General features: G+C 71.0%; 105 protein-coding genes (2 of these 105 running past the window's edge). 57 read left to right on the forward strand and 48 right to left on the reverse strand.

Going from position 1 to position 111,941, the window contains the following annotated elements:
* Together dnaK and dnaJ are read left to right on the forward strand one after the other, a co-directional pair.
* A protein-coding gene (gene dnaK, locus CRP50_RS04985; RefSeq protein ID WP_097277896.1) for a molecular chaperone DnaK crosses the window boundary here: on the forward strand, window positions 1-1,262 show its 3' portion. The gene continues 688 nt to the left of window position 1, outside the view; the window shows 1,262 of its 1,950 coding nt (coding positions 689-1,950); its start codon lies off the left edge, out of view; the stop codon is at window positions 1,260-1,262.
* 89 nt (window positions 1,263-1,351) lie between these two features.
* Window positions 1,352-2,503, forward strand: coding sequence for a molecular chaperone DnaJ (gene dnaJ, locus CRP50_RS04990; protein ID WP_097277897.1), 1,152 nt, complete (start codon window positions 1,352-1,354; stop codon window positions 2,501-2,503).
* Window positions 2,504-2,566: 63 nt separating this feature from the next.
* On the opposite strand, the gene egtD is transcribed toward dnaJ, so the two are convergent.
* The 3 genes from egtD to CRP50_RS05005 all read right to left on the reverse strand — a co-directional run bounded on the left by egtD (window position 2,567) and on the right by CRP50_RS05005 (window position 5,756).
* Window positions 2,567-3,580 carry an L-histidine N(alpha)-methyltransferase gene (gene egtD / locus CRP50_RS04995; RefSeq protein ID WP_097277898.1) on the reverse strand — a complete coding sequence of 338 codons (1,014 nt, stop codon included), beginning with the start codon at window positions 3,578-3,580 and terminating at the stop codon, window positions 2,567-2,569.
* Window position 3,581: 1 nt separating this feature from the next.
* Window positions 3,582-4,928, reverse strand: a complete 1,347-nt coding sequence (egtB, locus tag CRP50_RS05000; protein ID WP_097277899.1) for an ergothioneine biosynthesis protein EgtB — start codon at window positions 4,926-4,928, stop codon at window positions 3,582-3,584.
* A gap of 129 nt (window positions 4,929-5,057) precedes the next feature.
* Window positions 5,058-5,756, reverse strand: coding sequence for a LuxR C-terminal-related transcriptional regulator (locus CRP50_RS05005; RefSeq protein ID WP_097278341.1), 699 nt, complete (start codon window positions 5,754-5,756; stop codon window positions 5,058-5,060).
* Between the two features lie 282 nt (window positions 5,757-6,038).
* Here CRP50_RS05005 and CRP50_RS05010 point away from each other — a divergent pair, with 282 nt between their 5' ends.
* From CRP50_RS05010 to CRP50_RS05035, 7 genes are read left to right on the forward strand one after another with little or no spacing between them, the layout of a single operon-like run.
* Window positions 6,039-7,364 (forward strand): PP2C family protein-serine/threonine phosphatase, encoded by a 1,326-nt coding sequence (locus CRP50_RS05010; RefSeq protein ID WP_245913373.1) that lies wholly within the window; start codon window positions 6,039-6,041, stop codon window positions 7,362-7,364.
* On the forward strand, window positions 7,361-7,816 hold the full coding sequence (locus CRP50_RS25970; protein WP_245913374.1) for an ATP-binding protein: 456 nt from the start codon (window positions 7,361-7,363) through the stop codon (window positions 7,814-7,816). Before CRP50_RS05010 ends, CRP50_RS25970 begins: the two co-directional genes overlap by 4 nt.
* A gap of 43 nt (window positions 7,817-7,859) precedes the next feature.
* Window positions 7,860-8,189 carry an STAS domain-containing protein gene (locus tag CRP50_RS05015; RefSeq protein WP_097277900.1) on the forward strand — a complete coding sequence of 110 codons (330 nt, stop codon included), beginning with the start codon at window positions 7,860-7,862 and terminating at the stop codon, window positions 8,187-8,189.
* Window positions 8,189-8,992, forward strand: coding sequence for an MlaE family ABC transporter permease (locus tag CRP50_RS05020; RefSeq protein ID WP_097277901.1), 804 nt, complete (start codon window positions 8,189-8,191; stop codon window positions 8,990-8,992). The genes CRP50_RS05015 and CRP50_RS05020 overlap by 1 nt, the downstream gene beginning before the upstream one ends.
* A gap of 20 nt (window positions 8,993-9,012) precedes the next feature.
* A complete protein-coding gene (locus CRP50_RS05025; protein WP_097277902.1) occupies window positions 9,013-9,876 on the forward strand; it encodes an ABC transporter ATP-binding protein in 864 nt (287 codons plus the stop codon).
* Window positions 9,873-10,859 carry an MlaD family protein gene (locus CRP50_RS05030; protein WP_097277903.1) on the forward strand — a complete coding sequence of 329 codons (987 nt, stop codon included), beginning with the start codon at window positions 9,873-9,875 and terminating at the stop codon, window positions 10,857-10,859. The genes CRP50_RS05025 and CRP50_RS05030 overlap by 4 nt, the downstream gene beginning before the upstream one ends.
* Window positions 10,860-10,890: 31 nt before the next feature.
* The gene (locus CRP50_RS05035) at window positions 10,891-11,571 is read left to right on the forward strand and encodes an ABC-type transport auxiliary lipoprotein family protein (RefSeq protein WP_176525033.1); all 681 of its coding nucleotides are present in this window, start codon (window positions 10,891-10,893) and stop codon (window positions 11,569-11,571) included.
* Between the two features lie 349 nt (window positions 11,572-11,920).
* On the opposite strand, the gene CRP50_RS05040 is transcribed toward CRP50_RS05035, so the two are convergent.
* A complete protein-coding gene (locus tag CRP50_RS05040; RefSeq protein WP_097277905.1) occupies window positions 11,921-13,021 on the reverse strand; it encodes a porin in 1,101 nt (366 codons plus the stop codon).
* A 552-nt stretch (window positions 13,022-13,573) separates the two neighbouring features.
* On the opposite strand from CRP50_RS05040, the gene CRP50_RS05045 reads away from it, so the two are divergent.
* The 3 genes from CRP50_RS05045 to CRP50_RS05055 all read left to right on the forward strand — a co-directional run bounded on the left by CRP50_RS05045 (window position 13,574) and on the right by CRP50_RS05055 (window position 16,051).
* Window positions 13,574-13,921, forward strand: a complete 348-nt coding sequence (locus tag CRP50_RS05045; RefSeq protein ID WP_097277906.1) for an HPF/RaiA family ribosome-associated protein — start codon at window positions 13,574-13,576, stop codon at window positions 13,919-13,921.
* A 112-nt stretch (window positions 13,922-14,033) separates the two neighbouring features.
* Window positions 14,034-15,086, forward strand: coding sequence for a lysine-2,3-aminomutase-like protein (locus CRP50_RS05050; RefSeq protein ID WP_097277907.1), 1,053 nt, complete (start codon window positions 14,034-14,036; stop codon window positions 15,084-15,086).
* Window positions 15,083-16,051 (forward strand): pseudouridine synthase, encoded by a 969-nt coding sequence (locus CRP50_RS05055; protein ID WP_245913375.1) that lies wholly within the window; start codon window positions 15,083-15,085, stop codon window positions 16,049-16,051. The genes CRP50_RS05050 and CRP50_RS05055 overlap by 4 nt, the downstream gene beginning before the upstream one ends.
* Window positions 16,052-16,062: 11 nt before the next feature.
* Here CRP50_RS05055 and CRP50_RS05060 read toward each other — a convergent pair whose 3' ends face one another.
* From CRP50_RS05060 to CRP50_RS05085, 6 genes are all read right to left on the reverse strand, one after another.
* Window positions 16,063-18,237 (reverse strand): ATP-binding protein, encoded by a 2,175-nt coding sequence (locus CRP50_RS05060; protein WP_097277908.1) that lies wholly within the window; start codon window positions 18,235-18,237, stop codon window positions 16,063-16,065.
* Window positions 18,238-18,257: 20 nt separating this feature from the next.
* Entirely contained in the window at window positions 18,258-19,331 is a 1,074-nt protein-coding gene (locus CRP50_RS05065) for a TRAP transporter substrate-binding protein (protein WP_176525034.1), read from the reverse strand.
* A 103-nt stretch (window positions 19,332-19,434) separates the two neighbouring features.
* A complete protein-coding gene (locus CRP50_RS05070; RefSeq protein ID WP_097277910.1) occupies window positions 19,435-21,063 on the reverse strand; it encodes an alpha-amylase family glycosyl hydrolase in 1,629 nt (542 codons plus the stop codon).
* Window positions 21,060-21,773, reverse strand: coding sequence for a thiaminase II (gene tenA, locus CRP50_RS05075; protein WP_097277911.1), 714 nt, complete (start codon window positions 21,771-21,773; stop codon window positions 21,060-21,062). The genes CRP50_RS05070 and tenA overlap by 4 nt, the downstream gene beginning before the upstream one ends.
* A gap of 27 nt (window positions 21,774-21,800) precedes the next feature.
* Window positions 21,801-22,445: a uracil phosphoribosyltransferase gene (gene upp / locus CRP50_RS05080; protein ID WP_097277912.1), complete on the reverse strand. Its 645-nt coding sequence runs from the start codon at window positions 22,443-22,445 to the stop codon at window positions 21,801-21,803.
* A gap of 178 nt (window positions 22,446-22,623) precedes the next feature.
* Window positions 22,624-22,917, reverse strand: a complete 294-nt coding sequence (locus tag CRP50_RS05085; protein ID WP_097277913.1) for a hypothetical protein — start codon at window positions 22,915-22,917, stop codon at window positions 22,624-22,626.
* Window positions 22,918-23,196: 279 nt separating this feature from the next.
* Here CRP50_RS05085 and CRP50_RS05090 point away from each other — a divergent pair, with 279 nt between their 5' ends.
* Window positions 23,197-23,397: a hypothetical protein gene (locus tag CRP50_RS05090; protein ID WP_097277914.1), complete on the forward strand. Its 201-nt coding sequence runs from the start codon at window positions 23,197-23,199 to the stop codon at window positions 23,395-23,397.
* Window positions 23,398-23,415: 18 nt separating this feature from the next.
* Here CRP50_RS05090 and mutY read toward each other — a convergent pair whose 3' ends face one another.
* Window positions 23,416-24,504: an A/G-specific adenine glycosylase gene (mutY, locus tag CRP50_RS05095; protein ID WP_097277915.1), complete on the reverse strand. Its 1,089-nt coding sequence runs from the start codon at window positions 24,502-24,504 to the stop codon at window positions 23,416-23,418.
* A gap of 43 nt (window positions 24,505-24,547) precedes the next feature.
* Between mutY and CRP50_RS05100 the strand changes: the two genes are divergently transcribed.
* Window positions 24,548-25,120 (forward strand): DUF721 domain-containing protein, encoded by a 573-nt coding sequence (locus CRP50_RS05100; RefSeq protein ID WP_176525035.1) that lies wholly within the window; start codon window positions 24,548-24,550, stop codon window positions 25,118-25,120.
* Window positions 25,121-25,137: 17 nt separating this feature from the next.
* On the opposite strand, the gene CRP50_RS05105 is transcribed toward CRP50_RS05100, so the two are convergent.
* Window positions 25,138-25,605, reverse strand: a complete 468-nt coding sequence (locus tag CRP50_RS05105; protein ID WP_097277917.1) for a DUF411 domain-containing protein — start codon at window positions 25,603-25,605, stop codon at window positions 25,138-25,140.
* 140 nt (window positions 25,606-25,745) lie between these two features.
* Between CRP50_RS05105 and CRP50_RS05110 the strand changes: the two genes are divergently transcribed.
* Complete coding sequence (locus tag CRP50_RS05110; RefSeq protein WP_097277918.1) at window positions 25,746-27,014, forward strand: alpha-hydroxy-acid oxidizing protein; 1,269 nt, start codon at window positions 25,746-25,748, stop codon at window positions 27,012-27,014.
* Between the two features lie 113 nt (window positions 27,015-27,127).
* Here the strand turns inward: CRP50_RS05110 and CRP50_RS05115 are convergent, their stop codons facing one another.
* The 13 genes from CRP50_RS05115 to CRP50_RS05170 form a co-directional block, all read right to left on the reverse strand.
* Entirely contained in the window at window positions 27,128-27,970 is an 843-nt protein-coding gene (locus CRP50_RS05115; RefSeq protein ID WP_245913376.1) for a transglycosylase SLT domain-containing protein, read from the reverse strand.
* A gap of 385 nt (window positions 27,971-28,355) precedes the next feature.
* Window positions 28,356-29,156, reverse strand: coding sequence for an IclR family transcriptional regulator (locus tag CRP50_RS05120; RefSeq protein ID WP_097277919.1), 801 nt, complete (start codon window positions 29,154-29,156; stop codon window positions 28,356-28,358).
* Between the two features lie 107 nt (window positions 29,157-29,263).
* The gene (locus tag CRP50_RS05125; protein WP_245913377.1) at window positions 29,264-31,537 is read right to left on the reverse strand and encodes a TRAP transporter permease; all 2,274 of its coding nucleotides are present in this window, start codon (window positions 31,535-31,537) and stop codon (window positions 29,264-29,266) included.
* Window positions 31,538-31,550: 13 nt separating this feature from the next.
* Window positions 31,551-32,066 (reverse strand): DUF1850 domain-containing protein, encoded by a 516-nt coding sequence (locus CRP50_RS05130; protein ID WP_097277920.1) that lies wholly within the window; start codon window positions 32,064-32,066, stop codon window positions 31,551-31,553.
* A gap of 16 nt (window positions 32,067-32,082) precedes the next feature.
* A complete protein-coding gene (locus tag CRP50_RS05135; RefSeq protein WP_097277921.1) occupies window positions 32,083-33,054 on the reverse strand; it encodes a TAXI family TRAP transporter solute-binding subunit in 972 nt (323 codons plus the stop codon).
* Between the two features lie 112 nt (window positions 33,055-33,166).
* Entirely contained in the window at window positions 33,167-34,153 is a 987-nt protein-coding gene (hutG, locus tag CRP50_RS05140; RefSeq protein WP_097278344.1) for a formimidoylglutamase, read from the reverse strand.
* A 135-nt stretch (window positions 34,154-34,288) separates the two neighbouring features.
* Complete coding sequence (locus tag CRP50_RS26415) at window positions 34,289-34,879, reverse strand: formyltetrahydrofolate deformylase (protein WP_322090845.1); 591 nt, start codon at window positions 34,877-34,879, stop codon at window positions 34,289-34,291.
* Window positions 34,880-35,227 carry an ACT domain-containing protein gene (locus tag CRP50_RS26420; RefSeq protein ID WP_322090842.1) on the reverse strand — a complete coding sequence of 116 codons (348 nt, stop codon included), beginning with the start codon at window positions 35,225-35,227 and terminating at the stop codon, window positions 34,880-34,882. It lies immediately after the preceding gene.
* Window positions 35,224-36,135 (reverse strand): bifunctional methylenetetrahydrofolate dehydrogenase/methenyltetrahydrofolate cyclohydrolase FolD, encoded by a 912-nt coding sequence (gene folD / locus CRP50_RS05150; protein WP_097277922.1) that lies wholly within the window; start codon window positions 36,133-36,135, stop codon window positions 35,224-35,226. Before folD ends, CRP50_RS26420 begins: the two co-directional genes overlap by 4 nt.
* Window positions 36,132-36,725 carry a sarcosine oxidase subunit gamma gene (locus tag CRP50_RS05155; RefSeq protein WP_097277923.1) on the reverse strand — a complete coding sequence of 198 codons (594 nt, stop codon included), beginning with the start codon at window positions 36,723-36,725 and terminating at the stop codon, window positions 36,132-36,134. Before CRP50_RS05155 ends, folD begins: the two co-directional genes overlap by 4 nt.
* Entirely contained in the window at window positions 36,718-39,678 is a 2,961-nt protein-coding gene (locus tag CRP50_RS05160) for a sarcosine oxidase subunit alpha family protein (protein WP_097277924.1), read from the reverse strand. Before CRP50_RS05160 ends, CRP50_RS05155 begins: the two co-directional genes overlap by 8 nt.
* Complete coding sequence (locus CRP50_RS05165; RefSeq protein ID WP_097277925.1) at window positions 39,675-39,962, reverse strand: sarcosine oxidase subunit delta; 288 nt, start codon at window positions 39,960-39,962, stop codon at window positions 39,675-39,677. The genes CRP50_RS05160 and CRP50_RS05165 overlap by 4 nt, the downstream gene beginning before the upstream one ends.
* Window positions 39,963-39,975: 13 nt before the next feature.
* The gene (locus CRP50_RS05170) at window positions 39,976-41,226 is read right to left on the reverse strand and encodes a sarcosine oxidase subunit beta family protein (RefSeq protein WP_097277926.1); all 1,251 of its coding nucleotides are present in this window, start codon (window positions 41,224-41,226) and stop codon (window positions 39,976-39,978) included.
* Window positions 41,227-41,353: 127 nt separating this feature from the next.
* On the opposite strand from CRP50_RS05170, the gene CRP50_RS05175 reads away from it, so the two are divergent.
* Window positions 41,354-42,316: a GlxA family transcriptional regulator gene (locus CRP50_RS05175; RefSeq protein ID WP_176525036.1), complete on the forward strand. Its 963-nt coding sequence runs from the start codon at window positions 41,354-41,356 to the stop codon at window positions 42,314-42,316.
* A 306-nt stretch (window positions 42,317-42,622) separates the two neighbouring features.
* Here CRP50_RS05175 and fabG read toward each other — a convergent pair whose 3' ends face one another.
* From fabG to CRP50_RS05200, 5 genes are all read right to left on the reverse strand, one after another.
* The gene (fabG, locus tag CRP50_RS05180) at window positions 42,623-43,402 is read right to left on the reverse strand and encodes a 3-oxoacyl-ACP reductase FabG (RefSeq protein WP_097277927.1); all 780 of its coding nucleotides are present in this window, start codon (window positions 43,400-43,402) and stop codon (window positions 42,623-42,625) included.
* Window positions 43,396-44,280, reverse strand: coding sequence for an ABC transporter permease (locus CRP50_RS05185; RefSeq protein ID WP_097277928.1), 885 nt, complete (start codon window positions 44,278-44,280; stop codon window positions 43,396-43,398). The genes fabG and CRP50_RS05185 overlap by 7 nt, the downstream gene beginning before the upstream one ends.
* Window positions 44,280-45,134, reverse strand: a complete 855-nt coding sequence (locus CRP50_RS05190) for an ABC transporter permease (protein WP_097277929.1) — start codon at window positions 45,132-45,134, stop codon at window positions 44,280-44,282. Before CRP50_RS05190 ends, CRP50_RS05185 begins: the two co-directional genes overlap by 1 nt.
* A gap of 3 nt (window positions 45,135-45,137) precedes the next feature.
* Complete coding sequence (locus tag CRP50_RS05195) at window positions 45,138-46,226, reverse strand: ABC transporter ATP-binding protein (protein ID WP_097277930.1); 1,089 nt, start codon at window positions 46,224-46,226, stop codon at window positions 45,138-45,140.
* Window positions 46,227-46,323: 97 nt separating this feature from the next.
* The gene (locus tag CRP50_RS05200; protein WP_097277931.1) at window positions 46,324-47,460 is read right to left on the reverse strand and encodes an ABC transporter substrate-binding protein; all 1,137 of its coding nucleotides are present in this window, start codon (window positions 47,458-47,460) and stop codon (window positions 46,324-46,326) included.
* Window positions 47,461-47,676: 216 nt separating this feature from the next.
* Here CRP50_RS05200 and CRP50_RS05205 point away from each other — a divergent pair, with 216 nt between their 5' ends.
* Entirely contained in the window at window positions 47,677-48,669 is a 993-nt protein-coding gene (locus tag CRP50_RS05205; RefSeq protein ID WP_097277932.1) for a phosphotransferase enzyme family protein, read from the forward strand.
* A 50-nt stretch (window positions 48,670-48,719) separates the two neighbouring features.
* Window positions 48,720-50,057 carry an aspartate aminotransferase family protein gene (locus CRP50_RS05210; RefSeq protein ID WP_097277933.1) on the forward strand — a complete coding sequence of 446 codons (1,338 nt, stop codon included), beginning with the start codon at window positions 48,720-48,722 and terminating at the stop codon, window positions 50,055-50,057.
* A 14-nt stretch (window positions 50,058-50,071) separates the two neighbouring features.
* Here the strand turns inward: CRP50_RS05210 and CRP50_RS05215 are convergent, their stop codons facing one another.
* Window positions 50,072-50,860 carry a DeoR/GlpR family DNA-binding transcription regulator gene (locus CRP50_RS05215; protein ID WP_097277934.1) on the reverse strand — a complete coding sequence of 263 codons (789 nt, stop codon included), beginning with the start codon at window positions 50,858-50,860 and terminating at the stop codon, window positions 50,072-50,074.
* 77 nt (window positions 50,861-50,937) lie between these two features.
* Between CRP50_RS05215 and CRP50_RS05220 the strand changes: the two genes are divergently transcribed.
* The 5 genes from CRP50_RS05220 to ubiV all read left to right on the forward strand — a co-directional run bounded on the left by CRP50_RS05220 (window position 50,938) and on the right by ubiV (window position 55,095).
* Window positions 50,938-51,618 (forward strand): cysteine hydrolase family protein, encoded by a 681-nt coding sequence (locus CRP50_RS05220; protein ID WP_097277935.1) that lies wholly within the window; start codon window positions 50,938-50,940, stop codon window positions 51,616-51,618.
* Between the two features lie 109 nt (window positions 51,619-51,727).
* Complete coding sequence (locus CRP50_RS05225; RefSeq protein ID WP_097277936.1) at window positions 51,728-52,135, forward strand: c-type cytochrome; 408 nt, start codon at window positions 51,728-51,730, stop codon at window positions 52,133-52,135.
* 386 nt (window positions 52,136-52,521) lie between these two features.
* Window positions 52,522-53,145 carry an SCP2 sterol-binding domain-containing protein gene (locus CRP50_RS05230; RefSeq protein WP_176525037.1) on the forward strand — a complete coding sequence of 208 codons (624 nt, stop codon included), beginning with the start codon at window positions 52,522-52,524 and terminating at the stop codon, window positions 53,143-53,145.
* Between the two features lie 52 nt (window positions 53,146-53,197).
* Entirely contained in the window at window positions 53,198-54,172 is a 975-nt protein-coding gene (gene ubiU, locus CRP50_RS05235) for a ubiquinone anaerobic biosynthesis protein UbiU (protein WP_097277938.1), read from the forward strand.
* An 11-nt stretch (window positions 54,173-54,183) separates the two neighbouring features.
* Window positions 54,184-55,095 carry a ubiquinone anaerobic biosynthesis protein UbiV gene (gene ubiV, locus CRP50_RS05240; protein ID WP_097277939.1) on the forward strand — a complete coding sequence of 304 codons (912 nt, stop codon included), beginning with the start codon at window positions 54,184-54,186 and terminating at the stop codon, window positions 55,093-55,095.
* 13 nt (window positions 55,096-55,108) lie between these two features.
* Here the strand turns inward: ubiV and CRP50_RS05245 are convergent, their stop codons facing one another.
* Entirely contained in the window at window positions 55,109-55,513 is a 405-nt protein-coding gene (locus tag CRP50_RS05245; RefSeq protein WP_097277940.1) for a response regulator, read from the reverse strand.
* A gap of 234 nt (window positions 55,514-55,747) precedes the next feature.
* Between CRP50_RS05245 and CRP50_RS05250 the strand changes: the two genes are divergently transcribed.
* From CRP50_RS05250 to CRP50_RS05295, 10 genes are all read left to right on the forward strand, one after another.
* Window positions 55,748-57,493, forward strand: coding sequence for a nitrite reductase (locus tag CRP50_RS05250; RefSeq protein WP_097277941.1), 1,746 nt, complete (start codon window positions 55,748-55,750; stop codon window positions 57,491-57,493).
* 218 nt (window positions 57,494-57,711) lie between these two features.
* A complete protein-coding gene (gene cobA, locus CRP50_RS05255; protein WP_097277942.1) occupies window positions 57,712-58,500 on the forward strand; it encodes a uroporphyrinogen-III C-methyltransferase in 789 nt (262 codons plus the stop codon).
* Window positions 58,493-58,816, forward strand: coding sequence for a c-type cytochrome (locus CRP50_RS05260; protein ID WP_176525038.1), 324 nt, complete (start codon window positions 58,493-58,495; stop codon window positions 58,814-58,816). The genes cobA and CRP50_RS05260 overlap by 8 nt, the downstream gene beginning before the upstream one ends.
* Entirely contained in the window at window positions 58,813-59,994 is a 1,182-nt protein-coding gene (locus CRP50_RS05265; protein WP_097277943.1) for a cytochrome D1 domain-containing protein, read from the forward strand. The genes CRP50_RS05260 and CRP50_RS05265 overlap by 4 nt, the downstream gene beginning before the upstream one ends.
* 3 nt (window positions 59,995-59,997) lie before the next feature.
* On the forward strand, window positions 59,998-60,450 hold the full coding sequence (locus CRP50_RS05270) for an Lrp/AsnC family transcriptional regulator (protein ID WP_097277944.1): 453 nt from the start codon (window positions 59,998-60,000) through the stop codon (window positions 60,448-60,450).
* Complete coding sequence (locus tag CRP50_RS05275; RefSeq protein WP_097277945.1) at window positions 60,447-60,980, forward strand: Lrp/AsnC family transcriptional regulator; 534 nt, start codon at window positions 60,447-60,449, stop codon at window positions 60,978-60,980. The genes CRP50_RS05270 and CRP50_RS05275 overlap by 4 nt, the downstream gene beginning before the upstream one ends.
* On the forward strand, window positions 60,977-61,441 hold the full coding sequence (locus CRP50_RS05280; RefSeq protein ID WP_097277946.1) for an Lrp/AsnC family transcriptional regulator: 465 nt from the start codon (window positions 60,977-60,979) through the stop codon (window positions 61,439-61,441). Before CRP50_RS05275 ends, CRP50_RS05280 begins: the two co-directional genes overlap by 4 nt.
* Window positions 61,438-61,950 (forward strand): Lrp/AsnC family transcriptional regulator, encoded by a 513-nt coding sequence (locus CRP50_RS05285; RefSeq protein ID WP_322090843.1) that lies wholly within the window; start codon window positions 61,438-61,440, stop codon window positions 61,948-61,950. The genes CRP50_RS05280 and CRP50_RS05285 overlap by 4 nt, the downstream gene beginning before the upstream one ends.
* A gap of 2 nt (window positions 61,951-61,952) precedes the next feature.
* The gene (gene nirJ / locus CRP50_RS05290; protein ID WP_097277947.1) at window positions 61,953-63,203 is read left to right on the forward strand and encodes a heme d1 biosynthesis radical SAM protein NirJ; all 1,251 of its coding nucleotides are present in this window, start codon (window positions 61,953-61,955) and stop codon (window positions 63,201-63,203) included.
* A gap of 2 nt (window positions 63,204-63,205) precedes the next feature.
* Window positions 63,206-64,768 (forward strand): nitrite reductase, encoded by a 1,563-nt coding sequence (locus tag CRP50_RS05295; protein ID WP_217991995.1) that lies wholly within the window; start codon window positions 63,206-63,208, stop codon window positions 64,766-64,768.
* A gap of 39 nt (window positions 64,769-64,807) precedes the next feature.
* Here CRP50_RS05295 and CRP50_RS05300 read toward each other — a convergent pair whose 3' ends face one another.
* The gene (locus CRP50_RS05300; RefSeq protein WP_097277949.1) at window positions 64,808-66,334 is read right to left on the reverse strand and encodes a sensor histidine kinase; all 1,527 of its coding nucleotides are present in this window, start codon (window positions 66,332-66,334) and stop codon (window positions 64,808-64,810) included.
* A 253-nt stretch (window positions 66,335-66,587) separates the two neighbouring features.
* On the opposite strand from CRP50_RS05300, the gene CRP50_RS05305 reads away from it, so the two are divergent.
* Window positions 66,588-69,488: an EAL domain-containing protein gene (locus CRP50_RS05305; protein ID WP_097277950.1), complete on the forward strand. Its 2,901-nt coding sequence runs from the start codon at window positions 66,588-66,590 to the stop codon at window positions 69,486-69,488.
* Window positions 69,489-69,501: 13 nt separating this feature from the next.
* Here CRP50_RS05305 and CRP50_RS05310 read toward each other — a convergent pair whose 3' ends face one another.
* The 4 genes from CRP50_RS05310 to CRP50_RS05325 all read right to left on the reverse strand — a co-directional run bounded on the left by CRP50_RS05310 (window position 69,502) and on the right by CRP50_RS05325 (window position 72,899).
* Window positions 69,502-69,918, reverse strand: a complete 417-nt coding sequence (locus tag CRP50_RS05310) for a hypothetical protein (protein WP_097277951.1) — start codon at window positions 69,916-69,918, stop codon at window positions 69,502-69,504.
* A 166-nt stretch (window positions 69,919-70,084) separates the two neighbouring features.
* The gene (gene trpA, locus CRP50_RS05315) at window positions 70,085-70,960 is read right to left on the reverse strand and encodes a tryptophan synthase subunit alpha (RefSeq protein ID WP_097277952.1); all 876 of its coding nucleotides are present in this window, start codon (window positions 70,958-70,960) and stop codon (window positions 70,085-70,087) included.
* Window positions 70,957-72,183 carry a tryptophan synthase subunit beta gene (gene trpB / locus CRP50_RS05320; RefSeq protein ID WP_097277953.1) on the reverse strand — a complete coding sequence of 409 codons (1,227 nt, stop codon included), beginning with the start codon at window positions 72,181-72,183 and terminating at the stop codon, window positions 70,957-70,959. The genes trpA and trpB overlap by 4 nt, the downstream gene beginning before the upstream one ends.
* Window positions 72,184-72,221: 38 nt before the next feature.
* Entirely contained in the window at window positions 72,222-72,899 is a 678-nt protein-coding gene (locus CRP50_RS05325; protein ID WP_097277954.1) for a TetR/AcrR family transcriptional regulator, read from the reverse strand.
* A gap of 149 nt (window positions 72,900-73,048) precedes the next feature.
* Between CRP50_RS05325 and CRP50_RS05330 the strand changes: the two genes are divergently transcribed.
* From CRP50_RS05330 to nadC, 6 genes are all read left to right on the forward strand, one after another.
* On the forward strand, window positions 73,049-74,149 hold the full coding sequence (locus tag CRP50_RS05330; protein WP_245913378.1) for an NUDIX hydrolase: 1,101 nt from the start codon (window positions 73,049-73,051) through the stop codon (window positions 74,147-74,149).
* Between the two features lie 161 nt (window positions 74,150-74,310).
* Window positions 74,311-75,375, forward strand: coding sequence for a cytochrome-c peroxidase (locus tag CRP50_RS05335; protein WP_097278349.1), 1,065 nt, complete (start codon window positions 74,311-74,313; stop codon window positions 75,373-75,375).
* Window positions 75,376-75,538: 163 nt separating this feature from the next.
* Window positions 75,539-76,069, forward strand: coding sequence for an outer membrane beta-barrel protein (locus tag CRP50_RS05340; RefSeq protein WP_176525039.1), 531 nt, complete (start codon window positions 75,539-75,541; stop codon window positions 76,067-76,069).
* A gap of 225 nt (window positions 76,070-76,294) precedes the next feature.
* Window positions 76,295-77,278, forward strand: a complete 984-nt coding sequence (gene nadA, locus CRP50_RS05345; RefSeq protein ID WP_097277955.1) for a quinolinate synthase NadA — start codon at window positions 76,295-76,297, stop codon at window positions 77,276-77,278.
* Window positions 77,275-78,813: an L-aspartate oxidase gene (locus tag CRP50_RS05350; RefSeq protein WP_097277956.1), complete on the forward strand. Its 1,539-nt coding sequence runs from the start codon at window positions 77,275-77,277 to the stop codon at window positions 78,811-78,813. Before nadA ends, CRP50_RS05350 begins: the two co-directional genes overlap by 4 nt.
* A gap of 41 nt (window positions 78,814-78,854) precedes the next feature.
* Window positions 78,855-79,709, forward strand: a complete 855-nt coding sequence (nadC, locus tag CRP50_RS05355; protein WP_097277957.1) for a carboxylating nicotinate-nucleotide diphosphorylase — start codon at window positions 78,855-78,857, stop codon at window positions 79,707-79,709.
* Between the two features lie 7 nt (window positions 79,710-79,716).
* Here the strand turns inward: nadC and CRP50_RS05360 are convergent, their stop codons facing one another.
* Window positions 79,717-80,649, reverse strand: a complete 933-nt coding sequence (locus CRP50_RS05360; RefSeq protein ID WP_097277958.1) for an L-lactate dehydrogenase — start codon at window positions 80,647-80,649, stop codon at window positions 79,717-79,719.
* Window positions 80,650-80,737: 88 nt separating this feature from the next.
* Between CRP50_RS05360 and CRP50_RS05365 the strand changes: the two genes are divergently transcribed.
* Complete coding sequence (locus CRP50_RS05365; RefSeq protein ID WP_097277959.1) at window positions 80,738-81,199, forward strand: MmcB family DNA repair protein; 462 nt, start codon at window positions 80,738-80,740, stop codon at window positions 81,197-81,199.
* A 22-nt stretch (window positions 81,200-81,221) separates the two neighbouring features.
* Here CRP50_RS05365 and CRP50_RS05370 read toward each other — a convergent pair whose 3' ends face one another.
* Together CRP50_RS05370 and CRP50_RS05375 are read right to left on the reverse strand one after the other, a co-directional pair.
* Window positions 81,222-81,761 carry a hypothetical protein gene (locus tag CRP50_RS05370; protein WP_097277960.1) on the reverse strand — a complete coding sequence of 180 codons (540 nt, stop codon included), beginning with the start codon at window positions 81,759-81,761 and terminating at the stop codon, window positions 81,222-81,224.
* Between the two features lie 110 nt (window positions 81,762-81,871).
* On the reverse strand, window positions 81,872-82,165 hold the full coding sequence (locus CRP50_RS05375; RefSeq protein ID WP_097277961.1) for a 4a-hydroxytetrahydrobiopterin dehydratase: 294 nt from the start codon (window positions 82,163-82,165) through the stop codon (window positions 81,872-81,874).
* Between the two features lie 143 nt (window positions 82,166-82,308).
* Here CRP50_RS05375 and CRP50_RS05380 point away from each other — a divergent pair, with 143 nt between their 5' ends.
* The 6 genes from CRP50_RS05380 (at window position 82,309) to CRP50_RS05405 (ending at window position 88,296) form a co-directional block, all read left to right on the forward strand.
* Entirely contained in the window at window positions 82,309-82,731 is a 423-nt protein-coding gene (locus CRP50_RS05380; RefSeq protein WP_097277962.1) for a metallopeptidase family protein, read from the forward strand.
* 61 nt (window positions 82,732-82,792) lie between these two features.
* Window positions 82,793-85,228 carry a Lon protease family protein gene (locus tag CRP50_RS05385; protein WP_097277963.1) on the forward strand — a complete coding sequence of 812 codons (2,436 nt, stop codon included), beginning with the start codon at window positions 82,793-82,795 and terminating at the stop codon, window positions 85,226-85,228.
* Window positions 85,225-86,151 (forward strand): universal stress protein, encoded by a 927-nt coding sequence (locus tag CRP50_RS05390; RefSeq protein WP_097277964.1) that lies wholly within the window; start codon window positions 85,225-85,227, stop codon window positions 86,149-86,151. Before CRP50_RS05385 ends, CRP50_RS05390 begins: the two co-directional genes overlap by 4 nt.
* Before the next feature lie 61 nt (window positions 86,152-86,212).
* Entirely contained in the window at window positions 86,213-86,611 is a 399-nt protein-coding gene (locus CRP50_RS05395; protein WP_097277965.1) for a bacteriohemerythrin, read from the forward strand.
* A 63-nt stretch (window positions 86,612-86,674) separates the two neighbouring features.
* Window positions 86,675-87,127 (forward strand): MarR family winged helix-turn-helix transcriptional regulator, encoded by a 453-nt coding sequence (locus CRP50_RS05400; RefSeq protein ID WP_176525040.1) that lies wholly within the window; start codon window positions 86,675-86,677, stop codon window positions 87,125-87,127.
* Window positions 87,124-88,296, forward strand: coding sequence for a multidrug effflux MFS transporter (locus CRP50_RS05405; protein ID WP_097277967.1), 1,173 nt, complete (start codon window positions 87,124-87,126; stop codon window positions 88,294-88,296). The genes CRP50_RS05400 and CRP50_RS05405 overlap by 4 nt, the downstream gene beginning before the upstream one ends.
* Window positions 88,297-88,303: 7 nt before the next feature.
* Here the strand turns inward: CRP50_RS05405 and CRP50_RS24795 are convergent, their stop codons facing one another.
* Entirely contained in the window at window positions 88,304-89,437 is a 1,134-nt protein-coding gene (locus tag CRP50_RS24795) for a sensor histidine kinase (protein WP_101613952.1), read from the reverse strand.
* 189 nt (window positions 89,438-89,626) lie between these two features.
* Between CRP50_RS24795 and lepA the strand changes: the two genes are divergently transcribed.
* The 3 genes from lepA to CRP50_RS05425 all read left to right on the forward strand — a co-directional run bounded on the left by lepA (window position 89,627) and on the right by CRP50_RS05425 (window position 92,880).
* Window positions 89,627-91,429, forward strand: a complete 1,803-nt coding sequence (gene lepA / locus CRP50_RS05415) for a translation elongation factor 4 (RefSeq protein WP_097277968.1) — start codon at window positions 89,627-89,629, stop codon at window positions 91,427-91,429.
* Between the two features lie 96 nt (window positions 91,430-91,525).
* Window positions 91,526-92,155: a MarC family protein gene (locus tag CRP50_RS05420; protein ID WP_097277969.1), complete on the forward strand. Its 630-nt coding sequence runs from the start codon at window positions 91,526-91,528 to the stop codon at window positions 92,153-92,155.
* A 50-nt stretch (window positions 92,156-92,205) separates the two neighbouring features.
* Complete coding sequence (locus CRP50_RS05425; protein WP_097277970.1) at window positions 92,206-92,880, forward strand: Crp/Fnr family transcriptional regulator; 675 nt, start codon at window positions 92,206-92,208, stop codon at window positions 92,878-92,880.
* 9 nt (window positions 92,881-92,889) lie between these two features.
* Here CRP50_RS05425 and CRP50_RS05430 read toward each other — a convergent pair whose 3' ends face one another.
* From CRP50_RS05430 to CRP50_RS05445, 4 genes are all read right to left on the reverse strand, one after another.
* Window positions 92,890-94,413 (reverse strand): sensor histidine kinase, encoded by a 1,524-nt coding sequence (locus CRP50_RS05430; protein ID WP_097277971.1) that lies wholly within the window; start codon window positions 94,411-94,413, stop codon window positions 92,890-92,892.
* 92 nt (window positions 94,414-94,505) lie between these two features.
* Window positions 94,506-94,967: a response regulator gene (locus tag CRP50_RS05435; protein WP_097277972.1), complete on the reverse strand. Its 462-nt coding sequence runs from the start codon at window positions 94,965-94,967 to the stop codon at window positions 94,506-94,508.
* Complete coding sequence (locus tag CRP50_RS05440) at window positions 94,964-96,958, reverse strand: sensor histidine kinase (RefSeq protein ID WP_097277973.1); 1,995 nt, start codon at window positions 96,956-96,958, stop codon at window positions 94,964-94,966. The genes CRP50_RS05435 and CRP50_RS05440 overlap by 4 nt, the downstream gene beginning before the upstream one ends.
* The gene (locus CRP50_RS05445) at window positions 96,942-98,198 is read right to left on the reverse strand and encodes a transporter substrate-binding protein (RefSeq protein ID WP_176525041.1); all 1,257 of its coding nucleotides are present in this window, start codon (window positions 98,196-98,198) and stop codon (window positions 96,942-96,944) included. The genes CRP50_RS05440 and CRP50_RS05445 overlap by 17 nt, the downstream gene beginning before the upstream one ends.
* A gap of 240 nt (window positions 98,199-98,438) precedes the next feature.
* On the opposite strand from CRP50_RS05445, the gene CRP50_RS05450 reads away from it, so the two are divergent.
* From CRP50_RS05450 to CRP50_RS05465, 4 genes are all read left to right on the forward strand, one after another.
* Entirely contained in the window at window positions 98,439-101,300 is a 2,862-nt protein-coding gene (locus CRP50_RS05450; protein ID WP_176525042.1) for a response regulator, read from the forward strand.
* A 23-nt stretch (window positions 101,301-101,323) separates the two neighbouring features.
* Window positions 101,324-102,586, forward strand: a complete 1,263-nt coding sequence (locus CRP50_RS05455; RefSeq protein ID WP_097277976.1) for an EAL domain-containing protein — start codon at window positions 101,324-101,326, stop codon at window positions 102,584-102,586.
* A gap of 21 nt (window positions 102,587-102,607) precedes the next feature.
* Entirely contained in the window at window positions 102,608-103,051 is a 444-nt protein-coding gene (locus tag CRP50_RS05460) for a response regulator (RefSeq protein ID WP_097277977.1), read from the forward strand.
* An 80-nt stretch (window positions 103,052-103,131) separates the two neighbouring features.
* The gene (locus tag CRP50_RS05465) at window positions 103,132-105,993 is read left to right on the forward strand and encodes a response regulator (RefSeq protein ID WP_097277978.1); all 2,862 of its coding nucleotides are present in this window, start codon (window positions 103,132-103,134) and stop codon (window positions 105,991-105,993) included.
* A 9-nt stretch (window positions 105,994-106,002) separates the two neighbouring features.
* On the opposite strand, the gene CRP50_RS05470 is transcribed toward CRP50_RS05465, so the two are convergent.
* Window positions 106,003-106,470 carry a RidA family protein gene (locus CRP50_RS05470; RefSeq protein ID WP_097277979.1) on the reverse strand — a complete coding sequence of 156 codons (468 nt, stop codon included), beginning with the start codon at window positions 106,468-106,470 and terminating at the stop codon, window positions 106,003-106,005.
* A 112-nt stretch (window positions 106,471-106,582) separates the two neighbouring features.
* Between CRP50_RS05470 and serA the strand changes: the two genes are divergently transcribed.
* The 3 genes from serA to bfr (CRP50_RS05485) all read left to right on the forward strand — a co-directional run bounded on the left by serA (window position 106,583) and on the right by bfr (CRP50_RS05485) (window position 109,233).
* Entirely contained in the window at window positions 106,583-107,830 is a 1,248-nt protein-coding gene (gene serA / locus CRP50_RS05475) for a phosphoglycerate dehydrogenase (RefSeq protein ID WP_097277980.1), read from the forward strand.
* A gap of 441 nt (window positions 107,831-108,271) precedes the next feature.
* A complete protein-coding gene (bfr, locus tag CRP50_RS05480) occupies window positions 108,272-108,757 on the forward strand; it encodes a bacterioferritin (protein ID WP_097277981.1) in 486 nt (161 codons plus the stop codon).
* Entirely contained in the window at window positions 108,754-109,233 is a 480-nt protein-coding gene (gene bfr / locus CRP50_RS05485) for a bacterioferritin (RefSeq protein WP_097277982.1), read from the forward strand. The genes bfr (CRP50_RS05480) and bfr (CRP50_RS05485) overlap by 4 nt, the downstream gene beginning before the upstream one ends.
* A gap of 193 nt (window positions 109,234-109,426) precedes the next feature.
* Here bfr (CRP50_RS05485) and CRP50_RS05490 read toward each other — a convergent pair whose 3' ends face one another.
* Window positions 109,427-111,253, reverse strand: coding sequence for an ABC transporter ATP-binding protein/permease (locus CRP50_RS05490; RefSeq protein WP_097277983.1), 1,827 nt, complete (start codon window positions 111,251-111,253; stop codon window positions 109,427-109,429).
* Window positions 111,254-111,370: 117 nt separating this feature from the next.
* Window positions 111,371-111,941: the 3' end of a monovalent cation:proton antiporter-2 (CPA2) family protein gene (locus CRP50_RS05495; RefSeq protein WP_176525043.1), read on the reverse strand. The gene runs 1,160 nt beyond the window's last position; the window shows 571 of its 1,731 coding nt (coding positions 1,161-1,731); its start codon lies off the right edge, out of view — the gene reads right to left on this strand; it ends in the stop codon at window positions 111,371-111,373.

The raw sequence follows: 111,941 nt of genomic DNA on the forward strand, positions 1-111,941 counted from the left end.
TCGACCAGAAGATCATCGACTACCTCGCCGACGAGTTCAAAAAGGAGCAGGGCATCGACCTGCGCTCGGATCGCCTCGCCCTACAGCGCCTGAAGGAAGCTGCGGAAAAGGCGAAGATCGAGCTGTCGTCGTCCATGCAGACCGAGGTGAACCTGCCGTTCATCACGGCCGACCAGTCGGGCCCGAAGCACCTCAACATCAAGGTGACCCGCGCCAAGCTGGAAGCCCTGGTGGAAGACCTCATCCGCCGCACCGTCGAGCCGTGCAAGAAGGCCCTCTCCGACGCCGGCCTGAAGGCCAGCGAGATCGACGAGGTCATCCTGGTCGGCGGCATGACCCGCATGCCCAAGGTGCAGGAGACGGTGAAGGAGTTCTTCGGCCGCGAGCCCCACAAGGGCGTCAACCCCGATGAAGTCGTCGCCATGGGCGCGGCCATCCAGGGCGGCGTGCTGAAGGGCGACGTCAAGGACGTGCTGCTGCTCGACGTCACCCCGCTGTCGCTGGGCATCGAGACGCTGGGCGGCGTGTTCACCCGCCTGATCGACCGCAACACCACCATCCCGACCCGCAAGTCGCAGACCTTCTCCACCGCCGAGGACGGCCAGACCGCGGTGACCATCCGCGTCTTCCAGGGCGAGCGCGAGATGGCGGCCGACAACAAGCTGCTGGGTCAGTTCGACCTGGTCGGCATTCCGCCGGCGCCGCGCGGCGTGCCGCAGATCGAGGTCACCTTCGACATCGACGCCAACGGCATCGTCAACGTCTCGGCCAAGGACAAGGCGACGGGCAAGGAGCAGGTGATCCGCATCCAGGCCTCGGGCGGCCTCGCCGACGCCGACATCGAGCGCATGGTGAAGGAAGCCGAAGCCAACGCCGAAGCCGACAAGAAGCGTCGTGCGGCGGTCGAGGCCCGCAACCAGGCCGACTCGCTCATCCACTCCACCGAGAAGAACCTGCAGGAGTACGGCGACAAGATCGGCGCCTCCGACAAGGAAGCGGTGGAGCGTGACATCAAGGCGCTGAAGGACGTGCTGGACTCGGGCGATGCCGAGAAGATCCAGGAGAAGACCAACGCCCTGATGCAGTCGTCCATGAAGCTGGGCGAAGCCGTCTACAAGGCGCAGCAGGAAGCTCCGGCCGGTGGTGCCGGCGGGGCCGAGGGCGGCGCCGGTGCCCAGCAGGGCGGCGGCACCGGCCAGGCCGACGAGACGGTGGTCGACGCCGACTTCGAAGAGGTCGACGACAAGAAGGACAACAAGTGATCCTTCGCTGATCGGCGGGCCGCACCGGAGACTCCGGGCGGCCCGCTCGACCTTTCGGCCTTGATATTTCTGGAAAACAGACAGCGGCGATGAGCAAGCGGGATTACTACGAGGTTCTCGGCGTGGCCAAGGGTGCCGGCGCCGACGACCTGAAGAAGGCCTACCGCAAGCTGGCCATGCAGTATCACCCGGACCGCAATCCGGGCGATGCGGGGGCCGAGGCCAAGTTCAAGGAATTGAACGAGGCCTACGACGTCCTGAAGGACGAGCAGAAGCGGGCGGCCTACGATCGCTTCGGCCATGCCGCCTTCGAGGGCGGCGGGCCGGGGGCGGGCGCCGGTGCCGGCGGGTTCGACTTCTCGTCGGCCTTCGGCGGCGGCTTCGCCGACATCTTCGACGAGGTGTTCGGCGCCGCCATGGGCGGTCGCGGCCGCGCCGGCGGCGGCACCCAGCGCGGGCACGACCTGCGCTACAACATGGAAATCACCCTCGAAGACGCCTTCAAGGGCAAGAAGACCACCATCAAGGTGCCGACCTCGGTCGGCTGCGAGACCTGTTCGGGCAGCGGCGCCAAGCCGGGCTCGGGGGCCTCGGCCTGCGGCATGTGCGGCGGCGCCGGGCGCATCCGGGCGCAGCAGGGCTTCTTCACCATCGAGCGCACCTGCCCGACCTGCGGCGGCGAAGGCCGCGTCATCAAGGACCCCTGCGGCGACTGCGGCGGCTCCGGCCGCCAGCACCGGGAAAAGACGCTGGAGGTCACCATCCCCGCCGGCGTCGAGGACGGCACGCGCATCCGCCTGGCCGGCGAGGGCGAGGCGGGGATGCGCGGCGCGCCGCCCGGCGACCTCTACATCTTCCTGGCGATCAAGCCGCACCGGCTGTTCCAGCGCGACGGCGCCAACATCCTGTGCAAGGTGCCCATCGCCATGACGACGGCGGCGCTCGGCGGCGCCATCGAGGTGCCGAGCATCGACGGCACGCGCGCCAAGGTGACGGTTCCGGCCGGCACCCAGACGGGCCAGCAGTTCCGCCTGAAGGGCAAGGGCATGAGCGTCCTGCGCAGCCCGCTGCGCGGCGACATGTTCATCCAGGTGACGGTGGAGACGCCGGTGAACCTGACGAAGCGCCAGCAGGAGCTTCTGAAGGAATTCGGCGAAGCCGGCGGCGACAAGGACACGAGCCCTGAAAGCAGCGGCTTCTTCAAGCGCGTGAAGGAGCTGTGGGACGACCTGACGGAATAGTCGGGACAGACCACGACAGACTGAAAACGGGGCGGCCGCCGGGCCGCCCCGTTTTTCTTTGGCTCAGGCCACTTCCAGGTAGTGGACGCTGAACAGCTGCCTGGCGTCGGTCCAGGTGCGCACCGGGCGGAAGCCGGCGTCCTCGGCCAGCGCGTGGAAGCCGTCGACCGTGTACTTGTAGCTGTTCTCGGTGTGGATGGTTTCGCCCTCGTCGAACAGGAAGACGCGGCCGGCGACGTGGACGCGCTGGCGGCGGCGGCTGACCAGGTGCATCTCGATGCGCGACTCGTCGGCGTTCCAGCAGGCGTGATGGCGGAAATAGCGCGGCTCGAAGCTGCCGCAAAGCTCGCGGTTGATGCGCGTCAGCAGGTTCAGATTGAAGGCCGCCGTGATCCCGTCGGCGTCGTTGTAGGCGCGTTCCAGCACCTCCGTGTCCTTCACCAGATCGACGCCGATGAGCAGTCCGCCGCCGCGTCCCAGGTCGCCGGCGACGGTGCGCAGGAAATCCGCCGCCGCCTCGGGCTCGAAGTTGCCGATGGTGGAGCCGGGGAAGAACCCGACGCGCCGCCGCCGCCGCGCCACCGCCGGCAAGGCCACGGGGCGCGTGAAGTCGGCGCAGACGCCGGCCACCTGCAGGCGCGGGTAATCCTCGGCCAGCGTGGTCGCGGCATCGAGCAGGTGATCGCGCGAGATGTCGATGGCGACGAAGGACTTCAGCCGCGGCATGGCGTCGAGCAGCACCCGCACCTTGGCGAGCGACCCGCCGCCGAATTCCACCAGCGCCGCGTCGTCGCCGATCAGCTTGGCCATCTCGCCGCGGTGGGTCTCCAGCAGCTTCATTTCGGTGCGGGTGGGGTAGTATTCGCGCAAGGCGCAGATGCGGTCGAACAGCCGCGAGCCGATGGCGTCGTAGAAGTACTTGGCGGGGATCGCCTTGCGGGGTTCCGCGAGGCCGGCGACCACGTCGGCGGCGAAGGTGTCCGTGGCGTGCCCCAGGTCCTGGAAATCGGCGAGACCGACCGACGCCGGCACCGGCACCGTGGCTGCGGGAGTGGAGGTGCTCAGGCCGTGGTGCATGTCAGTCGTCCTCCGCCAGCCTGAGGCCGCTGAAAGCCCAGCGGTCGTGGGGGTAGAAGAAATTCCGGTAGGTGGCGCGCAGATGGCCGGCCGGCGTGATGCAGCATCCGCCGCGCAGGACCATCTGGTTGCTCATGAACTTGCCGTTGTATTCGCCGAGCGTGCCGGCGGGCGGCCGGTAGCCGGGGTAGGGGCGGTAGGGGCTCGCCGTCCATTCCCACACGTCGCCGAACATCTGCACCGGCGCATCGCCGGCCTCGGCGGGCGGGGCGGGGCGTGGTGTCAGCAGGTCGGTCGCCGGGTCGTTCAGGAAGCGGCCGGCGACGGGCAGGTCGGCCGCCACGACTTCCCACTCCTCCTCCGTCGGCAGGCGGGCGCCGGCCCAGCGGGCGTAGGCGTCGGCCTCGTAGAAGCTGACGTGGCAGACCGGCGCCGCCGGATCGAGGGGCTGCAGACCATGCAGGCCGAAGGCGCGCCAGTCGTCGCCGTCGCCCTGCCGCCGCCAGGTGCGCGGCGCCTCCCAGCCCTCGCGCTGCGCGGCGGCCCAGCCGTCCATGAGCCAGAGGTCGGGGCGGGAATAGCCGCCGTCGACCATGAACTCCCGCCACTCGCCGTTGGTGACGCAGCGCCGCGCGAGGCGGAAGGGGCGCAGCAGCACCTCGTGGCGCGGCCCCTCGTTGTCGAAGGCGACGCCGCCGCCGCCGGCGTCGTGCCCGACGGCGACGATGCCGCCGGGGTGGCGGTGCCACGTCAGGGGCGCGGCCTCGCCGGCGGGCGGCGGCTCGGCGGCGCGGTAGACCGGCGCCGACGGGTGCAGGGCGAAGAGGTCCAGGAGGTCCATGAGGACCAGTTCCTGGTGCTGCTGCTCGTGGGAGAGGCCGAGTTCCAGCAGCGGCCGGACCGTGCCGGTCCAGGTGGCGTCGTCGGCATGGGCGATGAGGCCGTCCATGGCCGCGTCGACGGCGGCGCGCCACGCCATCACCTCCGACACGGCCGGGCGGGTGATCATGCCGCGCTGCGGCCGCGGCTGGCGCGGGCCGGCACCCTCGTAATAGCTGTTGAACAGGTAGGGGAAGTCGGTGCGGAACGGCGGCCGGGTGGGGAAGACCTCGCGCAGGATGAAGGTCTCGAAGAACCACGTCACGTGCGCCAGGTGCCACTTGGTCGGGCTGCACTCGGTGCGCGACTGCACCTGCATGTCCTCCGGCGACAAGGGGGCCGCCAGGGCCTCGGAAAAGCCGCGCACGGCCCGCCAGCGGGCGCGCCAGACGTCGCGGTCCTCGGTAGCGCGATCCTCGGCGGCCGGCCCGGCGTGGGTGGGGCCGGCGTCGCGGATGGCTTCGGGCATGCGTGGGTTCCCTGGTCGATGAAGCCTGTTGCTTCTTCAACGCGAGGATGCCGCCCCCGTTGCGGCCGAATGTGACAGGGCGCGGCCCCCGGCGGGGAGCCGCGCCCTGCTCAATTCATGCGTGGAGGGTCAGCCGTTGACGACGCGGTCGCCCATGGGCTCGGCCTCGCCGCGGTTCAGGCTGGTCAGCCCGAGGCGCGAGGCGGCCACCACGGCGCCGGTGCGGTTGCTGACGTTCAGCGCCTTCAGGATGGCGGTTACGTGCAGCTTCACCGTGCCTTCCGACAGGTTGAGGATGCGCGCGATTTCCTTGTTGCTCTTGCCCTGGCCGAGCAGGGCCAGCACTTCGCGCTGGCGCGGCGTCAGGGGCGTGGAGTCGAGCGACAGGTCGGCGTGCGGCCCGTCGCCGCGGCCGCCGCCCACCACCGAGCTTTCGTCGATGAGCGCCGGCGGCAGGTAGACGCCGCCCGACATGACGAGGCGCAGCGCCGACAGCATCACCTTGCTCGAGCTGGTCTTCGGGATGAAGCCGGCGGCGCCGAGGCGCACCGCCTCCAGCACCAGGCGGCGGTCTTCCGAGGCCGACAGGATCACCACCGGCACGGCGGGCAGGCGGCGCTTCACCGCACCCAGGCCCTCGTTCCACGGCATGCCGGGCATGACGAGGTCGAGCAGCACGAGGTCCAGCCCCTCTTCGCGGTTGGCGATCTCCAGGGTCTGGTCGTAACTCGACGCCTCGATGACCTGCAGGTCGGGCCCGAGATCCCCGAGCACCAGACGCAGGCCGTCCCGGAACAGTTCGTGGTCGTCCGCGATCAGAATCTTCAAGCTGTTCACCCCTCACCTTCGTTGCCGCACCCCGGCACGATCGGGTGCCCCGTGATCCGTCCTGCGTCGCGACCCCTTCCGCGACACCGGACTCATGGTGCTCCGTCTCCGCCCAACGGCTCTATGACCCGCTACGCCTTTAGACGGTACTATCCTACGCCATTCTGCACAAGATTACGACACACAATCTCAGGTTTTGCGGCGGTCCGCGGCGGACGGCGAAGAGGGTGTCCTTCCGTCCGGGTAGTGACAGGCGGCGGCCCAGCCCCCATCATGAGGGCCATGAGCGACGACGACCGCCGCCCGCCGGAAGCCGCGGGCGACCTCATGACCAGCGACCGCGAGGTCTTCGCCAATCACATGGCGCTGATCGCGGAGATGACGCGCGAGTTTTCCGCCTCGCGCGACAGCCAGACCGTCAGCCGCCACGGCCTCGCCCGCATCACCACCTTCCTCGGCGCCGAGGCGTCGTCGCTGTTCCTGATCGACGAGGAGGGGCACGACCTGGTGTGCGCCGCCTGTTTCGGGCCGGTGGACGTCACCGGCCTGCGCATCCCGCTGCGCAAGGGCATCGTCGGGCGCGCCGTGGTGCTGAACAAGACGCAGATGGTGCGCGACGCCCGCCGCGACCCCGACTTCGGCGGCCAGGACATCGCCGCCGAGACCGGCTTCGTCACCAAGTCGGTGCTGGTGGCGCCGCTGTCCCTCGGCGACGAGCGGCTGGGCGCCATCGAGATCATCAACAAGGCCTCCGGCGACGGCCTGTTCGACGAGCACGACCGCACCCTGCTCGAGGTGCTGGCCGGCTCGGCGGCGCTCGCCATCGACAACTTCCGCCTCACCCAGCGCCTGGTGGAGCAGGAGCGCAGCCGCCACGAACTGACGCTGGCGGCCGAGATCCAGCGCAGCCTGCTGCCCGGCGAGGCAGCCCCCGACTACCCGGTGCACGGCGTCAACGTGCCGGCGCGGCTGGTGTCGGGCGATTTCTTCGACGTGGTGGAGGAAGCGCCGGGCGACCGCATCTGGTTCGCCCTCGGCGACGTCGCCGGCAAGGGCATGAACGCCGCCATCCTCATGACCAAGGCCGCCAGCCTGTTCCGCTGCCTGTCCAAGACCATCGCCAGCCCCGGCCGCCTGCTCGCCGCCGTCAACGCCGAGCTGTGCGAGACCGGCAGCCACGGCATGTTCGTCACCATGGTCGCCGGCTTCTATGACATCTGGTCGGGCCGCGTGCGCATCGCCAACGCCGGGCACGAGCCGCCGCTGTTCCTGCCCGCCGGGGCCGACGAGTTCCTGGCCGTGCCGGCGCTCGCGCCGCCGCTCGGCATCGCCGACGACATCGTCGGCTGGGACGGCTACCCGGAACACGACATCGACCTCGGCGACGGCGCGCTCTACGTCTTCACCGACGGCCTGACGGAAGCCTATACCGAGGCCGAGGGCCGGGCCACGCTGGGCGAGGACGGCACGCGGCGGCTGATCCGCGACGTTCGCGGCCTGCCGCCGCCGCAGCGCCTCGCCGCCATGCTGGATCGCGTGCGGCGGCCCGACCGGCCGCTGCGCGACGACGTGACCATCCTGGTGGTGGAACACGGCGGTCCGCGATGATCCGGCAAGCTCCCCACGATCCCGCCCTGCTCGCCCGCCTGCGGGTGCCGGCGGTGCCGAGTTCCCTGCGCCTGGTGCGCCGGGTGGTGCGCGAGTCGGCGCTGATCGCCGGCGCGCCGGAGGCCTGGGCCGACGATCTGGTGCTGGCGGTGGACGAAGCCTGCCAGAACGTGGTGCGGCACGGCTATGCCGGTGGCTCCGGCGACCTGGTGGTGACGCTGTCCCGCAGCCCGGCCGGCGACGGTGTGGTGACGGAAATCCTCGACTTCGCGCCGCCGGTGGACCCGGCGCGGGTGCGCGGCCGCGATCTGAACGACGTGCGTCCGGGCGGCTTGGGCGTTCATTTCATCGAGGCCTTGTGCGAGGAGGCCGGGTTCGCCGAGCCGCCGGAGGGTGCCGGCAACCTCTTCCGCATGGTCAAGCGCTTTGCCAAGGCCGACGACGAAGGGTAGAAACAGCGATGGGGTTTTCGTGCGCAGCAGGGGGAACGATCCGATGACCGTCGACATCACCAGCCGTGGCGGCGCCCGCGTGGCGCAGCTGTCGGGCGAGGTCGACCTGGAGCGGTCGCCGGCCGTGCGGCGGGCTCTGCTCGATGCGCTGGGCGCCAAGGCGCCGCTGGTGGTCGACCTGTCGGGCGTCTCCTACATCGACAGTTCGGGCATCGCGAGCCTGGTCGAGGCCTACCAGACGGCGCGCAAGCAGGGCACCGCCTTCGTGCTGTGCGCCGTGTCGCCGGCGGCGCTGCGGGTGATGCAGCTGGCGCGGCTGGACAAGGTGTTCGACATCCGCGCCACCCTGGACGACGCGCTGGCGGCGGTCTGATGGCGCAGGCGAAGGCCATCGGGGTCCTGGAACGGATCGGCCGCGCCGTCGCGGCGGGCATGTCGGAGCTGGGCTTCGGCGCGGTCCTGCTCGGCCAGGCGCTGATGTGGACCCTGATGGGCCGCGCCCGGCGCCAGCCGGTGCGCCTGTCGGCGGTGGTGAAGGAGGCGACGGACATCGGCATCCGCGCCATCCCCATCGTCACCATCATGTCGGGCACCATCGGCATCATGCTGGCCATCCAGGGCATCTATTCCCTGCGCATCTTCGGCGCCGAGAGCAAGGTGACGCTGGGTGTCGCGCTGTCCATCGTGCGCGAGTTCGGGCCGCTCATCACCGGCATCCTGGTCGCCGGGCGCTCCGGCTCGGCGCTGGCGGCGCGCCTCGGCACCATGAAGATCAGCCAGGAGATCGACGCGCTGACCGTCATGGGCATCAACCCGGTGCGTTTCCTGGTGGCGCCGCCGCTGCTGGCGGCGCTGGTGATGATCCCGGCGCTGACGCTCTACGCCGACTTCATCGGGCTGCTGGCGGCGGGGCTCTACATTTCGGTGGAGCTGGGCCAGACGCTGGCCGCCTACGGCTTCGACGTCGTCGACGCGGTGCAGGTGCCCGATCTGCTGCACGGGCTGGGCAAGAGCGTGCTGTTCGCCCTGCTCATCGTGCTGGTCGGCGTCATCAACGGCATCTCGGTGACCGGCGGGGCGGAAGGCGTCGGGCGCATGACGACGCGGTCGGTGGTGCATGCCATCTCGGCCATCATCATCACCGACATGGTGTTCGTCTTCGTGACGACGCGGTGAGGCGGAGGGAGGACAGCATCATGGCCGAACCCGCCGCCACCCGCCGCCCGCCCACCGCCGCCGAGCTGGAGGGCATCCCGCTCGACGAGCGCGAGGCGGTGATCGAGGTGGAGAACCTGGTCACCCACTACGGCGACCGCAAGATCCTGAAGGACGTGTCGCTCGCCGTGCGCCAGGGCGAGATCCTGGTCATCATGGGCGGCTCGGGCTCGGGCAAGTCGACGCTGCTCAACCACCTGCTCGGGCTCTTGAAGCCGACCTCGGGCACCATCCGCATGCTGGGCAAGGACATCACCCGCATCAGCGAGCGCGAATACACCGAGATCCGCAAGAAGCTGGGCGTCGCCTTCCAGGGCGGGGCGCTGTTCAGCTCCATGAACCTGCTCGACAACATCATGCTGCCGCTCTACGAGCACACCGACCTCGACCGCACGACCATGGAGATCATGGCGCGCATGAAGATGGAGGTGGTGAGCCTGTCGGGCTTCGACCGCCTCATGCCGGCGGAACTGTCGGGCGGCATGATCAAGCGGGCGGCGCTCGCCCGCGCCATCGTCATGGACCCGCGCATCCTGTTCTGCGACGAGCCCTCGGCCGGCCTCGACCCGGTGGTGGCGGCGGCCATCGACGACCTGATCCTGTCCCTGCGGGCCGCCACCGGCATGTCGGTGGTGGTGGTCACCCACGAGCTGGAAAGCGCCTTCAAGATCGCCGACCGCATCTGCGTGCTCGACAAGGGCGCGGTGCTGACCATCGCCTCGGTGCCCGAGGTGAAGGCCAACCCCGATCCCCGCATCCAGAACCTGCTCAACCGCCGCACCGAAGAGGAGGTGCTCGACCCCGAGGAGTACCTGCGGCGCCTGACCGGAGAAAGCCAGTCATGAGGACCAGCGGACTGAACTACGCCATCGTCGGCGCCTTCGTGCTGGCGGCCGTCGTCGGTCTGGTGGCGGCGCTGGCGCTCCTGGCCGGCCGCACCGGATCGACCGACTCCTACTACACCGTCTACGGCAACGTCAGCGGCGTGAAGTACGGCACCCAGGTGATGTACGAGGGCTATCCCGTCGGCCAGGTGGAAGACATCGAGCCGTTGAGCGACAACGGCAACATGCGCTTCCGGGTCGAGATGTCCATCGCCGAGGGCTGGCCCATCCCGCAGGATTCCAGCGCCGACGTCATGGCGAGCGGCTTCCTCGGCGGGGTGGTCGTCAACATCTCGGGCGGCGACAGCCCGGTGGCGCTGGAGCCGGGCAGCCGCATCCCGGGGCGGGCGCCGACCAACCTGTTCGCCACCCTGTCGGAGGTGGCGGCCGGATTCCAGGACCTGTCGGAAAGCTCCATCGAGCCGCTGCTCAACAGCCTCAACGAGACCATCGGCGCGGTGAACGGCCCGCTCGCCGAACAGGCGCCCGAGATCCTGCGGCAGGTGCAGAGCATCACCGAGGACTTCGCCCGCCGCTCGCCGGACCTGCTGAGCAACCTGACGGAGGCGGCGCGCGGCCTCAACGAGGAGGTGCTGAGCCCGGAGAACATCCGCGGCATCTCGGCCACCATCCGCAATGCCGAGGGCGCCAGCCAGGAAATGAAGACGCTGGCGAGCGAACTGGTGGAGATGCGGCGCAACATCGGCGGCGTCATCGCCCAGATCGACACCCTGGTCTCCGACAACAGCGACGAAGTGAACGAGGCGATGCAGGACCTGCGTTACACCATGGGCACCATCGCGCGCGACATCGACACCATCACCTACAATCTGGATGCCACCAGCCGCAACATGCTGGAATTCAGCCAGTCCATCCGCCAGGACCCCAGCCTCATTCTGCGGTCCCGCGACGTGCCGGAGCGCGGCCCCGGCACCGGCCGCTGATCGCGAAGACGAAGAGGAAGGCGCTGCCACCATGCTCCCTACCGCCCCGCTCCCGCGCCGCCACCTGCTGCGTCTCGGCCTCGCCGCCGGCGCCACCCTCGCGCTCGCCGGTTGTTCCCTGGCCGAACCGGCCCCGGCCGACCACTTCTACCGCCTGACCGTCGAGCCGCCGGTCGGGCCGGGCGGCGGGGCCGTGGCGGAAGGGACGGTGCTGGTGGAGAACGTCCAGGTCAGCGGCGTGCTGAACCAGCGGGCGCTGCTGTGGACCACCTCGGGCACCGAGCTGCAGCAATACGCCTATCACTTCTGGAGCGAGGCCCCGGCCCGTGCCCTGCAGGACGCCATGGTGCGTGCGCTCCGCACCTCCGGCGCCTTCGGCGAGGTCGTCACGCCCGGCTACCGCCAGCGGCCGGAGTGGATCGTGCGCGGCCAGGTCGATCGCCTGGAGCTCATCGGCCCGAGCGGCAGCGACGCCGGGGTGCAGAGCGCGCGCGTCGGCATGACGCTCACCGTCACCGACGGCTACGGCGAGACCATCGTGCTGAACCGGGCCTATCAGGAAACGGTGCCGGTGGACGACGGCACGGTGGCGGCCGGGGCGCGCGCGCTGAACCGCGGCGTGGAAACCATCTACGGCCGCTTCCTGGCCGATCTGCGGGCGGCCAGCTTCCCGCCGCCGGGCGACCGTCCGCTCGGCCGGCCGCGGCGGTAGGGCCCCGGCCGGCCGGCGCGCCGACGCCCGAAAACCCGAACGGCCCCGGTGCCTGAGCACCGGAGCCGCCCGAAGCCGGCTTTCGGCAACCGGATCTTCCTTGCGAGAGAAGATGTCACACGAGAGAAGGAATGCTCGTGTATGACCCTTCTTGTCTACCGTCCGCACCTGGAAATGTCAACCTCTGCGGTCGGATATTTCGGAGAAATACTTCTCCGAACCTGGAAATGTACGAGGGCAGTCCTGCCGACGTCGTGGCGGTGACTGCCTTTATACTACATCTTTATTGTTCAGGCACGGGAAAGAGGGCGGCCAAGGCCGCCCTCTCCCGCTCTGCGCGGCGGTTCTCTTAGAACGCGAGCTGCAGACCGACGACGCCGCCGGTGCCCTCGACGCTCTCCGGATCGGCGCCGACGGCGCGGTCGAACTCGCCCTCGGCCCAGAACAGCGCGGCACCCAGGGTCACGCCCGGGCCCATGGCGTAGGAGCCGTGCAGCGAGACCTGGCGGTACTCGGACTCGTCGTCGTTCGGGGCTTCGCCGTCGGAGGCGAGGTAGACCAGCGACACGCCGTAGGGGCCGGTCTTGTAGCCGACGCCGGCGTTCCAGGTGGTCTGCTGCGCGTCGTCGACGCCGCCGACGTCGTCCTGGCGCAGGTAGCCGCCGCCGACCTGGAAGCCGGCGAAGCCGAGCACGAGGCCGGCGCGCCACGCGGTGGCGTCTTCGATGCTGCCGCCGCCGACGATGTCGTCACCCGAAGAGTGCAGATAGGCGGCGTCGACGCCGACGTTCACAGCGCCCAGATCGCCGTTGTAGGCGGCCGCGACTTCCCACTGGTCGTGCTGGTTGGCGGTTGCGACGGAGCTGGCGACGGTGTTCGCCTGCATGCCGCCCGAGGGGTTCGGCATGTAGGTGGCGCCGATGCTGAAGCCCGCGAGGCTCGGCGAGATGTAGGTGATGCTGGAGTTGTCCTGGCCGGCCAGCGTGGTGTCGACACCCTGGAAGTAGGAGATGCCGCTGCCGAACTGGTTGCCCGGCGCGAAGAAGGCGGCGACGTCGTCGTCGGCCAGGCCGTACTGCGGCGCTTCGTGGGCGAACTGGCTCAGCACGCCGTCCTTCTGGCCGGCCATGATGCGGCCGAAGGCGCCTTCGATGTAGGCGTACTGCTCGTCGGCGTTGGTGGCGGCGTCGGTTTCGGCTTCCAGCTGGATCACGGCACCGACGGTCAGGCCGTTGTCGAGCGTGGTGGCGCCGGTGAAGTACACCTCGGTGTCGGTGTTGATGCCGGTCATGGTCGGGTCGTAGCCGGCGGTGTCGTCCTGCGACACCACGCCGAAGTACGACTCGAGCTTGCCGCCGATGCCGAGCTTGATCTTTTCGGCGGCCGACGCCGGGGCGGCCAGGAGGCCCGCCGCGATCAGGGCGGAGGTGCCGAGCAGAACCTTCTTCATGTCCGTGTTCCTCAACAAATTCATGACAAAATTGTCAACCGAAAGCAGAAGCCGAATGGCCGTTGAGCCGACCGAAAGGCTCGTGACGACCGAGACGGTACGGGCCAATCCAGCGAAGGGTCAACCTGAGTCAGTCTTTCGATCGTGGCTTTTCTGTACTATGTGGCGACTCTGCAACAAAAAACCTCTTCGAAAATACCAGTACTTTAAGCTGTACTCGTGACGCGGTTTCACCTAGAAAAGTCTTTGGGTTACGCCTTTAGAACAGGAAGAACCGCCGATGACGCGACGTCCAAACAAAAGCCCCGCTCCATCGGGGGGGACGGAGCGGGGCGGTGTGCACCTGCGAAGCGGGGGACGGTCGCCTCGCCGGTGCAGGAAGGGCACGCCGACAGGTGGGGGCGCCGCCGCGCTCTTCAATGGTCGCCCGGCGGCCGGCGTGGCGAGACCCGCGAAGTTCGCAGGGCAACCCCTGTCTTTCGTACCGTTGATCCGAAGGCCCCGACGGTCACATGATGGGGGTGTAGAGGTTCCACGAAAAAGGGGTGGACCATGTTTCCCATCGACATCCGCTTCATAGATCTGCAGCCGTCGGAGGCGACGGAGGACTACGTGCGCGAACGCGCGGCCAAGCTCGGCCACGCCTGCGGCGCGATCACCAGTTGTCGCGTGACGCTGAGCCGCGACCACACCGCCCGCACGCCGACCGTCAAGGTGGCCCTCGTCGCCGGCCTGCGCGGACGCGGCACCAAGAGCATTTCCGCCGAAGAGGTGGTCGGCCGGCACGATCCCGGGCAGGCCGTGGTGCGCGCCGTGCGCGAAGCCTTCGACACCGCCATGCGGCAGTTCGTGAGCGACCGCAAGAGCCGCCCCAACCGCGTGCAGGAGGTTCCGGCCTGACCGCCGCCGCGCCTGCGCCTTGACATCGGGGCCGCGCGCCCCACAATCCTCTCTCACCGAGGCGGCCGGCGACGGCCGCCTCGCCCGTTCCGGACCCCCGATCGGACCGCCGTTGACCGCAGAGCCCCGCCGTTCCCCCGCTTTCGACGCCCCCGCGCCCGGGGACGATGCGCTGGCGCGCGTCGCCGCCCGCTATGCCGTGCGGCTGACGCCCCATCTGCTCGACGCCATGGCGGCCGAGGCGGACGGGTCGGGGCCGGTGACGCGGCAGTTCCAGCCCACCGCCGCCGAGCTGGACGAAACGGCCGAGGAACGCGCCGACCCCATCGGCGACGCCGCCCACAGTCCGGTGCCGGGCATCGTCCACCGCTATCCCGACCGCGTGCTGCTCATGCCCGTCGGGGTGTGCGCCGCCTATTGCCGCTTCTGCTTCCGCCGTGCCGTGGTCGGCCAGGGCGACGGCCTGCTGCCGGCCGAGCAACTGAACGCCGCCGTCGCCTACGTGGCGGCGCACCCGGAGGTGTGGGAGGTCATCCTCACCGGCGGCGATCCGCTGGTCCTGAGCCCGCGCCGCCTCGCCGACCTGCTGGCGCGGCTCGATGCCATCCCGCACGTCGGCGTCCTGCGCCTGCACACCCGCCTGCCGGTGCACGACCCCGAGCGGGTGACCGACGAGGTGGTGGCGGCCCTGCGCACGCCGCGCGACAGCGCCGTGTGGGTGGCCGTGCACGCCAACCACGCCGACGAATTCTCGGCACCGGTGCGGGCGGCGGTGGCGCGGCTGGCCGAGGCCGGCGTCCCGCTGGTCGGCCAGACGGTGCTGCTGCGGGGCGTCAACGACGATCCGCAGACGTTGACCGACCTGTTCCGCGCCATGGTGCGCAACCGCATCAAGCCCTACTACCTGCACCACCCCGACCTCGCCGCCGGCACCGGCCACTTCCGTGTCGACCTCGCCGCCGGCCGGGCGCTGGTGAAAGGGTTGCGTGGGACGATCTCGGGCCTATGTCAGCCCACCTACGTGCTGGACATTCCCGGCGGTCACGGCAAGGTGCCCATGACGCCGGACCACCTGCACCACGACGACGGGGCGGCCGGTTGCCTCGTCGAGGACCCGTCGGGCCGCCTGCACCGTTATCCGCCCGCACCAGGAGAGACGCCATGAACCGCCAGGGCCGCCCCCGCGCCGCCTCCGGGCAGGGCCGCAGCTTCCGCGATCCGGTGAAGCGCGCCATGCGCGCCGCCGGCGCCGAGGCGGACCGCGACGATCCCAAGGGCAAGAGCCGCGACAAGGCGGCGGGCTCGGCCAAGGCCGCGCCCTCGCCGCGCAAGGCCGAACCCGCCCGCGCCGCCGAGCCGGCGGGCAAGACGCGGGCCGGCGGCGGCGGGGTCATCCGTCAGCAGGGCCTCGCCAAGGAAGGACCGCGCCGCCGCGTGGTGCGCAGCCCCGCCGCGCCCGAGCGCGAGGAAGGCGCCGCCGTCACCCGCCACCGCGGCGCCGGCGCCAAGGCCCGTCCGCCCAAGGGCGCCGCCGCGGCCCCCGCCCGGCCGCCGCGCGACGTCGGCCCGCCGCGCTACATCGCCTTCCACAAGCCCTACGGCGTGCTCAGCCAGTTCACCGCGGAAAGCGGCCAGCGGGCGCTGGCGGAATTCGGCCTGCCGGCGGAGGTCTACGCCGCCGGCCGGCTCGACATGGACAGCGAGGGCCTGCTGCTGCTCAGCAACGACGGCACCTTCATCAACCGCCTGCTGAGCCCGCACCACGCCCACGCCCGCAGCTATCTGGTGCAGGTGGAAGGTGTGCCCGACGAAGCGGCGCTGGACCGCCTGCGCCAGGGCGTGGAGCTGCGCGGCTACACCACCCGCCCGGCCGGCGTCGAGCGCCTGGACGCGGAGCCCGACCTGCCGCCGCGCGACCCGCCGATTCGCCAGCGCCGCCACATCCCGACCACGTGGCTGCGCATCACCCTGACCGAAGGCCGCAACCGCCAGGTCCGCCGCATGACGGCGGCGGTGGGGCATCCGACCCTGCGGCTGGTGCGCGTCGCCATCGGCGGCCTGACCCTCGGCGATCTGCCGCCCGGCCAGTGGCGCGAGGTCGCCCGGCGCGACGTGCTGCCGCCGGGCTGAGCCCCGCCCCGTTACGCCGACTCGCGCTCCAGCGGGGGCGTCTCGGCGGCTTCGGCGGCGGCGGTGGCGGCAGCGGCGAGGGCGGTTTCCAGCTTGGGCAGGGAGACGCGGAACACCGATCCGGCGCCCGGCTCGCTCTCCACCCAGATGCGGCCGCCGTGGCGTTCGGCGATCTTCTTGCAGATGGACAGGCCGACGCCCGTGCCGGCGTATTCGTCGCGGCCGTGCAGGCGCTGGAAGATCTTGAACACCTTCTCGTAGTACTGCGTCGCGATGCCGATGCCGTTGTCGTGCACGGCGATGGTCCAGGCGTCGCCGTCGTCCTCCACCGTCACCCGCACGTCGGGCGCGCGGTCGGGGCGGCGGTACTTGATGGCGTTGCCGAGCAGGTTCTGGAACAGGCGCGTGATCTCGGCCTCGTCGGCCAGCACCGTCGGCAGGTCGGGCGGCACGGTCAGCGTGGCGCCGCTCTCGGCCACCGCCTGCGACAGCGCCTCCCGCGCCTGACGCACCGCCGCCGTCAGGTCGACGGGGCGCATCGGGCGCCCCATGCGGCCGACGCGGGAATACTGCAGCAGGTCCTGGATCAGCAGCGACATGCGGTGGGCGCCGGCGACGGCGAATCCGATGTAGTCGCGCGCGTCGTCGTCGAGCTTGGCGCCGTAGCGCCGCTGCAGCAGCTGCAGGTAGCTCGCCACCGTGCGCAGCGGCTCCTGCAGGTCGTGCGAGGCGACGTAGGCGAATTCCTCCAGTTCGATGTTGGAGCGCTCCAGCGCCCGGGTCTTTTCCTGGATCACCTCGCGCGCCGCCCGCCGCTGCGTGATGTCGCGCGCCACCACGACGCTGCCGCGCGGCCCGTCCGGCGACAGGTCGCGGTTGGCGACGTCGATCTGCGGGCTGAGCGTCACCTCCACCCACACCGCCGATCCGTCGGGCAGGCAGTAGCGCTTTTCGTACTGGGCAGTGGGCAGGGCGCCGGTGCGCACGCCCTCGGAATTGACGCGGCTGACCTCGACGTCTTCCGGCACGGTCAGGTCGAGCAGGCGGCGCCCCACCACCTCGCGGCGCTCGCGCTGGAGCATGCGGGCGAACTGCTCGTTGATCTCGGCCACCACGCCGTCGGGGCCGACCAGGGCGATGCCGGCGCCGGCGTTGTTGAAGATGGAGCGGAAGCGGCGCTCGTTCTCTTCCACCTTGCGCTGGTTGGCGGAAATCTCGCGTAAGGCCCCGCGCAGGGCGAGCGCGGTGATGACCAGCACCAGCGTCAGCACCACCAGCAGGATCGAGAAGCGGATGGTGTCGTCGCGCCAGCGTTCCAGCGCCTCCGCCTCGGGCACCTCCAGGCCGACGGCCAGCGGCAGGCTGCCGACGGGCGCGAAGGCGGCGAGGGCGTCCGGCCCGCCGGCGTTGTCGGCGGCGCTGCGCGGAATGCCGACGACTCCGTAGGCCTGTCCGCCGCCGGTCAGGCCGATCAGCCGCGCCGACATCACGTCGGGCAGCGGCGGCAGCTCCGCGGCCGGCGCCGTGCCCACCAGCACGCGGCCGGCGTCGTCGTAGAGGCCGACCAGGGCGCCGCGCCACAGCCGCCCGGCATGCAGCTCGGCCTCCAGGTAGCCGCGGTCGAGGACCATGAGGACGACGCCGAGGAACCGTCCGTCCGGCGCGCTCAGGCGGCGGCTCGCCACCAGTTCCGGCGTGCGGGTGGCCGGCCCGCCGCCTTCGTGCAGGGACAGGCGCAGCGACAGGCTGCGGTTCTCGCGGTGCCACTGGAAGGTCGGCCAGTCGGCGAAGGCGCGGCTGTCGGGCTCGGGGCTGACGTTGCGGTGGAGCACCCGGCCCATGGCGTCGACCACCACCGACTCGTGCACCGCCGGCGCGCCCGCCATGCCGGCCCGCAGGATGCCGGTGGCGCGGAACCGCTCGAACTCGTAGCGCGCCCAGTTGGCGCCGAACTCGGCCGTCAGGCTGGTCAGGGCACCGTCGATGTTCTGCAGGGTGGCGGCGGCGTTGAAGGCCAACGTCTCGGCGACGCCCCGGCTCATGGCGCGCGCCCGCTCCAGCTCGGTCCCGCGCGAATGCCAGGCGAAGCCGCCGCCGATCACCCAGATGAGCAGCGTCAGCGCCAGCCCGCCCACCAGGAAGGCGGCCGGGGTGCTGTGCAGGGTGCGGGCAAGGCGGCGCGGCATGGGCGGCGGCGGTCTCCGGCTCAGGGCGGCAGCTGCTGCAGCGATTCCCAGCGCTGCAGGGTGGTCATGAACCCGGTCATGGACCGCACCGCCTCGGCCACCAGCGGGTCCTTGGCGGCGGCATCGGCCAGGACCTCGCGCGACACCGCCTGCAGCCGCTTGAGCACCGGATAGCTGAAGCGCCGCACCTCGATGCCCTGGGCGCGGAAGGTGTCCAGCGCGGCGGCCTGGGGCTGCAGCCCGTTGGCGAGGCTCCATATGATGTTGGCACGGCACACGGAGGTCAGGATCTCACGCTCCTGCGCCGCCAGCGAGTCCCATGTGTCCAGGCGCATCATCAGCACGTTCACGCTGGACGGCTGGTGCCAGCCCGGAAAGTAGTAGTACCGCGCGAAGCGGTCGAAGCCGAGCGACAGGTCGGCCATGGGCACGCTGAATTCGATGGCGTCCAGGCGTCCGGCGGCGAGGGAGTCGTAGAGGGCGTCCACCGGCTCGTTGCTCGGCACGCCACCCAGCCGCTCCAGCACCTGGGCGCCGAGGCCGGCGATGCGCATGCGCAGGCCCTTGAAGTCCTCGACCGTTTCGATCTCGCGCAGGAACCAGCCGCCGGCTTCCGACACCACCATGTGGCAGGGCAGGGCGAAGAGGCCTTCGCGGGCATAGGCGCGACGCAGGATCTCCTCGCCGCCGCCGCCGTAGAGCCACGCCGCCAGCTGCACCGGCGACGGGCCATAGGGGTAGGAGGCGATGACGCCGGCCACGGGGATCTGTGCGGCGCGGTAGCCGATCCAGTCCCAGGCGGCCTCCACCCGGCCGTCCTGCACCGCGGCGAACAGCTCCGGCGCCCGCACGATGGCGCCCGAGCCGACGAAGTTCAGCGTCAGGGCGCCGCCGCTGACGGCGGCGGTGCGCTCGGCGACGTGGCGCTCGCTGTCGGACAGGAAGACCATGCCGGCGGGAAAGACGCTCTGCACCACCAGTTCGCGCGCGCCCACCGCGGCCGGCAGCAGGGCGAGCCCAACCGCCAGCGCGGCCGCGATTCGCCGCGCCGCCCGCCGCCCCCTGCGGCCGGCCCTGTTCAACCGGAATGCCAAGACACGCCTACTCCCCCTGACCGTGCCCGCACAACACCCAGACGCCGGGTCGGGGTGTGCCCGCCGCAGTTTACCGCGAAGCCGCAGGCAACGCCACGCGCGTTCAGCGCCGGCCGAACCAAGCCCCCCAGGCCGGCAAGGCGACGCGGCCGGCGGCATCGGGCGCGGGTGTCGGCCAGCCGTGGCCTTCGGCGGCGACGGCGGCGGACGGCACGGCGGCCTCGGCCGGGGAGGCGCTCAGGTTGAACAGGCACACGAGGAGGGCGCCGTCCTGCCCGCCGCGTTCGAAGGCGAGCACCGGCTCGGCGGCGGGCAGCAGGGCGAGGCTGCCGCGCGTCAGGGCCGGCTGGGTGCGGCGCCAGCCGACGAAGCGCCGCCACGCCGCCAGCACCGAGTCGGGGTCGGCTTCCTGCACGTCGACGGCGGCGGCGCGGTGCTCCGGTGGCACCGGCAGCCAGGGCTCGCCGCTGCGGGCTTCGGTGAAGCCGGCATGGGCGGCGTTGCGCCGCCACGGCATGGGCGTGCGGCTGCCGTCGCGGCCCTTGAAGTGGGGGTAGTAGGTGATGCCGTAGGGGTCGCGCAGGCGCTCGACCGGCACCTCGGCCTCGGTCAGGCCCAGTTCCTCGCCCTGGTAGACGCAAACGGCGCCGCGCAAGCTCAGCAACAGGGCGTTGAACAGCTTGGCGGCGGCCGGCGAGCCGTCGCCCCAGCGCGACGCCACCCGCTCCACGTCGTGGTTGGAGAAGGCCCAGCACAGCCAGCCGTCGTCGATGTGCGTCTCGACGTGGGCGACGGAGGTGCGCAAGGCCTCGGCCGAGCCGGTCCCCTTCATGAGGCCGAGGGTATAGGCCATGTGCAAGCGCCGGTCGTCGCCGCATTGGGCGGTGTAGAACTCGGCGCGCTCCACCGGCGAGACGCGCGTCGGTTCGCTGCCGACCTCGGCGATGGCGAAGCTGCCCGGCCGGCTGTCCATGACGGCGCGCAGGCGGGCGAGCACGTCGCCAGTCTCCGGGTGCGCCAGGTCGTGGGCGTGCAGCTGCATGTTGTAGGGGCGCAGCGCGATGCGCTTTTCCGGGTAGGGCGGGTTGTCGGCGAGCGTCGGGTCGTGGAGCATGAAGTCGACGGCGTCCAGCCGGAAGCCGTCCACACCGCGCGCCATCCACCAGTCGGCGATTTCGCACACCGCGTCCAGCACCGCCGGGTGGCGCAGGTTCAGCTTGGGCTGCTGGGCGAGGAAGTGGTGCAGGTAGTACTGCCGCCGCCGCGGCTCCCACGCCCAGGCGCCGCCGCCGAACACCGACAGCCAGTTGTTGGGCGGGCTGCCGTCTGGCTCGGGGTCGGCCCAGACGTACCAGTCGGCATGCTCGCCCTCGCGCGACACCCGGCTCGCCTTGAACCACGGGTGCTCGGCGCTGGTGTGGGAGAACACCAGGTCGACCAGCACCTTGAGCCCCAGGCGATGAGCCTCGGCGATGAGGCGGTCGGCGTCGGCCAGCGTGCCGAACATGGGGTCGACCGCCTTGTAGTCGCTGACGTCGTAGCCGAAGTCGGCCATGGGCGAGGCGAAGAAGGGCGACACCCACACCGCATCGACGCCGAGCGACGCCACGTAGGGCAGTTTCTCGACGATTCCGGCCAGGTCACCGATGCCGTCGCCGTCGGCGTCGCGGAAGCTGCGCGGATAGATCTGGTAGACGACGGCGCCGCGCCAGGGATCGTCCCGCTCCGTCATGCGCCCGCCCGCGGCAGGGGCTGCGGCGCGAGCGCCATCTCCCAGAACCCGACCTCGAGCCGAGTCGCCGCCGCGAAGCCGTCGCGCAGTGAGCCCCAGCGGCCCGAGGCCATGGGGTCCTGGCCAATGCGGCGCTCGGCGACGCGGGTGATGAGGCCGCGCACGTCCGCCGCCACCTCCTGGTATTCGGCGCCGGCATACATCTCCATCCAGGCGCGGTAGGGGTTGCCGTCCCAGGTGGCGAGGCCGCTCGCCCGGCCCTCGTCCATCCAGGCGCCGATCTCGGCATAGCCGATGACGCAGGGCGCCAGCGCCACCAGCAGGTCGAGCAGATCGCCGGAATGGCCGCGGTCGAGCACGTAGCGGGTATAGGCGATGTTGGCCGGCGCCTCCGGCAGGGCGGCCATGGCCTCTTCCGTCAGGCCCCAGCCGGCGCTGTACTCCACGTGCAGGCTCATTTCGTGGTTGATGAGCGCGTTCACGGTGGCGACGGCGTGGCGCATCTCGTCCAGTCGGTCCGCCTTCACCGCCGCCAGCGCCCAGGCGCGGCTGAAGTGGACGAGGAACAGGTAGTCCTGCGCCAGATACCAGCGGAAGGCGTCCTCCGGCAGGGTGCCGGCCGCCAGCTCGCGCACGAAGCGGTGGTGGACGTAGGCATTCCAGTCGTCGGCGCAGGCGGCTTTCAGGTGCGGGAAGATGTCGGCCGTCATGGGGGGGCGGGGGCTCCCTGGCTTGGCTTACTTGGTTCCGAACAGGCGGTCGCCGGCATCGCCGAGGCCCGGCAGGATGTAGGCGTGGTCGTCCAGCCGCTCGTCCAGCGAGGCGACGTAGACCTGCACGTTCGGGTGCTTCGCGTTGAAGGTGCGCATGCCCTCCGGCACGGTCACCAGCGCCAGGAACAGGATGTTCTCGTCGGGCACGCCGTGGCGGTTCAGCACGTCGACGGCATGCACCGCCGAGTGGCCGGTGGCGAGCATGGGGTCGACCAGGATGAAGGTGCGGCTGGCCGCTTCCGGCAGCTTCACCAGGTATTCGCTCGGCTTGTGCGTCTCGGGGTCGCGCACCAGGCCGATGTGGCCGACGCGGGCGCCGGGCATCAGCTCCATCAGGCCGTCGGCCATGCCGTTGCCGGCCCGCAGGATCGGCACGATGGCGACCTTCTTGCCCTGCAGGACCGGCGCGTCCATGGCCTGCATGGGGGTCTCGATGCGGCGGTTTTCCAGCGGCAGGTTGCGCGTCACCTCGTAACCCATGAGCAGCGCGATCTCGCGCAGCAGGGTGCGGAAGGTGCGCGTCGAGGTGCCCTTGTCGCGCATGTGCGACAGCTTGTGCTGGATCAGCGGGTGGTCGAGCACGTGCAGGTTCGGGAACTCAGTCGTCATGGGCGTCGGACCGTCATTGCGCGGAAGGGGAGGGTGAGCTGGCTCTGCCGGCCTTATAGCATCGGCGGGCGCCCCGATGCACCCCGGGAGTCGCCGGCGGACGTCGTCGCCGACGGACGAAACCCGCCGGCAGGGGTGCGCGGCGGGTCGCCTCGGACATGGATGGGGTGTGGCCGGGTCAGGCGTGCGGCCGGCGGCCGGCGCGACGGTCGAAACCGCCGGGATGCTTCTCGCAGCACTCGCGGAGGAGTTCCATGAGCTTGAGCGCCGCCTCGCGCTCGCCGTGCTGCATGGCTTCGGTCAGTTCGTCCATCACCATCTGCCGCAGGGCCGGGTTGCCCCATTCCTTCTGCAGGAAGGCATAGCCTTTCTCCACCGCCACGATGTCGGGCAGGTGTTCGTGACGGGCGATGACCATCAGTTCTTCGGGGGTCAGCTCGCTCAGCGCGACGCAATCCTGGAGGGTCAACATGTCAGCCTCCCTTGGGACGTTCGTTCTTCGAGTCCACGGAGAAAGTGTAACACTCTCCGACACCCCGCTCACGGCCATTTCTTCGCTGCGGCGCACCAAAAGAGCCAAGTGTTTCAAGATGTTGAGGAAGTCGGATCGGCGTGCGACACCTCATCCCCAGGTGCCGGGCGATCGTTCTTCCTATATCGAAAGTCCTATTCTCGACGCCTAAGCTCAGGTTATATCAGCGCTTCGGGAGAGTGGGGGAATATAGTCGTAGCAAAGCCAGGGATTTAAGCCGTGCGTTTCGGACTGAAATTCTCGACAAGCCGACCCACCGACTCGGTGGAGCGTTGGCTGGAGCGTCTCTGCCACGCCCGCTTCGAGATCCGCCTCGACGGGGTCGACGTGGAAAAGGGGCGCAAGGATCTGCTGCTGGTCTTCGAAGACGCCACCGACCGCGACCGCGTCAAGCAGGCGCTGAAGTCGCGCGCCGCCTGACGGCAGCGCCGGCGGGGCTCACAGCCCCGCCACGGCGGCCCGCACCACCTTGCGCATGACCGTCGGCAGCGCCTCGCCGCCGAGCGCCGGCAGCGCCACCCAGCGCGCCGCCGCCGGCGGTTGCGCGGCCTCGGCGGTGGCGGCGACCAGGGTCAGTTCCAGGTGGAAGTGGGTGAAGGTGTGGCGCACCAGGCCCGGCAGCGGCGTCCACCGCAGGCCCCGCAGCGGGGCGTGCTCCAGCGCCTCCTCCGGCGCCCACGGACTGCCCTCGCGCCAGGGGGTCGACGGCACCTCGATCATGCCGCCGAGCAGCCCGTCCTCCGGCCGGCGGCGCAGCAGCACGCGGCCGTCGTCGTCGGTCAGCCAGAAGGCGACGCCGCGCCGCACGGGCTTGGCGGCCTTGCGGTCCTTGCGCGGCAATTCCTCGGCGATGCCGGATCGGCGGGCGGCGCAGGGGGCCTGCCACGGACAGGCGAGGCACGACGGCGAGCGCGGCGTGCAGACGGTGGCGCCCAGGTCCATCACCGCCTGGGCGTAATCGCCGCAGCGGCTGTCGGGGGTGAGCGTATCGGCGAGGCGCTTCAGCTCGCCCTTGCTGCCCGGCAGCGGGTCTTCCACCGCGAACAGCCGCGCCATGACGCGCTCAACGTTGCCGTCGACCACGGTCGCCCGCCGGCCGAAGGCGATGGCCGCCACAGCCGCCGCCGTATAGGCCCCGATGCCCGGCAGGTCGCGCAGGGCTTCTTCCGTGTCGGGGAAGACGCCGCCGTGGCGCTCCGTCACCGCCATGGCGCACTTGTGCAGATTGCGGGCGCGGGCGTAGTACCCGAGCCCCGCCCATTCCGTCAGCACGTCGTCGAGCGGCGCCGCCGCCAGGTCGCGCACCGTCGGCCAGCGCGCCAGGAAGCGCTGGTAGTAGGGGATGACGGCGGCGACCGTCGTCTGCTGCAGCATCACCTCCGACAGCCACACGCCGTAGGGGTCAGGCGCCGGCCCGCCGGGCGGCGTGCGCCACGGCAGGCGGCGGGCGTGGCGGTCGTACCACGCCAGCAGCAGGGCCGGCAGGCTCGGGTCGGCGGCGGAGGCGGAGGCCATGGACGACGGCATGGGAAGGGGCTATGTCTCAGGCTGCAAAGCGAGGCACAGTGCCATGGACGAGGACGCGAAGAAAGAGCCCGCCCGCTCGCGCAAGCCGAGCGGCATCCTGCCCTCCGCGCAGCGGCGCGGCGGACCGGTGCAGATCGACCTGCTGGGCGCCAAGCTCATGCGGCCGTTGCTCGGCAAGCGGGGCCTGGGCGAGGGCGACATCTGCTTCCACTGGGCGGCCATCGTCGGCGGCTCGTTCCTCGCCACCAACTCGGCGCCGGAGCGCATCCAGTTCCCCAAGGGCGAACGGTCGGGCGGCATCCTGCACCTGCGGGTGCCGTCGGGGGCGCTGGCGACGCAGTTGCAGCACCTGACCCCGCAGATCATCCAGCGGGTGAACGGCTTCTACGGCTATCCGGCCATCGCCGACGTGCGCATCCACCAGCGCCCGCTGCCGCCGCGCCCGCGCAAGGCCAGCGACCCGCCGCCGCTGCCCGAACCGGCGCGCGAGCGGCTGGCGCTGCAACTGCAGAACGTCGATCACCCGGCGCTCAAGGACGCCCTCGCCAAGCTGGGCGAGGCCATGGCGCGGCGCGACATGACGCCGCCGGACAAGAAGGGCCGCCAGCGCGGCTGACGGCCCTGCGTCGGCCGTCAGTGGCGGGCGTAGACCTGGGTGCGGTCGCCGTCGAACAGCAGCACCTCGTAGGGCTCGCCGGGGATGTCCATGCCGGGCGCGCTCTGCGGCATGCCGGGGATGGCGAGGCCGGTGGCCTTCGGGCGCTCGGTGAGCAGGCGGCGCACATCCGACGCCGGGACGTGGCCTTCCACCACGTAGCCGTCGATGACGGCGGTGTGGCACGACGCCATTTCGGCGGGCACGTCGTGCTGCATCTTCACCGGCGTCACGTCCTCGACGTCGTGGACCTTCAGGGTGAAGCCTTCGGCGCGCATGTGGTCGATCCAGCCGCCGCAGCAGCCGCAGGACGGCGACTTCCACACCTCCATTTCGGCCGCCTCGGCGGTCGCGGTCCCGCCGCCGCCGAAGCCGAAGGTGAGCAGGCCGGCGCCCAGCGCCAGGACGGCGGCGGCTCCGCCGAGGGTCTTGCGTCGCGAGATCATGTGACAGCTCCCAAGCCGAGGATACGGGGTCATATGGGGCAGAATGGCCTGCCGGGGCAACCGCCGCCTTGATCCCGGTCATGTCGGACCCCACACCAGACGGGACGCCCGCCGCCCGTTCCTCCCGTGCCGGAGCCGCCATGAGCCTCTCCCCCGGACGCCGCCGCCAGGCCGTCCTCTACCTCGCCGGCATGGCCGGGCGCCGCCCGCCGGTGCCGGTGGATGCCGACGAGCTGGAGCGCCGGGCGCTGGCCGTGATGACCCGCCGCGCCGCCGCCTACGTGGCCGGCGGGGCGGGGTTGGAGCGTACCGTGGCGGCCAACCGCGCCGCCTTCGACCGCTGGCGGATCATGCCGCGCATGCTGCGCGACGTGGCGCAGCGCGACCTTTCAGTCAGCCTGTTCGGCCGCACCCTGCCGGCGCCGCTGCTGCTCGCCCCCATCGGCGTGCTGGAGATGGCGCATGCCGCCGCCGACCCCGCGGCGGCCCGGGCGGCGGCGGCGGCCGGCGTGCCCTTCGTCGCCTCCAGCCAGGCGTCGCGTCCGCTGGAGGAGATCGCCGCCGCCATGGGCGACGCGCCGCGCTGGTTCCAGCTCTACTGGTCGACCTCCGACGAGCTGGTGGCGAGCTTCGTCGGCCGGGCGGAGGCGGCCGGCTACGAGGCCATCGTGGTGACGCTCGACACGACGCTGCTCGGCTGGCGGCCGCGCGACCTCGACCTCGGCTACCTGCCGTTCCTGCGGGCGCGCGGCATGGCCAACTACTTCACCGACCCGGTGTTCCGCAGCCTGCCGTCCGAGGCGGGCGAGCGGCCGGCGCTGGGCCTCGGTGCCATCGGCTCCATCGTGGAGCTGGTGCGGTCGTGGCGCGGCCGCGGCGGCCGGGTGGAGGATTTGCGCTCGGGCGAGGCGCTGGCGGCGGTGCGGCGCTTCATCGGCGTCTATTCCCGCCCCGACCTGACGTGGGACGACCTGCCCCGCCTGCGCCAGTGGACGCGGCTGCCCATCCTGGTGAAGGGCATCCTGCACCCCGCCGACGCCCGCCGCGCCGTGGAGCTGGGCATGGACGGCGTCGTCGTCTCCAACCACGGCGGCCGGCAGGTGGACGGCGCGGTGGCGGCGCTGGATGCCCTGCCGGCGGTGGTGGCGGCGGTGGACGGGCGGGTGCCGGTGCTGTTCGACAGCGGCATCCGCACCGGCGCCGACATCCTGAAGGCGCTGTGCCTGGGCGCGCGGGCCGTGCTGCTCGGCCGCCCCTACGTCTACGGCCTGGCGCTGGCCGGCGAGGCGGGGGTGCGGGCGGTGATCGACAACCTGATCGCCGACCTCGACCTCACCCTCGGACTGGCGGGGCGGCGGTCCCTGGCGGACCTGGGGCGCGAGGTGCTGGTGGAAGGCGGGTTCGACTAGAGCGCAAACAGACTCTTCGGGGGCGCGACTGCGCCCCCGCGCCGGTCAGGCGCGGGAGCCTGCGTGGCGCATGAACGCAGCTCTGGCGCGCTCGCGACAGAGCGCAAACTACTCTACCGCGCTGCACCCTTCTGCGGCGCCGGGCCGAGGCGGTTGAGGATCTCGTCCACCTCCTGCTCCAGGCGCTTTTCCTTGTACTGCTGCATGCGGCGCTCGCGCCACGTCTCGGCGAAGTGGCGGGCGGTGGCGAGCTGCGCCTCGCGGATCTGCTTCTGCAGCTCGTTCTTTTCCTTCAGGGCCTGGGCGCGCTCGTCGATCTGGCGGCGGATGGCGGCCATGCGCACCAGCGTCTCGTCGATTTCCGGCGCCCGCGGCTGGCCTTCCAGCTCGGCCAGGGCGACCTTCACCTTGCCGCTGTAGTATTCCGCGCGCTCGGGCGTGCGCGAGTGGTAGTAGGCGGCGGCGGTGTCCCAGTCGCGCGTCTCGGCATAGAGGTTGGTGAGGAATTCCGCCGCATAGGCGGCGTTGGCGCGGGGGTCGAAGGCTTCTTCCAGGCTGTCGAAGGCCTCGCCGTGCCAGTGCAGGTTCACCTGCATGCAGCCGACGTCGATGTTGCGCACGCCCTTGGCCTTCAGGCGCTGCACCTCGGCAATGGCTTCCTCCTTGCTCGGCAGATATCGCCCACGTCCCTCGGCCATGACCGTCCACGGCCAGGCGACGCGGCCGCCGCGCGCCTTGTCCCAGCGGCCGGACTCGACCAGCGAGATGGCGCTGAGCAGGTTGGCCGGCATGGAGCGGTAGCCTTCCTCGCGCTGGGTGGCGGCGCGGCACAGGTCCGGCGGCGGGGTTGGCGCCTCGGCCGGCGCGGCGGCCCGCACCGGCGCCGGCGCGACGACGACAGCCGCAGCGAGGAGGGCGGCGGCGAAGGCGGCGAGGCGGAAGGTGCGGTGCATCATCGGCGGCCGGCGAACAGGGGTGGAAGGCGCCATACCTAACGCGGATGGCCTAGGCCGTCGAGGGCAAGCACCCGCCGTGCCAACATGGCATGCGCTGGGCGAATGGCTCCCAGCCCTCAACGCGGGGGTTGCCAAAGCCTTGCGCGAAAACGATTTCTTCGCCGTGTTCGAGGGATGCATGACCAAAATGTGGTCGTGCCTATTTTTTAGGCTTGCGTCCCGCGGCCGCGAGCGCTAATTTTTGCATCGCAGCAACCGGACGGTCCTCGGACAGTCCAACCGTCTGCCTTTCTTGGACGTTTCCTCCCTAGACTTGGGCCGCGCTTCGTGCGCGGCCTTTTTTTGTCCGCGGCCAGCCCGAAGGGCGCGCGGCGGCCGGCGCGGGTCAGGAGGTCGCGGGCGCCGCCCGGCCCGACCACCCGAGGTCGCGGGAGATGGCGTCGGCCGTCTTCAGCAGGGCCGCTCGCAGGCTGTCCTGGACGCCGTCGTTGTGCATCACCATGTCGGGGCCGCTGACGTTGATCGCCGCCACCACCTGTCCGACGTAGTCGCGGATGGGGGCGGCGATGGCCGTCGAGTAGTCGGAGTAGTCGAGCGCCCAGCCGGCCCGGCGGTCGGCGGCGATGCGTTCCTTCAGTTCGAGCAGCGTCTGCGGCGCCGGCGGCGGATAGCCGTCGATGCGCACGCCCTTGTAGAGGGTGGTCAGGTCGTCGTCGTCCAGCGCGGTCAGCAGGACGCGGCCCATGGCGATGGTGTGGCAGGGGAAGCGCGATCCCACCGGCACGTTCACCGAAATGCGCTGCGGCGCCAGGGCGCGGTAGATGTAGATGGCTTCCGTGCCTTCGCGAACCGCCATGTGGCTCGACATGCTGGTGTCGTCGCGCAGGCGGTTGATGTAGGGCACGGCCACCTGGAGGATTTCGCGCCCGGCGAGGAAGCTGAAGCCGCGCGACACCACCTGCGGCCCCAGTTCATAGGTGTTGCGGCCCGTCTTGGTCAGATACCCCATCTCCGTCAGCGTGAAGACGATGCGGTAGATGGACGACGCGCTGACGCCCAGGTGGGCGGCGAAGTCGGCCGTGGTCAGCGACCGGCGCTCGGCGGAGAACAGCTCCAGCACCCGCAGGGCCTTCTGCAGTGCCGGAACGATGTAGGGGCCTGCCGGCTCTCTGGTGTTCTCTTCCAAGGACGTCGTCTCGCGGTGGTGGGCGGAAGGGGTTGCAGGGGAGCCGGCGCATCGGTCCGCCGACACGAAGCGGGAGGCCCGAGGGCCTCCCTGCCGTGTGCGTTGATCTATGCGAGGGCCGCCCGTCTGGCAAGCAGCGTGTTGCGTCCCAACACCACCACGACCACCGTCCCGGCCGCCGCCACGGCCCACGGGTTGCTGCCCACCAGGACCAGCCCGGCCAGGGTCAGCAGAACCTTGTCGAGCGTGCCGAGCGTCGTCTTGAAGTAGCCGATGTAGGCCGCCGACAGGGCGACGATGCAGGTGATGCCGGACCCCAGCGCGAGCAGGAACTCGCTCCAGGTGAAGTCCACGAACAGCAGGCTCGGGGCATAGATGAACATGAACGGCACCAGGGCCTTGCCCATGGACAGGCGGAAGGCGGTCAGGCCGGTGCGCATGGGGTCCGACCCCGATATGCCGGCACCCGCATAGGCGGCGAGCGCGACCGGCGGCGTCACGTCGGCCAGGACGCCGTAGTAGAAGACGAAGAAGTGGGTGGCGACCAGCGGCACGCCCAGCTCGTTCAGCGCCGGGGCGGCGATGGAGGCGAGGATGATGTAGGTGGGTGTCGTCGGGATGCCGGCGCCCATGACGATGCAGGCGAGGCCCACCAGCAGCAGGCCGACGAACAGGGTCGCCGCCGTCGTGGTGATGGTGCCGGTGGGGTCGACCGCCGACAGCCACAGGCCCGTCGCCTCGGCCAGCTGGATGACGGCGCCGGAGAACTTGAAGCCGAGGCCGGTCAGCGTGGTGACGCCCAGGATGAAGCCGACGCAGGCGCAGGCGGCGGTGATGGCGATGGAATGCTGCGCGCCGCTCACCAGGCCTTCCTTCAGGCGGTGCGGCGTCAGCACCGACGAGGTGTCCAGGCTGCCGATCTTCAGGGCCTTGGTGAGGAGCGGGATGTAGGAGCAGACGACGGTGAGGATGATGCCCCAGAACGCCGACAGGAACGGCGTGTACTGCATCAGCAGCAGGGTGACCATGGCCACCAGCGGGATCAGCAGGTGCCACGACCGCTTCAGCACGTCCAGGATCTGCGGGATCTGGTCCTTGCTCATGCCTTCGAGGCCGAGGCGGCGGGCCTCCAGGTGGACCATGCACAGCGTCGCGAGGTAGTGGAACGCCGCCGGCACGATGGCGATGAGGATCAGCTCGTTGTAGGGAATGCCGAGCATCTCGGTCATCACGAAGGCCGAGGCGCCCATGATCGGCGGTGTCACCTGGCCGCCGCACGACGACGAGGCCTCGACGGCGGCGGCGAACTTGGGCGAGAAGCCCTTGCGGATCATCATGGGGATGGTGAAGGCGCCGGTCGTCACCGTATTGGCGATGGGCGAGCCGGAGATCATGCCGAAGAAGCCCGACGACACCACCGAGACCTTGGCCGGGCCGCCGGAATAGCGGCCGGCGAGAATGGTCGCCAGCTCGATGAACAGCTGGCCGAGGCCGGACGCCTGCGCCAGCACGCCGAACAGGACGAAGTGGAAGACGTAGGTGGCGACGACGCCGATGGCGACGCCGTAGATGCCTTCCGTGCCCAGGTACAGGTGGTTGACCATGCGGATGATGTCGTAGCCGCGGTGCGCCAGCATGCCCGGCAGGTAGGGGCCGAGCACGGCGTAGAGCAGCGCCGCCGTCCCGATCACCGGCAGCGTCTCGCCCATGGTGCGGCGGGCGGCTTCCAGTACCATGACGATGGCCAAGAGGCCCATGATGTAGTCGAGCGGGCTGGGGAAACCGGCGTTGGCGATGAAGATGTCCTCGAAGAACACCACGAGGTACAGCGACGACGCCATGCCCGCGACCGCCAGCGGCCAATCGACCACGGACAGCCGGTCGCCGAGCCCGCCGAGCGCCCGGATCGGCAGTGCCGTCAGGGCGATGATGCCGACCACGCCCATCAGGCCCCACAGCGCCAGATCCGGCACCTGTCCGCTCAGGGTGTCGACCAGCTGCCATGCCAGGAACATGTAGAAGGCGGCGAAGGCCAGCCCGAAGCCCCAGGCGCGCGGCGTGCCCGTGCCCTTCTGGCGGGGGAAGAACAGGAAGACGAGCGGCAGGATGAACGACATGTGCACCGACCGGTGCATCACCTCGTTCAGCAGCCCGAAGCCGGCCGTGTAGACGTGGAACAGGCTGATGGCGATGCAGGCGACCGTGGCGATGGCGCCGGTCGAGCCGGTCAGGCGGCGGAAGTTGACCTCGTTGTCGTACTTCCGGACCAGCTCGTCCGCCTGTTCGGCGGAAATGTGATGGAAGCCCTGATCGTCCACCATTTCCGGGCGGCCGGCATCGCGGGACGGGGCGTGGGGCGGGCGGGGCGCCTCAAGGCTCATGGTGGGTCTCCTCTCAGCGGCCCACGCCGGGCCGAAGGGGTGTCGGACAGGGGGCGGGGCGCAGGTACAGGGCCTGATCGCTCCACTGGTTCAGATCGACCGTCCCACCAGCCGCGTGCAGACGGTTGCGGTACTCGGCGTCGGTGCGGACGACCAGCCGCGGGATGGCGCGGTCCATGGTCAGGCGGAAGCGCCCGTCCTCGTGCTCCCAGGCCAGGCCCCCCGGTTCGTCGGCGCCGGAGGGAAGCCCCTGCCCGTGGGCGACGAAGATCTCGGCGGTCTGGCGAATGGCGCCGTCGGCGTCGAGGACGTATTCGTCGCGCACCGGGGTGAGCGACACGGAATGGATGAAGGACAGCGCGAAGGCGCCGTCCGGCCCGAGAGGAACCCGCGCGAGCGGCTCCTCGTGCGGGTGGGTCAGGACGTCGAGGTGCGGCACGCAGGCGGCCGCCGCGGGATCGGTGGCAGGGGTCGGCATCGGTCCGGCGCAGCCGGCCAGCACCGCGAGCAGCAGTGCCGGCCGGAACACACGGGCGACGGCCTCCTTACTTGACGAGGCCTTTTTCACGGTAGTACCGCTCGGCGCCGGGGTGGAGGGGGACCGAGATGGACTCGAGGGCGCTTTCCAGGGTGATCTCCTTACCCTTCACGTGCACCTTGGCGAGCGTCTCGGTGTTCTCGTACAGCGCCTTGGTCAGGGCGTAGGCGAGGTCTTCCGGCAGGTCCGCATGGGTCGCCCAGATGGCGCGCACGGCGATGGTCTGCACGTCCTTGTCGAGGCCCTTGTAGGTGCCGGCCGGCAGGGTGGCGCGGGCGTAGTAGGGCTGAACCTTCAGCAGCTCGTCGACGGCCGGGCCGGCGATGGGCAGGACGGTGATGTCGTGGGCGTTGGCCAGCTCGGTGATCGAGGCGGTCGGCGCACCGGCGGTGATGAGCGAGGCGTCGAGGTTGCCGTCGGCGATCTTCTCGGCCGACTGCGAGAACGACGAATAATCCTCGCTGACGTCTTCGCGCTTCAGGCCGGCGACGTTCAGCAGGTCGCCGAGCAGCTGCCACTGGCCGGACCCGGGGGAGCCGGAGGACACGGAGTGGCCCTTCAGGTCCTCGAAGGAGGACATGCCGGCGCCGGTGCGGGCGACCAGCTGCACGGTTTCCGGGTAGAGGGCGCCGAGGGCGCGGATCTTGTCCTGCGCCTTGCCGTCGAACTGGTTCTTGCCGTGGTAGGCGGCGTCCAGGATGTCGGCGGCCACGAAGGCGGTCTCGATCTCGCCGCGCCCCAGAAGGCCGGCGTTGGCGACCGAGGCGTTGCCGGTCTCGGCGGTGGCCGACAGCTTCTTGTCGCCCAGGTCGACGGTGTTGGAGATGAGCTGCGCCAGCATGCCGCCCAGCGGATAGTAGGTGCCGCCGGTGCCGCCGGTGGCGATGCCGACGAAAACGCGCTCGGCGGCGGTCGCCGGGGCCGCGACCGCGAGGGTCAGGGCGGCGACGGCGCAGGCCCGGATGATGCTCTTCTTCATCAGTCCTTCACTCCTCTTGTCCCGGTTGAGCCTCCGACCAGGCCCCCCACCCGTGGCGACCATGGCGAGCACCGGCGCGGGGACGACGCGCCGACGCGGAAGGGCGACGGCGTTACGGCACCGGCGACGACCCCACGAGTCGGTCGCACAGCAGCGCCGCCACCCGCGCCCCGAGCCCCTGCGGATCGACCGCGGGATTCAGTTCGGCGAGGTCGGCCAGCGCAAGCTTCGGACCCTGGGGACCGCGGGCGGCGAGAACGCGATCGATGACGGCCTCGATCACCTCCAGCGGCACGCCGCGCGGCGCCGGGGCACTGACCGCCGGCATGACGGCGCCGGGCAGGACGTCGAGGTCGAGCGTCAGGTGAACGAGGTCGCACTCGGCGACGAAATCGGAGACGAAGGCCAGCGTCGCGTCGAGGTGCCGCACGGTGCAGTCCTCGTCCAGCCGCCAGCGCGTCCCGGTCGCCGCCGCGCGCTCGAACAGGGCGGCGGTGTTGGCGGTGCGGCTGATGCCGACGCAGGCATAGCGGAAGGGCGCGCCGCGTTCGGTCAGATCGTCGTGGATCTGGCCGAAGGGCGTGCCGGAGGACGGGCCGGCGGCGCCGACGCGGCGCAGGTCGAAATGGGCGTCGAGGTTGAGAATGCCGATGCGGGCGTCGGGCCGGGCGCCGCGGGCCCAGCGGTCGAGCCCGCCGAACGAACCGTAGGCCGTCTCGTGGCCGCCGCCCAGCACCACCGGGCGGTGCCCTTCTTCAAGCATGACGGCGACGGTGGATGCCAGCGCCTCCTGCGCGGTCTCCAGGGCGTCGCCGTGGCAGCGCACGTCGCCGAAGTCCCACACGCCGGGCGTCTCGTGCCGCCACGCCAGATTGGCGAGCGCGCGGCGCAGCACGACGGGGCCGGCAGCGGCGCCGCGCCGACCCTGGTTGCGGGCGACGCCGGCGTCGCAGGCGAAACCGACGAGGGCAGGGAGGGGCTGGCGCGCCTGGCCGGGTTCGATCCGGCGCACCCGATGATGCCAGCGCACGGCGAGCGCACCGTCCTCGGGGTCGGTGCGTCCCGTCCAATTGTGATGTTCATTTTCATATATGAACATCGACGGCGGATGTTGCGCCAGTGCCTCGCCCATTCTGCCCTTGGTTTTCGTTGGTTACATTCAGATTTAAAATATATCCGTCATTGCACGGAGGGCGCAACGATTCTGTCCGTTGCGGTCGAAACGTTTGCTCGGTCAGCCCATGCGTTCGGAGGCGTAGCTGCCGGGGCTGGCGGGGAAGACCACCGTCTTGCCGCCGTTCAGGAAGACGCGCTTGTGGATGTGGGCGTGGATGGCGCGCGACAGCACCTGGCTCTCCACGTCGCGGCCGAGGGAGATGTAGTCCTCCGGCGACTGGGCGTGGGTGACGCGCACCGTGTCCTGCTCGATGATCGGGCCTTCGTCGAGGTCGGCGGTGACGTAGTGCGACGTCGCGCCGATCAGCTTCACGCCGCGTTCGAAGGCCTGCTTGTAGGGGTTGGCGCCCTTGAAGCTGGGCAGGAAGGAATGGTGGATGTTGATGATCCGCCCCGACATCTGCTGGCACATCTCGTCGGACAGGATCTGCATGTAGCGCGCAAGCACCACGAGGTCGGCGCCGGTGTCGCGGATGATCGCCATCTGCCGCGCTTCCGCCTCGGCCTTGGTCTGCCTGGTGACGGGGATGTAGTGGAACGGGATGTCGTGGTTCACCACGACCTTCTGATAGTCCAGGTGGTTGGAGACGACGCCGACGATGTCGATGGGCAGGGCGCCGATGCGCCAGCGGTACAGGATGTCGTTCAGTCAGTGGCCGAAGCGCGACACCATGACGATCACCTTCGTCTTCACGGCGTCGTCGTGGAAGGCGTGGTCCATGCCGAAGCGGTCGGAAATGGCGGTGAAGCCGTCCCGCAGATCCTCGATCGTGCTGCCCGTCTGGCTGGTGACGCTCACCCGCATGAAGAAGGTGCCGGTCAACTGGTCGTCGAACTGGGCGCTGTCGGTGATGTTGCAGCCGCTGTCCGCCAGATAGGTGGAGATGGCGGCGACGATACCGCGGGTGGTCGGGCAGCGCACGGTCAGGGTGAAGCGGTCCCCGGCCGCGACGGCCGCCGCCGCGGCCGGCGCGGGAGTGGACAGGACGGTGGTCATGGCGTGAGTCCTTCGGGTTCGGGCAGGTCGTGCAGACGGCAGGCGGCGGTCAGGGTATTGGCCAGCAGGCAGGCAATGGTCATGGGGCCGACGCCGCCCGGTACCGGCGTGATGGCGCCGGCGACTGCGGCGGCCGAGGCGAAGTCCACGTCGCCGCGCAGGACGGAGCGGCCGTCCGCCAGCTGCACCCGGTTGATGCCGACGTCGATGACGGTGGCGCCGGGCTTGATCCAGGCGCCGGGGATCATCTCGGGCCGGCCGACGGCGGCGACGAGGATGTCGGCGCCGCGGCACACCGCCGCCAGATCGGCGGTGCGCGAGTGCGCGACGGTGACGGTGGCGTTGCGCCGCAGCAGCAGCTGCGCCATGGGCTTGCCGACGATGTTGGAGCGCCCGACCACCACGGCCGTCTTGCCCGACAGGTCGGGGCCATGTAGGTCGTCGAGCATCATCAGGCAGCCGAGCGGCGTGCACGGCACCAGCGCCGCCTGCCCGGTGGCGAGTCGGCCGACGTTGAGGACGTGGAAGCCGTCGACGTCCTTCTCGGGCGCGATGGCTCCGATGACGGCGTCGGCGTCCAGGTGGGCCGGCAGCGGCAACTGCACCAGGATGCCGTGGACCGCCGGGTCGGCGTTGAGCCGCGCCACCAGGTCGAGAAGCTCCGCCTGCGTCGTGTCGGCGGCGAGACGGTGGCTGAACGATGCCATGCCGGCCTCGGTGGTCTGGCGGCCCTTGTTGCGGACGTAGACCTCGCTCGCCGGGTCTTCGCCCACCAGCACCACGGCCAGACCCGGCGTGACGCCGTGATCGTCCTTCAGGCGGGCGACGTGGCCGGCGACGCGCGCCCGCAGGGCGGCGGCGAAGGCCTTGCCGTCCAGGCGGCGGGCCTGGGGCTCGGGAACGGTCATGGGAAAACCTTTCGGTCGCGGGAGACGGAGCGCGCCGCCGTCAGCAGCGCGTGATGCAGGGATGCCGCCGCCGACCGCGGGCCGTAGGCGCCGTAGCGGCGGCCGGCCTCGCGGCACTGCACAAAGCAGCCGAGGTGGTCGATGGCGGTGCGCTGGACCGTGGCGGCGGGCATGCGGCCGAGGTCGAGGGCGCACAGCCGCTCGAACAGGGCGAGGGCGTGCTCGCCCTCGACGTCGAAGCGGACCCAGGCGTCGCTCTGCTCGGTCACCGAGCCGGCGTCGTCCACCACCGCCTTAAGGCGGTCGGGGAGGTCTTCGTGGGTGGCGTAAGGCGCCTCGACCATCCATTGGCCGGGGCCGGTCCAGAACACGCCGTAGGGACCGGTGCCGGCCCAGCCGGCCACCGGCGGCAGGGCGACGCCGAGCAGGGCCTCGGCGGTGGCGGCGAGCGCGGCGTCGCATCCGCGGCGGCAGGCGAGGGAGGCCAGCGCCACGTCCGGCACCTCGGTGATGGTCAGGCCGCCGACGCTGTCGACGCGGGGCGTGCGGGCGCCGAGGGCGGTCAGGGGCAGGAGGGCGTGGTCAGGCACGGAGCTTCTCCCCGTCGGGGTCGACGAAGTGGGGAACGACGACTTCCACGGCGACGTCGGTGCCGCCCAGCGGGTCGACGGCGCGGACGATCTCGCCGATGCGGCCCTCGCCGCCGGCCAGGAAGCCGAGCCCGATGGCGCTGCCGACGTGCGGTGAGAAGGCGGCCGAGGTGACCCACCCCTCGTCGCTCGCGGCGGTGGTCGGTGCCCCGCGCGCCAGCAGGTGGGCGCCGGCCACCACGGGATCGGCGGGGTTCACCGGGCGCAGGCCGACCAGCCGCAGCGGCACCGGCCCGTCCAGCGCCTCGCGGCGGGACAGCACGGCGCCGATGCTGTCCTTCTTGCTCGACACCATGCGCCCCAAGCCAAGCATGCGGGCGGTGGTCTGGCCGTTGATCTCGTTGCCGGCGGCGTGGCCCTTCTCGATGCGCAGCACGCCGAGGGCTTCGGTGCCGTAGGGGGTGACGCCGAGGTCCGCGCCCGCCGCCATCAGCGCCCGCACCAGGGCGTCGCCGTAACGGGCGGGAACGGCCAGCTCGTAGGCCAGCTCGCCGGAGAAGGAGATACGGAACAGCCGCGCCCGCAGGCCGCCGCAGACGGTGACGGCGGCACAGGCCATGAAGGGGAAGGCGTCGTTGGACAGGTCGGTGGTCGGATCGACGACGCGGCGCAGCAGGTCGCGGGCGCGCGGGCCGGCGACGGCGATCTGCGCCCAGGCGTCGGTGGTGGAGATCACCTGCACGTCGAGGTCCGGCCACAGGCACTGACGGCAGAACTCCATGTGGCGGAAGACGGCGACGGCGTTGGCCGTGGTGGTGGTGACGACGAAGTGGTCCTCGGCCAGGCGGGCGGCGGTGCCGTCGTCCTTGGCCATGCCGTCCTCGCGCAGCATGAGGCCATAGCGCACGCGGCCCACCGCCAGCTTGGCCATGCCGTTGCAGTAGATGCGGTCGAGGAAGCTGGCGGCGTCAGTGCCCTGCACGTCGATCTTGCCGAGGGTGGTGACGTCGCACACGCCGACGGCGCTGCGCACGGCCAGAACCTCGCGGTCGACGGTCTGGCGCCAGTGGGTCTCGCCGGGGCGCGGGAAATACTGGGCGCGCATCCAGGTGCCGACCTCGACGAACACCGCGCCCTGCTCCGCGGCCCAGGCGTGGGTGGGCGTCAGGCGGCGGGGCCGGAAGTCGTCGCCGCGCGACCGTCCCGCCAGGGTGCCGAGCGCCACCGGCGTGTAGGGCGGGCGGAACATGGTGGTTCCGACCTCGGGGATGGGCTTGCCGGTCAGCTCGGCCATGATGGCGAGGGCGCCCATGTTGGACGTCTTGCCCTGGTCGGTGGCCATGCCGAGGGTGGTGTAGCGCTTCAGGTGCTCGACGGCGCGGAAGCCTTCCTGGTGGGCCAGTTTCACGTCCTTGACGGTGACGTCGTTCTGCTGGTCGAGCCACGCCCGCCCGGCGTCGGACGCGACGTGCCAGAAGGCGGTGATGCCGGCCGGCGCGTCCTCGGCGCGCGGCAGGGCAGGGGCGGTGGCGGCGACACCCAGGTCGGCGAGCGCGGCGAGGGCGCCGGCCGCTCCCTCCCGCAGGGCGCCGGCGGTGGAGAAGGTGCCGGCGGCGGCGCCCGCCACGGCGAGGCCGGGCGGCAGGTCGGGGCCGGGCACGAAGGCGGCGATGGCGGCGTCCCAGCGCGGCCGGGCGCCCTGGTGGCAGGTCAGATGGACGGCCGGGTTCCAGCCGCCCGACACGCCGAGGGCGCCGCAGGAGACCTTGCGGGTGCCGCCGTCGGCGGTGCGGACGGTGATGCCGGTCAGGCCGAGGCGGCCGGCGGTGCCGACCACCTGCGCACCGGCCAGGACCTCGTAGTCGGGCGAGCGCGGCGCGTCGGATCGCACGTCGATCACGGCGGCGATCTCCAGGCCGTGGGCGTGCAGGTCGCGGGCGGTGCGGTGGCCGTCGTCGCTGTTGGTGAACACCGCCACCCGACGCGCCACGGCGGCGCCCCAGCGGTTGGCGTAGGCGCGCAGGGCGCCGGCCTGGAGGATGCCCGGACGGTCGTTGTCGGCGAAGGCGATTGGGCGCTCGGTGGCGCCGGCGCACAGCAGGGCGCGGCGGCTGTAGATGCGCCACAGGATCTGGCGCGGCATGCCGGGCTCGGGCACCGGCAGATGGTCGGCCACCCGCTCGACGGCGCCGTAGACGCCGTGGTCGAAGGCGCCGACGACAGTGGTGCGCGGCATCACCCGCACCGTCGGCAGCGAGGCCAGTTCGGCCAGGATGGCGGCCACCCAGTCGGCGGCGGGGGCGTCGTCGAGCGTCAGCGTCTCGGCATTGAGGCGGCCGCCGAGGCGGAAATCCTCGTCGGCCAGGATGACCCGCGCCCCGGCGCGGCCGGCGGTGAGGGCGGCGGCGAGGCCGGCCGGGCCGGCGCCGATGACCAGCAGGTCGCAATGCAGGAAGCCCTTGTCGTAGACGTCGGGGTCGTCCTGCATGGACAGGCGGCCGAGACCGGCGGCCTTGCGGATGGCCGGCTCGTAGACCTTCTCCCAGAACGACCGCGGCCACATGAAGGTCTTGTAGTAGAAGCCGGCGGTCAGGAACGTCGACAGGCGGTCGTTGACGGCGAGCGCGTCGAAGCGCAGCGACGGCCAGCGGTTCTGGCTTCGCGCCGTGAGCCCGTCGAACAGTTCCGCCGTGGTGGCGCGGGTGTTGGGCTCGCGCCGGGCGCCGTCGCGCAGTTCGACCAGGGCGTTGGGTTCCTCCGACCCGGCCGACAGAGGGCCGCGCGGCCGGTGGTACTTGAACGAGCGGCCCATGAGGCGCACGCCGTTGGCCAGCAGCGCCGAGGCCAGCGTGTCGCCGGGATGCCCCTGATAGGTGCGGCCGTCGAAGGTGAAGGTCAGGACGCGGGAGCGGTCGATCAGGCCGCCGCCGGCCAAGCGGTTGGTCTGGCTCATCGGCTGCGCCCCTGGGCGCGGGCGACGTCGCTCGCCAGTTCGGCGCGCAGGATGCGGTGGGTCACGGTGTCGCGGGTGACCACCAGCCACGAGCGGTCGCCCTGCTCGTGGTACCACAGCTCCTGATGCTCGCCGGCCGGGTTGTCGCGCAAGTAGGCGTAGTCGTGGAAGGCGTCGGCGGCGTCTTCGGCCAGGCCGTCGGGGCGGTCGATGAGGCGGGCGTCGCCCAGATAGACGAATTCCTGGGCGTCGCGCGGCCCGAGCAGCGGATGGGGAATGATCATCGCGGCGGCGTCCTCAGTGCAGGTTGGGCTGCGCGCCGACACCCTTCTCGTCGATCAGCGCGCCGGTGCGGAAACGATCGAAGCGATAGGCGGTGGCGGTGGGATGGGGTGTGTCGGTGGCCAGCAGGTGGGCGAAGGCGAAGCCCGAGGCGGGCGTGGCCTTGAAGCCGCCGTAGTTCCAGCCGCCGTTGAAATAGAGGCCCTCGATGGGCGTGCGGTCGATGATGGGCGAGCCGTCCATGGACATGTCGACCAGCCCGCCCCAGGCGCGCAGCAGCCGCGCCCGGCCGATCATCGGCATCAGCGCCATGCCGCCTTCCACCACGTCCTCGATCATCGGCAGATTGCCGCGCTGGGCGTAGGAGTTGTAGCCGTCGATGTCGCCGCCGAAGACCAACCCGCCCTTGTCGGACTGGCTGACGTAGAAGTGGCCGGCGCCGAAGGTGATGACGTTCGGCACCACCGGCTTCAGCCCCTCGGTGACGAAGGCCTGCAGGACGTGGCTTTCGATGGGCAGCCGCATCCCCGCCATGGCCATGACCCGGCTGGAACTGCCGGCGACGGCGGTGCCGACCTTGGCGGCGCGGATGGGGCCGCGCGTCGTCTCGACGCCGCGGATGCGGCCGTTCTCGACGATCATGCCGGTGACGGCGCAGTTCTGCAGGATGTCGACGCCGAGCGCGTCGGCGGCGCGGGCGAAGCCCCAGGCGACGGCGTCGTGGCGGACGGTGCCGCCGCGCCGGTGCAGCAGGCCGCCGCGGATGGGGAAGCGGGCGTCGTCGAAGTTCAGGAACGGCACCATGGCGCGCACCTGCGCGCGGTCGAGCAGTTCGGCGTCGGAGCCGTGCAGGATCATGGCGTTGCCGCGCCGGCGGTAGGCGTCGCGCTGGGCGTCCGAATGGTAGAGGTTCAGGATGCCGCGCTGACTGACCATGGCGTTGTAGTTCAGTTCCTGCTCCAGGCCCTCCCAGAGTTTGAGCGAGAACTCGTAGAACGGCTGGTTGCCGTCGAGCAGGTAGTTGGCGCGCACGATGGTGGTGTTGCGGCCGACGTTGCCGCCGCCGATCCAGCCCTTCTCCAGCACGGCGATGCGCTTGGCGCCGAACACCTTGGCGAGGTAGTAGGCCGTCGCCAGGCCGTGCCCGCCGCCGCCGATGACGATTGTGTCGTATTCGGCCTGCGGGGCCGGGTCGCGCCAGGCCGGCCGCCAGCCGCGATGGCCGGTCAGACCTTCCTTCAGGACCTGGAAAATGGAATAGCGCACGCTCGGACCCTCCGTGGGTGACGGGGAAGAGTGTGGCATGCGCCGCCCGACGGTGTTGTTCCGTTATTGACTTCTGCTATCCCGAAAATGACATTCGGCCCGTGTTCGGCGTCGCGGAGGCTCGGCCGTGCGGATCGGCTTCATCCTGATTGACGGCTACGCCCTGATGTCCACCTCGGCGGCGGTGGAGCCCCTGCGCGCCGCCAACCTGCTGGCCGGGCGGACGCTCTACGACATGCGGTTTCTCTCGGTGGGCGAGACGACAGCGCGCGCCTCGGCCGGAGCGTTGTTCGAGACGGTGCCGCTGGCCGAGGCCGGAACCGACTTCGACGTCGTCTTCGTCGTCGCCGGCGGCAATCCCTTCGCCGTGCGCGAGCCGGCGCTCGACGCCTACCTGAAGCGCCTGGACGCCCGGCGGGTGCGGCTCGGCGGGATCTCAGGCGGCGCGGCGATCCTGGCGGTGTGCGGGCTGATGCAGGGGCGGCGCTTCACCGTCCACTGGGAGCACATCGAGCCCCTGCGGGAGATGTCCGACCGCTTCCTGCTGGAGCGCACGCTGTTCGTCATCGACCGCGATCGTCTGACCTGCGCCGGCGGCGTGGCGCCGCTCGACATGATGCACGCCCTCATCACCGCCGACCACGGCATGGACCTGGCGCGCGCGGTCAGCGACTGGTTCATCCACACGCGGGTCCGTCCGTCGCAGGACCCCCAGCGGGCAGGGCTGGAGGAGAAATACAACGTCCACCACCCGTCGCTGCTGGCCGCCATCGAGCTGATGAACAGCCACATCGCCGATCCCCTCGGGCTGGACCATCTGGCGGAGTTGTCGGGCCTGGGCCTGCGGCAGTTCCAGCGGCTGTTCAAGGATCGCCTGGGCGTGACGGTCATGGCCTTCTACCGCGACCTGCGCTTGGCGAAGGCGGAGGACCTGCTGCGCCAGTCGCCGCTGTCGATCCTGGAGGTCGGGCTCGCCAGCGGCTTCCCCAACCCGGCCCACTTCGCCCGCTGCTATCGCGCCCGCTACGGCATCAGCCCGAGCGACGTGCGCCGACCGCGCGACGCGGAAGCGCCGCGGCGGACCCGCTGAGCCGCTGATTCCCACCACGTGAGATTCTTTCGCCACCGATCCCACATAATGGGATTTCCGAGTGTTGCACTTTGACGCTCTCGCTGGTGCCGAACATCCTCGGCCTCCGGGACAGCAGCAGGAGGACGCCGAGTCACACCGCGTGGTCATGCTTTCCGGAGGGACCAGAGGCATCGGCGCCGCCATCGCCGAGCGGCTGTTGGGCGAGGGCCTGCGTCCCACCGTGATCGACGAGGGCGGCCGCTGCGGCGGGCGGATCTACCGCCAGCCGCCGGAGGCGCGCCGCCGCCCGGGCCGTGGCTCTCGTCAGATGCTCGCGATGGCTTCGAGCGATTCCGGCAGGATCTGCCCGCCGTCGACGACGATGGTCTGGCCGGTGATGTACGCGGCTTCCTCCGACGCGAGGAAGAGCGCCGCATGGGCGATGTCCTCCACCCGTCCCAGGCGCTTGAGCGGGATGGATGCGGCCATGGTCGCCAGGTAGTCCTCGCCCAGGCCTTCCAGGCCTTCCGTCACGATGTTGCCGGGCATGACGGCGTTGATGGTCGTGCCGTAGCGCGCCAGTTCCATGGCCGCCGTCTTCAGGAAGCCCAGCTGCCCGGCCTTGGACGCGCCGTAGTGGGCCCAGCCCGGAAACCCGGTCACCGGGCCGGTGATCGACGAGGTCACGACGACGCGGCCGGTGCCGGCGGTCTCGAAGTACGGGATGCAGGCCTTGACGCTGAGGAAGGTGCTCTTGAGGTTGCACGCCATCACCGAGTCCCACTCGGCGGGGTCCATGTCGACCATCTTCGTCTGCGGGAACATGCCGGCGTTGGCGCACAGGATGTCGACACCGCCGTAGGCCGCCGCGGCGGCGTCGACCATGGCTTTCACCTGATCCCAGTCCGACACGTCGCACAGGTGCATGCGCGCCGTGCCGCCGGCGGCCTCGATCTCGCCGACGGTGGCGGCGGCGTCCGCCTCGCCGCGCGCGACGACGGTCACCTTGGCGCCGCGGGCGGCGAAGACCCGCGCGATGCCTTTGCCGATGCCCTTGGACGCGCCGGTGACGATGCAGCTCTTGCCTGCGATGGACGTCAGCATGTGGGGGATTCCTCCAGCTTGGGACTGCGGTTCTGGTCTGCGGTCGGGGTGGTGGTGGCCGGGGCGGCGGCCTCCCGCGGCCCGGCGGAGCGCAGCAGGCGCACGGCGGCGGGGGCGATCAGCGCCACTGCCAGCACGCCCGCCGATGCGGCGACGCTGAGGATGCCGAGCGTGGGGACCAGCGGCGAGTATCCGGAGACCATCTTGGCGTAGAGCCACTCGGGGAGGGTGCTGTCGGCGCCGGTGGTGAAGAGGGAGAGCGGGAAGTTGCCCCAGCTCAGCAGGAACGAGAAGAGGCCGGCGGACACGACGCCCGGCAGCAGCAACGGAAAGGTGATGTCGCGCAGGATCTGCCAGGTGGTGGCGCCCATGTCGCGGGCCGCTTCCTCGAGCGTCGGGTCGAAGCTGTAGGCGCGGATGGAAATGACCAGGGTGGCGATGGGCGAGATCCACACCAGGTGCCCGACCACCGCGGTCTGCCACGACGGCGTGACGCCGAGGGCGTTGAACCACATGAGGAGCGCGAGGCCGAGCACCGTCTGCGGGAAGAAGATCGGCAGCAGGATCAGCTTCTGGAACAGCCGGCGGAAGCGCCAATGGTAGCGCGCGAAGGCGAGCGCGCCGAAGAAGCCCACCACCATGCTCACCACGGTGACGATGCCGGCCACCTTGAGCGACACCAGCAGCAGGCTCTGGACGGTGTCGCTGGCAATCGCCTCGCCGTACCACTTGGTGTCGTAGGCGCGGATGGGAAACGTCAGGTAGCGGGCCTTGGACACGGAGGCGAAAGCGACGGCCACCAGCGGGAGATAGAGGAACGCGAGGGCGGCGACGCCATACAGCAGCAGCGCCCCGCGGGTCAGTCGTCCGGTCTGCATCAGCGTCGCCTCCCCATGATGGCGTCCAGGTCGACGCGGCTGACCCCGTACAGGGCGACGCTGCCGATGATGGCGATGAGGACCATGGCCAGCGCGGATCCGAGCGGCCAGTTCTGGCCGTAGGTGAAGGCCGTCTCGACATCGTCGGCGATGACGATGACCGCCTGACCGCCCAGCAGCTTGCTCTCGGCGATGGCGCCGGCGGCCAGCACGAAGGTCAGCAGGCTGCCCACCATGATGCCGGGCGCGGCGAGCGGCAGGTCGATTTCCCACAGGATGCGGGCCCGGCTGGCGCCCAGGTCGGCGGCGGCGTTGCGCGCATCGTCGGGCACCATGGCGATGCCCTGCGCCAGCGGGAACAGCATGAACGGGAAGTAGACGTAGACGAGGCCGAAGACGATGACCGGCACGTTGTAGAGCAGGCCGTCGAAGCCGGTTCCCGTCATGTGGCGCAGGGTGCCCTCCACCATGCCGCCCTTCATGAAGGTCAGCACCCAGCCGAACAGGCGGATGTTCTCCGACACGAACAGCGTCATGACGACGCCGACGGTCATCACCAGCGTGAAGCGGCGATAGACCTTGGCCATGGCGAAGGCGAGCGGCCAGCACACCACGAACAGGATGAGCGTCGCGGCGACGGCCATGCCCAGCGACCACGCCAGTGAACTCCAGTAGCCCTGGCGGAAGAACTCGGCATAGGCCGAGAAGTCCGGCACGTTCCACAGCGAGAACACCTTGGCCGGCATGATCGAGAAGGCGGCCACCACCACCAGCGGCGCCAGGAAGGTCGCCGCCAGCAGGGTGGCGAGCGGGGTCGCCGCGAGGAGGCCGAGACGGCGGTCGAGACGCTCCATGCCTCAGTCCTCCGCGATCAGGTGGCACTTGTCGAGGTTCCAGCCGAGCGTCACCTCGGTCCCCATGGCGCCGCCGAAGCGGTTCTCGCGCAGGGTCTCGACGACGATCCGGCCGCCGTGCGACGGCTCGACCTCGTACTGGATGCGGGAGCCGAGGTCGAACGCCGCCCGCATTCGGCCGGTCAGGGTGATGTCGGGGGCGGCATCGTCGGCGCCGAGGCCGCCGGCCGGCAGGAACTTCACGTTCTCCGGCCGCACCATGAGCGTCCCGCGCGGCACGCCGTCGAACGGCGCGCGGCCCATGGCCGACGGCGCGACGGCGAGGCCCGCGGCCTCCGACAGCGAACCGCCGCGGACCGGGAACAAGTTCACCTCACCCATGAACTCGGCGACGAAGCGGCTGACCGGGCGGGAATAGATGACGTCGGCCGGGGCGATCTGCTCGAAGCGGCCCTGGCGCATGATGGCGATGCGGTCGGACATCGCCATGGCCTCTTCCAGGCTGTGGGTGATGTAGATGAAGGTCTTGCCGGTCCGCTCGTGCAGGTCCTTCAGTTCCTTCTCCAGCGTCTTGCGCAGGCGGTAGTCGAGCGCCGAGAGGGGCTCGTCGAAGAACAGGATCTCGGGATCGAAGGCGAGCGCGCGAGCGAGCGCCACGCGCTGCCGCTCGCCGCCCGAACACTGGGTGACGCGCTTGCCGTAGTAATTGCGGGGCAGGCGCAGGAGGTCCAGAAGCTCCAGCGCGCGGGCGCGCCGTTCGTCCGGCGAGACGCCGCGGATCTTCAGCGGAAACTCGATGTTCTGGCCGACGGTCATGTGGGGGAACAGGGCCAGCGACTGGAACACCATGCAGGTCGGGCGCTGGTTGGCCGGCACCGTGTCGATGCGGCGGTTGCGCAGCCAGATCGTCCCTTCGGTCGGCTCGTCCATGCCGACGAGCAGGCGGATGAGGGTGGTCTTGCCGCTGCCCGACGGGCCGACGATGGCCAGGAACTCGCCCTCCATGACCTTGAGGTCGATGCTGTGGAGGGCCACGAAGTCGCCGAACTGCTTGTAGAGGCCGGCGATGTGAAGGATCGGTTGTTCGGTCATCCGGGGGCGTTCCGAACTGGAGGGAAAGATCGGGCCGGGAGGGGGCGGCGGTCCGGACGGCGACGGCGCGGCCGCCCGTCCGTCCGGACCCGGTGCCTCAGCGCTTGGCCGCGTTGTAGACCTTGATGAGCTCGTCGTAGGAGGCGACGGCGCGGTACTCGACGGAGCGTTCCATCTCCTCCGGCAGGCTGTCCCACTGGATGGAGTCGAGTTCCTCGGCGTTCCACAGGGCGAAGGTGTCCGGGTCGCCCATCTGGCAGACCGGGTTGTAGGTGCCTTCGGCGAAGCCCACCGCCTTGCAGATCTCCGGCTTCTGGACGAACTCCAGGAAGTCGGCGGCCAGGTCGCTCGGGTCGGGGTTGTTGACCAGCGACGTCAGCTCGACCCAGACGACGCCGCCCTTGCCGCCGATGGGGCCGGACTTGGGCGTGATGCCGCGGATGTTGCTCATGCCGTCCAGGCGGGCCGGGCTGGCGGTGTAGGTGCCGCCGGTGAAGTAGGCGTCGATCTCGCCGTTGACCAGCGCCGTGTTCATGGCGACCAGATCGTCCGACCGCATGCGGGCGCCGCCGAAGATGGTTTCCGCCGTCTTCTGGAAGGTCGCGATCCCCGCTTCGTCCATGGGCTCGAAGGGGTTCTGGTCGCCCGTCAGCGCCATGTGGATGACGTTCCAGTTGTCGTAGGTCAGGACGCCGAAGCGGTCCTTCATGGCGGGGTCGAGGAACAGCTTCCAGCCCTGGTCCTCGGCCATCTCGCGGCTGATCTTGTCGGTGTTGACGACGAACGAGAACGGGCCGTAACGCTGCGGCATGCCGATCAACTCGCCGTCCTCGGCGAAGGCCAGCGGGTAGGCGGGATTCTTGAACTCGGGCGAGAACTTCTCGAAGTAGGGCAGGAACCGCTCCTTGCTCAGCGGCTTGATGAGGCCGGCCGGATACAGCTGCCCCTGCGCCCACGGCTGGTTCAGGTTGATGAGGTCCCAGACGTTCACCTCGCCGGCCCGCAGCTTGTTGATCATGTCCGGGTCGGACGTGCCGCTTTCGGCGCGCAGGGTGGCGCCGGGGTTCAGGTCGCGGAACGGGCCGAGCACGTCGTCCGTGTTGTAGCCCTCCCAGCACAGGATGTTCAGGCGATCCGTGCGGGCGGCGCGGGCAGGACGGCCCAGCGGGCCGAGGGCGGCGAGGCCGGCGAGGGCGGCGGCGCCGCGGCCGAAATCCCGGCGAGAGAGCTTCATGACACATCCTCTCCTGTTTTGACCGACGACGGGGCGGCGGCCAGCGCAGGCCCGCCCGGATGTGCGGCGAACGCCCGCTTCGGCATCTCGCACTGCAGCATCTGGGTCCATGATTTCCCGAAAGCGCGGCGGGTGCAACGCAAAAATGTTGGAAGTTCCGCATTTTTGAGTGTAGCTTCCAACAATCGTTGTTGCGACGCAGAAGGACGCCCGCCGATGACCGTGCTCTACGACGACGCCATGGTGGATCTGCTGACGGATGGTGCGCGCGCGGTCGCGGGGCATTGGGGTCTGCCCGCCGACGCGCCGGTGCGCCTTCTGACGGTGTCGGAGAACGCCACCTTCCGGGCCGATCCGGCGGACGGGGCGCCGGTCATTCTGCGCGTCCACCGGCCGGGCTATCACACGCGGGCGGAGATCGAGTCGGAACTGGCGTGGATCGGGGCCTTGCGGGCCGCCGGCGTGGTCGACACGCCGGAGCCGCTGCGCGGGGCCGACGGCGGCCACCTCGCATCCTTCGTCCTGGCCGGTGAGGAACGCCTGGTCGCCGCCTTCACCTTCATGCCGGGCGCCGAGCCGGCCCCCACCGACGACCTGCGCGACGGCTTTCACAAACTGGGCGGCATCAGCGCCAGGCTGCACCACCACACGCGGTCGTGGCCGGCGCCCAAGGGCTTCGTGCGCAAGACCTGGGACTTCGACACGACGGTCGGGCCGCGACCTCACTGGGGCGACTGGCGGGCCGCCCTCGGATTGACGGCGTCGGGCGCGGCCCTGCTGGAGCGCACGTGCGACGTGCTGCACCGGCGCCTCGCCGCCTACGGCACCGCCGGTGACCGCTTCGGCCTCATCCACGCCGACCTGCGCCTCGCCAACCTGCTGATCGACGGTGACCGTCTGGGCGTCATCGACTTCGACGACTGCGGCTTCGGCTGGTTCGGCTACGACTTCGCCGCCGCCGTCAGCTTCTTCGAACACGACCCGGTGGTGCCCCGATTGCAGGAGGCATGGGTCGCCGGCTACCGCGAGGTGGCGCCGCTCACCGCCGAGGACGAGGCCATGCTGCCGACCTTCGTGATGCTGCGCCGGTTGCTCCTCACCGCCTGGATCGCCAGCCACTCCGAGACCCCGACGGCCGCCGCCGCCGGGGGTGCCGCCTACACCGATGGAACCCTGGTCCTCGCCGACCGGTTCCTGTCCGCTGCCTGACGGCCCATCGTCGCCCGGCCGCATGGCCCTGTTCCAAGGGAGCCGACCGTATGTCCACCGCAAAAGCCCGCCAGATCCTCGACATGAACGCTTTCGACCCGCGCGCGGGCGATGCGGCGGCGAGCCCGCTCCTGCGCCGGCGCCAGGAGAACTACGGCGCCGCCTCGGTGCTGTTCTATCGCGAGCCCATCGAAATGGCGCGCGCCAGCGGGTGCTGGATGGAGGCGGCCGACGGAACGCGCTATCTCGACTTCTACAACAACGTCCCGTCCGTCGGGCATTGTCACCCGCGTGTGGTGGCGGCCGTTTCGCGCCAGATGGCGACGCTCAACATCCACACCCGCTACCTCAACCCGCTGATCGAGGATTACCTGGAGCGGCTGAAGGGCCACCTGCCGGCGCATCTCGGCAACGTGGTCATGACCTGCAGCGGCAGCGAGGCCAACGACCTCGCCATGCGGATCGCCACCCGCACCACCGGGGCGTCGGGGTTCATCGTCACCGAGACCGCCTACCACGGCAACACGCGCGCGGTGACGGAGATTTCACCCTCCGCCCTGAAGCAGGGGGCACCGCCGCCGCATGTGCGCACCGTGCCGGCCCCCAGCCGGGCCGCCTACGGCGACGACGTCGCCGGCGGCTTCGCGGCGGCGGTCGCGGCGGCGGCGGCGGCCTTGGCGGAAGACGGCCACGGCGTGGCGGCGCTGATCTGCGACTCCATCTTCTCCAGCGACGGCGTCTTCGCCGACCCGCCGGGCTTCCTGGCCGCGGCGGTGGCGGCGGTCCATGGCGTCGGCGGGCTGTACGTGGCCGACGAGGTGCAGCCCGGCTTCGCCCGCAGCGGCGATGCCTTCTGGGGCTTCCAGCGCCACGGCGTCGCGCCCGACATCGTGACCATGGGCAAGCCCATGGGCAACGGCTACCCCCTGGCCGGGCTCGCCGTGCGGCCCGAGCTGCTGACGGCCTTCTGCGAGGACGTCGGCTACTTCAACACCTTCGGCGGCAATCCCGTGGCCTGCGCCGCCGGCCTGGCGGTGCTCGAGGTGATCGAGGAGAGCGGCCTGCAGGCCAACGCCCGCGACGTCGGCGGTTACCTCGGCGACCGCCTGCGGGCGCTGTCGGCACACGATCCGCGGATCACCGACGTGCGCGGGGCGGGGCTGTTCATCGGGGTGGACCTCGGCCGCGCCGACGATCCGGCGGTGCCGGACGCGGCGCTTGCGTCCGCCGTCATCAACGGCTTGCGGGACCGGCGCGTGCTCATCGGCGCCGCCGGCCGTTACGGCCATACGCTGAAGGTCCGGCCGCCGCTCTGTCTCAGCCGCGACGAGGCCGACTTCTTCGTCGAGGCCCTCGCCGACGCCCTCGCCGCGCTGCCGCCGGGGTGACGCCGCCGCGGTCGTCAGCCGCCCGGGAAGGGCGACGGCGCCGGGGTGCGCACGATGGCGCCGCCGGCGTCCATGGCCTTGAGCAGCCGCCCCGTCGGCGCGCGCTCGCTCACCACCGTGTCGACGCGGTCCCAGGTGGTGTAGCGGGCGGCGAAGTGCTGCCCGAACTTGGACGAATCGGCGACGATCATGGTGCGGGCGGACCGCCGCATCATCATGGAATACACCTCCGAGGCCTCGATGAGGGCGTCGCTGGCGCCCTCGTCGTCCAGGCCGCTCGCGCCGACGACGGCCCAATCGGCCCGGAAGTCCTCGAGGAAGCGCAGCGTCTGTGCGCCGTGGATGGCGCCCTCGCCCGGGTGGTAGAGGCCGGGCGTGACGATCACCTGGATGGTCGGGTTGAGCGACAGCACCGTCGCCACGCCGAAGGAGTGGGTGATGACCGTGATGCGGTTCATCTCGAAGGCGATGCGGCGCGCGACGTGAACCGTCGTCGCGCCCGAGCCGATCATGAGCAGCGAACTCCCCGCCAGCAGCGGCGCGGCCACCCGGGCGATGGCCTGGCGCTCGGTCACCAGCAGGTTGTGCCGTTCGTTGAGGCCCGGCTCCGCCGTGTTGCGCCGCACGGCGCCGCCGTAGGTGCGGGCGATCAGGCCGTCGCGCGTCAGCTCGTCGAGGTCGCGCCGCACCGTTTCGGTGGAGACGCCGAGGCGGTCCGCCAGCTCCGCGATGCGCAGGCTCGGCTGAATGTTCAACTCGTCGATGATGCGCCGCTGCCGCGCGGCCTTCTTGCTGCTCGCCATGGCGCAGACGCTACCCCAACCGTCGCAGCAGCACCAGATGCCGCGACACCTCGACACCCCCCGACCGGAGGCCCGCGATGACCTGGGACTGGAAGACCGCCTACCGCTCGTTCTACTACGAGACCGCCGAGCCGCCGGCCGACATCGTGCTCGACCCGGCGACGACGGCGCTGCTCGTCATCGACGTCCAGAACACCTACCTGCAGATACCCGACGACCCGGCGGAGGCCGCCCGGTGGCAGCCGTTTCACCGGCGTATGGCGGAGACGGTCATTCCCAACGCCGCGGCACTCATCACCGACGCCCGTCGCCGGGGCGTCGAGGTGATCCACGCCCGCATCGCCTGCCTGAAGCCGGACGGCCGCGACCGCTCGCTCAGCCAGAAGAAGCCGGGCTTCAACTACCTGTTGCTGCCGAAGGACGAGCAGCCGAGCCAGATCGTCGATGCCCTGCAGCCGGCGCCGGACGACATCGTGGTCCTCAAGACCACCGACTCCGCGCTCACCGGCACGAACCTGCGCCTGATCCTGCACAACATGGGCATCCGCACCGTCATCGTCGCCGGCATCTTCACCGACCAGTGCGTATCCTCCACCGTGCGCAGCCTGGCGGACGAGAGCTTCGACGTCCTCGTGGTCGACGATGCCTGCGCCGCCGCGACGGACGCCCTGCACCGCAACGAGCTGACGACCATCAACATGATCTACTGCCACGTCGTGCGGCGGTCGGACGTGAGCACGTTCTTCCCCGCCGCCTGAGCACGGGCTGCGGCGGAATTCCGCCCGTCTTGACCCGCGTCAAGGACGCGGCTCCTTCCGACCGTCAGGCTTGCGCCGGCAGTCACCGAACAGAAGGAGAGTGAGACGCATGCGGAAGACCCTGACCATCGCGACCCTCGCAGCGGTCGGCCTGGCGTTCGCCGGTCCGGCCGCCGCCGCCGGCGATGCCGCCGCGGGCGAGAAGGTCGCCAAGAAGTGCCTCGCCTGCCACGACCTGAGCGACGCCAAGGCCAATAAGGTCGGCCCGGCGCTGTTCGGCGTCGCCGGCGGGTCCATGGGCACGGTGGACGGCTTCAAGTACTCCGACGACTTCCTCGCCGCCGCCAAGGCCGCGGGCACGTGGGACGAAGCCGCCCTCATGGCCTACCTGGAGGATCCGACCGCCTACGTCCGCGACAAGGCGGGCGACCCCAAGGCGCGCAGCAAGATGACCTTCAAGCTGAAGGACGAAAAGGACCGCCAGGACGTCATCGCCTACCTCATGACCCTGAAGTAGGCGCGGCGGCGGCGCGGGCCGGTTCATTTGCACGGCATCGTCCGGAGGGGGCACGCTCCGGTACCGCTCCACCGCCGGTTCGGAAACGGCCGCGACCGCAAGGCGCGGCCGTTTTCCGTTTTCCCCAGCGCCGTGGTCGAAAAGAAGGCCCGGAGCAGGGGATGCTCCGGGCCTGGAACGGTCGATTTATTGGGGGAACTCCGCCCGGCCGGTGGAGAGGTCGGGAGATCGACCGGGCGTGGAAGAACCCTACGGCTGCCGTCTGGCTTGCACCTTGACGCAGGACAACTTCGCCGTTCGGCGGGGATGCATGAACCGGCGTCATTGCCTCCGCCATAGCCATGGGATTAGTGTGGCTATTCCGCGCGTCCCCCTGCGAGGCATGCATGTCGCATCATTCTTCCGCCGCCACCTTGTCCCCGTCGCTGATCGGCGGCCTTCTGCTGCGCCCGGTGCCGCTGCCGGTGCTGCGGGCGGTGGCGCGGCCGCTGCTGACGCGCGTCGTCGGCCACCTGGCGCCGCTGCTCGCCGACCGCCTGAGCGGCCTTGCCGGTACCGTCGCCATCGTGCCGGCCGGCTGGCCGGTGGCGCTGCTGCTGACCATCGGCGCCGGCGGCCTCGACGCCGACGTGACCCGCGCCGAGGGCGTGGAGGCAACCGCCGTGGTGCGGGCGCCGGTGGAGGTGCTGCTCGGCATGCTCGACGGTGCCGGCGGGCTGGACGGTGACGCCGGCCTGTTCGCCCGCCTGCTGACCATCGAGGGCGACACCGGCCTCGTCATGGCCCTGCGTTACGCCCTGGAGGACGGCGGCATCGACGCCTCCGCCCTGCTGTCCCGCCTGCCGGGGGCGGAGCGCGCCGTCGGCCTGGTGCGCCGGGTGCACGCCGCGGCGACGCACGACCTCGCGGTGCTGCAGCAGGCGGTGGTCGCGCCCCTGCGCACCGAGCTGGCGCGCCAGGAGGCCCGCCTCAGCCGCCTGGAGCAGGACGCCGCCCGCCGCCGTCGCTGATCCCCGAATCCCCGATCTTCCCGAGCCTCTCTTGTCCCCCACAGGAGCCCCCATGAGCCGACCCATCGAACTGGTCTGCCCGGCCGGAACGCCGGCGGCGCTGGCCGCCGCCGTCGAGGCGGGGGCGGACGCCGTCTATTTCGGCTTCCGCGACCGCACCAACGCCCGCAACTTCCCCGGCCTCAACTTCTCGCCCAAGGAAGCGGCGGAGGGCGTCGCCCTGTGCCGCCGCCACGGCGTGCGGCCGATGATCGCCATCAACACCTATCCGGACGCCGGCGACGAGGCCCTGTGGCAGCGCGCCGTCGACATCGCGGCGGAGGCGGGAGCGCATGCCGTCATCCTGTGCGACATGGGCCTCGCCGCCTATGCCGCGAAGCGCCATCCGGACCTGCGGCTGCACCTGTCGGTGCAGGCGGCGGCGGCCAACGAGCACGCCATCCGCTTCTACCGCGACGCCTTCGGCATCCGCCGCGTCGTGCTGCCGCGCGTGCTGACGGTGCCGCAGATCGCCGCGCTGACCCAGGCGGTGCCCGAGGTGGAGACGGAAGTCTTCGTGTTCGGCGGCCTGTGCGTCATGGCGGAAGGCCGCTGTTCCCTGTCGAGCTACGCCACCGGCCAGTCGCCCAACAAGGACGGCGTCTGCTCGCCGGCCTCGGCGGTGCGCTACGAGCAGGAGGGCGAGGTCATGGTGTCGCGGCTGGCCGGCTATACCATCAACCGCTTCGGCCCCGGCGAGCCGGCCGGCTACCCGACGCTGTGCAAGGGTCGGTTCCGGGCCATGAACCGCGACGGCCACCTGTTCGAGGACCCGACCAGCCTCGACGCCTCCACCCTGGTGCCGGACTTCGCCCGCGCCGGCGTCGCCGCCCTGAAGATCGAGGGCCGCCAGCGCGGCAAGGCCTATGTCGCGCAGGTGGTGAAGAGCCTGAAGGCCGCCATCGCCGGCACCCAGGCCGCCGCCCCGGCGGCCTTCCTGGAAGGCGGCGTCGCCACCACCGGCGCCTATACCCGCGCGTGGCAGTGAGGAGCCCGACCATGACCCAGCCGACCCTCGCCCTCGGCCCGCTGCTGTACAACTGGTCCGCCGACCGCCGCCGCGCCTTCTACTGCGGCATCGCCGAGGACAGCCCCTTCGACGTCGTCTACCTGGGCGAGACCGTGTGCGGCAAGCGCGAGCCGCTGGTCGCCGACGCCATGGCCGAGGCCGCCGAGGTGCTGTCGACGGCCGGCAAGACCGTGGTGCTGTCGACCCTCGCGCTCGCCGTCACCGAGTCGGAAGTGGATGCCCTGCGCGGCGTCGCCGCCTCGGCCGGCGAGGGCTTCCGGGTGGAGGCCAACGACGCCGGTGCCCTCGCCCTGCTGGCCGGCCGGCCGCACCGTGTCGGGCCTTACGTCAACGTCTACAACGAGGGCACCCTGACGGTGCTGGCCGAGCGCGGCGCCGAGTCGGTGTGCCTGCCGTGGGAACTGTCGGCCGACAGCCTGGCGCGGCTGGCGGAGGCGGCCGGGCGGCTCGGCATGGCGACGGAGGTGCAGGTGTTCGGCCGGGCGCCGCTCGCCATCTCGGCGCGCTGCTACCACGCCCGCGCCCACGGCCTGTCCAAGGACGGCTGCCGCTACGTCTGCGGCCAGGATGTCGAGGGGATGCCGGTGGACACGCTCGACGGCGCCGCCTTCCTGCGCGTCAACGGCACCCAGACCCAGGCCGACGCCCTGACCCTGCTGGTGCGCGAGGTGCCGGATCTGGTGGCGGCCGGGGTGACCGCCTTCCGCCTGTCGCCGCACGATCTGGACATGGGGGCGGCCGGGCGGGTCTATGCCGACCTGCTGGCCGGGCGGCTCGATCCCGTGGCGGCGGAGGATGCGCTGTTCGACCTGCTCGACGGCCGCGCCGCCGCCAACGGCTTCTACCACGGGCGGGACGGCGCGGCCTGGATCGCGGCCTGAGCGGCGCCGTCGTTCAGGCCCGGCGCGCGGCGGCGGCCACCGTCGCCGCGAACCGCCGCAGGCCGAGCGGCTTGGTCAACACCGCGTCGGCGCCGGCGTCGCGCATGTCCGCCATGTGGTCGGGGCCGGCGTAGCCGCTCATCATGATGACGGGCAGGCGGCGGGCGCGTTCCTGCTCGCGGATGGCGCGCACCAGCTCGATGCCGTTCACCGGCTCCATGCGCCAGTCGACGATGGCGACGTCCACCGGCTTGGTGGCCAGGATGTCGAGCGCGCAATCGCCGCAGCAGGCTTCCTCCACCGACCCCGGCCGGCCGAGCGCCGTCAGCAGCGTGGTGACCAGCTTGCGGATGTGCGGGTTGTCGTCGGCGACCAGCACGTTGAGGCCGTCGAGGCAGTCGTAGGGGCGGTCGGACATGGTGATCTCCCTGCGGATTTGTCGGTTATGTTCACAGGCTCCGCGAGGGGTCGAGGCCGCACCATGACGTTGGGCAAATAGATCCCGAAGCGTATACGTCGGCGCCTTTTCTCGCGTCCGGATCGACAACCTACAAATCGACTAGGGCTATTTGACCAAGGTCAAGGCCCCGTTCCCCGAGGGGCGGCATTGTCGGCAGCGTCAATGACCGCATCCCTCAGGAGGGGGCTGATAATGTCGCATTCCAAGCTCAACCGCGCGCTGGCCGGGTCGGTCGCCCTGGCGGCGCTGCTGGCGTTCTCCGCAGCGGCGGGGGCCGCCGAAACCAAGACGCACGCGCCCGACGCCGGCAAGGACGGCGGCACCACCAACACCTACGTGCCGCAGCTCGACAACATGCCGGCCGAGGTCGCGCCGAAGCCCGAGGACGCCTTCCAGCTGACGGCCGACGAACTGGCCGAGGGCAAGAAGATCTTCTTCGAGCGCTGCGCCGGCTGCCACGGCGTGCTGCGCAAGGGCGCCACCGGCCCGAACCTGGAGCCCGAGCGCACCCATGAGCTCGGCATGGATCACGTGAAGGCCTTCATCACCTACGGCAGCCCCGCCGGCATGCCCAACTGGGGCACCTCGGGCGAGCTGACCGAGACGCAGGTGGACATCATGGCGCGCTACGTCATGAACGATCCGCCGCAGCCCCCCGAGTGGGGCATGGACAAGATGAAGGAAAGCTGGGAAGTGCTGGTGAAGCCGGAAGACCGGCCGACCAAGCAGATGAACAAGCTGCCGCTCGACGACCTGTTCGCCGTCACCCTGCGCGACGCCGGCGAAGTGGCGCTCATCAACGGCAAGACGCACAAGATCGAGCAGATCGTGCCGACCGGCTATGCCGTGCACATCTCGCGCATGTCGGCCTCGGGCCGCTACGTCTACACCATCGGCCGCGACGGCCGCATCGACATGATCGACCTGTGGCCGGCCGAGCCCACCAAGGTGGCCTCCATCAAGATCGGCCTCGAGGCGCGGTCGGTGGAAACCTCCAAGATGAAGGGCTGGGAAGACAAGCTCGCCATCGCCGGCGCCTATTGGCCGCCGCAGTACGTCATCATGGACGGCGCGACGCTGGAGCCGCAGAAGATCGTCTCCACCCGCGGCATGCTCTACGACGAGCAGACCTTCCATCCGGAGCCGCGCGTCGCCTCCATCCTGGCGTCGCACTACAACCCGGAATTCATCGTCAACGTGAAGGAAACCGGCAAGGTCATCCTGGTCGACTACTCCGACCTCAAGAATCTGAAGACGGTGGAAATCGAGGCCGAGCGCTTCCTGCACGACGGCGGCCTGGACTCGACCGGGCGCTACTTCCTGGTGGCGGCCAACGCGCGCAACACCATCGCCGTGATCGACACCAAGGACCGCAACCTCGCGGCCCTGGTCGAGGTCGGCACCACGCCGCACCCCGGCCGCGGCGCCAACTTCGTGCATCCGAAGTTCGGCCCGGTGTGGGCGACCAGCCACCTCGGCGACGAGACGATCTCCATGATCGGCACCGACCCCGAGGGCCATCCGGACCACGCCTGGAAGGTGGTCGACACCATCTCCGGCCAGGGCGGCGGCTCGCTGTTCATCAAGACCCACCCGAACAGCAAGAACCTGTGGGTCGACACCCCGCTGAATTCCGACGCCGAGCTGTACCAGTCGGTGGCGGTGTTCGACACCCAGGACTTCTCCAAGGGCTACGAAGTCCTGCCCATCGCCGAATGGGCCGACCTGGGCGAGGGCGCCAAGCGCGTCGTGCAGCCGGAATACAACAAGGCCGGCGACGAGGTGTGGTTCTCCGTCTGGAACGGCAAGGAGCAGAAGTCGGCCATCGTCGTGGTCGACGACAAGACCCGCACGCTCAAGCAGGTCATCAAGGACGACCGCCTGATCACCCCGACCGGCAAGTTCAACACCTACAACACCCAGCACGACGTGTACTGAGAACGTCCTTTGGGTTTGGGGACCGCCTTGCGGTCCCCGGCCCTCAGGCGCCGGGCGGGCGCCTCCGGCGCCCCAGGCTCCCGCCGCATCCGCGGCGCCGGCCCGGTCGGGCCGGTGGGAGCACCGGCGAACCAGCGGTTCCTCGAAGAAAGACGGTTGATCCGGCCGTGCGCGGTGTCGTCGGGACGCAGGCGTGGCGGCTCTGGGGGAGAAAGACCATGCGGAAACTCGGTTGCGTGCATCTGGTCGGTGCCGGCCCGGGCGACCCCGATCTGCTGACGGTGAAGGCCGCCCGGCTGCTGGCCGAGGCCGAGGCCGTCGCCTACGACCGCCTGGTGTCGCCCGCCGTCATGGCGCTGGTGCCGGCGGCGGCGGAGCGGGTGTTCGTCGGCAAGGAAAGCGGCTGCCACCACTGCACCCAGGACGGCATCAACGACATCCTGCTCGGCCTCGCCCGCCGCTACGGCACGGTGGTCCGCCTGAAGGGCGGCGACCCCTTCGTGTTCGGGCGCGGCGGCGAGGAAGCCGAGCACCTGACGCGCCACGGCGTCGAGGTGCGGGTGGTGCCCGGCATCACCTCCGCCGCCGCCTGCGGCGCGGCCTGCGGCGTGCCGCTGACCCATCGCGGCCTCGCCACCGGCGTGCGCTTCGTCACCGGCCATGCCAAGGGCGACGCGCCGCTCGACCTCAACTGGGCGAGCCTCGCCGACCCGGAGACCACGCTGGTGGTCTACATGGGCCTCGCCACCCTGCCGCAGATCAGCGAGCGCCTGATCGCCCACGGCCTGCCGGCGGACACGCCGCTGCTGGCGGTGCAGAACGGCACCACGCCGCAGGAACGCCGCCTGCTCACCACCCTGCGCGACGGCCCTTACGACCTGGCGGCGGCGGCCTTCAAGGCGCCGACCCTGCTGGTCATCGGCCGGGTGGCGGCGCTGGCCGACGCGGCGCCCGCGCCCGTCGACGCGACGGTGGCCGCGACGCCGCCGCTCGCGGCCCATGCGTGAGGCGGTGGCCGCGGCCCTGGTGGCGCTGGCTCTGGCGGCGCCCGCCGCGGCATCCGACCCCCTATCCCCCGAGCGCCGGGCGGAACTGCGCGAGTTCCTGACGCAGGACTGCGGTTCCTGCCACGGCCTGACCCGCAAGGGCGGCCTCGGCAGCCCGCTCACCCCCGACGCACTCGCCGGCCGCAGCGACGCCGACCTCGCGCTCACCATCCGCGACGGCGTGCCCGGCACCCCCATGCCGCCGTGGGCTCCCCTCCTGAGCGACGCCGAGATCGCGGCGCTGGTGGAGATGCTCCGGCAAGGAGACGACCGATGATCTTCCGCCCCCTCCTCCTGGCCGGTACCGCCCTGGTGCTGTCCTTTGCCGCCCAGGCGGCCGAGTTGCGCGGCACCGGCGACCTCGGCGTCGTCGTCGAGCGCGCCGTCGGCCAGGTGGCCGTGGTCGACCGCCGGGCCAGCACCCGGCTTGCCACCGTCGCCGGCCTCGGCGACCTGTCGCACGCCTCCGTCGTGTTCGGACCGAGCGAGCGCTATGCCTACGTCTTCGGCCGCGACGGCGGCTTGACCAAGGTGGACGTGCTGACCGGCACCATCGACCGCCGCGTCGTGCAGTCGGGCAATTCCATCGGCGGCGCCATCTCGGAAGACGGCACCCTGGTCGCCGTCGCCAACTACGAGCCCGGCGGCGTCACGGTGTTCGATGCCGAGACGCTGGACCTCGTGGCCGACATTCCCGCCACGTCCATCGGCGACGGCAAGCGGTCCAAGGTGGTGGGGCTGGAAGACGCGCCGGGCAACCGCTTCGTCTTCAGCCTCTACGACACCGACGAAATCTGGATCGCCGACTTCTCCGCCGACCGCCGCAGCCCCGCCCTGACGCGGTTCGAGGCCATCGGCCGCCAGCCCTACGACGCGCTCGTGTCGGAAGACGGCCGCTGGTACATCGCCGGCCTGTTCGGCGAGGACGGCCTCGCCATGCTCGACCTGTGGCACCCCGAGACGGGCGTGCGCCGCGTGCTCGACGGCTACGGCCGCGGGCAGGAGGCGCTGCCGGTCTACAAGATGCCGCATCTGGAAGGCTGGGCGGTGGCCGGCGGCAAGGCCTGGCTGCCCGCCATCGGCCGCCACTCGGTGCTGGTGGTCGACCTCGACACCTGGGAGCAGGTGGCCGAGATACCCGTCCACGGCCAGCCGGTCTTCGTCATGGCGCGGCCGGGCGGGCGGCACGTGTGGGTCAACTTCGCCCTGCCCGACAACGGCACGGTGCAGGTCATCGACACCGAACGCCTGGCCGTCGCCGATACCCTCGAACCCGGCCCCGGCGTGCTGCACATGGAATTCACCCCGCGCGGCGACCGCGTGTGGCTGTCGGTGCGCGACCGCGATCAGGTGCAGGTCTACGACACCGAGACGCGCGAGAAGCTCGCCACCCTGCCGGCCGACAAGCCCTCGGGCATCTTCTTCACCAGCCGCGCCCACCGGATCGGACTGTAGATCATGCAGACTGCATATGACTTCGACACGCGGCTGCTCAACCTCTCGCAGCACGACTTCCCGCTGACGCCGCGCCCCTATGCCGCGCTCGCCGCCCGCCTCGGCGTCACCGAGCGGGTGGTGCTGGACGCCTTCCGCCTCATGCGCGAGGAGGGTTTGCTGTCGCGCATCGGCGCCGTCTACCGTCCGGGCTCGGTCGGCGCCTCGTGCCTCGCTGCGCTGAAGGTGCCGGAGGATCGCCTGGAGGCGGTGGCGGCCATGGTCTCGGGCTTCGCCGAGGTCAACCACAACTACCGGCGCGACCACGCCTGGAACCTGTGGTTCGTGGTCACCGCGCCATCGGTGGCGCGGCGCGACGCCGTGCTGCTGCTCATCGAGGAGGAAGCCGGCCTGCCGGTCCTGCGCCTGCCCATGGTGGAGGACTATCACCTCGATCTGGGGTTCGCGCTGTCATGACCGAGATCACCGCACCGCGCGACACCGCCCCGCTCACCGACCCCCGCGACCTCGCCCTGGTGGCGGAGCTGCGCGGCGGGCTGCCGCTCACCTCCCGCCCCTACGCCGACCTCGGCGCCCGCCTCGGCATGTCGGAAGCCGAAGTCCTCGGCCGGCTGAAGGCGCTGACAGAGGGCGGCGTCATCCGCCGCTTCGGCGCCATCGTCCGCCACCACGAGGCCGGCTACACCGCCAATGCCATGGTGGTGATCGACGTGCCCGACGACCGCGTCGCCGCCGCCGGCCGCCTGCTGGCGCTGGAGGAGGGGGTGACGCTGTGCTACCGCCGTGTCCGCGCCCTGCCGGACTGGCCGTACAACCTCTACGCCATGGTCCACGGCCGCGACCGCGCCGTGGTGCAGGCGGCGGTGGAGGACATGCTGCGCCGCCAGGGCCTCGCCGGCCTGCCGCACGCGGTGCTGTTCTCCACCCGTCGGTTCAAGCAGACGGGCGGCCGTTACGGTCGCCCGCAGCAGGAGGCGAGAGCATGACCACCGCCGCGCCCGACCTCGACCGCATCGACCGTGCCATCATCAACGCCCTGCAGGGCGGCTTCCCCCTGTGCGACCGGCCCTATGCCGCCGCCGCCGCGCCGCTCGGCCTGTCGGAGGCGGAGCTGATCGAGCGGCTGGCGTCCCTGCGCACTCGCGGCGTGCTGACCCGCTTCGGCCCCCTGTGGAAGCCGGAGGCGCTGGGCGGCGAGGCGGTGCTGGCCGCCATGACCGTGCCCGCCGACCGCTTCGACGAGGTCGCCGGGCAGGTCAACGCCTTCCCGGAGGTCGCCCACAACTACGCCCGCGACCATGCCCTCAACATGTGGTTCGTGGTCGCTGCCGAGACGCCGGAGCGGGCGCGGGCGGCGTGCGACGAGATCGCCGCCGCGACGGGCTTGGCCGTGCTGCCGCTGCCCAAGCTGCACGAGTTCCACCTCGACCTGAGGCTCGTCGCATGATGACCCAGCCGATCCTGCTCGACGCCACCGACCGCGCCATCGTCACCGCGACGCAAGACGGGCTGCCGCTGGTGCCCGACCCCTACGGCGCCGTCGCCGACAGGGTCGGCACGACGACCGAGGACGTGCTCGCCCGCATGGCCCGCATGCTGGCCGCCGGCGTCATCCGTCGCATCGGGGCGGTGCCCAACCACTACCGCCTCGGCTTCCGCGCCAACGGCATGACCGTGTGGGACGTCGACGACGCCCGCGTCATGGCGTTGGGGGAAGCGGTGGGGGCGTTGCCCTTCGTCAGCCACTGCTACCTGCGCCCGCGCCTGCCCGAGGTTTGGCCCTACAACCTGTTCGCCATGGTGCACGGCCACGACCGCGACGAGGCGGAAGCCCAGGCGGCCGAGATCCGGGCGTTGCTGGGCGACGCCTGCCGCGGCGGCGAGATCCTCTATTCCACCAAGATCCTGAAAAAGACCGGCCTGCGCCTGCGCATGGCGTCCGCTCTGGGAGGCTGACCATGTTCCGCCTGTCGCGCTACGTTTCCGCCCTGGTGGCCGCCGAGGAAGGCCGGGCGCCGGCCGCCCCGTCCCGCCGTGTCGCGCCGGGGCCGGGCGCCGGCGAGGCCTCGGGGCCCGTCGTCATCTGGAACCTCATCCGCCGCTGCAACCTGACCTGCCGGCACTGCTACGCCCTGTCGGCCGACAAGGACTTCGCCGGCGAGCTGAGCACGGACGAAGCCTTCACCGTCATGGACGACCTGAAGGCCTTCCGCGTGCCGGTGCTCATCCTGTCGGGCGGCGAGCCGCTGCTGCGCCCCGACATCTGGCGCATCGCGACGCGCGCCAAGATGATGGGCTTCTACGTCGGCCTGTCGACCAACGGCACCCTCATCGACGAGGACAACATCCACCGCCTCCAGACCGTCGGCTTCGACTACGTCGGCATCAGCCTCGACGGCCTGGCGGCGACGCACGACCACTTCCGCCGCAAGGACGGCGCCTTCGCCGCGAGCCTGAAGGCCATCCGCCTGTGCCGCGACCACGGCATCAAGGTCGGCATCCGCTTCTGCCCGACCAGGGACACGGCGCAGGACCTGCCGGCGCTGCTCGATCTGGCGGACGCCGAAGGCATCGACAAGGTCTACGTCACGCACCTGAACTATGCCGGGCGCGGCAACCACAACCGCCGCGACGACGCCCACCACGCCCTCACCCGCCGCACCATGGACCTGCTGTTCGAGCGCTGCCTCGCCGACGTGCGGGCCGGCCGGACGCGCGAATACGTCACCGGCAACAACGATGCCGACGGCGTCTACCTGCTCAAGTGGGCGGAACGGCGCTTCCCGGCGCAGGCGCCCATGCTGCGTCGGCGGCTGGAGGCCTGGGGCGGCAATGCGTCCGGCGTCAACGTCGCCAATATCGACAACCTGGGCAACGTCCACCCCGACACCATGTGGTGGACCCATACGCTCGGCAACGTGCGCAAGCGGCCGTTCTCCGACATCTGGATGGACACCTCCGACCCGCTCATGGCCGGGCTCAAGCAGCGGCCGCGCGCCGTCGGCGGGCGCTGCGGCGCCTGTGCCTTCCAGGCCATCTGCAACGGCAACACCCGCACCCGCGCCTTCCAGCTGACGGGCGACGCCTGGGCGGAAGATCCCGGCTGCTACCTGGACGACGACGAGATCGGCGTCACCGGCGGCGGGCCGCGCGTGCAGCTGACCTCCTTCGGCGAGACCCGGCGGCGCGCCGCCGTGGCGGGAGCATGATCATGCGCCTTGCATCTGTTCTCGCGACGGGCTTCGCCCTGCTGGCGCCGCTCGCCGTCCAGGCCGCCGAGCCCGACGCGGCGCGGCTCTATACGGAAACCTGCGCCGCCTGCCACGGCGGCGACCGGCTGGGCGCCATCGGCCCGGCGCTGCTGCCGCAGAACCTCGGGCGGCTCAAGCCGGCGGAGGCGAAGGAGATCATCCTGCACGGCCGCCCGGCGACCCAGATGCCCGGCTTCGCCGACCAGCTGTCGGAGGCCGACGCCGAGGCGCTGGCCGCCTACATCTTCGCCGTGCCCGAGAGCATGCCGCAATGGGGCATGGCCGAGATCGCCGCCAGCCACGTCCTGCATGCCGACCCCGCCGCGCTGCCCGACCGCCCGACCCACGCCAGCGACCTGATGAACCTGTTCGCGGTGGTGGAGAGCGGCGACCATCACGTCACCATCCTCGACGGCGACCGCTTCGAACCCATCGACCGCTTCCGGAGCCGCTTCGCCCTGCACGGCGGCATCAAGTATTCCCCCGACGGCCGCTTCGCCTACATGGCGAGCCGCGACGGCTGGGTGTCGGTCTACGACATGTGGACGCTGCAGATGGTGGCCGAGGTGCGAGCCGGCATCAACACCCGCAACATCGCCGTCTCCGGCGACGGCAAGTGGGTGGCGGTCGGCAACATGGTGCCGGCGAGCGTGGTGATCCTGAACGCCCGCGACCTGTCGCCGCACACGGTGATCCCGGTCATCGGCGACAAGGGGGCGGAAAGCCGGGTCTCGGCGGTCTACGCCGCCCCGCCGCGCGGCAGCTTCATCGTGGCGCTGAAGGATCTGCCGGAGGTGTGGGAAATCCCCTACGTCACGCCGAAGAAGCCCTATTACCCCGGTCTCGTCCACAACTACGAGCCGGGCATGGTGGAGGCCCTGGACGTGCGCGACCAGGCCTTCCAGGTGCGGCGCATCAAGCTCGACGACTACCTGGACGATTTCTTCTTCGACCAGGGCTACGAGAACCTCATGGGCGCGGCGCGCAACGGCAGGAACGGGCAGGTGGTGAACCTGATCGTCGGGCGGAAGATCGCCGACATTCCCCTGTCCGGCATGCCGCACCTGGGCTCGGGCATCACTTTCGACTGGAACGGCCGGCGCGTCATGGCCTCGCCGAACCTGAAGGAGAACAAGATCTCCGTCATCGACATGACGACGTGGCAGACGGTGAAGGAGCTGGAAACCCTCGGCCCCGGCTTCTTCATGCGCAGCCACGAGAAGGCGCCCTACGCCTTCGCCGACGTCTTCTTCGGCCCCAACAAGGACGCCGTGCACGTCATCGACAAGACGACGCTGGAGATCGTCGAGACCCTCCGCCTGGAGCCCGGCAAGACCGTGGCGCACGCCGAGTTCACCGAGGACGGCCGCCACGTGCTGCTGTCGGTGATGGAGGACGACGGCGCGCTCATCGTGCTCGACGCCGCCACGCTGGAGGAAGTGAAGCGCCTGCCCATGCGCCGGCCGGTCGGCAAGTACAACGTGGCGAACAAGATCCGCTACGAGGAAGGCACCAGCCATTGAGGGCGGCTGCCGGGGGCGTTCCGCGCCGCCGGCGCCGCGTCAGCCGGTGCGGCCGAAGGACTCGACCGGGGCACCGGCGTCTTCCGGGCGGCTGAGCGGGTCGGCGGCGGGCAGGGTGACGTGGAAGGTCGAGCCCTCGCCCGGCCGCGAGTCCACCCAGATGCGGCCGCCGTGGCGGTCGACGATCTTCTTGGCGATGGCGAGGCCGATGCCCGTGCCGGAGTAGCGCTCGCGGCCGTGCAGGCGCTGGAAGATCAGGAAGATGCGCTCGTAGTGCGCCGGATCGATGCCGATGCCGTTGTCGGCCACCGAGACGCGCCACTGGTCGCCCTCGGGCTCCACCATCACGCGCACCTGCGGCCGCCGGTCGGGGTGGCGGTACTTCAGCGCGTTGCCGACCAGGTTCTGGAACAGCCGCACCAGTTCCGTCGGGTCGCCGAGCACCTCGGGCAGGGCGCCGTCGGACGGTACCTCGACCGTCGCCTCGGTCTCCTGCACGGTCACCCGCAGGTTGCCGAGCGCCTGGCGCAGCACCGTCGCCATGGCGACGGCGGATAGCGGCTTGCCGCTGCGGCCGATGCGCGAATATTCCAGCAGGTCCTGGATCAGCCGCTGCATGCGCGCCGCGCCCTCGACGGCGTGGTGGATGAACTCGTCCGCCGTCGGGTCGATGCGGCCGCGGTAGCGCCGTTCCAGCAGCTGCAGGTAGCTGGTGATCATGCGCAGCGGTTCCTGCAGGTCGTGGCTGGCGACGTAGGCGAACTGCTCCAGCTCGCGGTTGGACTCCGCCAGTTCCTTCACCAGCTCCGACAGCCGTTCCTCCACCCGCTTGCGGTCGGTGATGTCGGAGCGGATGCCGATGAAGCGGCCTTCCGGCGTGCGCCGCTCGCGCACCAGATGCCAGCGGCCTTCGGCGGTATACAGCTCGAAGGGCTCGGGGCTCGGGTTGTGCAGGCGGCGGCGGCGCTTCTCGATGTAGGCCTGCGGGTCGGTGCGGGCGACCGGGTCGGCCACCACCCGCGGCGGCGACATGGACAGCTTCACCACGTCGTCGAAGGGGCGGCCGCGCATGGCCTCCAGCGGCGGGATGTACCAGAAGAAATCGCGGTAGGCCTGGTTGAAGAACAGGATGGTGTCGTCGGTGTCGAACAGCACCAGCGCGTCGGGAATGCAGTCCAGCGCCTCGCGCAGCAGCCGCTCGGTGCGGTGGGCTTCCATGTCTTCGGTGACGTCGACGCCGCACAGCCGGATGGCGGCGGAGCCCTGCCAGGTCACCGGCTCGGCGCTCCAGTCGATCCAGCGCGGCCCCCGGAGGGTGCGGGCGGGCAGGCGGCGGTCGCAGCGGTTGCGGCCGGCGGCGACGGCGGCGAGCAGGCCGGCGAGGTCGTCGCGCGCCTCGGGCGCCGCCATCTCGAGCACGCAGGTGGGCGGCGGGTCGGACACGGCGGCCAGCAGCGCCCGGGCCGCGCCATTGGCCCACAGCACCGCCCCCTCCGCCGCGGCCACCACGATCGGCTGCGGCAGGCGGTCCATCATGTCGCGAAAAACGTCGCCGTCCTGCGCCATTCTCGCCGTCGCGGCCCTCACGCTGTGTCCGGTCGGTCACCGGTTACCGGAGCGTATCAGCAGGCGCCCGGCATATGAACGCGAAAGTTCCGCGCATATCTTCCCGCAGGGGTAAGCGTGGCGCGTTCTTTCAGCGTGCCGGACTGCCAGAGGTGTTGCCCTTACCCCTTCGCGGGCCGTAACATGGGGTACGACGTCTGGCGGATGTTCCGCCTCCGGGGGAGACGTAGGGGAAGCGGATGGCCGCCACTCGATGAGCACCGAGAGCGTGAAGCAGGGCCGCGCGCCGCGCACGGCGCCCGGGCTCGATCTCGTTCCTCCGTCCGAGGTGCTGCACAGCGCGCTCGACGGCGCTCCCGAGGCTTTGGTCGTACTCGATGCCGGCGGTACCATCCTGGCGTTCAACCGGGCGGCGGCGGCCCTGCTCGGGCGCGAGAGCGCGGCGGTGGTGGGCGCGCCGGTGGACGTGCTGCTGACCATTCCCGACGGCGGCCTCGATCTCTTCCTCGGCGACACGCCCGACACGGTGGAAGCCGGCGGGCGGCGCTTCCTGCCGCTGGTGGCGGGCGACGGCCGCACCCTGACCTGCGAGATCACCATCGGCGTGGCCGAGCCGGCGCCCGGCGGCCGTCTGTTCGTCTGCACCCTGCGCGACGCGACGCTCGCCTTCGCCGGCCTGGGCGAGGCCTGGGACGGGGCGGAGGAGCGGCTGGGGTCGCTGGCCGCCAACATGCCGGGCATCATCTTCCAGCGCGTCATGCAGCCCGACGGCACGCTCTACTACCCGTTCTTCTCGGCCGGGGTGCGCGACCTGCTCGGCTACGACCCCGAGGACATGCGCCTCGCCCGCGACGGCTGCCTGGACGCCATCCACTGGGCCGACCGCGACCGCTACATGACCGCCCTGCGCCGCTCGGCCGAGGATCTGGCGGTCTATACCGAGGAATTCCGCGCCATCGCCGCCAGCGGCGAGGTGAAGTGGCTGTCGGGCACGGCGCGCCCCGAGCGCATGCCCAACGGCGACATCCTGTGGGACGGCGTGCTGATCGACGTCACCGACCGCATGCGCGCCGAGCAGCGGCTGGAAATGATCATGGATCATGCCGCCGACTGCATCATCACCATCGGGGAGAACGGCCTGATCGAGACGGTGAACGCCGCCACCAGCCAGACCTTCGGCTTTACCGAGGACGAACTGGTCGGCCGCAACGTCGCCGTGCTCATGCCGCCGGCCCACAAGGACCGCCACCAGGGCTACATCCGCCGCTACCTCGGCACCGGCGAGGGCTCCATCCTCGGCACCGGCGCGCGCGAGCTGGAAGGCATGCGCAAGGACGGTTCGGTCTTCCCTATCGAGCTGTCGCTGTCGGAAGTGCTGAGCGAGGGGCGCCGCGTCTTCATCGCCGTGCTGCGCGACATCGCCGCCCGCAAGGCGACCGAACGCGCCCTGCACGAAACGGAACAGCGCCTGCGCACCATCGCCGACAACATCAACGGCATGGTGTTCCAGCGCATGCTGCGGCCCGACGGCAGCGTCAGCTACACCTACGTCAACGAAGGGGCGAAGAGGCTCTTCGACATCGACCCCGAAGACATGATGGGCGATTCCGCCCTGTTCCTCGAGCGGGTCAACGCCGACGACCGCGCCGCCTTCATGGAAGCGCTGAGCCGCTCCAGCCGGACCATGGAACCGGTGGAACTGGACGTGCGCGTCACCCATCGCTCCGGCGAGGAGCGCTGGCTGCGCTCGTGGTCGCGGCCGCGCAAGCTCGACGACGGGCAGATCGCCTGGGACGGCGTGGCGCTCGACGTCACCGACCGCAAGCGGGCGGAGGAACGGTTGATGTTCCTCGCCTACTACGACCCGATGACCGGCCTCGGCAACCGCACCCTGTTCCTGGAGCGCTTCCACCGCGCGCGGGCGCAGGCCAACCGGGAACAGTCGTGGATCGGCTTCCTGTCCATGGGGCTCGACCGCTTCTCCATCATCAACGCCACCCTCGGCCATTCCGTGGGCGACCGCGTGCTGAAGGCGGTGGCGGAGCGGCTGGCCGGCAGCTGCGGCCACAACGACGTGCTGTGCCGCGCCGGCGGCGACCGCTTCATGGCGCTTCTGCCGGGCATCGCCACGCTCGCCGACGTGTTCGAGGCGGTGGAGCGCATCCAGACCGCCTTCGCCCAGCCCATCGCCATCGACGGGCAGGAGTTCGACCTCACGCTCTCCATCGGCGCCAGCATCTATCCGCGCGACGGCGACTCGGCGGAAACCCTCATCATGCACGCCGACGCCGCGCTCAACCGGGCGAAGGCGCAGGGGCCGGGCAGCTTCCAGCTGTTCAACGAGGAGATGGGCCAGCGGGCGGTGCAGACGCTCGCCATGCAGGCCCGCCTGCGCCGCGCCATCGAGAACCAGGAATTCGTCGCCTACTTCCAGCCGCAGGTCGACGTGCGCACCGGCGCCTTCGTCGGCATGGAGGCGCTGGCCCGCTGGCTGAGCCCGGAACGGGGCCTGGTGCCGCCGGGCGACTTCATCCCGGTGGCCGAGGAAACCGGCCTCATCGACGCCATCTGCGACCTCGTGCTCAACGACGCCTGCCGCTGGACCAAGGCCTGGCACGATGCCGGCCTGCCGCAGGTGCCGGTGGCGGTGAACATCTCCGGCCGCCAGTTCCACAACTCCCGCCGCCTCATGCAGACGGTGGAGGACGCCCTGGAGCGCACGGGCCTCGACCCGCGGTTCCTGGAACTGGAGCTGACGGAAAGTTCGGCCATGACCGACCCGGAGAACGCCATCGCCGTGGTGCGCAAGCTGCGCGACCGCGGCGTCGCGTCGTCCATCGACGACTTCGGCACGGGCTATTCGTCGCTGTCGGTGTTGAAGCGCTTCCCCATCCGCAAGCTGAAGATCGACCGCAGCTTCGTGCGCGACGTCACGACGGACGCCAACGACGCCGCCATCGTCTGCGCCATGATCGCCATGGCGGCGGCGCTGAACCTGAAGGTGGTGGCCGAGGGCGTCGAGACCGACGAGCACCTGGACTTCCTGCACGGCGTCGGCTGCGACAGCATCCAGGGCTACCTGGTCGCCAAGCCGCTGCCTGCCACCGAAATGGAAGCCCTGTTCCGCCAGGGCTCGCCGCTGAAGCCGCGCTGAAGCGTTCCGGCTTTTACTGAACCAGCCCCTGACCCTGCTGCCCCTGGCCTTCCTGGGCGACCAGGGCGGCGCGTTCGCGGGCCATGCGCTGGTCCATGGCCGTCAGCGCCGCCTGATACGCCCGCTCCGCCTGCGCCAGTTCGTCGAGGTAGGCCTGCTTGGCGACACCCGGCGCCACGCCGCGCTTGAGCGCCGCCGCGTACTGGGCGAAGGCGCGGTCGCCGGCGTCGCGGTACTCGGCTTCCAGCCGCACCTGATCCTGCGCCCGTTCCGCCTCCAGCTGGTTCAGCGACTGGATGTTGCGCGCCTGCAGCGCTTCCAGCGCCGCGCGGTCGGCCGACTGGGCGAGGGCGAAGGACACCGGCACGGCGGCACAGCCGACCAGCACGGCGATGACGGCGAGATCGGCGAGGTGGCGACGCAGGGACATGGCGGGCTCCTCCGGCTGAGGGATGGTGGGAACGAATCGCGCTACGGGCTTACTGTGGCGATGAATTTAGCCGGAAAAAAGGCGCCGCCCTCGGAAAAGAAGGGCGGCGCCGTGATCATTCGGAGGCAGCGGCCCGATCAGCCGCGTGCCGTCCGCACGGATCCAGTCACTGGCGTGCCGTCCGCACGCCGGCCGCCAGATCGCGCACCAGGGCGAGCGGCCGGGCGACGGTGTCGGGGCCGGCGGCGCCCTCGGCCGACAGGCTGTCGGTGATCTGCGCCACCACCGCCGAGCCGACCACCGCGGCATCGCCGATGCGGGCGAAGGCGGCGGCCTGCTCCGGCGTGCGGATGCCGAAGCCGACGGCGATGGGCAGGTCCGTGTGGGCGCGGATGCCGGCCACCGCCTGCGCCACCTCGTCCTCCACCGCCGAGGCGGCGCCGGTGATGCCGGTGATGGACACGTAGTAGAGGAAGCCCCCGGCCTCCTTCAGCACGGCCGGCAGGCGCTTTTCGTTGGTGGTCGGGGTGGTCAGGAAGATGAGGTGGATGCCGACACGGTCCAGGTGCTCGTTCAGCTCCGGCGCCTCTTCCGGCGGCAGGTCGACGATGATGAGCCCGTCGCAGCCGGCGGCGCGGGCGGCTTCGGCGAAGCGCTGCGGGCCGTAGGCGTAGATGGGGTTGTAGTAGCCCATGAGGACCACCGGCGTCTCGTCGTCGCCCTCGCGGAAGGCCGCGAGCGTGTCGAGCGTGCCCTGCAGGGTCATGCCCGCCTTCAGCGCCCGCAGGGCGGCGGCCTGGATGGCCGGGCCGTCGGCCATGGGGTCGGAGAACGGCATGCCCAGCTCGATCACGTCGGCGCCGGCGGCCGGCAGGCCCTTCATGATCTCCAGCGCGGTGCGCGCGTCGGGGTCGCCGGCCATGGTGTAGATGACCAGCCCGCCGCGGTTCTCGGCCTTCAGCTTGGCGAAGCGCTCGGCGAGGCGGTCGCGGGCCGCCCCGGTGGCGGTGGCGGCGGTGGCGGTGGTGGAGGCGGCGGTCACAGCGAGGCTCCCATGTCCTGGCCCATCGCCTGGGCGATGGTGTTGACGTCCTTGTCGCCACGGCCCGACATGCAGACGACCATGACGTGATCCTTGGGCAGGGTGCGCGCCATCTTCATGGCCTGCGCCACCGCATGGCTGCTTTCCAGCGCCGGGATGATGCCTTCCAGGCGCGTGGTCTGCTGGAAGGCCTCCACCGCTTCGGTGTCGGTGATCGACACGTACTCGACGCGGCCCACGTCCTTCAGCCAGGAGTGTTCCGGCCCGATGCCGGGGTAGTCGAGGCCGGCCGAGATGGAATGCGCCTCGGTGATCTGGCCGTCGGCGTCCTGCAGCAGGTAGGTGCGGTTGCCGTGCAGCACGCCCGGCCGCCCGCCGGTGAGCGAGGCGGCGTGCTGGCCGGTTTCCAGCCCATGGCCGGCGGCCTCGACGCCGATGATGCGCACCTCCTTGTCGTCGAGGAAGGGGTGGAACAGGCCCATGGCGTTGGACCCGCCGCCGACGCAGGCCACCAGGCTGTCGGGCAGGCGCCCTTCGGCCTTCTGGATCTGCTCGCGGGCTTCCTCGCCGATCACCGTCTGGAAGTCGCGCACCAGGCTGGGGTAGGGGTGGGGGCCGGCGACGGTGCCGATGATGTAGAAGGTGTCGCGCACGTTGGTCACCCAGTCGCGCAGCGCCTCGTTCATGGCGTCCTTCAGGGTGCGCGAGCCGCTGACCACGGGCTTGACCTCGGCGCCCAGCAGCTTCATGCGGAACACGTTGGGCGCCTGACGGGCGATGTCGGTCTCGCCCATGTAGATGACGCACTTCATGCCGAACAGGGCGCAGACCGTGGCCGTCGCCACGCCGTGCTGGCCGGCGCCTGTCTCGGCGATGATGCGGGTCTTGCCCATGCGGCGGGCCAGCAGGATCTGGCCCATGCAGTTGTTGATCTTGTGCGCGCCGGTGTGGTTCAGGTCCTCGCGCTTGAAGTAGATCTTGGCGCCGCCGCAGGCTTCCGTCATGCGGCTGGCGAAGTAGAGCGGGCTCGGCCGGCCGACGTAGTTGGTCAACAGGCCGCGCAGCTCGGCGTGGAAGGCGGGGTCCGCCTTGGCCGCCTCGTAGGCTTCCTCCAGCTCGAGGATGAGCGGCATCAGCGTCTCGGCCACGTAGCGGCCGCCGAACAGGCCGAAGTGGCCGCGTTCGTCGGCACCGGCCCGGTAGGTATTGAGTACGTGCGACATGTCCAAGCGCTTTCGTGCCAGGGGGTTGCGTCGGTCGGTCAGGAGCGGGGCGCAGGCTGGAGCCCGCGCAGGATCAGGTCGACATGGGCGTCGAGCACGGCGTCGAGGTCGAGCGGGTCGATGTCGTGGAACACCAGCGTCCACACCAGTGCCAGCACGACCGGGCCCATGACCACCTCGGGCGCCGCGGCGGCGGGTCCGGGGCGGAACTCGCCGCGCGCCACGGCCTCGGCCACCAGGGCGCGCAGGGCCTTGCCGCCGCGCCGCACCACCACCGTGTGGGCATAGGCGGCGAGCTGCGGGAAGCGGCCGCTTTCGGCGATGAGCAGGCGCAGCACCTCGCGCCGGTCGGTGCCCGCCACCTCGCGGTAGAGCGTCGCCAGCACCTGCTTCAGCACCTCTGCCGCCGAGGCGCCGGGGGTGGCGGCGACCGCCTCCACCACGTCCACCAGCGGCGCGATGGAGCGGCGCACCACGGCGTGGAACAGGTCTTCCTTGCTCGGGAAGTAGAGGTAGACGGTGCCCTTGGCGACGCCGGCGCGCTTCGCCACGTCGTCGACGCGGGTGGCGGCGTAGCCCTTTTCCAGGAACTCGGCGAGCCCGGCGGCGATGATGACGGCCTCGCGGTCCTCCCGGCTGTCGCCGACGCGCGACCGCCGCCGCGTCTTGGCGGCGGGGGCGGGCTTGGTCGGGGCCGACGGGGCGGCGGCGGTCATGGCGGGCGGGGCTCCGGGTCGCGGTGTCTGTCCCGTTGTTATATGACTGACGGGTCAGTCATGCAAGGCCCGTGTCGACATCCCCTGGTCGCCCCGCGGCGTTTCAGGCAGACTGCGCCGGACCGCACACCCCCGCCTGGAGCCTTCGCGTGACGCCCGCCCGCGCCACCCCTGCCGCCGCCGACTCAGACTCCGCCCCGCCGCCGCAAGCCGCCGTCATCGGCCTGACCGCCGTCGTCGCCGCGGTCACCGACGAGGCGCCGCGCGTGCTGGTGGCCCGCCGCATGGCCCACGGCCTGGCGACGGAGGCCCAGCGCGGCGGCCCCGGCATCCCGCACGACAGCCCGGAAACCCTGCCCTACGGCCCCTTCGAGCCGGAGCGCCACCGCACCCTCGAACTCGGCCTGCGGCAGTGGGTGGAGGACCAGACGGGCCTCAGCCTGCGCTACGTCGAGCAGCTCTACACCTTCGGCAACCAGTACCGCGACCCGCGCGAGCTTTACGGCGGGCCGCGGCTGGTGTCGGTCGCCTATCTGGCGCTGACCCACGAGACGGCGGTGGCCGGCAGCGGCGAGGCGGAGTGGCGCGACTGGTACTCCTTCCTGCCGTGGGAGGACTGGCGCGAAGGGCGGCCGGCGGTGGTCGACCACGTCATCGTGCCGCACCTGCGCGCCTGGGCCGACGCCGCCCCCGACGAGCGCCAGCGGCGCGACCGGGCGGACCGCGTCGACATCTGCTTCGGCCTGCACGCCACGGCCGGGCAGGACCGCAGCCGCACGCTCGACCGCTACGAACTGCTCTACGAGGCGCAACTGGTGCCCGAAGCCATGCGCGACGCCGCCGCGGCGGCCCGCACGGCGGGGCGCGAGGCGCCGCCGGTCGATCCCATGCGCCTGACCGTGGCGGCGCAGCTCGGCACGCCGCTGTCGGTGGACAACCGCCGCATCCTCGCCTCCGCCCTCGGCCGGCTGCGGGGCAAGATCGCCTGGCGCCCGGTGGTGTTCGACCTGCTGCCGCCGGAGTTCACCCTGCTCCAACTGCAGCGCGTGGTGGAGGCCCTGGCTGGCGCCCGCCTGCACAAGCAGAACTTCCGCCGCACCCTGCAGCAAAGCGAGATGGTGGAAGCGACGGGGCGCACCGACGACACCGGCCGCGGCCGCCCGGCGGAACTCTACCGCTTCCGCCGCGACGTGCTGCGCGAACGCCACAGCGTCGGCATCGGCCTGCCCCTGGTGCGAACCGGCGACTGACGACGATCGCAATTATCCAAGTTAGAAGAATTCTTGATCATCTGGACAGCCATACGAAAAGTGTGGTCATATTTCTTCCGGAGATCGCGGCGCCTCCCCCAGATGGACCGCCCGGTCTCCTGACCGCAAACAGATGACGAGGAGGGGACACCATGGCACGCATGATGCGTCTGGCGATGGTGGTGACGGCTCTGCCGCTGGCGTTCGGGGCGGTGTCCGCAGTGGCGGCGCCAATCGACGACGCGGCGCTGATGACGGAGGCGAAAGCCCTGTTCGAGCCGGTCCCGCAGGTGGTTCCCAAGGTTTCCGGCAATGCCGTGACCGGCGAGAAGGTCGAACTCGGCCGCATGCTGTTCTTCGATCCGCGCCTGTCGGCCAGCCAGCTTCTGTCCTGCAACACCTGCCACAACCTGGGCATGGGCGGCGACGACAACCTGGAAACGTCGGTCGGCCACGGCTGGCAGCGCGGCCCGCGCAACGCGCCGACGGTGCTGAACGCCGTGTTCAACGTCGCCCAGTTCTGGGACGGCCGCGCCGCCGACCTGAAGGAACAGGCCAAGGGCCCGATCCAGGCCGGCGTCGAGATGAACAACCAGCCGGCCGTCGTGGTGGAGTCGCTGAAGTCCATCCCGACCTACGTCGAGCACTTCAAGCGCGCCTTCCCCGGCGAGGCCGATCCGGTGACCTTCGACAACGTCGCCATGGCCATCGAGGCCTTCGAGGCGACCCTCATCACCCCGGCGTCGCCCTTCGACCAGTACCTGGAAGGCAATGCCGCGGCCATGACCGACGCCCAGAAGCGCGGCCTGAAGACCTTCATCGACGCCGGCTGCGCCGCATGCCACGGCGGCGTGAACCTGGGCGGCCAGGACTACTACCCGTTCGGCGTCGTCGAGCGCCCGGGTGCCGACATCCTGCCGCCGGAAGACAAGGGCCGCTTCACCGTCACCCAGACTGCGGCCGACGAATACGTCTTCCGCGCCGTGCCGCTGCGCAACGTCGCCCTCACCGCGCCCTACTTCCATTCGGGCAACGTGTGGGATCTGAACCAGGCCGTCGCCGTCATGGGCACCGCCCAGCTCGGCCGCGACCTGTCGGACGCCGAAGTGGCGGACATCGTCGCCTTCCTGCACGCCCTCACCGGCGAGCAGCCGCGCGTCGAGTACCCGATCCTGCCGGCGAGCACCAATGCCACGCCGCGCCCGGTTCTGATGATGCCGAACTGACCGTTCGGCGGATCGAAGGGGGCAGGGGCGTCCGGCTGCGGCCGGGCGCCCCTGTCGCTTTTTTGCAACAGGGCTGGAGAATCGGGACACGCTGCTGCACCGCAATGCAACTGTCGACAGTCGACGGAGGTTCTCCCCATGGACCTCATCAAGGAGCCTTACCATGAAGAAGACGCTTCTCCTCTCCGCCCTTCTCGCCCTGCCGGCTTTCGCCACCGCCCAGGCGCAGGAGGTGGAGTTCGTCGGGCCCCAGGCCGGGGACTGGGAAGTCACCATCTCGGGCAGCGGCAGCAGCGACAACGACTTCGACAACACCACCCTCGGCGTCACCGGCAGCGCCGGCAAGTACATGACCGACAACGTGCTGGTCGGCGTGCGCCAGACGCTGAACTTCAGCGACTCGGAAGACAACACCGCCCTGACCGGCGCGACCCGCGTGTTCGCCGACTACGTCTTCGACCTGGGCCGCTGGCGCCCCTACATCGGCGCGAGCGCCGGCGGCATCTACGGCGAGGGCGTGAACAACTCCTTCGCGGCCGGGCCTGAGCTGGGCGTGAAGTACTACGCCGACGACAACACCTTCATCTACGCGCAGACCGAGTACCAGTTCACCTTCCAGGACTCGGACGACATCGACGACGCCTTCGACGACGGCGGCTTCTTCCACGCCATCGGCGTCGGCTTCAACTTCTAACGCCGTCCGGCCGCACCGGCCGCTGCGCAGCGCGAGGGAGGTTTCGGCCTCCCTCGCGCTTTTTTCATGGGCATCGTGGCCCTGTCACGACACTGAAAAATTCCCCTTGACGGCATTATGCTCTATCTGAGCACAATCAGCGTGCTCAGGAACAGCACGACCCATGTGCTCATCGACAGCATTGGTATCGTGCTCACCAGGATCATAAGGGAGCCCGGCAAGCCCATGAACGCCATCACCGGCCGCGAGCGCGACCCCGTCTTCGAGAAGGTGCGGCACGCCGTTTCGGCGCCCGAGTGGGCGCTGATGCGCCCCACAATCGACGCCATCACCCGCCTGAAGCGCGAGCGCAACGCGGTGATCCTGGCGCACAACTACATGAGCCCCGCCATCTACCACGGCGTCGCCGACATCGTGGGCGACAGCCTGGCCCTGGCCGCCCAGGCGGTGGAGGCGCAGGGCGACGTCATCGTCATGGCCGGCGTCCACTTCATGGCGGAGACGGCGAAGCTGCTGAACCCGGCCAAGACCGTGCTGATGCCCGACCTGAAGGCCGGCTGCTCGCTCGCCGAATCGATCACCGGCGCCGACGTGCGGGCCCTGCGGGCGCGCCATCCCGGCGTGCCGGTGGTGGCCTACGTCAACACCTCGGCCGACGTGAAGGCGGAGGTGGACATCTGCTGCACCTCGGGCAACGCCGTGAAGGTGGTGGAAAGCCTGAACGCGCCGGAGGTGATCTTCCTGCCCGACAAGTACCTGGCGGCCTACGTCGCGTCGCAGACCTCCGTGCGCATCATTCCGTGGGACGGCCGCTGCGAGGTGCACGAGCAGTTCACCGCCGCCGACATCGCCGAGTTCCGCGCCGCCCACGACGACCTGACGGTCATCGCCCACCCGGAATGCCCGCCCGACGTTCTCGCCGCCGCCGACTTCGCCGGCTCGACGGCGCAGATGCAGGAGTTCGTGCGCACCCGCACGCCGAAGACCGTGTTCATGGTCACGGAATGCAGCATGTCGGACAACATCACCGCCGAGTCGCCGCAGACCACCTTCGTGCGGCCCTGCATGCTGTGCCCGCACATGCAGCGCATCACCCTGGACAACATCCGCACCGCGCTCGAAACCCTGGAGCCGCGCGTCGAGATCCCCGCCGACGTGGCGGCCCGCGCCCGCGCCTCGGTGGAGCGCATGCTGGCGGTCGGGCGATGAGCGGCGGCGCGCCGGTTCTCGTCGTCGGCTCGGGCGCGGCGGGCATGGCCTGCGCCCTGGCGCTGGCGCCGCGCCCGGTGGTGCTGGTGACCAAGACCGACGGTCTGCCCGGCGGCTCCAGCCTGTGGGCCCAGGGCGGCATCGCCTGCGCGCTCGGCGACGGCGACTCGGCGGAAGATCACGCCGCCGACACCCTGGCCGCCGGTGCCGGTACGGTGGACGCGGACGCCGCCCGCCTGCTCGCCGAAGCCGGCATCGCCGAGATCCGCCGCCTCGTCGCCCTCGGCCTGCCCGTCGACCGCACCGCCGCCGGCGCCGTGGCGCTGGGGCGCGAGGCGGCGCATTCCACCGACCGCATCGTCCACGCCGGCGGCGACGCCACCGGGCGCAAGCTGGTGGAGACGCTGGCGGCGCTGGTGGCGGCGGCGCCGCATGTGACGGTGCGGGCGCAGACGGTGGCGCTCGATCTGCTGGTGCGCGACGGGCGGGTCGCCGGCCTTGCGGTGCTCGGGCCGCTGGGGGTGGAGACGCTGGCCGGACCGGTGGTGCTGGCGACCGGCGGCGTCGGCGCGCTCTATGCCGCCACCACCAACCCGCCGGAAGCCACCGCCGACGGCCTCGCCCTGGCGGCGCGGGCGGGCGCGGCGCTGGCGGACCTGGAGATGGTGCAGTTCCACCCGACCGCCCTCGCGCTTCCCGCCGAAGGCCGCCTGCCGCTGCTGACGGAAGCCCTGCGCGGCGCTGGCGCGGTGCTGCGCGACGCGGCGGGGCGGGCCTTCATGGCCGCCGAGCATCCGCTCGCCGACCTCGCGCCACGCGACGTGGTGGCGCGCGCCCTCGGCACCCGCGCCGCCGCCGGCTTGCCGGTGTTCCTCGACCTGCGGCCGGCCCTGGCCAACCGGGGGGCGGAGGCCTTCCCGCAGGTTCTGGCGCTGCTCGCCGAGGCCGGGTTCGATCCCTATGCGGCGCCCGTGCCGGTGACGCCCGCCGCCCACTACCACATGGGCGGCGTGGCGACCGACCTCGCCGGCCGCACCTCGCTGCCCGGCCTGTGGGCCTGCGGCGAGGTCGCCTGCACCGGCGTCCACGGCGCCAACCGGCTGGCGTCCAACTCGCTGCTGGAGGCCCTGGTCTTCGCCCGCCGGGTGGCGGAGGACGTGGACGCCGCGCCGGCCGACCCGCTCCCCGCACCAGCCGTCTTCCCCGTCGCCCCGCCCGAGACCGCCGCCGCCGTGCGCCGCCTCATGAGCGCCCACATGGGCCTCGTGCGGTCGGGTCGCGACCTCGCCGCCGCCTGCGCCGCCCTCGCGGCCCTGCCGAGCGGTCGCGCCGCGCAGCCCGGCCGGGCTGAGGCGGAAGCCGCCAACCTGCTGCTCGCCGCGCGCTTGATGACGGCCGCCGCGCTGCGTCGCGACGAAAGCCGCGGCGCCCACTGCCGCACGGACGCCCCGGCGCCGGTGGAGGCATGGCGCCGCCGCCACGTCGTCACCCTGGCCGACCTGCTCGCCCCCGCCGCGGCCGAAGCCGCCGCCTGACACCCCGCGGCCGAAGCCGCCGCCTGACCTGCCGAGAGACCATGACCCGCGCCCTCTACCCGTTCCAGCTCGACCCGCTGCTGCTCACCGCGCTGACCGAGGATCTCGGCCAGGCCGGCGACCTGACCACCGACGCCACCGTCCGCCCCGAGGACCGCGCCCGCGGCCGCTTCCACTTCCGCCACGCCGGCCGCGTCGCCGGCATGGCGGTGGTGCGGCGGACCTTCGCGCTGCTCGATGCGGCGGTGCAGGTGACGGTCCACCACGACGACGGCGCCGACGTGCCCGCCGGCACCTGCGTCGCCACGGCGGAAGGCCCGGCCCGCGCCGTGCTGACCGGCGAGCGGGTGGCGCTCAACCTGCTCGCCCGCCTGTCGGCCATCGCCACGACGACGGCCAGGGCGGTGGCGCTGGCGGCGCCGCACGGCTGCCGCATCGCCTGCACCCGCAAGACGACCCCCGGCCTGCGGGCGCTGGAGAAGCACGCTGTGCGCGTCGGCGGCGGCACCAACCACCGCTTCGGCCTGGATGACGGGGTGCTCATCAAGGACAACCACATCGTCGTCGCCGGCGGCGTCGGCGCGGCGCTCACCCGCGCCCGCGAGGCGCTCGGTCACATGGTGAAGATCGAGGTGGAGGTCGATACGCTCGACCAGCTGGACGAGGTGCTGGCGCTCGGGCTGGCCGACGCCGTGCTGCTCGACAACATGGCGCCGGACACCCTGCGCGAGGCGGTGCGCCGCGTCGCCGGCCGCCTGACGACGGAAGCCAGCGGCGGCATCACCATGGCGAACCTGGAGGCGGTGGCGCAGACCGGGGTGGACCTGATCTCGCTCGGCTTCCTCACCCATTCCGTCCCGGCGCTCGACATCGGCCTGGATTTCGAGGTGGTGTGAGGAGGTATCAGAACCCCACGTCCGTCGCTGCCTGCTTCAGCAGTTCCACCGACCGCCGCAGGCCGTCGCGTTCATCGCGGTCGAGGTCGGGCATGATGGTGCCGAGCACGCCCGCCCGCCCGACGATGCGCGGCAGGCTGGCGGCCACCTGCGGCACGCTTTCGATGCTGTCGGAGACGACGGAAACGGTCAGCATGGCACGCTCGTCGCCGCCGATGGCCTGGCAGATGCGCATGAGGCCGCCGCCGATGCCGTACCACGTCGCCCCCTTGCCGGCGATGATGTGGTAGGCGGCGCGCCGCACCTTCTCGTCTATGTCGGCCTTGGCGGCGTCGTCCAGCGGCTTGCCGACCTGGCGCGCGAGGTCTTCCACCCGCACCGTGCCGGCGATGGCCGACGACCAGCACAGCACCTCGGAATCGCCGTGCTCGCCCAGCACGTAGCCGTGCGTCGACTTGGCGGAGATACCCAGGTGATTGGCGATCAGGCCGCGGAAGCGGGCGGTGTCGAGGATGGTGCCCGAGCCGATCACCCGCTCCGGCGGCAGGCCCGACAGGCCCGTCGCGATCTGCGTCATCACGTCCACCGGGTTGGTGGCGACCAGCAGGATGGCATCCGGCGCCGCCTTCAGCACCGGCGGGATGATGGCGGCGAAGACTTCGGCATTGCGGCCGAGCAGTTCCAGGCGGGTCTCGCCCGGCTTCTGGTTGGCGCCGGCGGCCAGGATCACCACCGCCGCATCGGCCAAGTCGGCGTAAGACCCGGCGCGCACGGTGACGGCATAGGCAAACGGCGTCGCGTGGCGGATGTCCTGCGCCTGGGCTTCGGCCAGCGCCTCGTTGACGTCGACCAGCACCACCTCCGACGCCGCGCCGCGCAGGACCAGGGCATAGGCCGCCGCCGAGCCCACCATGCCGCATCCCACCACGCCTACCTTCATGGTCCGCCTCCTCGCGTTCGTGCCGTCGGTCTGTCTTGCCTTTCCCCAGGGTGGAGCGCTAGGCTGGCCCTGACCAGGGGAACAGGACATGAACGACGGAAACCTTTCGCCCGCCGCCCGCGCCACCACCCGCGGCGTCTGCCGCCATCTCGTCGACCGTGGCTATGCGCCGGTCACCGAGGTAACGCTCGCGACGGGGCGCCGGGTGGACGTCATGGCGCTCGCCCCGGACGGATCGCTGCTGGTGGTGGAGGTGAAAAGCTGTGCCGCCGACTATCTGTCCGACGGCAAGTGGGAGGAATACCTGGAGTACTGCGACGCCTTCACCTTCGCGGTGCCGCCGGACTTTCCGCTCGATCTGCTGCCGGCGGCGGAAGGGCTCATCGTCGCCGACGCCCACGAGGCCGCGGTGCTGCGCCCGCCGGCGCCGCGCCCGAAGCTGCACGCCAGCCGCCGCAAGGCGGTGACCCACCTGTTCGCCACCACCGCCGCCTGCCGCCTCCGCCTCCTGCTCGACCCGCCCATGGCGCGCGTGCTGGCGGAGGGGTAGGGCGGCGGCGCGGCGGCGCGCCTCAGCGGGCGCTGGCGAGCAGGCCGTCGGGCATGCAGCTCTTCGGCTCCACGGCCAGCAGGCCGACCTTTTCCGCCGAGTAGCTGTCGAGCTGGTTGGCCGAGACGCTCTCGCCCCGCATCTCGCTGTAGATGGACGCGGCGCGGGCGCAGAAGGCGTCGCGGTCGTCCAGGCTGAGGCGCGAGGCCTCGTTGGCGAGCAGGGTGACGTAGCGGTTCAGCTTGTCGGTGCCGCCCTTGCCGTAGGACCGGCCGAAGTAGCGGATCAGCGAGTCGCCGTGGCGCTGCAGGGTCGGGCGGTACTTGATGACGAAGGCGTTGTAGTCTTCGACGGTGCCGCAGCTCAGCGACGCCACCACCAGCCAGGTCTGCAGCGAGCGCACGTGCAGCGCCGCGGCTTCCGAGGTGTCGGCGCAGCCCTTGGTCTTGGCAGCGGTGGTCGAAGCGGCCAGCGTCGGCGAGGACACGGCGAAGGCGGCGGCCAGGGCGACGGCCGCGAGCCCGGCCCGGCGCAGCAGCGGACGGCGCGAAACGATCGTCATGCGGAGACACTCCTCGGCGGCGGCGATTAGGGTCGAAAGGTCGGCAATGCGCCGACTTCAGCCGCCGAAGCTAGCGAAAGCGGAAGAGGAAGCCTAGCGGAAAAGCAGGGTCAACGGCCGGCGATGCGATCCATCGCAGCCGCCAGGCGAACATCCCGTTCGGTCAACCCGTTTGCGTCGTGGGTGGACAGGGTTACGTCTACGCGGTTGTAGACGTTGGCCCACTCCGGATGGTGGTCCATGGCCTCGGCGACGAGCGCGACGCGGGCCATGAACCCGAAGGCCTCGTTGAAGTCGGCGAAGCGGAAGCTGCGCGCGATGGCGTCGCGCCCCTCCACCGGCGTCCAGGCGGGCAGGGCGGCCAGGGCCTCGGCGCGGGCGGCACCTTCCAGTTTCTCGATCATCGGCATCCCCTTTCACCAACGACGGTTGCAGCGGCGGGCGGTGCGGGTCACAGTCGTCATGAGCCCGCCGGCGCCGCCGTCCGTTGCCATGCAGGTGGGCCCGCCCCGCCGCCGCATCAACCGTCGCGCAAGCCGAGCCCCCAATGACCGCCTCTTCCGCCTCCCCCGACGCCCGCACCCTGACCGCCCCCTCCGCCGCCGACTTCGAGGCCATCGCCCGCGAGGTGCTGGCGGAACTGGCCGACACGCCCTTCGGGCCGGCCATCGCCGACCTGCTGGTGCGCGTCGACGACTTCTGCGACGAAGAGATCGAGCGCGAGATGGAGCTGGAGAGCCCCTTCGACCTGCTCGGCCTCTATTCCGGGGTGTCCATCGACCGCCAGAGCGTGCACGACGTGCGCACCGCGCCCGACATGGTGTTCCTCTACCGCCGTCCCATCCTAGACTACTGGTGCGAGAGCGGCGAAGACCTGCACCACGTGGTGCGCCACGTGCTGATCCACGAGATCGGCCATCACCTCGGCTTCTCCGACGACGACATGGAGGAAATCGAGGGCGCCGACTGACGGCGCCGCGTTCCTCCCCTTTTCGTCCCGCCCCGCCGCGTTTCCCCTGCGAGGACCCTTCATGCCGCTCGATCCGCTGCCCGCCGACCGCCTCCATACCCCCTGCCGCGAGGCGGATCTGCCCTTCGAGACGACGGCCGAGCTGCCCGACCAGGAAGACACCGTCGGCCAGGAGCGGGCGGTGGAGGCGGTACGCTTCGGCATCGGCATCCGCGCCGACGGCTACAACATCTTCGCCGCCGGGCCGCAGGGCACCGGCAAGTCGAGCCTGGTGCGCCAGTTCATCGGCCGCGCCGCCGCCGCCCAGCCGCGCCCCGACGACTGGTGCTACGTCCACAACTTCGACGACCCGCAACGGCCGCGCGCCCTGCGCCTGCCTGCCGGGCGCGGGCGGGCCTTCCAGCGCGCCATGGAGCGTCTGGTGGAGGAACTCCAGGCCGCCATCCCCGCCGCCTTCGAGGCCGACGACTACCGCGCCCGCCGCCAGGCCATCGAGGACGAGTTCAAGGAACGCCAGGAACGCACCTTCGGCGAGGTCCAGACCAAGGCGCGCGCCCGCGGCGTCGCCCTGGTGCGGACGCCGGTCGCGCTGGCGCTGGCGCCCCTCAAGGACGGCGAGGTGTTGAGCCCCGACGAGTTCGAGAAACTGTCCGAGGACGAGCGCGCCGACCGCAAGCAGGCCATGGAGGAACTGCAGGAGGACCTGCAGACCCGCATGCGCGAGATCCCCAAGTGGGAAAAGGAACAACGCGAGCGCGTCCGCGAACTCGACCGCGACGTCACCGAATACGCCGTCGGCCACCTCATCGACGACCTGCGCGCCGACTACGAGGACTGCCCGGCGGTGCTGGCGCACCTGGATACGGTGCGCAAGAACCTGGTGGAGCGGGTCGACCAGTTCCTGCCGGAAAGCGAGGAACTGCGCCAACTGCCGCCGCAGATCCGCAAGCAGTTGGGCGGCAACCGCGAGGAGACGCACGAGCAGTACAAGGTGAACGTGGTCATCGGCCGCCACGAGAACGGCGGCGCCCCGGTGGTGGAGGAAGACCACCCGAGCCAGCCGAACCTCGTCGGCCGCATCGAGCACCAGCAGCGCTACGGCGCCCTGGTGACCAACTTCACCCTCATCCGTCCCGGCGCCCTGCACCGCGCCAATGGCGGCTATCTGGTGCTGGACGCCCGCAAGCTGCTCATGCAGCCCTTCGCCTACGAGGACCTGAAGCGCGCCCTGCGCACCCGCGAAATCCGCATCGAGGCTCCGGGCGCCTCCTTCGGCATCTTCACCACCACCTCGCTGGAGCCCGAGCCCATCCCGCTCGACGTCAAGGTCGTGCTCATCGGCGAGCCCATGGTCTACTACCTGCTCAGCCACCACGACCCCGAGTTCCGCGAGCTGTTCAAGGTGCAGGCGGACTTCGATTACCGCATGCACCGGCGCGACGACACGACGCTGGCGCTCGCCCGGCTGGTCGGCACCATGGCGCGGCGCGACGGGCTGCGGCCGCTCGACCGCTCGGCGGTGGCGCGGGTGATCGACCACGCCGCCCGCCTCGCCGACGACAGCGAGCGGTTGACGACGCACATGGGCTCGGTCGCCGATCTGGTGCGCGAGGCCGATTTCTGGGCCGGCGAGCGCGGCGCCGAGGTGGTCTCCCGCCGCGACGTGCAGCAGGCCATCGACGCCAAGACCTACCGCACCGACCGGGTGCGCGAGCACATCCAGGAGGAATTCGCCCGCGGCACCCTGATGGTCGACACCGACGGCGAGAAGGCCGGGCAGATCAATGGCCTCGCCGTGCTGCAACTGGGCACCTTCGCCTTCGGCCGACCGAGCCGCATCACCTGCCGCGTGCGCATGGGGCGCGGCGAGCTGGTCGACATCGAGCGCGAGGTCGGCACCGGCGGCGAGCTGCACACCAAGGGGGTGCTCATCCTGTCGGGCTTCCTGGCCGCCCGCTTCGGCCAGGACGGGCCGCTCAGCGTCTCGGCGAGCCTGGTGTTCGAGCAGTCCTACGGCCTGATCGACGGCGACAGCGCCTCCTGCGCCGAACTGTACGCGCTGCTGTCGGCGCTGGCCGACGTGCCCATCCGGCAGGGCTTCGCCGTGACGGGTTCGGTCAACCAGTTCGGCGAGGTGCAGCCCATCGGCGGCGTGAACGAGAAGATCGAGGGCTTCTTCGACGTCTGCGCCGCCCGCGGCCTGACCGGCGACCAGGGCGTGCTGATCCCCGCCAGCAACGTGAAGAACCTCATGCTGCGCCCCGACGTGGTGGAGGCGGCCGCGGCCGGGCGCTTCCACATTCACGCCGTGTCCACCGTCGACGAGGGCATCGAGATCCTGACCGGCATCCCGGCCGGTGCGCCCGACGACGGCGCCGGCTGGCCCACCGGGTCCATCAACCGCCGCGTCGCCGCGCGCCTCGCCCAGTGGCGCCGCCGGGCGCTGGAGCTGTCGGCGGCCGGCAGCGGGCGCAACGGCAACGGCGGCCGCGGATGACGGGCGGGGCGGAGCGGGCGGAGGACGCCTGGGGCGCAATCGTGGTGGCGCTCGACGCCTCGCCGCTGTCGCTGGCCGGCCTGCGGCTGGCGGCGCGGCTGGCGCGGCACTTCGGGGCGCCGGTGAGCGCCGTCTGCGTCGAGGACGCCGACATCGCCCGCCTCGCGCGGCATCCGGGCGCCGTCGCCCTGTGCACCCTGACCGGCCGCGCCCGGCCGCTGGCCCTGACGCCGGAGGCCATCGCCGGTACTCTGGCCGGGCAGCGGCGGGCGGCGCAGGCGGCGGTGGACGCCGTGCAGCGGGCGCTGGCCGACGAAGACCTCGGCACCGCGCCCGAGGGCGAAGCGGCGGCCTCCTTCGACCTGCCGCTGCACCGCCGCCAGGGGGCGGTGGCGCGCGAGATCGCCGCCGCCCTGGCCGAGACGGCCGGCGGCTGCGATCTGCTGGTGCTGGGCGCGGTCGGGCAGGCGCGGACGCGCTGGCAGCGCAGCCGTGGCGGGCCGCTGGGCTCGACGGCGCGGGCGCTGGTGGGCGAGGTGGCGCCGTCGGCGCCGCGGGTGCTGGTGCTGCGCCGGCCGCTGGACGAGCGGCCGCCGGTGTTCTGCGCCTGGGACGGCTCGGCCGGGGCGCTGCGGGCCTTCGACACCGCCTGCGCCCTGGCGGCCGCCGCCGACACCGGCGTCGCCGTCCTCGCCTTCGGCGACGGCCCGGCCGAGGAGCGCCGGCTGGGCGAGCGGGCGCGGTCGCGCGGCGTGCGCCTGCGGGTGCAGTCCCTGCCGCCGCCGACGCCCCCGCGGCTGGTGCGGGCGGCGGACTTTCCGCAGGCCGTATTGGTCCTTCCGGCCGAATTGGCCATGACTGTCGGCCTATCGACCCCCGACCTTATTGACCGTTTGTCGTGCTCCGTTCTATTGGTCCGCTGATGCTGCGGCGGAGTGGTTTCCGCTGCGGTGCACAATCAAGAATTCGGAACGGGGAACGAGGATGCCGCTCATCGAGTGGACGGACGACTGGCTCATCGGCCACACGGCCATCGACTTCGACCACCAGACGCTGGTGAACATCACCAACCAGCTCTACGACATGCGCCGCCAGCCCAAGGTGAGCAACGCGCAACTGTCGCAGTGCATGGACCAGCTGGTGCAGTACGTGGAGCGGCACTTCAAGCGCGAGGAAGACATCTTCTCGGCGACGCAGTACCCGCTGTCGGACGGCCACATGAAGATGCACCGCGAACTGGAGCGCGTCGCCCGCGAGATCGCCGACCTGTTCCGCCGCGAGCCGGACCTGCTCAACCTCAACGAGGTGATCGAGTTCCTGCGCCGCTGGCTCATCGACCACATCGCCAAGCACGACATGGGCTACAAGCCGTACCTGAAGTAGTCGGTGCCGGGCAGGCGAATGGCCCTTGCGGAGATAGTAAGGCAATCTTACGTTCTCCGCACCATGAGCCTGTTCCGCCCCGACGCCTCCATCGGCTTCCTGACCACCGACGTCTCCCGCCTCATCCGCCGCGCCTTCGAGCGCGAGCTGGCGGCGAGCGACCTGCCCCTCACCGTCGGGCAGGCGCGCACGCTCGCCTACGTGGTCGCCCACGCCGGGCGGCGGCAGTCGGCGCTGGCCGAGCGCATGGGCATCGAGCCCATGACGCTGGTGAACTTCCTCGACCAGCTCGAGCAGCTGGGCCTGGTGGAGCGCCGGCCGCACCCCTCCGACCGCCGCGCCAAGACGGTGCACACGACGCCCGCCGCCGAGCCCCTGCTGGCGGCGCTGGACGCCATCGCCGGGCGGGTGCGGGCGCGCGTCGTCGCCGGCCTGACGCCGCGTCGGGTCGACGCCCTGATCGACACCCTGGAACACATCCGCGACGGCCTGACCGGCGGCGAGGACGCCTCGTGAGCCCCGAGAGCCGCATGGCCCTGGTGGCGGCGGCGCTGGCTGCCATCGGCCCCATCAGCCTCGCCGTCTACGGCCCCGCCATGCCCGACATCGCCCGCGTGTTCGGGGTGACGGAGGAAGTCATCGCGCCGACCATGGCGCTCTATCTGGCGGGTTTCGCCGGCGGCCAGTTGCTGAGCGGGCCGTTGTCGGACCGCTACGGCCGGCGGCCGGTGATGGTCGCCTTCCTGCTGCTCTACCTGGCGGGTACTGCCGCCGCCCTGCTGGCGCCGGGCGTCGCGACGCTCACCGTCGGGCGGCTGGTGCAGGGGCTGGGCGCCTCGGTCGGCGTCGCCATCGCTCGGGCCATGGTGCGCGACCGCTTCGACGGGCAGGGGGCGGCGCGCATCCTGTCGCTGGTCGGCATGGTGGTGAGCATCGCCCCGGCGCTGGGGGCGCTGGCCGGCGGCCTGGTGCTGGAGGTGGCGGCGTGGCGCTGGCTGTTCGTGCTCATGGCGGTCTATGCCGTGGCGCTGCTCGCGTTCTCCCTGTTCCGCCTGCACGAGACCAACAGCCATGCCGGCGCCGGCGCCCTGCCAGCGACCCATGTGCTGCGCACCTACGGCCGGCTGCTGGTCGACATCCGCTTCCTGTCGCCGGCGCTGACGGGGTCTTTCGGCATCGGCGGGCTCTATACCTTCGTCACCGTGGTGCCCTTCGTGCTGGCCGGGCCCATCGGCCTGTCGCCGGGGCTCATCGGGCCGGCCATCGCGGCGCAGGCGGCCAGCTACTTCGTCGGCGCCATCCTGTCGCGGGCGCTGCTGCGCCGCCACGACTCGCAGCGCCTGATGATCTTCGGCGCCGCCATCGTGCTGGTCGCCGGCGTGGTGGAGACGGTGACGCTGCTGACGGTGGGGCCGACACTGGTCGGGCTGGTGGCGGTGATGGGGCTGTGGGCCTTCGGCGTGGCGCAGCTCATGCCCGGCAGCTCGGCCGGCGCCATGGAGCACTTTCCGCGCACGGCCGGGGCCGCCGCCGCTCTCATGGGCTGCCTGCAGATGGGCGCCGGCATGCTGGGCGGCATGGCGGCGCACTGGGTGGGCGACAGCGTCAGCGGCCTCGCCGTGGTGCCGCTGGCCATGGCGGTCGGTTGCCTCGCCATGGCGCTGGCCGGTCGCCGCGGCGCCTGACGGCCGCTCAGGCCTCGCCCGTCAGGGTGCGGGTATTGGGGAAGCGCAGGGTGACCGCAGTGCCGCGGCTCGGCCGGGCGCGCAGGATCAGGCGGCCGCCGTGGGCGTCCATCAGCCCCTTGGTGAGCGCGAGGCCGAGCCCCGGATGATCGGGATCGACCGCCGGGCCGCCGCCCTTGAAGAAGGGTTCGGTCAGGCGGCCGTGGTCGGTGCGCCGCAGGCCGGGGCCGAGGTCGGTGACGGTGACGGCGATGCAGCCGGCGGCGTCCTCCGCCGCCTCGATGGTGACACGGCCGCCGTCGGGCGACACGCCGATGGCATTGTCGACCAGATGGCGCAGCATCTCGCGCAGGCGTTCGCCGTCGGCGTGCAGCCGTGGCAGGGTGTCGGGCGTCCACACCAGCAGGTCGATGCGTTTTTCCTCCGCCGCGGTGCGGATCTCGGCGGCGACGGCCTCGCAGGCGGCGCCGACGTCCACCGCCGATTCGTCGAGCGGCAGCTCGCCCGCCTCCATGAGCGCCAGTTCCACCACGTCGTCGATCAGCCGCCGCAGCCGCCGGCCGGAAATGCCGATCTCGCGGGCGTAATCCTCGTAGCGTGGATTGCCGAGCGGGCCGAACACCGCCTGCGACAGCATGTCGGCGAGGCCGATGATGGTGTTCATGGGGCTGCGCAGTTCGTCGGACAGGCGCTGCAGCAGGTCCGCCCGTTCGCGGCCGATGCGGGCGGCCTCGCGGTCGGCTTCCTTCAGCAGGCTGCCCTTCAGAACCTCGCTGGTGATGCTGGTGTGCAGCACCAGGGCGAGGCGGCGGTCGTCGGCGTGCACCGGCCGGCAGCTGACGCGGTACCAGCGCACTTCCCAGGGTGCGTGGCAGGAATAGACGTGGCGGAACTCGTCGCGCTCGCCGTTCAGCACCTGCGCCACGCCGCGGCCGATGGCGCGGATGGCGGCGTCGGCCGAGGCGGCGCACAGCTTCACGTAGTTGGTGCCGCGCCCGAAGGCGGTGTCGAGGCTGCCGTTTTCTTCGCCGAAGCGGCGCCAGTCGGCGCTGACGGCCAGGATGATGCCGTGCTCGTCGACCAGACAGCCGCTGGCCGGCAAGGCGTCGACGATGGCGGCGGCGATGTCGGTATCGATCACGTCGTTGGTTCCACCCGGTCGGACCCGGCCCACCCGTGCCACCGCCGCATGGTCCCACAGACGGGGGTGCGCGAAAAGGCCCCGTGGCACGGCGGCCCTGCATGGTAGGACGCACCAGCCCCGACGCCGTTGCCTCCCAACGCCTTTGGCCCTATGTTGCCGGCCTCGGTTTCTGTTGATTGGCCCGACATGAGCGACCTGTCCCACATCCGTAACTTCGCGATCATCGCCCACATCGACCATGGCAAGTCGACCCTCGCCGACCGCCTGATCCAGGTCTGCGGGGGGTTGACCGACCGCGAGATGAAGGAGCAGGTCCTCGACTCCATGGACCTGGAGCGTGAGCGCGGCATCACCATCAAGGCGCAGACCGTGCGCCTCAACTACACGGCCAAGAACGGCCGCACCTACCAGCTGAACCTCATGGACACGCCGGGCCACGTGGACTTCGCCTACGAGGTGAGCCGGTCGCTGGCCGCGTGCGAGGGCTCCATCCTGGTGGTCGACGCCTCGCAGGGCGTCGAGGCGCAGACGCTCGCCAACGTCTACCAGGCCATCGAGGCCAACCACGAGATCATCCCCGTCCTCAACAAGATCGACCTGCCCGCCGCCGAGCCGGCGCGAGTGAAGGAGCAGATCGAGGACGTCATCGGCATCGACTGCGCCGATGCGGTGGAAGTGTCGGCCAAGTCGGGCCTCAACATCGAGGGCGTGCTGGAATCCATCTGCGCCCGCCTGCCGGCGCCCCAGGGCGACGAGAAGGCGCCGCTCAAGGCCATGCTGGTGGACAGCTGGTACGACCCGTACCTCGGCGTCATCATCCTGGTGCGCATCAAGGACGGCGTGCTGAAGAAGGGCCAGAAGGTCCTGATGATGCAGTCGGGCGCGACGCATCCGGTGGACCGCGTCGGCGTGTTCTCGCCGAAGATGGAAGAGGTGAAGGAGCTGAAGGCCGGCGAGATGGGCTTCATCACCGCCGGCATCAAGTCGGTGGCCGACTGCAACGTCGGCGACACCATCACCGAGGACGGCCGCCGCTGCGCCGAGCCGCTGCCCGGCTTCAAGCCGTCCATCCCGGTGGTGTTCTGCGGCCTGTTCCCGGTCGACGCCAGCGACTTCGAACACCTGCGCGACAGCCTGGCCAAGCTGCGGCTGAACGATTCCAGCTTCGAGTACGTGCCCGAGACCTCGGCGGCGCTGGGCTTCGGCTTCCGCTGCGGCTTCCTCGGCCTGCTGCACATGGAGATCATCCAGGAGCGCCTGGACCGCGAGTTCGACCTCGACCTCATCACCACGGCGCCCTCGGTCGTCTACCGCATGCACATGACCGACGGCACGCTGAAGGAACTGCACAACCCGGCCGACATGCCGGACGTGATGAAGATCGACTTCATCGAGGAGCCGTGGGTGAAGGCCACCATCATGGTGCCCGACGACTACCTCGGCCCCATCCTGCAGCTGTGCACGGAACGCCGCGGCATCCAGCTCGACCTCACCTACGCCGGCAACCGCGCCATGGCGGTCTACAAGCTGCCGCTCAACGAGATCGTGTTCGACTTCTACGACCGCCTGAAGTCCATCTCCAAGGGCTACGCCAGCTTCGACTACGAGGTGGCGGACTACAGCGAATCCGACCTCGTGAAGGTGGGCATCCTGGTGAACGGCGAGCCGGTGGACGCGCTGGCCTTCATCGCCCACCGCACCCAGGCGGAGTTCCGCGGCCGCGCCATCTGCGCCCGCCTGAAGGACCTGATCCCGCGCCACCTGTTCAAGATCCCCATCCAGGCGGCCATCGGCGGCAAGGTCATCGCGCGCGAGACCATCGCCGCCATGCGCAAGGACGTGACCGCCAAGTGCTACGGCGGCGACATCAGCCGCAAGCGCAAGCTCCTCGACAAGCAGAAGGAGGGCAAGAAGCGCATGCGGCAGTTCGGCAAGGTGGAAATCCCGCAGACCGCCTTCATCAACGCCCTGAAGATGGATCAGACCTGATCGGCGCACCGCGCGATCGGCGAAGGGTGACCTTCGCCCTCGCGCGGTGGTAGGGTCGGCGATTCCCCCCTCCCGCTCGCCCGGAAGCCGCCGACGATGATCGATGTTCTGCTCAATGCCCTGGTCGTGTTCTTCGTGGTGATCGACCCCATCGGCCTGGTGCCGGTGTTCATCGGTCTCACCCAGGGGTTCACGCCGGCGGCGCGGCGGCGCATCGCGGTGCGCGGGTGCCTGATCGCCTTCGTCATCATCCTGTTCTTCGCCTACTTCGGCGAAATCGTCCTGAACGCCCTGTCCATCGAGATGCCGGCCTTCCGCATCGCCGGCGGCGCCCTGCTGTTCTGGATCGCCTTCGAGATGCTGTTCGAGAAGCGGTCGGAGCGCAAAAGCAAGACCGCCGACGAGGCCCGCACCGAGGAAGAGGCGCGCCACATCGCCGTCTTCCCCATGGCGATCCCGCTCATGGCCGGCCCCGGCGCCATCACCACCATCATGCTGATGATGGACCGCTACGGCGGCGACATGGTGGGGCAGGGCACCGTGCTGGCCGCCGCCGCCCTGGTGCTGATCGGCAGCGCGATCCTGTTCATGGCGTCGGAGGCGGTGCAGAAGGCGCTCGGCCAGACCATCATCCACACCGTCAGCCGGGTGCTCGGCATCGTGCTGGCGGCGCTGGCGGCGCAGACCATCATCGCCGGCATCACGGCCATCTATCCGCCCGGCTGAGGCGCCGCTTTTCCCTTTCCCCGGTGGGCGGCGGCGGGCACACTGCCGCCATGACGACGACGCCCCTCGAAACGTTGCTCGACGCCTTCCCCGACCTCGCCCCCATGGACGGCGAGGCCCGCCGGCTGCTCGACCGCTCGCTGCGGGTGATGGAGGTGCCGGCGGGCACCGTGCTGTTTTCGGAAGGGGCGGCCTGCCAGGCCTACGTGCTGGTGCTCGGCGGCTCGGTGCGGGTGCAGAAGGTGTCGGAGTCGGGGCGCGAGATCGTGCTCTACCGCGTCGAGCGCGGCCAGACCTGCGTGCTGACCACCGCCTGCCTGATGACCCGCGCCGAATACGGCGCCGAGGGCGTGGCCGAGACCGCCGTCGCCGCCGCCACCCTGACCGCGGCGGCCTTCGAGCAACTGGTGGACGCGAGCCCGTGCTTCCGCCGCTTCGTCTTCGCCGTCTACGCCACGCGCATCGCCGACCTGCTCATGCTCATCGAGGAGGTGGCCTTCGGGCGCATCGACGTGCGCCTCGCCCAGGTGCTGCTGGCGCACGGCCAGCGCAGCGCCGACGGCGCGGTCGGCGCCACCCACCAGACCCTGGCGACGGAGCTGGGCACGGCGCGCGAGGTCGTCAGCCGCCAGCTCAAGGAGTTCGAGCGGCGCGGCTGGGTCGCCTTGTCGCGCGGCCGCATCGAGGTGCGCGATCCGGCTTCGCTCGGCGCCCTCGGAGCCTGAGGCGCGGCGTCACTCCGACGCCGGTTCGCCGGCCCCGCTCGGCGGCTCGTCGGGCAGCCAGACCTGGAAGGTGGTGCCGTCGCCCGGCCGCGAGTCGACGGTGATGGTGCCGCCGTGGCGCTCGGCGATGCGGCGGCAGATGGCGAGGCCGACGCCGGTGCCGGGGTAGTCGCGCTGCCCGTGCAGGCGCTGGAACAGCTTGAAGATGCGCTCGAAGTACTGCTCCTCGATGCCGATGCCGTTGTCGGCCACCGCGAAGCACCACCCGGCGCCGCGCCGGGCGGCGGAGATGCGCACCAGCGGCACGTGCCCCGGCCGGTGCGGCTGATAGCGCAGGGCGTTGGTCACCAGGTTCTGGAACAGCTGCAGCATCTGCGGCTCGTCGGCCGTCACCACCGGCAGGGGCTCGACCTCCAGTTCGGCGCCGGTCTCCATGATGGTGCGGGCGAGGCTGCTCTGCACCGCCCCCAGCACCGCCGCCAGGTCCACCGGGCCGAAGGACTGGGCCTCGGTCTGCAGGCGTGAATAGGCGAGCAGGTCGTCCACCACGTCGGACATGCGCCTGGCGCCGGTTTCCAGGTAGCCGAACAGCTCCGCCGTCTCGCCCTCCAGTACCCCGGCGAGCTGCAGGCGGCGGCGCAGCAGCTGGGCATAGCTGGTGACGGTGCGGATGGGTTCCCGCAGGTCGTGGGCGGCGATGTAGGCGTAGCGCTCCAGCTCGGCGTTGGAGCGGGTGAGTTCGTCCACCGTGCGCCGCCGCTCCGCCTCCGCCCGCACCGCCGCCGTCAGGTCGGTCAGCACCGAGATGACGGTGGGCGGCCCGTGCGGCGAGCGCTGCACCGACCAGTCCACCCGCACATTGATGATGCGGCCGTCCTTGTGCCGCATGTCCGCGGTGTAGCTGCCGGCGCCGGGGGTGTCGGCGGTCTGGTCGGCGCCGAAGATCTCCTGCTCCACGGCTTCGGCCTGGACGGGATCGACCAGCAGGTCGAGCGCACGCCGCCCCACAAGTTCGCCAGGAGCGTAGCCGAACAGGCGGGCATGCGCCGGGTTCTCGAGCAGGATCACGCCCGACAGGTCGAGCTCGCGCACGCCGTGGGGGATGTGCGCGACCAGGCCGCGCAGGCGGGCCTCGCTGATCTCCGCCTGCTCCTGGGCGTACACGATCTCGGCGATGTCCTGGGTGACGGCGAACAGGTGGGGCTCGCCGTTGCGGTCGAACAGGCGCGCCGACATGTGGCCGTAGAACACCTCGCCCGACTTGCGGCGGAAGCGGCACAAGGCGTTGCGCTGCACGCCGTCGCGCATGAGCTTCTCGACGAAGCGGCGGCGTTCGTCGGCGTCGTACCAGATGTCGAGCTGAATGGCGGACCGCCCGATGACCTCGTCCTGGCTGTAGCCGGACAGTTCGCAGAACCCATGGTTGACGGCGACATAGACGCCGTCACGCATGCGCGAGACGGTGATCGCGCCCGGAGTCGTGGCGAAGACTAGCGACAGAAGGTCGCTGTCGGCGTCGCTCGGGAAGGACATGGCCGGCCTTGCACTGTCAACTGTCGCCCGAGGATAGACCCGATCGGGCCAGCCGCACAGCCCTCAGCTGCAAGCCCCGCCTATGGCAGAGGTCATTCGTCCGAAAGTCCGGACACGATGGCGTCGATGAGGTCGGCCTCGTTCCACGGCTTGTGCAGGCAGCGGTGCAGGCCGCCTTGCGTCCGCGCCCGCTCGATGGCGGCGGCGTCGGCCTGGCCGGTCAGCAGCACTTTGACGATGCGGGGGAAGCGGCGGTGCACGGCGATGAGGAACTCGTCGCCGCGCTGGCCCGGCATGAGCCAGTCCGACACGATGACCAGCACCTGCACGCCGTCGCCGTGCAGGTCCTCGATCAGCTCCATGGCCTCGTCGGCGTTCTCGGCGAACTCGTAGAGGTAGCGGTCGCCGAGCGCCCGGCTGATCTGCACCTTCAGCGCGTCGAGGATCATCTTCTCGTCGTCGACGCACAGGATGGCGCATTCCGGGTGGGCGACCGGCGGGCGCAGGCGGGAGGCGGCGGAGCCCGCGGAGACGGGGGTGGAGGCGGTGGTCATGCGGGCACGTCCTGGCTGGGAGCGGGGGCGGCGGTCGAGGCGGCGGCGGACGTCTGGTCCAGCGGCAGGCGCACGGTGAAGGTGGTGCCGTGGCCGGGCTGGCTGAACACCTCGATGGTGCCGCCGTGACGTTCGACGATCTTGCGCACGATGTCGAGCCCGAGGCCCGAGCCCTCGCCGGCGCGCTTGGTGGTGAAGAAGGGCTCGAAGATGCGGTCGCGGATGTCGTCGGGGATGCCGCAGCCCGTATCGGCGATGGACACCACGGCGCGGCCGTCGGCCTGGAACAGGCGGATGGTCAGGCGGCCCTTGTGGTCCATGGCCTGCAGGGCGTTGTGGACGAGGTTGGTCCACACCTGGTTCAGCTCGTCGGGCCGGCAGGGAATGGGCGGCACCGGCTGGTAGTCCTGCACCAGCTCGACGCCGTGCTTGATCTGGTTGTGGTAGAGCGTCAGCACCGTGTCGAGCCCGTCGCGCAGGGAGGCGGTGATCATCTCGGCACTCGGGTCGAAGCGGGAGAAGGTCTTCAGGGCGAAGACGATCTTGGCCGCCCGGTCGGCCGCCGAGGCGATGGTGCCGGTGCCCTGGGTCATCTGGGCGAGGCGCAGGGCGGCGTCCAGCGCCGACCGCCCGTTGCGGCCGAGCAGCAGCGGCAGGAAGCGCTCCACGTCGGTCTCGCCGAGGCCCATGTCGACCAGCGCGTCGGCGACGGTGCGCGGGTCGGCGACGGCGGCGGTCTCCAGGCGCGTGGTCAGGGCCTTGCGCATCTGGCGCTGTTCGCGCGCCGTCACCTGCCGGCGGTCGGTGCGGGTGCCCTCGGCCACCAGGGCGAGGAACAGCTCCTCCTCGGCCGGCGTCAGGTCGCGCAGCAGGGCCGGCAGCAGGGCGAGCAGGCTGCGCAGGTTGGACCCGATGGACCCGATGGACGACTTCACGGCGCCGAGCGGGGTGTTGATCTCGTGCGCGATGCCCGCCACCAGCTGGCCGAGAGCGGCCATCTTCTCGCTCTGCACCAGGTGGTCCTGGGCGGCCTTCAGCTCGGCCATGGCGCGTTCCGTGCGCTCCTTGGCGACGCGCAGGTCTTCCGCCGCCGTGCGGGCCTGTCTGGCGAGGCGCACGGCGTTGTCTTTCTCCACCTTCAGCTGGATGTTCTGCGCCCGCACCGCTTCCGTCAGGGCGTGGCGTTCGACGGCGTTGTCCTTGAACACGGCGAGCGCCGTCGCCATGCGGCCGATCTCGTCGTCGCGGCCGACCTTGGGCACCTCCACGTCGAGGTTGCCGTCGGCCAGGGCCGCCATGGCCGCCGCCATCTGGTCCACCGGCCGGGCGACGGTGCGGCGCAGGAGGGTCAGCAGCACCACCAGGGCAAGGCCGGCGGCGGCCACCGACATGCCCACCTGCTGCAGGATGCCGGTCAGAAGCTGGCGGTTGATGGCCTCCAGGCTCCAGGCGATGCCCAAGTAGCCGACGACGATCTGGTCGCGGCCGAAGCGCAGCGGCATCAGCACCACGAAGTGGCGGCTGGTGGAGACGTTCACCGTCTCGCCGCGCACCAGCGCCCCTTGCGCCCGGTTGAAGGCGTCGTCGAGGTCGTAGGCGGCGCGGCCGGGCACGGTCTTGCGCACCAGCGGCCGGCCCTGGCGGTCGGTGGCGGCGAAGGCGGCGACCGACAACTGCGGGTCGGCGGCCAGGCGGTCGAGGAAGGCCTCGATGCCCGGCACCTTGCGCCAGCGCACCAGCGGCGCGACCTCCTCGGCCAGCCGCTCGGTCAGGGCGAGCGTGCCGGCCTCGCTGAGGGCGCGCATGTCGCGGTAGGCGGTGCGCGACTGGGCGATCACCAGCAGCAGCAGCCCGACGGCGATGCTGAGGGCGACCAGCACCGTCATGCGGCGGCCGAGCGATCCCGCCCGCGCCGCGCCGGCGGCGGGCGGTGGTGGCGGCGCCGCGGTGTCGGGGGCGGCCGGCGCCGCGGGATCAGGGAAGCGCGCCATCGAACAGGATCCTCGTACCGCGCCGCCACCAGCGGCTCCAGGGGACGGGGTCGACCGGGCCGTCGGACAACCACACCGGCATCATCTGCCCGGTGGCCTGGATCTCGCCGATCATCACCGGTTTCCTCACGTGATTGGTGGCGCCGTCGAGCGCCACGACGTCGCCGCCCAGGCTGCGGGTGGAGACGCTGCGCAGGGTGATCTTCACCACCTCGGGCGACGGGCTGCCGGCCATCTCGACGGCCTTGGTCCACAGGGCGAAGCCGGCGGCGAGGTCGGCCATGGCGGCGCTGACGACCCGTAGGTCGTCGCCGATCCACGCCTGCCAGTCGCGCACGAAGGCCTCGTTCTCGGGGGTTTCCAGCGACATGAAGTAGGTGGCGGCGGTCAGGTGGCCGACCAGCGGCGTCACGTCCACCGACGCCAGCTCCTGTTCGCCGACGGCGAAGGCGACAACGGGAATATCGCTCGCGTGCACCTCCTGGCGCACCAGCTCGCGGTAGAAGTGGAGGTTGGCGTCGCCCGACACGGTGTTGATGACCGCCGTCTTGCCGCCGCGAGCGAAGGCGCGGATGTCGTTCACCACCGGCGCCCAGTCGGTGGCCCCGAACGGGACGTAGCGCACCACGAAATCCTCGCGCGGCAGCTTCCGCCAGTCCAGGTAGCCGGCCAGGATGGTGTTGACGGTGCGCGGGTGGATGTCGTCGCTGCCGAGCAGGTAGAACCGCCGCACCCCGCCGCCGTCGGCGCTGAGCAGGTATTCCACCGCCGGCACCGCCTGCTGCTGCGGCGTCGCCCCCAGGTAGACGACGTCGGGCGACTGCTCCTGCCCCTCGTAGGGGGCGGGGTAGAACAACAGGGCGCCGTGCCGCTCCAGCACCGGCTGCACGATCTTGCGCGAGGCCGACGCATAGCAGCCGAACAGCACGTCGCAGCCCTCGACGCCGAGCAGGTGCTCGGCCAGTTGGGCATAGCGCGGCCACGACGACGCGGGGTCCACCACCACCGGCTCGATGCGCCGGCCGAGCAGCCCGCCGGCCTGGTTGCGGCGGTCGATGAGCATGAGCAGCACGTCCTTCAGCGTCGATTCGCTGATGGCCATGGTGCCGGTGAGCGAGTGCAGGATGCCGACGCGGATGGGCGGTGCGGCATGGCCGGAGCGCACGGGCGCGCCTGCGGCCCCGGCGGCCGCCAGCGCCGCCAGGCCGGACAGCACGCCGCGGCGCGTCGGTCCTACCATGCGAACTCCCCTCGCTCGCCGCATCCCTCCCGTGCGGCTGGTGCGACTATGCACCAGACGGCAGTGCAAACAAAGCGCGACCGAGGTGCCGTCGCCGCGACCTTGCCGAAACGCCTATTGCCTAATCCAGCGGATTGCCCAAGGATGGGCCACCGCAAGTTGCGTGTGGGTATGGAGTCGGTCGGCGACGCTCGGGGGATGCGTCTCGCCGTCGGACTGAGGCAGGGGGATGCGCGCCGCATGGCCGAACGCGTGGTCGTGTGCATCGACGACGACACCATGGTGCTCGACTCCCTGCGCATGGAGTTGGGGGGGCGCATCGTCGGTTGCCGGCTGGAGATGGCCGACACCGGCGTCGAGGCCCTCGCCCTGGTGGACGAACTGCTGGCCGACGGCGTCGAGATCCCGGTGGTGGTCTGCGACTACTTCCTGCCCGACATCCGCGGCCACGAGCTGCTGAAGCAGATCCACCAGAAGACCCCCGGCACCTTCAACATCCTGCTGACCGGCCAGTCCGACCACGCGGCCATCGTTTCGGCCATCAACGAGGCCAAGCTCTACCGCTACATCGCCAAGCCGTGGGAGGCGGAGGACCTGATCCTCACCGTCAACGGCGGCGTCGAGAGCTTCGACCGCGCCCGCCGGCTGGACGAGCAGACCCGCCGCCTGCGCGAGAGCGAGGCGCGCCTGCGGGCCTTCGTGGAAAAGGCCGGCGACGGCATCGTCACCATCGACGAGGCAGGCATCGTGCAGTCGGCCAACCCCGCCGTCGCGCGGCTGTTCGGCTGGGACCTGGACGAGATCGTCGGCCACGACGTCAAGCGCCTGATGCGCGCCGAAGCCGCCGCCGAGCACGACCACTACCTGTCCCGCTACCTGCAGTCGGGGCGCAGCACCGTGGTCGACATCAGCCGCGAGGTGACCGGGCGCCACCGCGACGGCCACGACGTCTACCTGGACCTGTCCATTTCCGAGTTCCGCGTCGGCGAGGCGCGCTACTTCTCGGGCATCATGCGCGACATCGGGCCGCGCCGCCGCCTGGAACAGCTGCACGCCGAGAAGGAACTGGCCGAGGAGCGGGCGCGGGCCAAATCCGCCTTCCTCGCCACCATGAGCCACGAGATCCGAACGCCCATGAACGGCGTCATCGGCATGCTGGAACTGCTGGAGGCGACGGACCTCGACGCCGAGCAGAAGAACCTGCTGTCGGTGTGCCGCGACTCGGCGCGGTTCCTGCTCACCATCATCGACGACATCCTCGACTTCTCGAAGATCGAGGCCGGCAAGCTGGTGTTCGAGACGGCCGACCTCGCCATCGACGACCTGGTGTTCTCGGTCGCCGACCTGCTCGCCTCGCGCGCCTGGGCGAAGGAGATCGAGCTGGTCACCTTCGTCGACAACGCCATCCCGCCGGTGCTGCGCGGCGATCCGGCGCGGCTGCGCCAGATCCTCATCAACCTCGTCGGCAACGCCATCAAGTTCACCGCCCAGGGGCAGGTGAGCATGTCGGTCTCGCTGAAGGAGACGCTGCCGGGCGCCGCCCGCCTGCGGTTCGAGGTCGCCGACACCGGCATCGGCCTCACCGAGGAACAGCAGGCCCGCCTGTTCAAGCCCTTCGAGCAGGCCGACGCCGGCACCACCCGGCGATTCGGCGGCACCGGGCTCGGCCTTGCCATCTGCCGCCGGCTGGTGGAGCTCATGGACGGCACCATCGGCGTGATCAGCCGGCCCGGCGAAGGCTCCACCTTCTGGTTCGAGGTGCCGCTGCCGGTGGCCGACGCGGCCAGTGCGCGGCCGGACCTCGCCGGCATCCGCATTCTGCTGGTGGCGCAGAACCCGGCCTTCCTCAGCGCCATGACGCGCGGCCTGTCGGCGGCCGGCGCGACCGTCGAGTCGGTGGAGACATGGCCGGACGCGCGCGGCCGGGCGCCGGCCGCCGCCATCGCCGGCACGCCGGTGCATCTGGTGGTGGTCGACGACGGGCCGGCGGCGGCCATCGGCGCCTTCTCGGAACTGGGGATGCTGGCGGCCGAGGCGGTCGGCGGCGTGCCGGTGCTGCTCATGGCGCGGCGCGACCGCGGCGCCATTTCACGCGTGCAGAAGCGCACCGGCGCGACCTGGGGTCTGACCAAGCCGGCGCGGCCCTACCTGCTGCTGCAGACGGTGGCGGTCGCCGTCGGGCGGGCCGAACCCGACAGCATCGACCAGGTGATGAACCGCTTCGGCGCCGTCGCCGAACCGGCCGAGGGCGTCGGCGACCTGCCGTTCTCCGGCGGCCGCATCCTGGTGGCCGAGGACACGCCGACCTCGCGCCTCGTCATCACCAAGATGCTGGAACGCATGGGGCTCGACCCCGTGGTGGCGGAGAACGGCGCCGAAGCCTGGGACACCTACGTCGAGGGCGGCGGCGAGTTCGACATGCTCATCACCGACTGCCACATGCCCGAACTGGACGGCTTCGAGCTGACCGTCCGCATCCGCGCCCACGAGCAGCAGGCCGGCGGCCATCTGCCGGTGGTGGCGCTGTCGGCCGGCGTGCTGCAGGAGGAAAAGGCGCGCTGCTTCGATTGCGGCATGGACGACTTCCTCGCCAAGCCGGTGGAATCGGCCAAGCTGCGCCATGTGCTCTACCGCTGGCTGCCGGTCGCCAGCCGCCCGGCGGAAGCGGCCAGCGCCGAGGACGGGCGGGCGCCGCCGCCGGCGCCCGCCGCCGCCGCCGCCGCGCCGGTCCCGGCCGCTCCGGCTGGCGACGACCTGCCGGTGCTCAGCCTGCAGATCTACGAGGACCTGTTCGGCCCGCTCACCGACGCCGTGCGGCCCGACGTGCGCGCTTTGCTCGGGGCCTTTCTCGACAGCGCCATCGAACTGCGCGAGGCCATCGCCGCCCGCGACGAGGCGCGCGACGCCGAAGGCCTGCGCCGCGCCGCCCACCGCCTGGTCGGCTCGGCCCTGTCGGCGGGGGCGGTGGAACTGGGGCACCTCTGCCGCCGGGTGGAGACGGAGGCCGCCGCCGGCGTCGCCGACTGGGGGGCCATGGCGGTGCTGGTGAAGGACGTCGACGCCGCCTTCGCCCGCGTGCGCGACGCCATCGACGCGGTGTGACGGACGCAGAGGGAGCGACAGCCATGACCGACGCCACCACCACCGCCACCCCGGCGACCGCTGCCGTCCCACCCGCCGCTCCGTCCCGCTTCGCCCATCTGTCCGTGCTCATCGTCGACGACGACCCCTTCGTGCGCACCATGGCGGCGCGCGTCTTCGCCAACCTGGGCGTCGGCCGCATCACCCAGGCGGGCGGCGGGCGCGAGGCGCTGGCCCTCATGGGGGCGGCGGAACAGCCGGTGGACGTGTTCGTCTGCGACCTCGACATGCCCGACATGGACGGGGTGGAGACGCTGCGCCACATCGGCGGCCTCAACGCCAACGCCGGCATCATCATCGCCAGCGCGGCGCGGCCCGAGATCGTGCGCACGGTGGAGGAACTGGCGCGCGCCCGCGGCCTCGTCCTGCTCGGTGCCCTGCCCAAGCCGCTGACGCCGGTCGCCGTCACCGTGCTGCTCGACCGCCTGGGCAACCGGGGCCCGGCGCGGCGCGGCCTGGCGGCGGTGGAGGTGACGCGCGAGCGCCTGCTCGCCGCCCTCGACGCCCACGAGGTGGAAGCCTGGTACCAGCCCAAGGTGGCGCTGCCGAGCGGCCGGCTGGAGGGGGTGGAGGCGCTGGTGCGCTGGCGCCACCCCGACCACGGCGTGCTGCCGCCGGTGGTCTTCCTCGACAAGCTGGAGGACTTCGGCCTCACCGACGTGTTCACCGAATACATGCTGCAGGAGGCGCTGGGCCAGTGCGGCCGGTGGGCGCGCGAGGGCCTGCGCATCGGCGTCGCCGTCAACCTGTCGGCCTCCAGCCTCTACCGCCTGGACCTGCCGGAGGTGGTGCTCGGCCTCGCCGCCGACGCCGGCCTGTCCATCAACCAGGTGACGCTGGAGGTGACGGAAAGCGGCCTGATGACCGACATCACCACGCCCTTCGACGTCATCACCCGGCTGGCCATGAAGGGTGTGCGGCTGTCCATCGACGACTTCGGCACCGGCTATTCCACCATCCAGCAGCTGGTGCGGCTGCCCTTCACCGAGTTCAAGCTCGACATGAGCTTCGTGCGCGGCGCCGCCGAGAACGAGCGGGTGCGCATCGTGCTGGAAAGCAACGTCGACATGGCCAAGCGACTCGACATGAAAGTGGTGGGCGAAGGCGTCGAGACGCGCGACAACTGGGACATGCTGACCGCCATGGGGGTGGATCTCGTGCAGGGCTATTACGTCGCCAAGCCGATGCCGGGCGGCGAGCTGCCGGAGTGGGAGCGCAACCGCCCCACCCTCGGCGGCGCCTCGTGAACCGCGGAGTGGGCAAGACCGATGACCGACCGTGACGCCTTCGACTTCTCGCGCCTCAGCGTGCTGCTGGTGGACGACGAGAGCTTCGTGCGCACCATGATGAAGCAGATCCTGCGGGCGCTCGGCTGCACCAACGTGCGCGAGGCGCCCGACGGCGCTTCGGCCCTGAAGGAGCTGGAGCTGTACCAGCCGAGCCTCGTCGTCTGCGACCTCAACATGGAGCCGGTGGACGGCCTCGTGTTCGTGCAGATGGTGCGCAACCACCAGCTCCGCGCCGTGCGCGAGCTGCCCATCATCATCCTGTCGGGGCAGAACGACCTCGGCAGCGTCAAGCAGGCCGCGGCGCGCGGCATCAACGCCTATCTCATCAAGCCGGTCAGCATGCAGGCGCTCAAGAGCCGGATCGAATCGGTCATGACGGCGCCGCGGCTGGTCCAGGTGGGGTCGCCGACCACCAAGCGCTGACGCGCCGGTCGCTGCCGGTCCGCCGCGAAGGGGAGAGCGCGGGCGGGGCGGAACGTGGGCTAGGGAAGGGGGAAGGGGTCATGGGGCTTCCACCATGGGCACCGGAGGGCGTGGCGGCATCGTCGCTGGACGCGGCCGACGCGCGCTCTGCGGCCATGCTCGGGCGCTACGCCGCGGCCATCGCCGGCCATGTCGACGTGCTGCTCGACCGCACCGCCGCCGCCGGCGATCCGCCCGGCGTGGCGGCCGCCGTGCGCAGCATGGCGGACGGGGCGCACGCCCTGACCCAGGCGACGGCGGCGCTCGAAACGGGCCGGCCGCCGCCGGGCCTTCGCCATGGTGTGGGCAACGCCCTGAACGTCATCCGTGGCTTCGCCGACCTGCTGCTGGAAACCCGTGGCGCCGGCGGCGGTGATGCCGCCGAGCTATGGCTGATCGACACCCTGGCGCCCGACCTGCGGGCGGTGACGGCGCGGGTCGACAACCTCATCGCCCGCATCGACGCGGTGCTGCCCGAGCACGCCGCCGACCACCCCGACTTCGACGAGGTGATCGTCGCCGGCCCCGCCCGGCTGGCGCCGCCGGGCCGCATCCTGGTGGTCGACGACAACCCGACCATGGGCCTGCTCATGGAGCGTTGGCTGGCCCGCGAAGGGCACACCGCCGCCACCGCCGCCGACGCCGAGACGGCGGTCGCCCTGCTGCACGGCCGCGAGTTCGACCTCGTGCTGCTCGACCTGCTCATGCCCAAGGTGTCGGGCTACGAACTGCTGGTGCGTCTGAAGGCCGACGACCGCTGCCGCGACCTGCCCATCATCATGATCAGCTCCCTCGGCGACATCGACGCCATCGCCCGGTGCATCGAGGCCGGCGCCGAGGATTTCCTGCAGAAGCCGTTCAACGCCACGCTGCTGAAGGCGCGCATCCAGGCCGGGCTCGACCGCAAGCGCCTGCACGATCGCGAGCGGCGGGCGGTGGCCGCCCTGCGCGAGGAACGCGATACGGTGGCGCGCCAGCGGGCGCTGCTCGACACCACCCTGCAGGCCATGGGCGACGGCGTCACCGTGGTCGATGCCGACGGCGTGCTGCAACTGTGGAACCCGGCGGCGGCGCGCATCCACGGACTGCCGGAGGACGTGCTGCGCCACGGCGTCACGGTGGGCGAACTGGTGCTGCACGCCGCCGCCCGCAGCGCCGCGCCGGAGGCCGCCGTGGTGGCCGAGATCGAGCACTGGCTGACGTCCATCCGCGAGCGCCGCCGCGAAACGACGGACCGGCCGCTGCTCGACGGCCGCATCGTCCAGGTCACCCGCGCGCCCATGCCCGACGGCGGCCAGGTGGCCCTGTGGCGTGACGTGACGGCGGAGAAACGGCTCCAGCGCGCCACCGAGGAGGCCCGCCGGGCGGCGGAGGAGGCGGCGCGCGCCAAGTCCGAGTTCCTCGCCGTCATGAGCCACGAGATCCGCACGCCCATGAACGGCGTGCTCGGCCTGCTGGAGGTGCTCGGCCGCACGCGGCTCGACGCCGAGCAGCGCGAGGCGGTGGCGCTGATGAGCGACTCGGCGCGCACCCTGCTGCAGCTCATCAACGACATCCTCGACTGGTCGAAGATCGAGGCCGGCAAGCTGGACCTCGAACGCGCGCCGGTGGACCTCGCCGCCGTGACGACCGGCGCGGCGGCCCTGCTGACGCCGCAGGCCGGGGCCAAGGGCGTGGCGCTGCTGGCCGAACCCGACCCGGCGCTGCCGGCGCTGGTGGAAGGCGACGCCGTGCGCCTGCGTCAGGTGCTCTACAACCTCGTCGGCAACGCGGTGAAGTTCACCGAGGACGGCCGCGTGCGCGTCACCGCCGCCGCCGAACCCGCCGGCGACGGTCGCGCCGCCGTCACCCTGCGCATCGAGGACACCGGCATCGGCATGCCGCCGGAGGTGCTGGCCCGCCTGTTCCAGCCCTTCGTGCAGGGCGACAGCTCCACCACCCGGCGGTTCGGCGGCAGCGGCCTCGGCCTCTCCATCTGCCGCCGGCTGGTGGACCTCATGGGCGGCACGCTGACCGCCGAGAGTACGCCGGGCCGGGGCTCGGTCTTCACCGTGCGGCTCGACCTGCCGGTGCTGGCGCAGGAGCGGGCGGCCGTCGTGACTCCGGCGGCGGCGCCCGTCGCGCCGGCGGCGCCGCTGCCGCTGCGCGGGCGGCCGGTGCTGGTGGCCGACGACCATCCCACCAACCGCTTCGTCATCGCCCGCCAGCTGCGGCTGCTGGGCTATCGGGCAGACGTGGTGGCGGGCGGACGCGAGGCGCTGGCGGCGTGGCAGGCGGGCGACTTCGCCCTGCTGATCACCGATTGCCAGATGCCGGACATGGACGGGTATGCCCTGGCGCGCGCTCTTCGCGCGGCGGAAGCGGCGGCGGGCGCGGCGCCGAGGCCCATCCTGGCACTGACGGCGGCCGCCATGCCGGGCGACGCCGAGCGCTGCCGCGAGGCCGGCATGGACGACTACCTCACCAAGCCGGTGGATCTGGCGCGACTCGATGCGGCGCTCGCCCGCTGGCTGGGCGAGGCGCCGCGGCTGACGGCCACGGCCGCCGCCGCTCCGGCCATGCCGGCCGCGTCCGATGCGGTGGTGGATTTCGCGGTGCTGACGTCGATCCTCGGCGACGATCCGGCGCTGCTGACCGCCATGCTGCACGAGTTCCTGGCGGCGACGCGCGATGCGCTGGATCTGCTGCGCGCCGCCCTCGCGCAAGGCGACGCCAAGGCGGTGGCGCGCGCCGCCCATCGTCTGAAGGGCTCCGCCCGCGCCGCCGGCGCCGGCCCCATGGCACGCGCGGCGGAGGCGCTGGAGCTGGCGGCGGAGCGTGACGACGCCGCCCGCATGACGCTGGCGCTGCCGCCCCTGCTCGACGCCGTGGCGGCGGTGGAGGCCCTGGCGGCAGCGCGCTGAGCGTCGGCGTCAGCGGATCTCGAAGACGGCGTCGATCTCCACCGCCACGCCGAGCGGCAGCGACGGCACGCCGACGGCGGCGCGGCAGTGGCGGCCGGCGTCGCCGAACACCTCGACCATCAGGTCGGAGGCGCCGTTGACCACCTTCGGGTGATCGGTGAAGTCGGGCGTCGAGTTGACGAAGCCGCCGAGGCGCACGACGCGCACCACGCGGTCGAGGTCGCCGCCGCAGGCCGCCTTCACCTGGGCGATGAGGTTGATGGCGCACAGCCGCGCCGCCTTCACGCCGTCCTCGACCGACACGTCGGCGCCCAGCTTGCCGAGCACCTGCGGCTTGCCGTCCGCCAGCGGCAGCTGGCCGGAGACGAAGACCTGGTTTGCGCTGACGACATAGCCGACGTAATTGGCCACGGGCGCCGCCGCCTGCGGTATGGTGACGCCGAGTTCGGCGAGGCGGGTGTCGACTGTTCCGGCCATAATTGGTCCTCCCTTGGTGGTGTTCGATGTGTTAACCATGCGGCACCGCGCAAGGCGCCGTCGAGGGCCGTTTTGCGCCGTTCGTCAACCGCCGCACTGGGAAGGCCCGCCCGTGAGCAAGCTGTCGCTGCCGAAGGACAAGATCAAGATCGTCCTGCTCGAGAACGTCCACGACAACGCCGTGGCGTATCTGCGCTCGCACGGTTACGAGAACATCGAGAGCCACAAGGGGGCGCTCGACGCCGACGACCTGAAGGCCGCCATCGCCGACGCCCACATGGTCGGCATCCGGTCGCGCACCAAGCTGTCCAAGGACGTGCTGGCGAGCGCCGAGAAGCTCATGGTCATCGGCGCCTTCTGCATCGGCACCAACCAGATCGACCTGCACGAGGCCCAGTGCCGCGGCATTCCGGTGTTCAATGCGCCCTATTCCAACACCCGTTCGGTGGCGGAACTGGTGCTTGGCCAGGTCATCATGCTGGCCCGCGGCATCCCGCGCCGCAACTGGATCTGCCACGAAGGCGGCTGGGACAAGTCGGCCGCCGGCTCGACCGAAGTGCGCGGCAAGACGCTCGGCATCGTCGGCTACGGCCACATCGGCACGCAGCTGTCGGTGATCGCCGAGGCGCTCGGCATGAAGGTGCGGTTCTACGACATCGTCGACAAGCTGGCGCTCGGCAACGCCCAGTCCTGCGCGTCGCTGCGCGAGCTGATGGAAGTGTCGGACTTCGTGTCGCTGCACGTGCCCGACACGACGCAGACCCGCAACATGATCACCGCCACGGAAATCGGCTGGATGAAGCCGGGCAGCTTCCTGGTCAACGCCGCCCGCGGCAAGATCGTCGACATCGACGCCCTGGCCGAAGCCCTGCGCAGCGGCCATCTGGCCGGTGCTGCGCTCGACGTCTTCCCGGTGGAGCCGGCGTCGGTGGAAGACGTGTTCGAAAGCCCCCTGCGCGGCATGAAGAACGTCATCCTGACGCCGCACATCGGCGGCTCGACCCAGGAAGCCCAGGCCAACATCGGCAACGAAGTGGCCGAGAAGCTGGTGAAGTATTCCGACAACGGCTCGACCGTCGGCGCGGTGAACTTCCCCGAGGTCATGCTGCCGGTGCACAAGGGCGGCTCGCGCTTCATGCACATCCACCGCAACGTGCCGGGCGTCATCTCGCGCATCAACGACGTGTTCGGCCGCCGCGGCCTGAACATCGTCGGCCAGTACCTGCGCACCGACGAGAAGGTGGGCTACGTGGTGGTCGACGTCGACGGCATGATCGAGCCCGGCATGGGCGTGCGCCGCGAGCTGGAAGAGATCGAGGGCACCATCCGCTCGCGATTCCTCCAGTGCGAAGAGCCGTAAGCGGGCGGAACAGCCTGCTCGGGACGCGAGGGCGCCGCGGTGAAGACCGTCGGCGCCCTGCTTTTTTCGGCGTCTCGCGGGACAGCCGGTCGAGCACGGGAAAAGGCGCTGCCGTCGGGTCGAAGGCCGCCGCGACGCTACGGCAAGCTCCCGCGCGAGCCGCAAAAATTGCGCATAAAGAAGAGTGAAACACTCGGGAAATCGCCGGGCCGTGTCCTTGCCGACGACTTGTTCCGCGGGCATCGGCGGGGGCGCCCACGCCCGCGTGCGTCTGCACAGTTTTCAAATAAAAGACGCTCTATACTTCCATGACTCGCTTGTTGAGAATGATTTTCATTTGTTTGACCCCAAAAGGATTGCCTAATATGGATCGGTCATCCTTGTAATCTGCTCCGAACGACACTACTCTCCCGCTATTATTTATTGTCTTGGAGAGATCCGATGAAGGGTGATCCCGCCATCATCGCGGAGCTCAACGCCCTGCTGTCCTACGAGATGGTTGCGGCCGACCAGTATTTCGTGCATGCGCACATGTACGAAGACATGGGCTTCCACCGCCTGTTCGAGCGCATCAAGCACGAGCAGGAAGAGGAGCTGGAGCACGCGCAGAAGCTCATTCGCCGCATCCTGTTCCTGGGCGGCACGCCGGACCTCGGCACCCGCCAGACGCCGACCATCGCGGCCGACATCCCCGGCATGCTGAAGGCCGATCTGGCGCTCGAGATGCAGGTCGTCGCCGACCTCAAGCGCGTCATCAAGCTCGCCGAGGACAAGCGGGACTACATGACCCGCGAGGTGCTGATCGAGCTGCTCGACGACACCGAGGAAGACCACGTCTACTGGCTGGAGCAGCAGCTTCGCCTGATCGACGCCATCGGTCTGGAAAACTACCTGCAAAGCCAGATGGACGGGAGCGCCGCGTCATGAAGGGCAACAAGGACGTCATCAAGCAGCTGAACAAGGTTCTGAAGGTTCAGCTGACCAACATCAACCAGTACTTCCTGCACGCCCGCATGCTGAAGAACTGGGGCTACCACGAGCTGAACGAGCGTGACTACAAGGCCTCCATCAAGGCCATGAAGCACGCCGACAAGGCCATCCAGCGCATCCTCTTCCTCGAAGGCCTGCCCAACCTGCAGGACCTCGGCAAGCTGCTCATCGGCGAGGACGTGCCGGAGGTGCTGAAGAACGACCTGAAGGCCGAGATCGCCTACCGCGACGTCCTGGTCGACGCCATCGCCGTGTGCGAGACCGAGCAGGACTTCCTCACCCGCGAGCATCTGGCGGAATTCCTCGACGATGCCGAGGAGTTCATCGACTTCCTGGAGACCAACATCGACCTCATCGGTCGTGTCGGCCTGCCGAACTACCTCCAGTCCGCCATGGGCGAACTGGACGACTGATGTAGGGCGCCCTCAGGCGCCGGGCGCGCGCGTCGCGCGCTTGGCTCCCGCGGCAGGGGCCGCGCGGCGCGGTCGCGCCGTCCGATCCTTGCCGAGACAAGCTCGCCAAGGATCGGGTGGGACACCGTCCCGACAGGCACAAGGGCGGGCGGAGGCCGATGGGTCGCCGCCCGCCCTTTTCCTTGCCGCCGTCCTATTGCGCCGCCGGATAGATCACCTGCGGCGCCAGTTCGGCGTCGTGCACGGTGATGACGCCGTCGCACACCTCCAGCGCCAGCTTGCGGCGGTGGTAGTTGTCGAGCGCCTTGTGGTGGCCGATGGTGATGAGGGTGCCGGTCGGAAATTCCTCCAGCAGCAGGCGCATCATCTCCTGCTCGCCGCGGGCGTCGAGGGCATCCGTCGCCTCCTGCAGGAAGATCCACTGCGGCCGGTGCAGCAGCAGGCGGGCGAAGCCGAGGCGCTGCTGCTCAGACGCCGCCAGCACCTGCTCCCAGTTCTCGGCGTCGTCGAGGCGCGCCACCAGATGGCCGAGGCCGACGCGGCGCATGGCCGCTTCCACCGTGCCCGGCACCACCATGGCCGGGTCGCCGGGATAGGTGACGGCGGCGCGCAAGGTGCCGATGGGCAGGTAGGGGCGCTGCGGCATGAAGAAGATGGCGTCGCCCGGCGGCAGGCGCACGCTGCCCGAGCCCCACGGCCACATGCCGGCCACCACCTTGAACAGCTTCACCGCCGCCCCCGGGTCGCCGGAAATGAGCACCCGGTCGCCGAGCGGGATCTCGGCTGTCAGGTCGCACAGCACGGGGCGGCCGTCGGGGTTGGTGACGGTCAGGCCGTGGAAGGCGAGCAGCGCCTCGTCGGTCGGTTCCATGACGATGCGCGCCGTGCCGCCCTCCAGCACCGTGCCGTCGCGCAGGGAATCGAGGGCGTCCTTCAGGCTCTGCACGCGCTCCACCGAGGCGCGCCACTCGGCCACCTTGGCGAGGTTGTCGATGGGCCACGACAGGGCGCCGACCATCTGCTGGAAGGCCTGCGCCGTCTGCATGAGGATGCCGAGGCTGATGGTGCCGGCGATGTAGCGCGGCGCCGCCACCAGCACCGGGAAGGCCTGGCTCAGCACCGACCACACGGTGGTGAAGTAGAAGATGGTGCACAGCGCGTTCGTCTGGCGGTCCCAGGCGCGCCGCAGGTCGGCCCACAGGCCGCCGAAGTGGCGCCGCTCGTCGGCCTCGCCGTGCAGCAGGGAAATGGCGAGGGCGTTCTCGCGCGCATGCACCAGCCCGAAGCGGAAGTTGGCCTCGTAGGTCTGGCGGCGGTTCACCGCCCGCACCAGCGGCCGGCCGAGCAGCAGGGCGACCGAGGTGCCGATGGCGGCATAGATCAGCGCGATCCACACCAGATGGCCGGGAATGTAGAACTCCATGCCGTCGATGTGGACCCACGGCGAGCCCGACAGCGTCCACAGGATCTGCGTGAAGCTGACCAGCAGCAGCCCCGAATAGGTGAGCGAATGCGCCAGGTCGACGGCGTATTCGGTGGTGATGCGGATGTCCTCGGCGATGCGGCCGTCGGGGTTGTCGTGCTCGCCGGGCAGGAAGGTCACCAGGTAGTGCCGACCGCCCTGCATCCAGTCTTCCAGCACCCGCTTGGTCAGCCAGGCGCGCCAGCTCACCTGCAGGCGGCGCTTGGCGCGCAGGTGGGCGGTGGTGATGAGGACGTTGGCGAGGATGATGACGGCGAGCGCCCCGATGAGGCCACCGAACTGGCCGAGCGCCTTCTGCTCCAGGGCGTCGAACAGGCGCTGCATCCAGATGTTGACGGCGACGGGCACCACCACCTGGCAGACGGTCAGCGCCACCACGAGGCCGGTCAGCGCGAGCGCGTGCCAGCGGTTCGCGCCGCCCCAGTATCCGCCGGCGAGCCGCACGAATCTGCGCAGGAAGCCTACCGGGCGCTGCGGCTCCTTGACCGGAGTCTGTGGCGCGTCCGGTGCGGCCGGCCCCACCGCCACCGCATCCATTCCTCGTTCCCTCCTTGGCCCGTCCGTCCGTATGGGCGGGCCCTGACCAAAAGGATTATGCGGTGCCGTGAGGCCGCGCGGAAGAGGGGAAAGAAAACAAAGAAGAAGCGGTGCGCCTCAGGCGCTTTTCGGCTTCTGCACCGCCGTCACGGCGTCCACCAGGGCGGCGTAGTCGTCGCGGCGCCAGCCTTCCAGTTCGGCGGCGGCGTCCTCGGGCGACAGGCCGGTCGCCACCAGCACCTGGGCCGCCAATTGCAGGCTGGCCTCCAGGGTCTCCGGCACGGTCTGCGAGGCGCCGGCCTTCTTCAGCGCGCTCGACTGCATGAGGTCGCGGGCGCGGGCGTGGATGGTCAGGCGCGGGAAGTGGTGGCGGATGTGGGCCACGGCGCGCGCCGTCGCCGCCGGGTCGTCGGTGGTCACGACGATGAGGCAGGCGTCGGCGGCGTGGGCGGCGTGCAGCACCTCCGGCCGGCTGGCGTCGCCGAAGTAGACGTTCATGCCGGCGGCGCGGCCCTGCATGACGCGGTCGAGGTCGCGGTCGAAGGCGATGTAGGGGCGCTTGGCCGCCTCCAGCAGGCGCGCCACGGTCTGGCCGACGCGGCCGAAGCCGCACAGGATGACGTGGCCTTCGTGGCTGGTCGGCTTGGGCGGCTGCTCGGCCGGCACCTCGCGCGAGGCCGCGATGCGC

This window comes from Caenispirillum bisanense, assembly GCF_900230255.1.
Taxonomy (GTDB): domain Bacteria; phylum Pseudomonadota; class Alphaproteobacteria; order Rhodospirillales; family Rhodospirillaceae; genus Caenispirillum; species Caenispirillum bisanense_A.

Bases quoted from the DNA above. Each gene is read 5' to 3' on its own strand.
- dnaJ (WP_097277897.1), top strand. From the start codon at position 1,352: ATGAGCAAGCGGGATTACTACGAGGTTCTCGGCGTGGCCAAGGGTGCC.
- egtD (WP_097277898.1), bottom strand. From the start codon at position 3,580: ATGCACCACGGCCTGAGCACCTCCACTCCCGCAGCCACGGTGCCGGTG.
- egtB (WP_097277899.1), bottom strand. From the start codon at position 4,928: ATGCCCGAAGCCATCCGCGACGCCGGCCCCACCCACGCCGGGCCGGCC.
- CRP50_RS05010 (WP_245913373.1), top strand. From the start codon at position 6,039: ATGAGCGACGACGACCGCCGCCCGCCGGAAGCCGCGGGCGACCTCATG.
- CRP50_RS25970 (WP_245913374.1), top strand. From the start codon at position 7,361: ATGATCCGGCAAGCTCCCCACGATCCCGCCCTGCTCGCCCGCCTGCGG.
- CRP50_RS05015 (WP_097277900.1), top strand. From the start codon at position 7,860: ATGACCGTCGACATCACCAGCCGTGGCGGCGCCCGCGTGGCGCAGCTG.
- CRP50_RS05020 (WP_097277901.1), top strand. From the start codon at position 8,189: ATGGCGCAGGCGAAGGCCATCGGGGTCCTGGAACGGATCGGCCGCGCC.
- CRP50_RS05025 (WP_097277902.1), top strand. From the start codon at position 9,013: ATGGCCGAACCCGCCGCCACCCGCCGCCCGCCCACCGCCGCCGAGCTG.
- CRP50_RS05030 (WP_097277903.1), top strand. From the start codon at position 9,873: ATGAGGACCAGCGGACTGAACTACGCCATCGTCGGCGCCTTCGTGCTG.
- CRP50_RS05035 (WP_176525033.1), top strand. From the start codon at position 10,891: ATGCTCCCTACCGCCCCGCTCCCGCGCCGCCACCTGCTGCGTCTCGGC.
- CRP50_RS05040 (WP_097277905.1), bottom strand. From the start codon at position 13,021: ATGAAGAAGGTTCTGCTCGGCACCTCCGCCCTGATCGCGGCGGGCCTC.
- CRP50_RS05045 (WP_097277906.1), top strand. From the start codon at position 13,574: ATGTTTCCCATCGACATCCGCTTCATAGATCTGCAGCCGTCGGAGGCG.
- CRP50_RS05055 (WP_245913375.1), top strand. From the start codon at position 15,083: ATGAACCGCCAGGGCCGCCCCCGCGCCGCCTCCGGGCAGGGCCGCAGC.
- CRP50_RS05060 (WP_097277908.1), bottom strand. From the start codon at position 18,237: ATGCCGCGCCGCCTTGCCCGCACCCTGCACAGCACCCCGGCCGCCTTC.
- CRP50_RS05070 (WP_097277910.1), bottom strand. From the start codon at position 21,063: ATGACGGAGCGGGACGATCCCTGGCGCGGCGCCGTCGTCTACCAGATC.
- tenA (WP_097277911.1), bottom strand. From the start codon at position 21,773: ATGACGGCCGACATCTTCCCGCACCTGAAAGCCGCCTGCGCCGACGAC.
- upp (WP_097277912.1), bottom strand. From the start codon at position 22,445: ATGACGACTGAGTTCCCGAACCTGCACGTGCTCGACCACCCGCTGATC.
- CRP50_RS05085 (WP_097277913.1), bottom strand. From the start codon at position 22,917: ATGTTGACCCTCCAGGATTGCGTCGCGCTGAGCGAGCTGACCCCCGAA.
- mutY (WP_097277915.1), bottom strand. From the start codon at position 24,504: ATGCCGTCGTCCATGGCCTCCGCCTCCGCCGCCGACCCGAGCCTGCCG.
- CRP50_RS05100 (WP_176525035.1), top strand. From the start codon at position 24,548: ATGGACGAGGACGCGAAGAAAGAGCCCGCCCGCTCGCGCAAGCCGAGC.
- CRP50_RS05105 (WP_097277917.1), bottom strand. From the start codon at position 25,605: ATGATCTCGCGACGCAAGACCCTCGGCGGAGCCGCCGCCGTCCTGGCG.
- CRP50_RS05110 (WP_097277918.1), top strand. From the start codon at position 25,746: ATGAGCCTCTCCCCCGGACGCCGCCGCCAGGCCGTCCTCTACCTCGCC.
- CRP50_RS05115 (WP_245913376.1), bottom strand. From the start codon at position 27,970: ATGATGCACCGCACCTTCCGCCTCGCCGCCTTCGCCGCCGCCCTCCTC.
- CRP50_RS05125 (WP_245913377.1), bottom strand. From the start codon at position 31,537: ATGAGCCTTGAGGCGCCCCGCCCGCCCCACGCCCCGTCCCGCGATGCC.
- CRP50_RS05135 (WP_097277921.1), bottom strand. From the start codon at position 33,054: ATGAAGAAGAGCATCATCCGGGCCTGCGCCGTCGCCGCCCTGACCCTC.
- hutG (WP_097278344.1), bottom strand. From the start codon at position 34,153: ATGTTCATATATGAAAATGAACATCACAATTGGACGGGACGCACCGAC.
- CRP50_RS26420 (WP_322090842.1), bottom strand. From the start codon at position 35,227: ATGACCACCGTCCTGTCCACTCCCGCGCCGGCCGCGGCGGCGGCCGTC.
- folD (WP_097277922.1), bottom strand. From the start codon at position 36,135: ATGACCGTTCCCGAGCCCCAGGCCCGCCGCCTGGACGGCAAGGCCTTC.
- CRP50_RS05160 (WP_097277924.1), bottom strand. From the start codon at position 39,678: ATGAGCCAGACCAACCGCTTGGCCGGCGGCGGCCTGATCGACCGCTCC.
- CRP50_RS05165 (WP_097277925.1), bottom strand. From the start codon at position 39,962: ATGATCATTCCCCATCCGCTGCTCGGGCCGCGCGACGCCCAGGAATTC.
- fabG (WP_097277927.1), bottom strand. From the start codon at position 43,402: ATGCTGACGTCCATCGCAGGCAAGAGCTGCATCGTCACCGGCGCGTCC.
- CRP50_RS05185 (WP_097277928.1), bottom strand. From the start codon at position 44,280: ATGCAGACCGGACGACTGACCCGCGGGGCGCTGCTGCTGTATGGCGTC.
- CRP50_RS05190 (WP_097277929.1), bottom strand. From the start codon at position 45,134: ATGGAGCGTCTCGACCGCCGTCTCGGCCTCCTCGCGGCGACCCCGCTC.
- CRP50_RS05195 (WP_097277930.1), bottom strand. From the start codon at position 46,226: ATGACCGAACAACCGATCCTTCACATCGCCGGCCTCTACAAGCAGTTC.
- CRP50_RS05200 (WP_097277931.1), bottom strand. From the start codon at position 47,460: ATGAAGCTCTCTCGCCGGGATTTCGGCCGCGGCGCCGCCGCCCTCGCC.
- CRP50_RS05205 (WP_097277932.1), top strand. From the start codon at position 47,677: ATGACCGTGCTCTACGACGACGCCATGGTGGATCTGCTGACGGATGGT.
- CRP50_RS05210 (WP_097277933.1), top strand. From the start codon at position 48,720: ATGTCCACCGCAAAAGCCCGCCAGATCCTCGACATGAACGCTTTCGAC.
- CRP50_RS05215 (WP_097277934.1), bottom strand. From the start codon at position 50,860: ATGGCGAGCAGCAAGAAGGCCGCGCGGCAGCGGCGCATCATCGACGAG.
- CRP50_RS05220 (WP_097277935.1), top strand. From the start codon at position 50,938: ATGACCTGGGACTGGAAGACCGCCTACCGCTCGTTCTACTACGAGACC.
- CRP50_RS05225 (WP_097277936.1), top strand. From the start codon at position 51,728: ATGCGGAAGACCCTGACCATCGCGACCCTCGCAGCGGTCGGCCTGGCG.
- CRP50_RS05230 (WP_176525037.1), top strand. From the start codon at position 52,522: ATGTCGCATCATTCTTCCGCCGCCACCTTGTCCCCGTCGCTGATCGGC.
- ubiU (WP_097277938.1), top strand. From the start codon at position 53,198: ATGAGCCGACCCATCGAACTGGTCTGCCCGGCCGGAACGCCGGCGGCG.
- ubiV (WP_097277939.1), top strand. From the start codon at position 54,184: ATGACCCAGCCGACCCTCGCCCTCGGCCCGCTGCTGTACAACTGGTCC.
- CRP50_RS05245 (WP_097277940.1), bottom strand. From the start codon at position 55,513: ATGTCCGACCGCCCCTACGACTGCCTCGACGGCCTCAACGTGCTGGTC.
- CRP50_RS05250 (WP_097277941.1), top strand. From the start codon at position 55,748: ATGTCGCATTCCAAGCTCAACCGCGCGCTGGCCGGGTCGGTCGCCCTG.
- cobA (WP_097277942.1), top strand. From the start codon at position 57,712: ATGCGGAAACTCGGTTGCGTGCATCTGGTCGGTGCCGGCCCGGGCGAC.
- CRP50_RS05260 (WP_176525038.1), top strand. From the start codon at position 58,493: ATGCGTGAGGCGGTGGCCGCGGCCCTGGTGGCGCTGGCTCTGGCGGCG.
- CRP50_RS05265 (WP_097277943.1), top strand. From the start codon at position 58,813: ATGATCTTCCGCCCCCTCCTCCTGGCCGGTACCGCCCTGGTGCTGTCC.
- CRP50_RS05270 (WP_097277944.1), top strand. From the start codon at position 59,998: ATGCAGACTGCATATGACTTCGACACGCGGCTGCTCAACCTCTCGCAG.
- CRP50_RS05275 (WP_097277945.1), top strand. From the start codon at position 60,447: ATGACCGAGATCACCGCACCGCGCGACACCGCCCCGCTCACCGACCCC.
- CRP50_RS05280 (WP_097277946.1), top strand. From the start codon at position 60,977: ATGACCACCGCCGCGCCCGACCTCGACCGCATCGACCGTGCCATCATC.
- CRP50_RS05285 (WP_322090843.1), top strand. From the start codon at position 61,438: ATGATGACCCAGCCGATCCTGCTCGACGCCACCGACCGCGCCATCGTC.
- nirJ (WP_097277947.1), top strand. From the start codon at position 61,953: ATGTTCCGCCTGTCGCGCTACGTTTCCGCCCTGGTGGCCGCCGAGGAA.
- CRP50_RS05295 (WP_217991995.1), top strand. From the start codon at position 63,206: ATGCGCCTTGCATCTGTTCTCGCGACGGGCTTCGCCCTGCTGGCGCCG.
- CRP50_RS05300 (WP_097277949.1), bottom strand. From the start codon at position 66,334: ATGGCGCAGGACGGCGACGTTTTTCGCGACATGATGGACCGCCTGCCG.
- CRP50_RS05305 (WP_097277950.1), top strand. From the start codon at position 66,588: ATGAGCACCGAGAGCGTGAAGCAGGGCCGCGCGCCGCGCACGGCGCCC.
- CRP50_RS05310 (WP_097277951.1), bottom strand. From the start codon at position 69,918: ATGTCCCTGCGTCGCCACCTCGCCGATCTCGCCGTCATCGCCGTGCTG.
- trpB (WP_097277953.1), bottom strand. From the start codon at position 72,183: ATGTCGCACGTACTCAATACCTACCGGGCCGGTGCCGACGAACGCGGC.
- CRP50_RS05325 (WP_097277954.1), bottom strand. From the start codon at position 72,899: ATGACCGCCGCCGCCCCGTCGGCCCCGACCAAGCCCGCCCCCGCCGCC.
- CRP50_RS05335 (WP_097278349.1), top strand. From the start codon at position 74,311: ATGATGCGTCTGGCGATGGTGGTGACGGCTCTGCCGCTGGCGTTCGGG.
- CRP50_RS05340 (WP_176525039.1), top strand. From the start codon at position 75,539: ATGAAGAAGACGCTTCTCCTCTCCGCCCTTCTCGCCCTGCCGGCTTTC.
- nadA (WP_097277955.1), top strand. From the start codon at position 76,295: ATGAACGCCATCACCGGCCGCGAGCGCGACCCCGTCTTCGAGAAGGTG.
- CRP50_RS05350 (WP_097277956.1), top strand. From the start codon at position 77,275: ATGAGCGGCGGCGCGCCGGTTCTCGTCGTCGGCTCGGGCGCGGCGGGC.
- nadC (WP_097277957.1), top strand. From the start codon at position 78,855: ATGACCCGCGCCCTCTACCCGTTCCAGCTCGACCCGCTGCTGCTCACC.
- CRP50_RS05360 (WP_097277958.1), bottom strand. From the start codon at position 80,649: ATGAAGGTAGGCGTGGTGGGATGCGGCATGGTGGGCTCGGCGGCGGCC.
- CRP50_RS05365 (WP_097277959.1), top strand. From the start codon at position 80,738: ATGAACGACGGAAACCTTTCGCCCGCCGCCCGCGCCACCACCCGCGGC.
- CRP50_RS05370 (WP_097277960.1), bottom strand. From the start codon at position 81,761: ATGACGATCGTTTCGCGCCGTCCGCTGCTGCGCCGGGCCGGGCTCGCG.
- CRP50_RS05375 (WP_097277961.1), bottom strand. From the start codon at position 82,165: ATGATCGAGAAACTGGAAGGTGCCGCCCGCGCCGAGGCCCTGGCCGCC.
- CRP50_RS05380 (WP_097277962.1), top strand. From the start codon at position 82,309: ATGACCGCCTCTTCCGCCTCCCCCGACGCCCGCACCCTGACCGCCCCC.
- CRP50_RS05385 (WP_097277963.1), top strand. From the start codon at position 82,793: ATGCCGCTCGATCCGCTGCCCGCCGACCGCCTCCATACCCCCTGCCGC.
- CRP50_RS05390 (WP_097277964.1), top strand. From the start codon at position 85,225: ATGACGGGCGGGGCGGAGCGGGCGGAGGACGCCTGGGGCGCAATCGTG.
- CRP50_RS05395 (WP_097277965.1), top strand. From the start codon at position 86,213: ATGCCGCTCATCGAGTGGACGGACGACTGGCTCATCGGCCACACGGCC.
- CRP50_RS05400 (WP_176525040.1), top strand. From the start codon at position 86,675: ATGAGCCTGTTCCGCCCCGACGCCTCCATCGGCTTCCTGACCACCGAC.
- lepA (WP_097277968.1), top strand. From the start codon at position 89,627: ATGAGCGACCTGTCCCACATCCGTAACTTCGCGATCATCGCCCACATC.
- CRP50_RS05420 (WP_097277969.1), top strand. From the start codon at position 91,526: ATGATCGATGTTCTGCTCAATGCCCTGGTCGTGTTCTTCGTGGTGATC.
- CRP50_RS05425 (WP_097277970.1), top strand. From the start codon at position 92,206: ATGACGACGACGCCCCTCGAAACGTTGCTCGACGCCTTCCCCGACCTC.
- CRP50_RS05430 (WP_097277971.1), bottom strand. From the start codon at position 94,413: ATGTCCTTCCCGAGCGACGCCGACAGCGACCTTCTGTCGCTAGTCTTC.
- CRP50_RS05435 (WP_097277972.1), bottom strand. From the start codon at position 94,967: ATGACCACCGCCTCCACCCCCGTCTCCGCGGGCTCCGCCGCCTCCCGC.
- CRP50_RS05440 (WP_097277973.1), bottom strand. From the start codon at position 96,958: ATGGCGCGCTTCCCTGATCCCGCGGCGCCGGCCGCCCCCGACACCGCG.
- CRP50_RS05445 (WP_176525041.1), bottom strand. From the start codon at position 98,198: ATGGTAGGACCGACGCGCCGCGGCGTGCTGTCCGGCCTGGCGGCGCTG.
- CRP50_RS05450 (WP_176525042.1), top strand. From the start codon at position 98,439: ATGGCCGAACGCGTGGTCGTGTGCATCGACGACGACACCATGGTGCTC.
- CRP50_RS05455 (WP_097277976.1), top strand. From the start codon at position 101,324: ATGACCGACGCCACCACCACCGCCACCCCGGCGACCGCTGCCGTCCCA.
- CRP50_RS05460 (WP_097277977.1), top strand. From the start codon at position 102,608: ATGACCGACCGTGACGCCTTCGACTTCTCGCGCCTCAGCGTGCTGCTG.
- CRP50_RS05465 (WP_097277978.1), top strand. From the start codon at position 103,132: ATGGGGCTTCCACCATGGGCACCGGAGGGCGTGGCGGCATCGTCGCTG.
- CRP50_RS05470 (WP_097277979.1), bottom strand. From the start codon at position 106,470: ATGGCCGGAACAGTCGACACCCGCCTCGCCGAACTCGGCGTCACCATA.
- bfr (WP_097277981.1), top strand. From the start codon at position 108,272: ATGAAGGGTGATCCCGCCATCATCGCGGAGCTCAACGCCCTGCTGTCC.
- bfr (WP_097277982.1), top strand. From the start codon at position 108,754: ATGAAGGGCAACAAGGACGTCATCAAGCAGCTGAACAAGGTTCTGAAG.
- CRP50_RS05490 (WP_097277983.1), bottom strand. From the start codon at position 111,253: ATGGATGCGGTGGCGGTGGGGCCGGCCGCACCGGACGCGCCACAGACT.